Source organism: Streptomyces sp. NPDC096013, from assembly GCF_044763565.1.
Lineage (GTDB): Bacteria > Actinomycetota > Actinomycetes > Streptomycetales > Streptomycetaceae > Streptomyces.
On record NZ_JBIWGK010000001.1, the window covers coordinates 506,308 to 620,235 of the forward strand.

The window sequence follows — 113,928 nt, forward strand, 5'->3', positions numbered from 1 at the left end:
GCAGGAAGCCGCCGCGCCGGAAGTTCTCGCCGGTGAACGCGTCCCAGGAGGTGACGACGTTCCACGCCGCGCGACCGCCGGAGAGATGGTCGAGGCTGGCGAACTGGCGGGCCACCTCGTAGGGCTCGTTGAACGTGGAGTTGATGGTGCCGGTCAGGCCGAGGTGTTCGGTGACGGCGGCGAGCGCGGCGAGCACCGTGAAGGTGTCGGGGCGGCCGACCACGTCCAAGTCGTAGATCTTTCCGCCCTGTTCGCGCAGCCGGAGGCCCTCGGCGAGGAAGAGGAAGTCGAACTTGGCGCGCTCGGCGGTCCGCGCGAAGTGCGCGAAGGAGCTGAACTCGATGTGGCTGCCGGCCGCGGGGTCGCTCCACACGGTGGTGTTGTTGACGCCGGGGAAGTGGGCGGCCAGGTGGATCTGCTTCAGGGGCTTGCTCATGGCGTACGGTCCTCCGGCTCAGGCGGTGGCTGCGGCAGCGGCGTAGCGGTTGGCGGGGCGGGCGAGCCCCAGCAGTCCGCGCAGGGTGTCGGCCTCGTAGGCCTGGCGGAAGGCGCCCCGGCGCTGGAGCTCGGGAACCAGCTTCCGCGTGATCGCCGGGAGGTCGTGCCCGGCGACGGCGGGCCGCAGCCGGAAGCCGCTCAGGCCTGCCGCCTGCAACTCCTGGAGCAGATCGGCGAGTTGGGCGGCCGTCCCGGCGAAGATGCGGGCGTCGCTGGTGTACGGCTCCCCCGCGAGGGCGTCGAGGCGTTCGCGGCGGGCCACCGCCGTGGCCTCGTCGTCGTCGAGGAAGACCACCAAGTCGCCGAAGATGTGCAGGAGTTCGGAGGCGCGGCCCGCGGTCTGCTGCTCCGCGCGGATCTCGGCGACGATCGCGCGGGCGTCGTCGGTGTCCCGCGGGGTGACATAGCCGATGTCGGTGGCGCGGGCCACCAGCCGGTACGGGATCGTCTGGTGGGCCAGGGAGCTGACGATCGGCTGGCCCTGCGGCGGCCGGGGCGTGATGGAAGGGCCCTTGACGCTGAAGTGCCGGCCCTCGAAGTCGATGTAGTGGAGCTTGTCCCGGTCCACGAAGCGGCCGGTGGCGACGTCCCGGATCTCGGCGTCGTCCTCCCAGCTGTCCCAGAGGCGGCGCACGACCTCGACGTAGTCGGCGGCCTCGTCGAAGTGCTCGGCCAGCCGCTCCTGTCCGGCCTCGGTCCTGAGGCTCTCCAGGCTGATCGGCGGGAACGTGCGGCGGCCGAAGTGGTCGGCCTCGTGCGGGCGGGCGGAGAGCTGCACGCGCAGGCCCGCGCGGCCGGTGCTGACGTAGTCGAGGGTGGCGATCGCCTTGGATATGTGGAACGGCTCTGTGTGCGTGGACACCACCGTCGGGACCAGTCCTATGTGGCTGGTGAGGGGCGCGATACGGGCCGCGATGAGGACGGCGTCGAGGCGTCCGCGGACCTGGTCGGTGCGGCCGTCCAGCTCGCCGTAGTGCGAGGACTGGAGGCCGAGGCCGTCCTCGAAGGTGACGAAGTCGAGCAGACCGCGCTCAGCCTCGGCGGCCTGGTCGGCCCAGTAGGCGGCGGTGAACAGATCCCGGGGCCGGGCCACCGGCTCGCGCCAGGAGGCCGGGTGCCAGCCGGTGCCGTCGAGGGCGACGGCCAGATGCAGGGGAGGAACGGAGGTCGATGACACGAGGGTGCCTTCCTGGAGATCCGTACGAGATCGCCGGCCCTCGGGACGGGGCGCACGGCGGCTGGGGAAAGTCAGGGGCGACAGAGAGCGCCGGCCGTGCGCAGCAGGTCGATGTGCTGCCGCGTGGTGAGACGCACGCCGAGGATGGATGCGCCACACATGTGCTCCACCTCCACGGATTCCGGCTTCATTGGGGGCAACGGCATGCCTATGCCGTTTCTTCCGGATCGGCCGCGGATTCTCGCGACCCGGCGGAGACGGTCGGACCCGTGCGCCGGATGAGGGAGAAGAGCGTGCGGGCGCGCAAGGTGAAGCCGATCGACTCGTAGAGCCGGATCGCGTGGGTGTTGTTCGCGGCGGCGTGCAGGAAGGGGTGGTCGCCGCGCTCCTTGATGCCTGCGGCGACGGCGCGGACGAGGCGGGTGGCGAGGCCCCGGCCGCGGTGGTCGGGGTCGGTGCACACAGCGCTGATCTCGGTCCAGCCCGGCGGGTGGAGGCGTTCCCCGGCCAGGGCGACGAGGCGGCCCTCGTGGCGGATGCCGAGGTAGGTGCCCAGCTCGACGGTGCGGGGCAGGTAGGGGCCGGGTTCGGTGCGGGCGACCAGGTCGAGGATCTCGGGGACGTCCGCGGCGCCGAGGAGCACGGCCTCGGGGTCGGGCTCGGCCCGCAGCCCGGTGTCCACGAGTTGGACGCCCTTTCCGCTGCGGACGATCTCCCAGCCGTCCGGGGCCTCGGTCACCCCGCGCACGGAGGCTGCGCCGCCGGGGCCGACGAGCGCGGCGAGGTCCGCCCAGGCGCGCGGGTCGTCGTTGTCGGTGATGGCGTGGAAGCCGGCCACGTCGGAGGGGTAGCGGGCGGCGCGGCCGACGCGTTCGGCGAAGTGGGAGTGCGGGCCGGTGAGCGCGGCCCATGCCGGGTTGTCCAGGATGTGGGACGTGGAGGTGGTGGTTTCGATACTGGCGGTGGCAGACATCGGGTGACGGCTCCGGTACTGGTCGCACGGGCGGGGACCCCGCTGCGCTGCGGCGGGGTCCCCTTGCGGAGAGGGTCGGTCAGGAGTCGGTCAGCGGCAGTCCGGGCGGGTTGACCTCGGACTTGGCGACGGCCTCGTTGGAGAGGTTCCAGGCGGCCAGCCACTTGGCGTACTGGCCGTTCTTGATCAGGTAGTTGAGGGCGTCGGCGAGGGGCTTGGCGAGGCCGCTGTTCTTCTTCGCGGTGGCCGCGATCAGGCCCTGGAGGGAGGAGCCGGCGCCGGAGTAGGTGCCCGCGTTGCGGACCGCCTTGGCCGTGCCCTTGGTGGAGGAGACCTGGTAGGCGACCGAGGGGTTCGGGGCGAGGTAGGCGTCGATCTTCCCGGAGGCCAGCGCGAGGTAGGTGCTGTTGTTGTCCTGGAAGTACTTGACGGTGAGCGCCTTCTTGCCTTCGGCGGCCAGCTTCTTCTTCCACTCCAGGAGGATGCGCTCCTGGTTGGTGCCGGCGCCCACGGCGACGGTCTTGCCGGCGAGGTTCTCGTAATCGCCGTCGAAGTTCCAGGAGTTGCTCGCCTTCACGGCGAAGCCGAGGTTGTCCTCGCGGTAGGAGGCGAACTCGTACTTCGCCTTGCGCTCCTCGGTGTCGGTGACGTTGGAGAAGGCGACGTCGACCTTGCCGCTGTCCAGGCCGATGAAGAGGTTCTCCCAGGTGGAGTTCTTCAGCTCCGGCTTGAGACCGAGGACGGCGGCGACGAGACGGCTGATGTCGGCCTCGGAGCCGGTGAGCGTCTTCTGGTCGGAGCCGACGTAGCCGAGCGGCGGGGAGCCGGCCGGGAGGAAGCCGACGCCGATCTCCAGTTTGCCGCTCTTCGCGATCGCCTTGGGCAACTCGGCGCTGATCGACTTCACTTCGGCGACCTTGAGGGTCGCCTCCTTGGCGGCGCCGTTGGAGAGCGCGCCCACGGTGACCGTGCCGGCCGCGCTGTCGGTGGTGGTGGCCGCGTCGCTGTCGCCGCCGCAGGCCGCGAGCCCGCCGGCGAGGGAAGCGAGGACGGTTCCCGCGGTGAGTCCGCGAGTGAGTCTGCTGCGAAGGCTGAGCGGAGACATGGCTGTTCCTAGGTTCGGTGTTCGGGACGGAAATGGGTGATCTGGTAAGGGAGTTCAGAGGACTTTGCTGAGGAAGTCGCGGGTCCGCTCGTGCTGCGGCTTGTCGAGGACCTCGTGCGGCGGGCCCTGCTCGACGATCTTTCCGCCGTCGATGAAGACGACCCGGTCGGCGACCTCGCGGGCGAAGCCGATCTCGTGGGTGACGATGACGAGGGTGGTGCCGCTGGTCGCCAAGTCCTTGATGACCGAGAGGACTTCACCGACGAGTTCGGGGTCGAGGGCGGAGGTCGGCTCGTCGAAGAGGATGACGCCGGGGCGCAGCGCGAGGGCGCGGGCGATGGCGACGCGCTGCTGCTGGCCGCCGGAGAGCTGGCGGGGGTAGGCGCCCGTCTTCTCGGCGAGACCGACGCGGCCGAGCAACTCCCGTGCCAGTTCCAGGGCTTCGGGCTTGCCGAGCCTGCCGGTGGCGACGGGGGCGGCGGCGACGTTGTCGAGGACGGTCAGATGCGGGAAGAGGTTGAAGTTCTGGAAGACGAACCCGATCCTGCTGCGCTGGGCGAGGATGGCCCGCTCGCTCAACTCCTTGAGCCGACCGCTCTGTTGCTTCACGCCGATCAGTTCGCCGTTGACGCTGACGTAGCCGATCTCCGGCTTTTCCAGGTGGTTGATGACCCGCAGCAGGGTGGACTTGCCGGAGCCGGACGGGCCGAGGATCACGGTGACCTCGCCGGGTCGCACGGTCAGGTCGACGCCGTCCAGGACCCGGTGGGCGCCGTACCACTTGTGCACGTCGTGCACCTCCACGGCGGCCGGGACGATCTCCGTCAGCGGTTCGATCGTGTGCGTGGTCATATCGCGGTCTCCCGACGGATGCGGGCCCGCAGATCGGTGAGGCCGGTGCGGAGCTTCTGGAACGGGGTGGGCGGCAGGGAGCGGGTGGCGCCGCGGGCGTAGTGGCGCTCGACGTAGAACTGGATGACGGACACCACGCTGGTCAGGATCAGGTACCAGACGGTGACGACCAGGAGCAGCGGCACGATGTCGCCGGGGTAGGTGGAGCCCATCGTCTGCGCGGAGCCGAACAGGTCCAGCAGCGAGACGTAGAAGACCAGGGAGGTGCTCTTGATCAGGCCGATCAGCTGGTTGACGTAGTTCGGGGTGATGGAGCGCAGTGCCTGCGGGAAGACGATCCGGCGGAACTGATAGCCCTTGGGCAGGCCGAGCGCGGAGGCCGCCTCGTGCTGGCCCTGGTCGACGGAGAGGATGCCGCCGCGGACCACTTCGGCCGCGTACGCCGCCTCGTTGAGGCTGAGTCCGACGACGGCGACGGCCATGTCGGTGGCGAGCTTGGACTCGTCGAAGGAGAGGAAGGCGGGGCCGAAGGGGACGCCGATGCTGAGCGTCTTGTACAGGGCGCTGAAGTTGTAGAGGAAGATCAGCACCACGATGAGCGGGATCGAGCGCAGTGCCCAGACATAGGTCCAGCTCACGGCGCGCAGCACCGGGCTCCTGGAGAGTCTGGCCAGGGCCAGCAGGATGCCGCCGGCCAGGCCCAGCACGGCGCTCAGCGCGGCCACTTGGAGGGTGATGACGAGTCCGTCGAGGATCGTTGGGCGCAGGAACCAGTAGCCGAAGCGGTCCCACTGGTAGAACGAGTTGGTCGCCAGGCCGTGCACGAACTGGGCGACGACGACCAGCACGGCCAGCGTGACGATCCAGCGGCCGGGTCGGCGCAGGGGCTGAACTCGCTGTGCCGTCAGGGTCTTTGACGGGGCGTCGGCGGACGGCGCCTCGGCCAGGGACACGGTGGTGCCTGGGGGTTCACTCATGAGGGGGCTCCGGCGGGAGTGGGAGCTCCCCGGACCGCGACACCTGGGCGTGACGGAATGGACGCTCACGGCGAGAGACGCACGGACCGGGGGCTGGAATGACCAACGGGAAGAGCTGGAAAACTCTTGGGCGAAGTCGTCAGCCTCGACAGCGGGCACAGCCCGGTGCGGTACACAGTGCGCTGTTCACGCGCAGGAGATCGACGGCGCGGTCCTCGACGAGCGGGTTCGCGTACGGCAGTACGCAGCCGTGGGAGCGGCGCGTGGCCGTCCTCGAAGCTGCGTACATGTCCGTCACCGTTGCCGTTCCGGCCCCGATGGGCCTCGCGCTCATTGAAGCGGTAGTAAGTCAGATGCCTGTTCGACTGTCAACGACGGTCCACCTGTTGGACCGTCCGGGAGGCCGCTCAGCTGCGACAGGCCCCGGTTTCGTCCGCCGCGTGGGCTGCCCAGTCCAGGATCTGGACAGCCGCGCCGGCGGCCTCCAGACCCCGGCAGTGGGCGTGGTGGCGGCGGGCGATGCCGTCGAGGTCGAGGTGGGTGCCGAAGGCCGGGTGGGCGGCCAGGCGGCGGGCGTAGGCCCACAGGTGGGGGTGATCGGCGATGCGCTGCACGGCGGCGGCGTCCAGGTGGTTGCGGTGCACGGTGTCGAGCTGCACCAGTGACACCCACAACTCGACGTCGGCGGCGGTGAGTTCGTCGCGGATCAGGTGTTCGCGGCCGTCGAGCCAGCGGTCCAGTGCGCCCAGGGTCTCCAGCAGCCGGCCGAGCGCCTCGTCGCGCTCCGGCTGCTCGGCACCGGCCGCTCCGGCGCGCTGCGCGGCGTCCTCGATGCCCTGCGCGCACAGGCGCTCGACGGCCTCGATCTCGGACTCGGCGCCGCACGGGTAGAGGCTGAGTCCGCTCTCGCCGAAGTGCCGGGCCAGGTCGCGCATGATGTCGGGGGCGTGGGTGCTGACGATCCGGCCGGACCAGTCGTCGCTGAGCACCGGCGCGGCGGCGGGACCGGAGTAGCGGTGCGCGCTCGCGTCGTAGAGCGGGCGCAGCACGGAGTGTCCACCACTCGGACAGTCGGGTACGGCGGACAGGAACACGGCCGGACAGCTCTCGTCGAGGCCGAGCAGGCTGTGGGTGACGGCGATGCGCAGGCCGTCGGCGCAGGCGGTGGACAGGTGGAGGCGGTAGCGGCGCGGCACGGCATAGTGCCCGCTGCGCGCGTCGCGCCCGATCCGGCCCCGGAACGCGGGGGTGGACCGAGGTGCGGGGACGGCGGCGAGAGACGTGCTGGACATGGGACTCCCCGGGTACGGGCGCGTGGACGTACGCGCGGCGGAAGCGTCGTCGTGCGGTGGGCGGGGTTCAGCGCAGGGGGTTCAGTGCGCTGCACACCCGCAGCAGATCGATGTGACGGCGGGAGGTCAGAAGAGGCGAACGGCCCACGCGGCGAGTGGTGACCGGCTCAAGCCCCATATTTCCCTACCTGTTCACTAGGATTCCCTGCTCGAGTGTCGATCCACCGCCACCCGAGGTCAAGAGGGCGTCCACGGACCGGGCATCGACGGCCCGGTCCGTGGACGCCCCGCACCCCTGCTTCGCGTACCTCGGCGTCCCGAAGCCGAGCCGGTCGTCGTACATGGCGGAGATGTACTTGTCGTCGAGGTCGACTCGCCGGTTGCAGGAGATCACCGACGCCCCGCGCGTCCGACGGCACGAAGTCCCCGGAATCCTGGCGGTGCTGGGCCTGTCAGTGCAGGTCGGCGGCCTGCTCGGGGGTGTCGTCGAGGAAGCCGCCCGACTGGTGGCGCCAGAGCTTCGCGTAGGCGCCGTCCGCGGTCAACAGCTCCTGGTGCGCGCCCTGTTCGACGATCCGGCCCCGGTCGAGGACGACGAGCCGGTCCATGCCGGCGACGGTGCTCAGCCGGTGTGCGACGACGAGGGCGGTCCGGCCCTCCATGAGCCGCCACAGCGCTTCCTGGACGAGGATCTCGCTCTCGGAGTCGAGGGCGCTGGTCGCCTCGTCGAGCAGCAGGATCGGGGCGTCGCGCAGGATCGCCCGGGCGAGGGCCACGCGTTGGCGCTGCCCGCCCGAGAGCTTGATCCCGCGCTCCCCCACCATCGTCTCGAAGCCGTCCGGCAGGGTGTCGGCGAACTCCGTGACGTGCGCCGCCTCGGCCGCGCGGCGGACCTCGGCCTCCGTGGCGTCGGGCCGGGCGAAGGTGATGTTCTCGCGCAGGGTGCGGTGGAACATCGCCGGGTCCTGCGGGACGTAGGCGATGAGGCTGCGCAGGTCGGCCTGGCGCAGCTTGCTGATGTCCTGGCCGCCGATGAGGATGCGGCCGGCGTCGATGTCCGTCATCCGCAGCAGCAGCCGGCTGAGGGTGGTCTTGCCGCCGCCGGACCGGCCGACGAGGCCGATCTTCGTGCCGCTGGGCACGGTCAGGTCGAGCCCGTCGAAGAGGGTGTCGGCGCCCGCGTGGGCGAAGGTGACGTTCTCGAAGCGGACGTCGGCGGCCCGGGAGCGCAGGGGTTCGGGCTTGTCCGGGTCGAGGACGGTGGGCGGGGCCATCAACAGCTCGGTGAACTGGGCGGCTTCGGTCATCGAGCTTTCCAGGCGCCGGTAGATCTGGTTGAACTCGAACATGATCCGGGTCGCGTTCGTGTAGTACGTGAACGCGACGACGACGGCCTCGACGCCGTGTTCGCCGCCGCCGAGGGCCACCGCGAGGAGCAGGCCGAGCGCGTTGGTGAGCACGGAGAGCGGTGCGACGAGGGTGTCGATGCGCAGGTTGCCGTAGTCCCAGGAGCGGAGGGTGAGGCGCCTCGACTGGGCGACGCGGGAGCGGTGTTCTGCGGCCTCGCGTTCCTCGGCGGCGAACGCGCGGACCGTGTCCATGTTCATCAGGCTGTCGGCGACATGGCCGGAGACCCGGGCGATGGCCTCCTCGCGCAGGTCGACGAGTGCCTGGCGGCGCCGGATGAGGGGCGCGACGACCAGGGCGGTGAGCGCGATCATCGCCAACAGGGCCACGACGAGCAGCGGTTCGTAGCGCCACAGCACGACCGAGCCGAACAGCAGCGGGACCAGGCTGCCCACGACCTGGAACGTCATCGTGTCGACGAACTCCTCGAAGCGGGAGGCGAAGCTCAACACCCGCTTGGTGAGGGACCCGGCGAAGTTGTCGTGGAAGAACGCGGCGTCCTTGGCGAAGAGTTCGTCCATGCCGATGACGTACAGGTGCTCGATGCCGAGCGCGTCCAGTCGGTTCAGACAGTGCAGTCCCAGCCGCCAGAACACCTCGGCGAGCAGCAGGACTCCGGCGAACCCGAGGACGTACGGCAGTGACGAGCCCACGCCGATGCCCGTGTCGCCCGCGATGCGGCCGACGAGCTTGGCGACGATCAGCGGGGCGATGTAGTTGATGCCGATGTTGCCCAGCGCGGGCAGCAGTGTGGCGGGCGCGGTCCAGCGGCGGAGCCGGGCCAACTCCCGTCCGTAGTAACGAAGTGCGAGTAACACCGGACCTCTGCGCGGCCCGGCGACGCGCGGTTCAGGCGATCCCATCCCCACCCCGTGATGTCGTCCGGTGCCCGGCGTGACGGCTGGCCAGGACTGGCAGTGTCCCGCGACGGCCTCCGTGCAGTCCAAGCTTTTTTCCCTCAACAGCAGGGGTGCGAGGGGGGATTGAGGGGCTTGCGGGAACGGGGTGCCGACGTATTCTGCGACCGTGGCGATCATTGCGGACAGCGGACCGGCGCGGCTCACCGGTGGACCGATGCGGCTTCCCGACATGCCGTTGCACGACCCGTTCGTGGTCGCCGACGAGGCGAGCCGCACGTACCACCTCTACACGTCCAACGACCCGTCGGTGTCCGGCGTTCGGGGTGTCGGCACGATGGTCTACCGGAGCGGTGACCTGCGCGAGTGGACGCGTCCGGCGGTGGTGTTCCTGGCGGCGGAGCAGGGCAACCTCTGGGCGGGAGACGGTGGTTGGGCGCCCGAAGTGCACGCCTGGCAGGGCAGGTACTACCTCTTCACCACGCTGCACGACGAGGGCAGTCCGCTGCCGGTGCCCCCGACTGGCCGCTGGGGCACGCCGTTTCGGCTCGCGAACCATCGGCGGGGCACGATCACGGCCGTGTCCGATTCCCTGCTGGGTCCCTTCACGTCGGTCGACCCCGCGCGTCCCACCCCGCCCGAGCGCCTCATGACCCTGGACGGCACGCTGTACGTCGACCCGTCCGGGCAGCCGTGGATGGTGTACGCGCACGAGTGGTTGCAGACGGTCGACGGCACGATGGAGGCGATCCGGCTGGCCCCGGACCTGACCGGGACGATCGGCGACCCCGTGTTCCTCTTCAAGGCCTCGGACGCGCCCTGGATCGGTGAGGAGATCCCGGCCGGTGTGCCGCACCAACTCCCGCCGTACGTCACGGACGGACCGCAGCTGTATCCCGGCCCGGACGGTTCCCTCCTCATGCTGTGGTCGACGTACGAGAAGAACGTCCTCGGCGCGGACGGCACCCTCACCGGTGGTTACGTGCAGACCTACGCGGTCTCCACGTCCGGTACGCTACAGGGGCCTTGGGTGCAACGGCGGCCGTTGGTGCGGGAGGACAGCGGGCACGGGATGCTGTTCCGCACGTTCGAGGGGCAGTTGATGATGGTCCTGCACCGGCCGTTCGAGAACGCGCGCGGCAAGCTCTACGAGATGGAGCTGACCGGTGACGAGCTGCGGGTGCTGCGGCAGCGCACCGACCTGGACGGCGGCGGGTGAACCGCCCGCCGCTCCCCGCACGGCCCGGACCACCCGGACCACCCGGCTCGCCCTGACGACGCCGGCCCGTCGTCGCCCTCGGTAAGGCGCACCCCAACGGTCGTACAACTTATCCCCAACAACAAGTGTCTCGTAGGGAAACGACACTTGTCCCGGGGGGGATGTCTTGATCAAGGTCAGCGTTGTCGTACCCATTTACAACGCCGGTTCCTACATCGACCGTTGCGCACCGTCGCTCGTCAACCAGAGCCTGGGTGCCGACGCCTACGAGGTCGTGTACGTCGACGACGGGTCGACGGACGACTCCGCCGAGCGGCTCGGCCGGCTGGCGGAGGCGCATCCGCATGTGCGGGTGTACCGGCAGGAGAACTCGGGCTGGCCGGGCAAGCCGCGGAACGTGGGGGTGGACCGGGCCAAGGGGAAGTACGTCCAGTTCGTGGACCAGGACGACGAGTTGTCGTACGAGGCGCTGGAGCGGCTGTACGCCCTGGCGGAGCGCAACGGGTCGGACATCGTGCTGGGCAAGGTGCACGGGACGATGCAGGGGCCCAGCAATGTGTTCAAGCGGACGGTCGAGCGGTGCACGGTCGCCGACGCACCGCTCATCGAGAGCCTGACGCCGCACAAGATGTTCCGCCGGGAGTTCCTGCGCGAACACGGCATCCGCTTCCCCGAGGGGCGGGTCAGGCTGGAGGACCAGCTGTTCATGGCGCGCACCTACGTACGGGCCAAGACCGTGTCGATACTCGGCGACTACCCCTGCTACCAGTGGAATCGACGTGAGGACGGCGGCAACAACAGCAGCCGCAGGATCACCGCCGACGACTACTACGGCCACCTGGACAAGGTCGTGGAGGCGATCAAGGAGGGCACACCGCCGGGGGACCTCCAGGACCGGCTGCTGCGTCGTTCGTACCGGGTGGAGCTGCTGCGGCCGGTGAGCGAGCCGCGCGTACTGCGGCGTACCGGCAAGGACTTGGAGGAGTACTTCACCACCGTCCGCCGGATGGCGATGACCAGTTACCCGCCGGGGGTGAGCGAAGGGCTCCCGGCGATCAGCCGGCTGCGGTCCGAGCTGCTCGTGCGGGACCGACTGGACTCGCTGGTCGAACTCGCCCGGCGCACCGAGCGGATCAGGGCGCGGGTCGAGGTCGACGACATGCGCTGGCGCGACGGCAAGCTGGTGATCCGCACCCGCGTCGGCATGGTCCGGGGCGACGGTGAGCCGTTGACCCTCGTGGAGCGCGACGGCCGGATGTTCCTCGACCCCCAACTCCTCGACGGCATAAGGGGAGCGGAGCACTGGGAAGTCCCGGACCCGTTCTCGCACGCGTACGGGGAACTCATCGTGCACGAGACCGCCGACAACCACTGGTGGTATCCCGAGGGGGAGTTGACCCCGGCGCTGGAATCGCTCGGCGGGAACCTCCACCGCGTCGTGGTCACCGGTGAGACGGTCCTCGACCCGCTGACCCTCGCCGGTGACGCGCCGATGGGTCCCGGCGCGTATCAAGTCTGGGCCAGCGCCCAGCTGTTGGGCATCGGCCGCCGCCCCCGGCTGGCCGTCGCCCCGGGCAGCACCCGCATCCTCCTCGGCACCGTCGCCGTAGGCACACCGCAGCGTCTCGTCTCCCCCACCTGGGCCGGACCGGGCGGCCAGCTCCGCCTCGCCGTGGGCGAACCCGGCCGTATCGGCACCACGCGCCGCGTTCTGCTCCGCACCACGGCCGACCACCGGCTACGGCATGGCGTCCGGGAGGTGCTGCGGCGGCTGCCTCCTGGCGCACGGAAGAACATCCGCGCCACGGCGCGACGGGCGGAGGGCTGGATGCTGGGGTAGCGACGCAGGTGGGCGCGGCCCCCGAGCGACGGTGACGCCGATCTTCGGCCGGGCCCCGGCCGGTTCCCGGGAATGATGCGGGGCCGGTCTCGGACTTCTCCGAGACCGGCCCCGCATGACGACTGTCTCCAGTCGGGACGACAGGATTTGAACCTGCGACCCCTTGACCCCCAGTCAAGTGCGCTACCAAGCTGCGCCACGTCCCGCTCGCGCCGCACCCGGTCGGCCGGGTGAACGCGCAGGTAAACCCTACCGCATACAGCGGGTCACTTCGGCGGCGTCGGGGTGTCGTGGGTGCGGTACATCGCCTGGATGTCCAGCTCCAGCTGGACGGTGGGTCCCACGACGGCGATGCCCCGGGCGAGCATGCTGCGCCAGTTCAGGGTGTAGTCCTCGCGGTGGAGTTCGGCCGTTGCGAGGGCGGCGCAGCGGAGTTCCTCGGCGTAGCCGCCGTTGACCGTGCCGAGGTAGGTGGTGTCGAGGTTCACCGAGCGGCTCACGCCGTGCATCGTCAGGGAGCCCTGGAGTGTCCACTTGCTGCCGCCCCGGTAGGCGAACCGCGTGCTGGCGAAGTCGATGTACGGATAGCGCTCCACGTCGAGGAAGTCACCCGAGCGCAGGTGGTTGTCCCGTGTGGTGTTGCCGGTGGTGATGCTGGACGCGTCGATGCGGACCTGGACCCGGGACTCGGCGACGTCCTGGGCGATCTGGATGCCGCCCTGGAACCGCTCGAACCGGCCGTGCACATGGGCCATGCCGACATGCTTGGCGATGAAGCGGATCGCGGTGTGCGGCGGGTCGAAGAGCCAGGTACCGGGCGGCGGGAGTTCCTGGGCGCGGCCGGGCTGGAGCCAGACGCGCTCCGCGGGCCCGGCGGTTCCGGCGACGATCTCGACCGTCTCCTGGTGCGGCTGGAGTCCCTGCGCGGAGACGAGGAGGCTGTACCGGCCGGGCGGCAGGGCCGCGAGGAAGAAGCCGTAGGGGTCGGTCGTACCGGAGGCGGCGACGCGATGGGAGTCCAGGGCCGTCACCGTGACGTCGGCGGAGGCCATGGGCGCGCCCACCGGGTCGACGATCTCCCGGGCGAGGCCGCCCGCGCCGGGCGGGAGGGGGAGCGAGAGGCCCGCCGCCGGGGCGGAGGCGCCTTGGAGCCGCCGGCGCCTGAGCAGTGCGAGGGCCATGGTGATCACCTTTCTTCACAGCAGTCGTACCCTGCCGATCGTGAAGGCTTCGGCCCCGTAACGGGTGTCTCATATCGAGACACCCGTTACGCCCGTTCAACCGCCGCGGCCTCGTAGCGGCGGACGATCGGCTCCAGGTAGTCCGCGTGCGGGCCCGCCAGGAGCGGGAGTCGGGCCGTCGAGTCGATCAGGACGAAGTCGTCCAGCTCCGGTTCGCGCCCCCGGGCCCGCTCCGCCGCCGTCATCGCCTCGAACCGCTCGCGCAGCCGCGCCTCCGGAAGGGACGGGGCACGGAACAGGACGCCGATACTGCCGTTTCCGGCGCGGGCCACGTTCCAGAGGGTGAGGTCGTCGGGCCGGGTCTCGATGCCGGTCTCCTCGATCAACTCCCGTGCCGCGTGCCGGTGCAGGGCCGCGAGGTCGAGGGGCGCGTCGCCTCCGGGCGGTTCGAGCGAGCCGCCCGGCAGTTGCCAGCGTCCCGGTGCCGCCGTCGAGTTCGACATCCGGCCCACCAACAGACGTCCGTCGTCGACCGGTTGGAGGACGGCGACGAAGAACGACGGCAGCCACGAGACCGCGAACGGGACGCGGCGCAGGGCGAAGTACCGGTACGTCGTCCTGGCCCAGGAGACGGTGAGTTCGTCCGGTCCGTCCCGGCGCGTGCCCGCGCACACCAGGACCGGCCCGTCGAAGAAGCTCGGGTTGGCCCGCACCTTCGCGTCCCACACCCGGTTCATGGCCCGCCGCTCCTCGGAGGTGAGCCGGGGAGCGGCGGTCTCGACGAGCCGGAGCCGGTGGACGTCCAGGAGTTCGGCGCGGGAGCCCCGCGCGCTCTCTTCGATCACCGGTTCATGCTGGCACACCGGCGGGGTCAGTTCAGTGCGCCGGGAGCCATCACCGACGCCTCCTCCTCCGCCTTCAGGAGCGCCGACTCGGAGCCCCCGACGGTCCTTCCCCCGCTACGGCCGGACCGGCGCGCCGGCACCATGAGGGCGGCCAGCGCGGCGCCGAGGAGCAGCACCGCCAGCAGCGTGAACCCGTGGGTGTACCCGGAGCCGTAGGGCAGGCCCGAGGGCTGGAGGCGGCCGGTGACCAGGACGCTGGTCACGGCGGCGCCGATGGAGCCGCCGATGGTGCGGATGTTGGCGTTCATGCCGGTCGCGGCGCCGGTCTGCTCGGGCGGGACGCTGCCGACGATGAGGTTGGCCATGGAGGCGAAGGCGAGTCCGATGCCGAAGCCGAAGATGCCTGCCACCAGGGCGATCTGCCACTGCTGGTCGTGCCAGAGGGCGAGGACCGCGCAGGCGACCGCGCCGAGGGCGGCACCGGTGGTGAGCAGGGCCTTGGCGCCCACGACCGGTTCCAGGCGGCCGCTGAGCACGCCCGAGACGAACATCGCGAGGAGCATCGGGAGCATCAGCAGGCCGGACGCCGTGACGCTGGCGCCGAAGCCGTACCCGGCGGACGAGGGGGTCTGCACGAAGCCCGGCAGGAAGGACCAGATCGCGTACATGCCCGCGCCGAACAGCAGGGCGGCGGTGTTGGTGGTCCACACGGACGGCAGGCGCATCACCTTGAGGTCGATGAGCGGGCTGCTGGAGCGGGCCTCGGACAGCAGCCAGGCCGTGAAGAGTACGACGGCCGCGGCGAACAGGCCGACGACCCGCACGGAGTCCCAGCCCCACGTCCCGGCCTGGCTCAGCGGCAGCAGCAGGGCGACCAGCCAGCTCGAAAGGAGTACGGCACCGAGCCAGTTGACGCGTCCGTCGGCCCGGCTGGGCGACTCGGGGACGTAGCGCACGGCGATGAGGGTGGTGACGGCCACGATGGCGACGGGGAACCAGAACAGCCAGCGGTAGTCGAGCGCGGACACGATGGGCCCGGCGGCCACCATGCCGACGCCGCCGCCCGCGGCGATCACGGCGGACAGGTTGCTGATGCTGCCCGGGACCCGGGCCGCGTCGAACTCGTCGCGGATGATGCCGAAGGAGAGCGGGAACAGCGCGCCGCCGATGCCCTGGACGACCCGGGCGATGATCAGGACGCCGATGTTGGGCGCGAGCGCGGCGACCAGACAGCCGGCGAGCACGGCCAGCAGGACGGCGACGAGCGTGCGCTTCTTGCCGATGAGGTCGCCGACGCGGCCGAGTATCGGGGTGAAGACCGAGGCGGACAGCAGGTAGGCCGTCATCACCCAGGTCGCGGTGGACTGGGAGGTGTGCAAGGCGTGCTGGACGGTCGGCAGGGCCGGCGCGATCAGCGACTGGAGCATGGAGAACACGCCCGCACCGGTCGCGAGGACCGCGAAGGTGAGGCGGGAGGACTTGCGGGGCATCGAGAGCCTCTCCGGAACAAGCGAACGGGGGTGCGCCCGCGCACGGTCTTACGGCGGAACGCGCCCACACTGCTAAAGTGGAGGTATCCCTCCACCATAGCGGAGGCATACCTCCGGTTCAACCGAGCCCGCCCCTGGGAGGCACCCGTGACGGCCCCACCGTTCCCCGTCAGCGAGATCGTCGCGGCCCAGAGACCGCACCGCAAGGACGCCGCCCGCAACTACGACGCCCTGCTGACGGCCGCCCGCGAGGCCTTCGCGGAGCACGGCTCGGAGGCCTCGCTGGAGGACATCGCGCGCCGCGCCGGCGTCGGCATCGGCACCCTGTACCGCAACTTCCCGACCCGCCGGGCCCTCTTCGAGAGCGTCTACGCGAGCGAGGTGAACGCGCTGTGCCAGTTCGCCTTGGACGTCGCCGACCGGGAGCCGTGGGAGGCGCTGACCTTGTGGCTCAACCGTTTCGCGGGCTATGTGACGACGAAGCAGGCGGTGCGGCAGGCGCTGGAGAACGACTCGGAGATCTTCGAGACCTGCCGTGAGTCGATGTTCTCCGCGGGCGGCCCGCTGTTCGAGCGCGCGCAGAAGGCGGGCGTGGCCCGCACGGACATGGACTTCAACGATCTGCTGCGCATGGCCGCCGGGATCACCGGCACGACGTTCGTGGACGACGCCCAGCGCGACCGCGTCCTGGCGATCGCACTGGACGGCGTCCGGACGCATCACTGACCGCGTGAACGCGCGCGCCACTGAACGCGCGGAGCGCCGAACGGCCCGTCACACAGGGGGCGTTCCCTCGTAGGCGGCGCGCAGCAGGGCGAGCACGCCGTCCTCGGTGACGGGCCGGGGGTTGGCGTACTCCTGGCTCACCGCCTGGGCCGCCGCCGTCGCCATGTCGCCCTCCTTCAGGCCGAGTTCGGCGAGCGAGCGGGGTGCGTCGAGGCGCCGCGCCAGGTCCCACAGGGCGCGCGCGGCGTCCCCGGCGTCGAGCGCGCGGGCCACGGCGGCAGCGGCTTCCGGTGCGGCGGGCGCGTTGTAGGCCAGCGCGTACGGCAGCACCACTGTGTGTGTCTCCGCGTGCGGCAGGCCGAAGGTGCCGCCGAGGACGTGGCACAGCTTGTGGTGCAGGCCCATGGTCGTGCCGCCGAGACAGGAACCGCACAGCCACGCCCCGTAGAGGGCCCGGCTCCTGGACTCCAACGACCTTGGTTCTGCGGCCAGTTGGGGCAGCGCGCCCGCGATCGCCCGTACTCCCTCCTCGGCCATCTGCGCGATCAGCGGCGAGGTGTCGGGGGCGTAGAGGGCTTCCACCGAGTGCGCGATCGCGTTGATCCCGCTGGTCACCGTGAGCGGGACGGGGAGTTCCAGGGTGAGTTCGGGGTCGTAGACGACGCTGCGGGGCAGGACGGCGGGGTCGCGGCCGGTGCGTTTGGCGCCGTTCTCGGTGAGGCCCCAGACCGGGGTCATCTCGGAGCCGGCGTAGGTGGAGGGCACGGCGATCAGCGGGAGGCCGGTGCGCAGGGCGATCGCCTTGCCGAGACCGACCGCCGAGCCGCCGCCGACCGCGACGCAGCCGTCGGCGCCGAGCGTGCGCGCCAACTCCACGGCGCGGTCGGCGACTTCGACCGGGACATGCATCCTCGCCTCGGCGTGCACCCCGGCGCACATCTCCCCCAGCGAGTCGGCGACCGCCCGCGCGGTGTCGGCGCCCCGGGCACCCGAGAGCACCAGCACCCGCCGCAGGCCGAGCCGTTCGGCCTCCCCGGCGGTGGCGGTGAGCGCGGCGCCGGGACGGAAGACGACCCGCATGGGCTGGGCGTCGTAGGCGAAGTCCAGGAAGTTCTTCACGCGCGGTCCAGGACGAGGTCGAAGCGGGCGTGGCGGAAGGGGTTCTCGATGCCGAACTCCCGCGCCAGGGACGGGTCGTCGGTCGGGGTGAAGTCCTCGACGAGGCTCTGCTTGACGGCGAAGACGGCGTCGGAGTCCAGGTAGTCGCTGCCCGCCACGAAGATGTGGGTGGTGACCGGGGTGTGGCCCTCGGCCGAGGCGATGAAGTGGATGTGGGCGGGGCGGTAGGGGTGGCGGGCGGTGGCCCGCAGGAGTTCGCCGACCGGGCCGTCCGTGGGGATGGGGTACGGGCTCGGGACGCAAGTGCGGAACCGGAAGCGGCCCTCGGCGTCCGCGGTGAACAACCCCCTTCCGTTGCCCGGGGGTTGGACGTCCGGCTGCTGCACGTCGTAGAAGCCGTTGCCGTCGGCCTGCCACACGTCGAGGAGTGCGCCGGGGAGCGGGGTACCGTCGTCGGAGACGATCCGGCCGCTGACCACGCAGGGCTCGCCTCCGCCCACCAGGTCGATGTTCGCGCCGAGTTGCCGCACCGGCGACTCGGTCATGTGGAAGGGGCCAAGCACCGTCGACTCGGTGGAACCGGCGGCATGGTCGCCGTTGATGGTCTCCACGAGCATCGACAGGCCGAGCACGTCCGACAGGAGGATGAACTCCTGCCGGGTGTCCGTGCAGGTCTGCCCGGTCTCCGTCAGGAAGCCGATCGCCCGCTCCCACTCCGCCTGGGTGAGGCGGGTCTCCCGCGCGAACGCGTGGAGGTGCCGGACCAGGCCGGTCAGCGGTTCCTTGAGGCGGGGGTCGGCGGTCCCCTCCAGACTGGCGACGGCCTCGTCCGTGACGGTGACGTCAGTGGTCATTGCGGCTCCCTGCCCGATGCGGACTGCCCTGTGCGAACTGCCCTGTGCGACATCTCAGACGTGCCCGAGGATGCGTCGCAACGCGTCCGTGAGCAACTGTTCGGCGTTCTCGGCCGCGTCGGCGTGGCGGAAGGCGACATAGCCGTCGGGGCGTACGAGAAGGGCGCCCGCGTCGGACACCTCGCTCAGCCGGGCCCAGTCGCCGTACGGGTCGTCGTACTGCTGGCCGGGGCCGATCACGACCGTGGCGATGTCCAGGGACTGCGCCTCGGCCGCGCGCAGCCAGGCCTCGCCGCCGATGCCGGTGAGCAGGGTGAAACGGCCCTTGCCGACCGTGTCGAGGGTCGAGAGGGTGCGGGTGCCGGAGGTGATCCAGGCGTGCGGGAGTTTCGCGCCGGGGCGGGAGCTGGGCTGGTGGAACAGCTCGGGGTCGCGGTCGAAGCCGGGGTCGGGCGTGCCGTCCGGGACGACCGCGGTCGAACTCTCCGCGGAATAGCGCTGGTTGAGGTCGACGCCGTGCGCGTTGAACTCGTACACCTTGAAGGCGATCGCCTCGCGCAGCGCGGCCCGCTGCCGGGCGGCGGCCTCGGTGGCGTCCTTGCGGGCGTCGATGTTGGCCCACAACTGCTCGGGCGTCTGCGGCGAAAGCCCGTCGAGTGCCTCGAAGATCGGGGCGGTCTCGCCGATGGACTTGTTGGCGCGGGTGACGATCTGCTTGCCGACGGGGGCGCGTTCGGCGTCGTAGGAGTCGAGGAGTCCCGGTGCGGCGGTGCCGTCGAGGACCAGCTTCAGTTTCCACGCCAGGTTGTAGGCGTCCTGGATCGACGTGTTGGAGCCGAGCCCGTTCGACGGCGGGTGGCGGTGCACGGCGTCGCCGGCGCACAGGACCCTGCCGTTGGTGTAGGTCTCCGCGTACATCTCGTTGACCGTCCACGCCGAGGACGACCTGATGGTCACCGGGATGTCGTCGTCGCCGACCAACTGCCGTACGACGGACAGCGCGTACTCCTCGGTGAGGTCGGGGGCGCCGGCCGTGACGTCGTAGCCCCACACGATCAGCCACTCGTTCCACGGCTTGACGCAGCGCACCAGGCCCGCGCCGATGCCGCCGACGGTGGCGCCGGGGGCGAGCACCCAGTAGAGGGTGGAGGGCCGGTGGGCGGTGTACTTCGACAGGTCCGCGTCGAAGACGATGTTGATGCTGCCGGCGACGCCCATCTTGCCGCCCATCGGCAGCCCGGCGTCCTCGGCGACCTGCGAGCGTCCGCCGTCGGCGCCGATGAGGTACTTGGCCCGGATCTGGTACTCGTCGCCGCGCAGCCGGTCCTCGACGGTGGCCGTGACGCCGTCGTCGTCCTGGACGAAGGAGGTGTAGACCGTGCTGAAGCGGATCTGCGAGCCGCGTGCGAGCGCCGCGTCGACGAGCACCGGTTCCATCAGGTGCTGCGGCATGTCGCACATGCGGGTCGGGCTGGCCAGGTCGTGAGCGGCCTGCACGATCGGCTCGTTGCCCCAGGAACGGATGCGGCCCAGCTCCTCGCCGGCGAGGCTGGTGCAGAACGTGGTGTTGCCCATCAGGTGCTGCGGAGTCGCCTTGGCCAGCACCTCGTCCTCGACCCCGAGGTCGCGCAGGATCTCCATGGTGCGCTGGTTGGTGATGTGCGCGCGGGGCGTCCTGGTGAGGCGCGAGTAGCGCGTGACGACGATGTGGGGCACGCCGTAGGTGCTCAGCGCCAGCGCGGCGGCGGCCCCGGCCGGGCCGCTGCCCACGATCAGTACGTCGGTCTCGACAACGTGCACGGCGGGACGCTCCAGGGGTGCGACGGAGGTGAGGCGGAACGGGGTGGGGCAGAGGCGGGAACACGGGTGAGAAGGGCACCGACTCTTCACGATCATGATGCGGGCCGGGCCTGCCCGGGTGTCTCATTACGAGACAGTCTCAGCCCCTCGGCGGCGCCCGGCACGGGCCCGATACGGTGAGAGGCGTCATGACCACCCTGGATCACTCCCCCGCCCTCACCCCGCTCCGCCACGCGCGCGAGCGCTTCCTGACCGGCCGCCCGCTGCCCGACGACGTCCCGGACGAAGTCCTCGCGGCCTGGCGCCGGGCCCGCTTCTACGGCGTACGGCACGACCTCGACGGTCCGGTCCACGAGCCCGAACTCCCTGCGGATTCGCCCCTGTTGGAGGCCGCGCGGCCCGTGCTGGACCGCATCGCGCCGGCCCTCGGACACTCGGCGCTGCTCCTCACCGACGAGCGGCTGCGGGTGCTGTGGACCACGGGCGAGGTGCCGGGTGACGACCGCTGCCGCGACCTCTCCGAGCGGGAGGTGGGCCACAACAGCGCGGCCCTCGCCCTGCGCACCCGCCGCCGGGCCGAGGTGCACGGCCCCGAGCACTTCCTCGACGTGTGGCAGGACGTGTCCGCCGTCAGCGTGCCGCTGCTCGCTCCGGATTCCGGGCAGGTACTGGGCACGGTGACCGTCGCGTCCGCCCTGTGCGCGGACTGCGGCCCGCATCCGGGCGCCGCCCTCGCCGAGGCCGCGGCCTGCGCCGTGGAGGCGGAACTCCTCGCCCGCTCCCGTACCGCCGAACGGGCCCTCCTCGACGCCTACACCCGCGCCGCCCGCGGCCCGGACCGCGCGATCGTCGCCCTCGACGGCCGCAACCGCCTCATCAGCGAGGCGGCGGTCCGGCTCGCGACCCCGCAGGTGCTGACCGCTCTGGAACGGATCAGTGCGAGGGAGCGCCGTTCGGGTGGCACGGCGTCTCTCCCCGCCGACGCCGGATGCACCGCCGAGATCACCCCCGTACGGCACGAGGGTCGCGTACTCGGGATCGTCGCCGTACTGGAAGCGCGGGTCACCGAGGCGCCGCGACCGTCCCCTCGTCCCGCGCTGGCGCTGGCCGGTGGTTCGGTGCCCTGGCGGCATGCGGTTGCGCGGGCCGTCGAGCTGGCCCGGGTCCCTGAGCCGCTGCTGCTCACCGGTGAGCGTGGCAGCGGCAAGACCGCGCTGGCCCGTGAACTGCTGGGCGGGACCGTGCCGTTGGTCGCGGACGCCGCCGAGTCGCCGGAACTCGGCGTGAAGTACAGCGAGTTGGCGGACGGGCGCCCGCTGCTCCTGCGGCACGCGGAGCGGCTCGCCCAGCCGGACGTCGCCGCGCTCAACTCCCTCCTCGACGCACACCCGGACGTGTATCTGCTGGTCACCTACACGCCCGGCACTCCCCCGGGCCCCTGTTTCCAGCGCCTCCTGGACACCCTCGCGGCCCGGTCGGTGACCCTGCCCGCGTTGCGCGAACGGCCCGAGGACGTAAGGGAGTTGCTGCCGGTCCTCGCGCCCCGCCCGGCGCCGGGGCAGCCGCCGCTCACCTGGACGCTGGACGCGTTGCGGGCCCTGGAGGAGCACCCGTGGCCCGGAAACGTCACCGAACTCGCCCATGTGGTGCGGACGTTGGCGGAACACCGGCGGGTCACCGGCCCCGTGCGGCGGGCCGAGCTGCCCGATCCCGTCCGGGAGGGGCCTGCCGCGCGGCGGCTCAGCCCGATGGAACACGCCGAACGGACCGCGATCCTGGCCGCGTTGCGTCGGCATGGTGGCAACAAGGCGCGGGCGGCGGTCTCGCTGGGGATCGGCAGGGCGACGCTGTACCGCAAGCTGCGCGGGTACCGGGACGTCCCGTAGACGGGGGCCGTTCCCCGAGCACACCGAGCCGGCTGACGGGTGGGCCGAGCGAGCTTGCGCGCAGGCTCAACGCGCTTATTTGATCAGGGCGTTGGCCACCACGACCACCACCCCGAGCAGCGCGTCCACCGCCCCGATGGCCATGGCCGCCACCCAACTCCGCGCCGACCAGCGGGCGGTGACGAGGCCCAGGCAGAACAGCAGCGTGATGTTGAGGACGAACGCCGCGTACTCGACGCCGTTCGCGGGCCACCAGCCCCAGCCCGCCCCGGCGAGCAGGAAGACGGTGGGCAGTGCGGCGGCGACGAGGGGCCACTCGTCGCGCAGGGTGCGCAGGGCGTCCCAGCGGCGGTGCGGGGCGCGCTCGGCGATGTAGTGGGCGTACCCGTGGGCGAGGGCGGAGGCGGCGGCGGTCACCAGCAGCCACAGGGCGTCGTAGCGGCGGCTGCCCCGGTCGGTGTGGCCGTACTGGGTGAGCGCGGCGACCATCGAGCAGGCCAGGACGGCGCCGTAGACACCGCCGAAGAGGATGTTCTCCCGGGTCGCGTGCGGGTGCGGCTCGGGAGCGGTCGCCGTGGTCTGCGCCATGCCCTCCACGATCACCCGGCCCCGGCCGGGCCGCCACTCCGCGACGATGTGTCCCCTCACCTGGGCCGATACCCCACACAGTGTCCAGGCCCGGGCCGCTCCGGCCCGGCTAGGGTCGCGGCATGACGCACAGTTTCGTAGTCCGCATTCCCGACGCCGAACTCGAACCCGAGCCGCTCGATCCGGCGCAGATCGTCTCCGGTACGCCCGAGGTCACCGGGAAGGTCGTGTGGGAGTCCGCGGACGGCAGGCAGCTCCGCGGGATCTGGCAGATCACCCCGGGGGTGGTCACCGACACCGAGGCGGACGAGCTGTTCGTCGTGATCAGCGGGTCGGCCACCATCGAGGTCGAGGGCGGCCCCACGCTGACGGTCGGCCCCGGGGACATGGCCGTGCTGCGCGAGGGCGACCGTACGACGTGGACCGTGCACGAGACGCTGCGCAAGGCGTACGCGATCACTCTGTGAGACGGGCTCAACGCGGCGCGGGGACAGGCATGTTGTAGGGCGTGACGACCTGGATCGCGGACGGCGGGGTCGGGCCCGCGGGCGGCAGGGCGTCCTGGGCCCGCATCACGAGGCGGCAGGCCTCGCGGACGTCCTGGCGCAGGTCGTGGTGGAGGACGGCGGACAGCCGGTGCTCGTGCAGCAGCCGGGTGTTGTCGTGGTCGAGGTCGTGCGCGACGAACACGGCGCACTCGCGGTCCAGGTCGGCGAAGGCGCGCAGGGTCGCGTTGTTGCCGCCGCCGATGGAGTAGACCGCGCGGATGTCCGGGTCGTTCCTGAGGGCGGCCCGGACCAGTTCGTACTGGGTGACGTCCAGTCCGTGGCCCTCGGTGATCTCGACGAGGGCCCGTTCCGGGTAGCGGGCGCGCATGGTGCTGCGGAAGCCCATCTCGCGCTCCTCCTCGTTGCGGAAGAAACCGCTGCTCAGGCTGGTGAGGACGTTGCCGGGGCGGTCGCCGAGCCACTGGCCCATGAGGTAGGCGGCCGTGGCGCCCGCCGCCCGGTTGTCGATCCCGACGTAGGCCAGACGGGCGCTCGCGGGCAGGTCGGTGACCAGGGTGACGACGGGGATGCCGGCGGCGACGAGCCGGCCGACGGCGGCGGTGATCTCGGGGACGTCGGGCGCCTTGAGGATGACGCCCTGGGTGCCGCGCCGGGCGATCCGGTCCAGGGTGGCGACCAGTTCCCGCACCGGCGCGGTCTCCCGGAAGTGGAAACGGGAGCGGACGACGGCCGGGTGCAGGTCGGGCAGCTCGGCCTCCAGCGCGGCCCGGACGGCGGTGGAGAACCGCTCCGGCGTCTGCATCACGATGTCGATCATGAACGTCCGGCCGACGAGCCTGACCTGGGTGCGCTGCCGGTCGAGATCGGCGATGGCCTGGCGCACCTCACGCTGGGTGCTCTCCCGCACACCGCCCCTGCCGTTCAGCACCCGGTCCACGGTGGCCTCGCTGAGACCCGCCTGACGTGCGATTTCACGGATCGGGAAGGGGTGGCCCACCGGTCGTCTCCTTGAGGGGTTTTTGATGGCTGGCTGCTGGTTGTTCGATGGGTTTGTACTGACAAGAATGACAGGACCGCACCGCTCCGTGACCCGAGGGGACGACGATGTCCTTCACATCAGCAGAAACCCGCGCCTGGCTCGCCGAGCAGGACTGCGACCTCGACGCCTTCCGCGCCCTCGTCGAGCGGCCGACGGACCTGGCCGACTTCCCCTACGCGTCCTCGGTCGAGCGGAACGTCCTCGTCTACGACAGCGACCGGCTCCGCAAGTCCGTGGCGGCCGGTGAGCGCCGTGAGGTGCAGGCCGAGCTGGTGCGGGCGTTCGCCGAGGGGCCCGGCATCGCGGTCCTGCGGGGTGCCTTCCCGGACCCGTCGGTCGTGGACCGTTCCACCGAGGTGTTCGAGGCCCTGATCGCCGAGCAGCGCGCGTCGGGCGCGGGCGCCGGGGACCACTTCGCGAAGCCGGGCGCCAACGACCGGGTGTGGAACGCGCTGGAGAAGGCCGCGCTCTACGACCCGGAGGCGTTCGCCGACTACTACGCGAACGACATCCTGGCCCTGGTCTCCGACGCCTGGCTCGGCCCCGGCTACCAGGTCACCTCGCAGATCAACGTGGTCCACCCGGGCGGCGCCGCGCAGACCGTGCACCGCGACTACCACCTCGGATTCCTGACGAACGAGGTCGCCGCGAGCTATCCGGCGCACGTGCACCGTCTCTCGCCGGTGCTCACGCTCCAAGGGGCGGTCGCGCACTGCGACATGCCGGTGGAGTCGGGGCCGACGATGTATCTGCCGCACTCCCAGAAGTTCGGGCCGGGGTATCTGGCGTGGCGACTCCCGGAGTTCCGGGCCTACTTCGAGGCGCACTACATCCAACTCCCGCTCGCCAAGGGCGATGCGGCGTTCTTCAACCCGGCGCTCTTCCACGCGGCAGGCACCAACCGCACGGCGGACGTGCGGCGCATGGCGAACCTGCTCCAGGTGTCGTCCGCGTTCGGGCGGGCGATGGAGACGGTGGACCGCGAGGCCGTCACCAACGCGGTCTTCCCGGTGCTGCTGAAGCGCAAGGCCGAGGGCGTGGGCGAGGAGTGGCTCGACAGGGTCGTCGCGGCGAGCGCCGAGGGCTACCCGTTCCCGACCAACCTCGACAACGACCCGCCGGTCGAGGGTCTCGCCCCGCCGTCGCAGGCCGACCTCGTGCGCCGCGCGGTGCGTGAGGGGTGGGACCCGCAGGCGCTCCGCGGGGAGCTGCGGGCCGGTGCCGAGCGGCGCGAGAGCTGAGCACGGCCATGGGACCCACGGAACGGCCAGGGCTCACGGGGCTCCTCGACGGCAAGGTCGTCCTCGTCAACGGCGGCAGCCAGGGCGTGGGCGCCGCGATCGTGCGGGCGGCGGTGCGCGAGGGCGCGGTGGTGTCGTTCACCGGCCGCCGTGCCGACGTGGGCGAGAAGCTCGCCGCGGACACGGGCGCCGGCTTCCTGCGGGCGGACCTCGCCGATCCGGCGCAGGCGCGCGACAGCGTCGTACGGACCGCCGAGGCCCACGGGCGCGTCGACTGTCTCGTCAACGCGGCCGGGCTCACCTCCCGCGGCTCGCTGCTGGACACCACACCCGAGCTGTTCGACCAGCACATGGCCATCAACCTGAAGGCCCCCTTCTTCGCGATGCAGGCCGCGGTGACCGACATGGTCGCCCGCGAGGCACCGGGCACGATCGTCAACATCGGCTCCAACTGCGCCCACGGCGGGCCGCCCCACCTCGCCCCGTACTCCGCGGCCAAGGCCGGACTCGCGGGCCTGACCCGCAACGCCGCACACGCACACCGCTTCGACCGCATCCGGATCAACACGCTCAACATCGGCTGGACGGCGACCGAGGGCGAGGACGCCACGCAGCGGGCCTTCCACGGTGCCGGGGACGACTGGCTCCGCCAGGCCTCCGCACGCCAGCCGATGGGCAAGCTCGGCCAACCGGACGAGATCGCCGACTTCGTGGTGTTCCTGCTGTCCGAGCGGTCCGGGGTGGTCACCGGTTCGGTGATCGACTGGGACCAGAACGTCCTGGGCGCCCTCGACTGACCCCCGCTGTCCGGCAACCGGACCGCTCCACGACGACCACCGCACGCAACCCGCACCTCTCCAGAAAGCAAGAGCCCTCATGCGCATCGGAATCCTCGGCCTCGGCCGTATCGGCGCCTTCCACGCCGAGACCCTGTCCGGACTCGACGCGGTCGAGTCCCTCGTCGTGGCCGACCCGTTCGCGGAGGCCGCCAAGAAGGCCGCCGAGCGGTTCGGCGCCGAGGTCGCGGACTCCCCCGAGGCCGTGCTGGCCGCCGGGGTCGACGGTGTCGTGATCGCCGCGGCGACCGACGCCCACCCGAGCCTGATCCTGGCCGCCGTGGAGGCGGGCATCCCCGTCTTCTGCGAGAAGCCCGTCGCCAAGACCATGGCCGAGGGCGTCCAGGTCCTCAAGGCCGTCGAGGGCAGCGGCGTGCCGATCCAGATCGGCTACAACCGCCGCTTCGACGCCGGTTTCGTCAACGCGCGCGCCGCCGTGCTCTCCGGCGAACTGGGCAAGCTGCACACCGTGCGCTCCACGACGCTGGACCCGGCGCCGCCGCCGGCCGCGTACATCGCCGCGTCCGGGGGCATCTTCCGGGACTGCTCGGTCCACGACTTCGACATCATCCGCTGGGTCACCGGCCGTGAGGTCACCGAGGTGTACGCGGTCGGCGGCAACCGGGGCGCCGAGTACATCAAGGAGGCGGGCGACGCCGACACCACGGGCGCGATCCTGACCCTGGACGACGGCACCATCGCGGTGGTGTCCAACTCCCGCCACAACGCCCGGGGTTACGACGTCCGCATGGAGATCCACGGCTTCACGGACTCCATCGCGGTGGGCCTGGAGGACAAGCTGCCGCTGCGCTCGGTGGAGCCGGGTGTGACCTTCCCGGCGGGCGTGCCGCACGACTTCTTCATGGACCGGTTCACGGCCGCCTACCGCGCCGAACTCAGCGCGTTCACCGAGGTCGTGGCCGGCACCCGCACCTCGCCGTGCACGGTCGCGGACGCCCTGGAGGCGGGCTGGATCGCCGACGCCTGCACCCTGTCGCTGCACGAGCACCGCCCTGTCACCATCCAGGAGGTACGGGAGGCATGAGCGGTCCGGGCCGGGAACCACTGCGCATCGGAGTACTGGGAGCGGCTCGGATCACCGGGCAGTCCCTGATCGGTCCGGCCCGGACGACCGGCCACCGCCTGGTCGCGGTGGCCGCGCGGGACCGGTCCAGGGCGGAGGCGTACGCCGCCGCGCACCGCGTCGAGCGGGTGGCGGACTCGTACGCCGACCTGATCGCCGACCCGGAGGTGGAGGTCGTCTACAACCCGCTCGCCAACGGCCTGCACGGACCGTGGAACCTCGCCGCGCTGGCGGCGGGAAAGCACGTCCTGTCGGAGAAGCCGTCCGCGAGCAACGCGGAGGAGGCGGCGGAGGTGAAGGAGGCCGCGGCGAAGTCCGGGACGGTCTTCATGGAGGCCTTCCACTACCTCTTCCACCCGGTCACCCGGCGCCTGCACGAGCTGCTGGCCTCCGGTGAACTCGGCGAACTCCGGCACGTCGAGACGCTCGTCGCGATCCCGGCCCCGCCGGACACCGACCCGCGCTGGTCCCTCGACCTGGCCGGCGGCGCCGTGATGGACCTGGGCTGCTACAGCCTGCACGCCCTGCGGATGCTGGCCCCCTGGGCGGGCGGCGCGCCCCGCCTGGTCTCGGCCCGGGGCGGCGAACGCGCGGGCGCCCCGGGCGTCGACGAGTGGCTCGACGCCGACGTGGCCTTCCCGAGCGGCGCCACCGGCTCCGCCCGCTGCCACATGGCGTACGACGAGGTGGCGATGAGCTGCCGGATCATCGGCAGCCGGGGTGAGGCGCTCGCGCCGAACTTCGTCCTCCCCCACCTCGACGACCGCGTCGTGATCCGCACGACGGACGGCGAACGCACCGAACGCCTCGGCCGCCGCTCGTCCTACACCTACCAACTGGAGTCGTTCGCGGCCCGGTTGAGGGAGGGCGCGCCGCTGCCGCTGGGTCCGGACGACGCGGTGGCGACGATGACCCTGATCGACGAGGCCTATCGGGCGGCGGGGTTCACTGCCCGGCCGCGGACGCCGGTCCCGCAGTAGCGGAAAACGCACCTCGGGGGCGGCGCGTGGTCGCACGCGCCGCCCCCGAGGGAGTGGTCACCGGTGAGGGAAGAGGTCACCAGTATGACCGGTGGAAGAAGCAGTCACCGGTATCACCGCTGGAACACGCAGTCACCGGTAAAAGGCGGGCCGCTCCACCAGCTCGACCTCCACCCGTACGCCCTCCTCCAACGCCCGCACCCCCGCCTCGCACACGGCCGCCGCCGCGTATCCGTCCCACACGCTCGGGCCGGTCACCTCGCCGCGGCGGGTGGCGTCGACCCAGGTCTGGATCTCGCGGTCGTAGGCATCGGCGAAGCGTTCGACGAAGTCCTGGGCGATGGTGCCGCCCCAGCGGCCGGCCATGTTGGTGACCATGGCGTGGCCGTCGCCGATGCGGGCGGTGCCGCGTTCGCAGACGATCTCGGCCTGGACCTGGTAGCCGAAGCCGCAGTTGACGAACATCTCGACGTCGACGATCGCGCCGCCGTCCGTCTCGAACACGACGAACTGCGGGTCCTGGAGGTCGTCCGGGGCACTCGCCGTGGGCCGCGGGCGCAGCACCTGGACCGCCGTGATCTCCTGGCCGAGCAGCCAGCGAGTGGCGTCCGTCTCGTGCGCCACGGAGTCGCTGATCAGCATGGAGCTGGTGAAGAAGGGCGGGCTGGCCGCGTTGCGGTGCCGGTTGTGCAGCATCAGCGGCCGGCCCAACTGGCCTGTCTCCAGCAGGGACTTGAGCTTCATGTACTCGGCGTCGTAGCGCCGCATGAAGCCGACCTGGACCCTGCGGTGGCCGAGTCGCACCTCGGCTTCCAGGACGCGCAGCGCCGAGGCCGCGTCGGGGGTGAGCGGCTTCTCGCACAGCACCGGGAGGTCGTGCTCGAAGGCCGTCAGCAGGGCCGCCTCGTGGGCGGGCCCCGGTGAGGCGATCAGGACCGCGTCGACATCGTCCGCGGCCATCGCGGCGGCCGGGTCGGTGTACGCGGTGCAGCCGTCGACGGCGGACGCGATCCGTTTGGCGCGCTCGGCGTCGACGTCCACGACGGCGCTCACCCGGGCGCCGTTGATCACGTCCCCGATCCGGCGGACGTGGTCGGCGCCCATCTTTCCGGTTCCGACGACTGCCACTCCGAGCGGGTCGCGGGGGCTCATGGCCATCGGCCGTCCTTTCGAGTCGGGGTCGTCAACGTCGTGAGGGTCGTCAAGGTCGCCGGCTCCGTCAGGCACCGCAGGAGCGCAGGAACTTGCGGGTGCGCTCCGCGACGGGAAGCGGCCTGTCCGGCTCGCACGGGTACATGTCCTGCTCGACGATCGCGAACAACTCCACGCCCAGCCGCTGTGCGGCGACCAGCACCGGCTCCAACTCCGGTACGCCGGACGGCGGTTCGCACATCACCCCGCGCGCCACGGCCGGCCCGAACGGCACCTCGTTCCTGACGACGTCCGCGAGGATCTCCGGGTCGACCTGCTTGAGGTGCAGATAGCCGATGCGCTCGCCGTAGGTCTCGATCAGCTTGACGCTGTCGCCGCCGCAGTAGGCGTAATGCCCGGTGTCCAGGCAGAGGTTGAGGAGGTCGGAGTCGGTGGAGTCGAGGAAGCGCTCGACGTGGTCCTCGGTGTCGAGGTGGGTGTCGGCGTGCGGGTGGACGACGATGTCGAGCCCGTACGCCTCCTTCACCTCGTACCCGAGCCGCTCCATGCCCTTGGTCAGATGGGCCCACTGCTCGCCGGTCAGCTCCGGCGGTTCCAGGATCTCGGCGGTCTTGTCGTCCCGCCAGAAGGAGGGGATGACGACCAGGTGCTTCGCGCCCATCGCCTGGGTCAACTCGGCCACCTGGCTGACGTGTTGCCAGGTGGTGTCCCAGACCGAGGGCCCCCGGTGCAGGCCGGTGAAGACCGTACCGGCGGAGACCTTCAGGTCACGCCGGGCGATCTCGTCCGTGAGCCGGGCCGGGTCGGTCGGCAGATAGCCGTACGGGCCCAGTTCGATCCAGGAGTAGCCGGCCTGCGCGACCTCGTCCAGGAACCTCTGCCACGGCACCTGTTGGGGGTCCTCGGGAAACCAGACGCCCCACGAGTCGGGGGCGGACCCGACCCGGATGCGGTCCAGAGTAGGACGGTCGGACATGTCAGGCAGTCCCTTCGGAAGCCGTTCCGGCCGACGCCTTGAGATCCTCCGCCTCGGGCAGTTCGTTGATGTCGAGGCCGCGGACCTGGGACAACTCGTGCTTGAGCGCGGCGAGTTCGGTGCCGCCCGCCATGTGGTTGGTGAGTTCTTCGAGGGTGATCTCGCTGCGTTCCGCCGACAACTCCATCGTGCCCAGGCGCAGCACGCTGAAGTGGTCGCCGACCATGTAGGCGTGGTGCGGGTTGTGGGTGATGAAGATGACGCCGAGTCCGCGCTCGCGGGCGGCGGCCACGTACTTCAGCACCACACCGGACTGCTTGACGCCCAGCGCGGCGGTCGGCTCGTCCAGGATCAGGACCCGCGCGCCGAAGTACACGGCGCGCGCGATGGCGACGCACTGGCGCTGGCCGCCGGAGAGGGTGCCGATGGGCTGGTCCAGGTTGTCCAGGACGATGCCCATGTTGCGCAGTTCCTCGTCCGCGGTCTTCTTCATGCCTTCGATGTCGAGACGGCGCACGGGCCAGGGGCCCTTGGTCATCTCGGAGCCGAGGAAGAAGTTGCGCCACACCGGCATCAGCGGGACGACGGCCAGGTCCTGGTAGACCGTGGCGATGCCCTTGTCGAGCGCCTGGCGGGGGGTGGTGAAGTGCACCGGCTCCCCGTCGACGAGGAACTCGCCCTCGGTGTGCTGGTGCAGCCCGGAGATGATTTTGATCAGCGTGGACTTGCCGGCGCCGTTGTCGCCCAGGACGCAGGTGACCTGGCCGGGGCGGACCGCGAGGTCGACGCCGTGCAGGGCGCGGACATTGCCGTAGGACTTGCCCGCGTTGCGCAGCCGGACCAGGGGATGGTCGCCGCCCTCGGGCGGGGTGTCGGCCAGGATCGCACCGTGGGTGCCACTCGTGTCGTCGGTCATGAAGGTCACCTCCGGGTCGCGGTGCGCTGCACCCATAGATTGATCATTACGGCGCCCAGGAGCATCACGCCGAGGAACGCCTTGAACCAGTCGGGGTTCCAGCCGGCGTAGACGATGCCCTGCTGGACCATGCCGAACATGAAGGCACCGAAGACCGGCCCGATCGCCGAACCCGCGCCACCGGTCAGCAGACAGCCGCCGATCACGGCCGCGGAGATGTAGATCAGCTCCTGGCCGACACCCTCGCCGGACTGCACGGTGTTGAAGGAGAACAGCTGGTGCATGCCGATGAACCAGGCACCGAACCCGACCAGCATGAACAGCGAGATCTTCGTGAACGCCACCGGCACACCGACCGCCCGGGCGCTCTCCTTGTTCCCGCCGACGGCGAAGATCCAGTTGCCGTACTTCGTGCGCAGCAGCACCCAGGTGGCGATGGCGGCGAACACCAGCCACCACACGATGGTGATCTTCACCTGGACGCCGCCGACGTCGAAGGACGACGCGAAGATCTTCTTGGCCTGGTCGAAGCCGTCCATGTTGCTGATGTCGTCCGTCGCCACATTGCCGGTGACCAGCTTGGTGACGGCGAGGTTGACGCCCTGGAGGATCAGGAAGCTGCCCAGGGTGATCAGGAAGCTCGGCAGTCCGGTCTTGACGACGAGCCAGCCGTTGAGGAAGCCGATGCCCAGGGACACGATCAGGGCGACGATCACACCGACCCATACGTTCATGGTCAGTTGGTAGCTGAGCATGCTCGCGGTCAGCGCGGAGGTGATGACGGCGACACCGGCGGACAGGTCGAACTCCCCGCCGATCATCAGCAGGGCCACGGGCAGCGCCATGATCCCGATGGTCGACGAACCGTAGAGGATGTTCGCCATCGACGCGCCCTCGCGCACCGGCGGGGCGGCGATCAGGAAGAACACATACACGGCGGCGGCACCGAGGAAGACTCCCACCTCGGGGCGGGCCAACAGCCGTAGCGCCAGGGGCCGTTCGGAGGTCCGGCCGTCGGTTTCCTTCGGGCCGGGGGCCGGCGGTGAGGTCACCGCCGGCTCGGCGTGCTGGGTCATGCTCATCACCGGGTTCCGTTGGCGGCGTACTTGGCGATCACGTCGACGTTGGTCTTGTCGACGAAGGCCGGGCCGGTCAGTACGGGCTGCTCACCGCCACCGCTGTAGTTGCCGTTGTTCTTGTAGAGCCACAGCGAGTCGATCGCCAAGTAGCCCTGGAGGTAGGGCTGTTGGTCGACGGCGAACTGGATGGTGCCCTTGCTGATCGCGGTCGTGAGGTCCTTGTTGAGGTCGAAGGTGGCGACCTTCGCCTTGCTGCCCGCGTCGGACAGCGACTGCACGGCCGTCAGCGCGAAGGGGGCGCCGAGGGTGACCACGTAGTCGATGGACTTGTCCTGCGTGAGCTTGGCGGTGATCGTCGACTTCACCGACGGCATGTCGGTGCCGTTGACGTTGAGGACCTCGGTGGTGCCGCTGAAGGTCTTCTTCACACCGTCGCAGCGCTGCGTCAGACCGATGTTGCCCTGCTCCTGGATGACACAGACGACCTTCTTGGCGCCCTCCGTGTTCAGCCGCTTGCCGAGCGCCTCGCCGGCCACCGTCTCGTCCTGGCCGAAGAACTCCAGCAGGCCGAGCTTCTTCCAGTCGCTGAGACCGGAGTTGAGGCCGACCACGGGTATGTTCGCCGACTTCGCCTTGCCGATGACGTCCTTGAGGGCGTCGGGCTTGGCGAGGGTGACCGCGACGCCGTCGACCTTCTGGTCGATCGCGTTCTGCACCAGGTTCGACTGGTTGCCCGCGTTCGGGTCGGCCGAGTAGATCAGCTTGATGTTGTCCTTGTCGGCGGCGGCCTGGGCGCCCTTGCGGACGATGTCCCAGAACGTGTCGCCGGGAGCCTGGTGCGTGACCAGGGCGACGGTCATACGGGGAGTGCTCGCCTTGCCCGCGGAGGCGCCGGAGCTGTCCTCCGTGGCCTTCTTCCCGCCCGAACTGCTGGAGCAGCCGGCGAGCGTCAGGGCCGCTGCCGCGGCCACCGCCACAAAGGGGGCCATTCTGCGCGAGCGGGAGTAAGAGGAACGGTCCATCTTTCCTGCACCTCACTGTGCTTCAGGGGAAAGGGATCAATGATCGCAGAGATCGGGGCCCGGGGCCTGTCCGGCCCCGGTCGTCCGCCGCGGAACACGGTTGTTGCGCTGGGACGGAATCAAATCCCTGGGGGCGCCCGCTGTCAATACTTTGTTAAGACATCATTTCACAAGCAGGTCCGAATGTAAGTACAAACTATTGACAGGCGACCCCTCCGAGTCCTACACCTGGGAGTCGGCAGGCCCCTGGGACCCGCCCACCCCAGCAGCTCAGAGGAGTGTCACGCATGGCCGAGTCAGCCCAGCCCTTCGATGTGATCACCATGGGCCGCATCGGGGTCGATCTGTACCCGCTGCAGTCTGGCGTACCACTGGCGCGTGTGGAGACGTTCGGCAAGTTCCTCGGGGGTTCCGCGAGCAACGTGGCCGTGGCGGCGGCCCGGCTCGGCCGCAGCACCGCGGTGATCACCCGCACCGGCGACGACCCCTTCGGGAGCTACCTCCACGAGGCGCTCAGGGAGTTCGGGGTGGACGACCGCTGGGTGACGCCCGTCGCGGAGTACCCGACCCCGGTCACGTTCTGCGAGATCTTCCCGCCGGACGACTTCCCGCTGTACTTCTACCGGCAGCCCAAGGCGCCCGACCTGGAGATCCGCACCGACGAGCTGGACTACTTCGCGATCCGCCAGGCCCGCGTCTTCTGGATCACCGGCACCGGCCTGAGCGAGGAGCCGAGCCGCTCCGCCACGCTCGCCGCCCTCAAGGCCCGCGGCAGGACCGGCATCACGGTCTTCGACCTCGACTGGCGCCCCATGTTCTGGACGCGCGACAGCGGCGGCCACCGCCGCGGGGCGGAGGAGGCCCGCCCCTACTACGCGGAGGCGCTGCGGCACGCGACGGTCGCCGTCGGCAACCTCGACGAGTGCGAGATCGCCACCGGCGTCCGCGAGCCCCGCGCCTGCGCGCAGGCGCTGCTGGACGCGGGCGTGGAACTCGCCGTCGTCAAGCAGGGACCCAAGGGCGTCCTGGCCATGCACCGCGACGGTACGACCGCCGAGGTGCCGCCGGTCCCGGTCGAGGTGCTCAACGGCCTCGGCGCGGGCGACGCGTTCGGCGGCTCGCTCTGCCACGGCCTGCTGTCCGGCTGGGACGTGGAGCGGACCATGCGGTACGCCAACGCGGCCGGCGCCCTCGTCGCCTCCCGTCTCGCCTGTTCCACCGCGATGCCCACCGAGTCCGAGGTCGAGGACCTCCTCGTCGGCGCCCGAGCGGGCGACTGAGCACGTGGCCGATCCAGCCACCCTTGAACGGAGCTTCTCTTGAGCATCAGCATTCCCGACCTGGTCACGGTGCGGGCCCGGCACCCGGAGGCGATCGCCGAGGCCGCCGCCCGCCGGGTGCGCCGCCCCCTGCTGGGCGACAGCGGCCGTCTGATGATCGTGGCCGCCGACCATCCCGCGCGCGGCGCGCTCGGCGTCGGCGACCGCCGCACCGCCATGGCCAACCGCGCCGACCTGCTGGAGCGCCTGTGCGTCGCGCTGTCCCGGCCGGGCGTCGACGGGGTGCTCGCCACCGCCGACATCCTGGAGGACCTGCTCCTCCTCGGGGTCCTCGACGGCAAGGTCGTGATGGGCTCGATGAACCGCGGCGGACTGTCCGGCGCCTCCTTCGAGATGGACGACCGGTTCACCGGCCACCGCGCCGAGGACATCGCCCGGCTCCGCTTCGACGCGGGCAAGCTGCTGCTCCGCATCGACTACGCCGACCCGGGCTCGCTGACCACCCTGGAGTCCACCGCGCGGGCGATAGACGACATGGCGGCACGCCGACTCCCCCTGTTCGTCGAGCCGTTCATCTCACGGCGCGTCGACGGCAAGGTCCGCAACGACCTGTCCGCCGAGGCCGTGACCCGCTCGATCGCGATCTCCTCGGGTCTGGGCGGCACCTCCGCCTACACCTGGCTGAAACTGCCCGTCACCGACGACCCGGACGACATGGCCGAGGTCATGGAGACGTCGACGCTGCCCGCTGTCCTGCTCGGCGGCGAGGTCGGCGACGACCAGGACGGCGCGTACGAGAAGTGGCGCAAGGCCCTGCGCCTGCCCACCGTCCAGGGCCTGGTCGTCGGCCGCTCCCTGCTGTACCCCGCCGTGGGCAGCGTGGAGACGGCGGTGGACACGGCCGTGGGTCTGTTGTGAACCGGAGGCACACGATGACGAGCGCATACCACCTTCCCGCGGGCAAGGCCCTCGGCGGCCCCTACGTCGTGGACGTCACCCCCGAGTCCGCGGCCTGGGGCTACTCCAGCCTGCGGGTCCTGGAGCTGCCCCCGGGCGGCACCCACACCTTCGACACCGGCGACAGCGAGTGGATCGTCGTCCCGCTCAGCGGCGGCTGCACGGTCTCCGCCGCCGACGACTTCGGCCACGACACCTTCGAACTCACCGGCCGCGAGAGCGTGTTCACCGCCGTGAGCGACTTCGCGTACGTCCCACGCGATTCCCGTACGACGGTCTCGTCGCCCGGCGGCGGCCGCTTCGCGCTGACCGGCGCCCGCTGCACCCGCAGGCTGCCCGCCCGCTACGGCCCGGCCTCGTCGGTGCCGGTGGAGCTGCGCGGCACCGGCAACAGCTCGCGGCAGGTCAACAACTTCGGCGCGGCCGGGGTCTTCGAGTGCGACAAGCTCATCGCGGTCGAGGTGATCACGCCCGGCGGCAACTGGTCGTCGTTCCCGCCGCACAAGCACGACGAGCACCGGCCCGGCGAGGAGTCCGTCCTCGAGGAGATCTACTACTTCGAGTTCGCCGACCACGAGGGCACCCCGGGTCTCGGCTACCAGCGCGTCTCCCCCTCCGGACAGGGCCGTAACACCGACGTCCTGGCCGAAGTCCGGGGCGGGGACGTGGTGTTGATCCCGGACGGCTGGCACGGGCCCTCGATGGCGGTGCCCGGTCACCACATGTACTACCTCAACGTCATGGCGGGTCCCGAGGACGACCGCTCCTGGCTGATCTGCGACCACCCCGACCACGCCTGGGTCCGCGGCACCTGGCCCGAGCAGACCGTCGACCCCCGTCTCCCCCTCTACACGGCACCGGAGAAGTCCTGATGACCACCCCCACCCGCCGCCTGACCGTCGCCCAGGCCCTGGTGCAGTTCCTGTCGGCCCAGTACACCGAGCGCGACGGCGTACGACACCGCCTCATCGCCGGCACCTGGGGCATCTTCGGCCACGGCAACGTCGCGGGTCTCGGCCAGGCGCTCCTGGAGGCCGGCGAGGACACCATGCCGTTCCACCAGGGCCGCAACGAACAGGCCATGGTGCACGCGGCGGTCGGCTACGCCCGTCAGCTCGACCGGCTCTCCGCGCAGGCCGTCACGACGTCCATCGGACCGGGCGCCACCAACCTGGTCACGGGCGCCGCGCTGGCCACGATCAACCGCCTGCCGGTCCTGCTCCTCCCGGGTGACTACTTCGCGACCCGGGCCGCCGACCCGCTGCTCCAGCAGCTGGAACACCCGGTCGAGGCGGACCTCTCGGTCAACGACACGCTGCGCCCGGTCTCCCGCTACTTCGACCGCGTCATGCGCCCCGAGGCCCTGATCCCGGCCGCCCTGAACGCGATGCGCGTCCTGGCCGACCCGGTCGAGACCGGAGCCGTGACTCTCGCGCTGCCGCAGGACGTCCAGGCCGAGGCCCACGACTGGCCGGAGGAGTTCTTCGCCGACCGTGTATGGCATGTACGGCGTCCCGCGCCGGACGTCGCCGAGCTGTCGGAGGCGGTCGCGGCGATCCGGGCCGCCGAGCGCCCGGTGATCGTCGCCGGGGGCGGCGTCCACCACAGCCGTGCCGAGGAGGCGCTGAAGGCGCTGGCCGACGCGACCGGCATCCCGGTCGCCTCCACCCAGGCGGGCAAGGGCTCGCTGCGTCACGACCACCCCGCCGACCTGGGCGGCATCGGTCACACCGGCACCGCGGTCAGCGACGACATCGCACGCACCGCGGACCTGGTGATCGGCGTCGGCACCCGCTACACGGACTTCACGACGGCCTCACACACCCTGTTCCAGAACCCGGCCGTCCGGTTCGTCAACCTCAACATCACCGCGTTCGACGCCCACAAGCTGGCCGCGCGCACCCTGGTGTGCGACGCGCGGGCGGGACTCACCGCGTTGACCGAGGCACTCGCCGATCACCGTGTGAACTCGGTTTACGAGGCCGAGTACCGCGAGGGCAAGGCACGCTGGGAGCAGGTCGTCGACGCCGCGTTCACCGCCCCCGACGAGAACGCCGTGCCGACCCAGACCCAGCTCCTCGGCGCCCTCGACGCGGTCGTCGGCGACGACGACGTGGTGATCAACGCGGCCGGTTCCCTCCCCGGCGACCTGCACAAGCTGTGGCGGGCGCGGAGCCCGCGCCAGTACCACCTCGAGTACGGCTACTCGTGCATGGGCTACGAGATCCCGGCCGGCATCGGCGTCCAGCAGGCCGCCCCCGGCACCCCGGTGTGGTCCCTGGTCGGCGACGGCACGTACCTGATGATGCCGACCGAGATCGTCACGGCGGTCCAGGAGGGCCTCCCGGTCAACCTGGTCCTCATCCAGAACCACGGTTACGCCTCCATCGGCGGCCTCTCCGAGTCGGTCGGCGGCGAGCGCTTCGGCACGGCGTACCGCTACCGTTCGCCTTCCGACGGTTCATTCACCGGCGCCCCGCTCCCGGTCGATCTTGCCGCCAACGCGGCCAGCCTCGGCATGGACGTGCTGCGCGCCAAGACGGTCCGCGAACTGCGCGAGGCGCTCGCCACGGCCCGCGCCTCCGACCGGCCGACGTGTGTCTACGTCGAGACCGACACCGCGACCCCGACCGCTCCCCCGGCCGAGGCCTGGTGGGACGTACCGGTCGCCGAGACCGCCTCGCGCGAGTCGGCCGTACAGGCCCGCGAGGAGTACGACCGCCAGGTAGCCGACCGCCGCCGCCACCTCTGAACTCCCCTCCCCCGAAAGGCCCTTGCATCATGAAGACGATCACCCACTGGATCGACGGCAAGCCCGTCGAGAGCGCGTCCGGCCGTTTCGGACCCGTGTACGACCCGGCGACCGGCGCCCAGGAGAAGCAGGTCGGCTTCGCGACCGTCGACGAGGTGGACGCTGCCGTCGCCTCCGCGAAGGCCGCGTTCGAGAGCTGGGGCACCTCCTCGCTCGCCAAGCGCACCGCGATCCTGTTCAAGTACCGCGAGCTGCTGGACGCGCACCGCGACGAGATCGCCGAGCTGATCACCGCCGAGCACGGCAAGGTGCACTCGGACGCGCTCGGCGAGGTCGCGCGCGGCATGGAGATCGTCGAACTCGCCTGCGGCATCAGCGTGCAGCTCAAGGGCGAGCTGTCGACGCAGGTGTCGACCCGGGTGGACGTGGCCTCGATTCGCCAGCCGCTGGGCGTGGTCGCGGGCATCACCCCGTTCAACTTCCCCGCCATGGTGCCGATGTGGATGTTCCCGCTGGCCATCGCGACCGGCAACACCTTCGTGCTGAAGCCGTCCGAGAAGGACCCGTCGGCGTCGTACCGGCTGGCCGAACTCGCCTCCGAGGCGGGCCTGCCGCAGGGTGTGCTGAACGTCGTGCAGGGCGACAAGGTCGCCGTCGACCGCATCCTGGAGCACCCGGACGTCGAGGCCGTCTCCTTCGTGGGCTCCACGCCGATCGCGAAGTACATCCAGCTCAAGGCGGTTGAGCACGGCAAGCGCGTACAGGCCCTCGGCGGCGCCAAGAACCACATGCTGGTCCTGCCGGACGCGGACCTGGACTTCGCGGCCGACCAGGCGATCAACGCGGCCTACGGCTCGGCGGGCGAGCGCTGCATGGCCGTCTCCGTCGTGGTCGCCGTCGGCGACACCGGCGACGAACTGGTCGCCAAGATCGCCGAGCGCGCCGGCAACCTGCGAATCGGCCCCGGCAACGACCCGGCGTCCGAGATGGGCCCGCTCATCACCCGCGAGCACCGCGACAAGGTCGCCTCGTACGTCGCCTCCGCCGCCGCGCAGGGCGCCGAGGTCGTGGTCGACGGCACCGGCTTCTCGGTCGAGGGCCACGAGGACGGCTTCTTCCTCGGCGTCTCGCTGCTCGACAAGGTGCCGCTGACGGCGGACGCGTACAAGGACGAGATCTTCGGCCCGGTCCTGGTGGTCGTGCGCGCGGAGTCGTACGACGAGGCCATCACCCTGATCAACAGCTCCCGTTGGGGCAACGGCACCGCGATCTTCACCCGGGACGGCGGCGCCGCCCGCCGCTTCCAGATGGAGGTCAAGGCGGGCATGGTCGGCGTGAACGTGCCGATCCCGGTGCCCGTCGGCTACCACTCCTTCGGCGGCTGGAAGGACTCCCTCTTCGGGGACCTGCACGTCTACGGCAACGACGGCATCGCCTTCTACACGCAGGGCAAGGTCATCACCACCCGCTGGCCGGACCCGGCCGACGGTGGCATCAACCTCGGTTTCCCCAGCAACTCCTGACCATCCGTCACGATCCGTGAGGAGGTGCCCTCCGTGGCGAAGACCGGTGGCTATTCCCGCGCCGTGACCGGGTCCCCGCTCGATGCCCTGCATTTCGCGCTGGACCGCAACAGTCCGGTGCCGCTGTACTACCAGCTCGCCCAGCAGCTGGAGGCGGCGATCGAGCACGGATCCCTCGCCCCCGGCAACCTCCTGGGCAACGAGATCGACCTGTCCGTACGCCTGGGCCTGTCCCGCCCCACCGTCCGCCAGGCCATCCAGTCCCTTGTCGACAAGGGACTGCTGGTCCGGCGGCGCGGGGTCGGCACCCAGGTGGTGCACAGCCAGGTCAAGAGACCGCTGGAACTCAGCAGCCTCTACGACGACCTGGAGTCGGCCGGACAGGCCCCGACCACGCGGGTGATCCGCAACGAGGGCGTGCCCGCGACCGCGGACGTCGCGGCCGCCCTCGGGGTACCGGAGGGCAGCGAGGTCACGCTCCTGGAACGGCTGCGCTCCACGCACGGCCAGCCGGTGGCGTTCCTCTGCAACTACCTCCCGGCGAACCTCCTCGCGCTCGACACCCCCAAGCTGGAGTCGACGGGCCTGTACCGGATGCTGCGCACCGCCGGCATCACCCTGCACAGCGCCCGCCAGACGATAGGTGCCCGCTCGGCCACCCCGGAGGAGGCCGACCGCCTCGACGAGAAGGAGGGCGCCGCACTGCTCACCATGCAGCGCACGGCGTACGACGACACGGGGCGGGCGGTCGAGTACGGGACGCACATCTACCGGGCGTCCCGGTACGCGTTCGACTTCCAGCTGCTGGTCAGGCCCTGAACCGCACGGCGGAGTCGAGGAGTCGGCGCTGCTCGGCCGTCAACTCCAGGTCCACGGCGGCGAGGTTCTCCTCCAGCTGGGCCACCGACGACGCCCCGGCGAGCGGCACGATCGGCAGCGGGCCGCCCAACTGCCAGGCCAGCACCACCTGGTTGACGCTCGCCCCGGTCTGCTTCGCCACCTCCCGCAGCGCGGCGAGGCGGGCGGGGGTGCCCGGGTGGTCGTAGTCGGCGGGCAGCGGTTTGTCCTCGCGGGTGTAGGCACCGGCCAGCAGCGGTGAGTAGGCGACCAGGGTCAGACCGGGCTCGGCGCGCAGGTAGCTGAGCAGGTCCGGGCCGACGGTGCCGAGGCTGCCGTCGGGGAAGAACTCCGACGGCAGATCCGTCCGGGGGCGCAGGTAGCTGTGCTGGTACTGGAGGAGCTCGTAGCCGGGCAGACCGGCCGCGGCGGCGAGCGCGCGGGCCCTCTCCACCCGCCAGGTCGCGTGGTTGCTGACGCCCAGGAGCCCTACGACGCCTTCGGCCACCAACTCGGCGAATCCCTCGACGGTCTCCCGCAGCGGAACGCTCCGGTCCTCGATGTGCGCGTACAGCACGTCGAGCCTGTCCACGCCGAGGCGCTCGCGGCTGCGCTCGGCCGACTCACGGATGACCTTCGCGGACAGGCCCTCCGGGTTGTCGACGAAACCCGAGCCGGGTGCCAGCGGGCGGGCGCCGAGCTTGGTGGCGATCACGATCTCGTCGCCGATGCCACGGCTGCGCCGCCACCGTCCGAGCAGCTTCTCGCTCTGACCGCCCTGGCTGCCGTCCTCCCAGAAGGCGTAGTTGTCGGACGTGTCGATGAAGTTCCCGCCGGCCTCGACATAGCGGTCGAGTACGGCGAAGGACGTCGCCTCGTCGGTGCGGGAGCCGAACAGCATCGCGCCGAGCGCGAGCACGCTCACCTCACGGCGGTGGGCCGGATCGGTGCCGATGGTGCGGTACTTCATGGTGATCCCTCCCGTTCGCACCCGGTTCTCCGGGCGCGAACGGGAGTCTTGCGCTTGAAGCGCACTTCAAGTCAAGGCCCCGCGCGGCTACTTGGCGAACGGGCCGTCCAGTGCCGCCCATTGGAGCAGCATGATCGTCTTGGCGTCGGCGATCTCGCCGGAGCGGATCATCTCCAGGGCGCGGCGGAAGGGGAGTTCGAGGATCTCGATGTCCTCGCCCTCCTCCTGAAGGCCGCCGCCCTCGTGGGTGCGGGTGGAGGGGCCGTAGGAGGCGGCGTAGAAGCCGATGCGTTCGGTGACCGAGCCGGGGCTCATGTAGACGTCGAAGACGTGCTCGACCTCGCCGACGGTGTGGCCGGTCTCCTCGATCACCTCGCGGCGTACGGCGTCCTCGGGGTGTTCGTCCTCGTCGTCGAGGAGACCGCCCGGCGTCTCGACGAGCATGCCGTCGGGGTGGCCGTTGACGTAGACGGGGAAGCGGAACTGCCGGGTGAGCAGGACCGTTTCGCGGTCGGCGTCGTAGAGGAGGAGGGTCGCGCCGTTGCCGCGGTCGTGGGTCTCGCGCTCCTGGGTGGTCCAGGTGCCGTCGGCGTGCCGGAAGTCGAAGGTCGTCGTGCGCTCGACGTACCAGTGGCTGGACAGCAGGGTCACGTCGCGGACCCTGACGCGGGGGTTTCCGGTCAGGTCGAGGCCGGTGCGGTCCAGGCCGGTGCGGCCCCGGCGGTCGGGGGTGTCGGCGCCCGCGGTCATCGGGCACCCGCCGGACGGGAGGGGATGATCGAGTTGTTCATGTCCGACATCTATCACCCCGAGGTGTGGGACGCATGGCCGAATCCGGTGGCCCGGGAGTTCAACTGCCGTGCTGGTTGCCCTGATTCCGGATGACCGGGATGGAGGCGCCGCAGCGCCGGCGCCGCGACGAGGCGGGAGGCGCCTGAACGGGGTGGAGCCGCTGGGCCCCACCCCGTCCCGCGCCTCGGTCAGTTCTTGCCGAGCAGGGTGCCCATCTGCTTGATCTCGGCGCTCTGCGTGGTGATCACGTCGGTCGCGAGGCGGACGGCGGGATCGTACGCGCCGTCCGCCTTCTCACTCCTGGCCATGGCGACGGCGCCCTTGTGGTGGTCGACCATCATGGTGAGGAACAGGGTGTCGAAGGCGGCCCCGGAGGCCTTCTCCAGCTTGCCCATGTCGGCGGCGCTCATCATGCCGGGCGTCGAGGACGACATGTCGTGGCCCATCCCGGACATGTCCTCGGGGACCTGCTCGCCCCACGAATTGAGCCAGCCCGACATGGTCCTGATCTCCGGCGCCTGCGCGCCCTTGATCTTCGACGCGAGGCTCTTGACCTGCGCCGAGGAGGCGTGACCCGCGGCCAGTCCGGCCATCTCCACGGCCTGGCGGTGGTGCTGGATCATCTCCTGCGAGAAGGAGACGTCCGCGGCGTTGTGCCCGCCGCTCGAGGCCGTGCTCCCGGCACCCGCCTTGCTGCTGCCGCCGTCGCCGCCGCACGCGGTGAGCGTGAGGGCGGCCACCGCGGCGGTGACGGCGAGGACGGTAGGACGGACGAACCTGCGCTGTACGGTCATGGTGGAACTCCTGGTGTGTGGATCCGTGCAAGGGCATGCCGCTGCGCGCGCGGTGGCGCGCAGGGTGCTCTAGATCCGCAGGAGTTGGAGTTCGGCGAGCGAGGGCGGGGCCCGGCCCCCGTCGGGACCGCTGCCCGCCTCGGACGTACGCCCGTCGGGCACTTCGACGTGGGCCGCCACATCGGGTTGCAGCACCGGCACCACGGCCGGGGTCCCGCCGACGGACGCGGACGCGCAGGTCGCGTCGGCGTGCGCCAGGTGACCGCCGCGGTCGCCCGAGCCGTGATCACAGGCACCGGGCGTCGACGCCTTCTCCCCCATGGCCGCGGCCGTGGCGACCATGGTGTGCCCGGGCGCGTGGTCGGCCAGGGGGAGGACGGGCCCGAGCCCGTGCATACCGAGCAGGCCCAGCAGCAGGGCGGCCACGAGCAGCCCGTAGGACCGCACCGACCGGTGCGGTCCTACGGGCTGCTCGTTGCGGGCCATGCCCTCACCATACCCACCCTGGGTATCGGGTCGGCGTCGGGTCCCTCGTTCAGTGGACCCGCGCGGGTGCCTTCGCGCTGCGGTAGGTGGAGATGCCCAGGGCCAGCAGCCAGTAGCTGAGGATCGCGCCCATCAGGGCGGTGGTGCCCCAGCCGTTCGCCGCGTAGAAGTGCGCGGGGGTGTTGCCGAAGAACAGCGACGGTACGAAGGCCAGGTTGATCCCGGCCAGGACGAAGGCCGACCGGCCGGTCCAGCGGGGCAGCAGTCCCGTGCGGGTGACGGCGATGCCGAGTGCGGTCAGGAAGAGCGCCAGCATGAGCCGGGAGATCGAGCCGTAGAGGATGTAGGTGCCGCTGACGTCGATCGTCGGGTCGATGGGGTGGTCGGCGGCGATGACCGCGCCGGCCTCCAGGCCGCTGGAGACGAGCGTGATCGTCGTGTAGACCAGGCCCGCCGTGAAGGCCAGCGAACCGGCCCACTCGTAGTCGGGGTGCACACGCTTCACCAGCTCGCGGAACGCCGTCACGAACACCAGCAGGAACGCCAGCGCGACGATCCCGATCAGCAGCCTGGCGAGCACGTTGGCGTCCGGCGGGGGGCCCGAGTAGACGAAGTACAGCGGCACTTCGACGATGAGGGCGACGGCGGCGGCGATACCCGCGCCACCCGTCAGACGCCTGGCGGTCATGTCGTTCATGGGGTCCCCCTGGGTGTCGATGCGGTGGATTCGGTACGCCATGAATCCTGCCGACGACGGCCCTCGCAGTCCCTGGGCCTGAGGACCGGATCGGGGGTGTCCCTGACGACACCCCGTGGCGGGGCGGACCACCCGGCCGGCGATCGTCCGCCCCCCGACGCTTCCCGGACGCTCCCCGGAGGGGAGCGAGGTGTCAGTTCCGCGTCGGCAGCCACGCGCCGACGACGGCCGCCAACTCCCCGCGCCCGGTGAAGACATGACCGTCCATGCCCACGGCCCGCGCGGCGCGTACGTTCTCCTCGCGGTCGTCCACGAAGAGGAAGTCGGCCGGGGCGGCCCGCAGGGCGGCGACGCAGTGCTGGAAGGCGGCAGGGTCCGGCTTCGCCGCCTTGATCCTGCCGGAGAAGGCCACGTGATCCAGGTCGTCGAGCCAGGGCTGTGCGGTGAGGAACGCGTCCGCGTGGTCGACGGGGATGTTGGACAGCAGGGCGACCTCGGCGACATCGCGCAGGGACCGGACGTAGCCGACCATCTCCTCGTCGACGCGTGACCAGCTGTCGATGTCGGTGAGGCGCAGTTCCTCGACCGTGTCGGCGTCGGCGGGCCGGGAGAGCTTGTGGAGTACGGCGGTCCAGTACTCGGGGGCGGACTGCCGGCCGGCGTCGTAGGGCGGGCGGCACTCCCAGTAGGCGGTGGTGAAGGCGTCGGTGGGGGTGTCGCAGCGGGCGGCCATCTCGCCGAGGACGCCCGGGAGTTGGTGGCGGGCGATGACCCCGAAGAGGTCGAAGAGGACGATGCGGCGGTGGGTGGACATGGTGAGGGTTCCTCCTCCTGGTCGCGGGCCCTAGTGGCCGCTCGGCGCCGGCTCGGTCGTGCGGTCGGGGACGGTGCGCAGGATTCCGGCGGCGGCGGCGGTGACCGCGCACAGCAGGATCAGCAGGACGAAGGCGTGGTTGAGGGCGACGAGGTGGGTCAGCCAGCCGATGACGGCGGGGCCGGCGAGCATGCCGACGTAGCCGAGCCCGGCGACACGCGAGACGTTGGCCCCGGCGGCGGGGTCGGCGTGCCCGGCCGCGCTGAACAGCTGCGGGACACAGCCGGACAGCCCCAGACCGAACAGCGCCCACCCCGCGAACGCGGCCCAGATCCACGGCGAGACGGTCACGATCGTGATGCCGATGCCGGCCGTCACCGCGCCGTGGCGCAGGATCGCCATGGACCCGAACCGGGCGACGAGGCGGTCGGCGAGCAGTCGGCCGATGGTCATCGTCGCCGCGAAGGTGCCGTAGGCGAAGGCGGCGGTGCTCGCGGGGGCGCCGAGGACGTCCTTGAGGTGCAGCGCGCTCCAGTCGTTGGCGGCGCCTTCGCACAGCATGACCATCAGGGCGAGGACGGCGAGGACCCAGATGCGGCCGCCGGTGCCGCGGCGCGCGGGGGCCGGGGCGTGTGCGGAGTCGATGTCGTCGGCGGCGGTGGGCGCGGCCGACAGCAGGGCGCGGGCCGAGACCAGGGCGATCACGACACCCAGGGTTCCCATGGCGGCCATGCCCGCGGCCGGGCTCAGGCCCGCGCTCGCGGTCGCCGCTCCGACGAGCGCGGCGAGGACGCCGCCGACCGAGAACGTGGAGTGGAAGGCCGACATGACGGGCCTGCCGTAGGCCTTCTCCACGTGGACGGCGTGGGCGTTCATGCTCACGTCCAGGCAGCCGTTGCAGAAGCCGAAGACCAGCAGGGCGCCGGCCAGTGTCCACGGATCGCGGGCCAGGCCGGGCAGCACCAGGGCCGCGCTGCACAGGACGCCGGTGGCGGGGACGACGACGCGCGCACCGAGCCGGTCGGTCAGCCGCCCGGCGACCTGCATGCCGAGGAAGGCTCCGAGGCCCAGCAGCACCAGGAGTCCCCCGAGTGTCGCGTGACTGATGTCCACGCGCTCCTCGATGGCGGGGATGTTCACGACCCAGATGCCCATCAGGGTGCCGCACAGGCTGAAGTAGACGAAGGTGGCCACCCGGGCGGCGCGCAGCGAATCGTTCATGGAATCGACCCTAATGAACGCCCAGCATGATTGAACACTGTCGTTTCGCACACATTGAATGTTCGTTTGAGGCGGTGTTCAATCACGGGCATGAGCAACGCAGACCGGCACGGGACGATCACGCAGGCCGTCAGGGAGTCGGGCAGGATCACCGTCCAGGAACTCGCCGCGCTGACCGGCGCCTCCGAGATGACCATCCGGCGCGACCTCGACGCACTGGCCGCGCAAGGCGTCCTCGAACGCGTCAGGGGCGGCGCGCGCACCCTGCTGCTGAGGGGCGAGGAGCCGCCCTTCGCGCTGCGCACGCACGAGGGCGTGGAGGCGAAGCGCCGTATCGCGGCCGAGGTGTCCTCACTGATCGCCGACGGCGAGACCGTTCTCCTCGACAGCGGCACCACGTGCCTGGAGATCGCCCACCTGCTGCGCCGACGGCCGGTCACCGTGATGCCCCTGTCGCTGCAAGCGGTCCACGTGTTCGGCGAGAGCCCGGGCCCGGCCACGCTGATGGTCCCCGGCGGCCGGCCCCGCGCCGCCGAGGGCGCCCTGACCGGACCCCTCACCCTCGCGTCCCTGGCCGCCCTGCGCTTCGACACCGCCGTCATGGGCTGCTGCGGACTCAGCGCGGCCCAGGGACTGACGGCCTACGACCTGGACGACGCGGCCGTGAAGAAGGCGGCCATCGCCGTCGCCCGCAGGATCATCGTCGCCACCGACAGCACCAAGCTCGGCCACACCGCCTACGCCCACGTCGGCCCGACCACCCTCCTGCACACCGTGGTCACGGACACCGCGGCTCCCGCCGACGAGATCGCCGCCCTCGAAGACACGGGCACGCTCGTGAGGACGGTCTGACGGGGGGCGCCGATCGGGCGCGGGACACGGGGGCTCGGGGACTCGGGGCCGGTCTCCGGCGGATGTGGTCCACGGAATCGCGTCCCCGAACATGACGAAGGGGCGGTCCCGGATTTCTCCGGAAACCGCCCCTCGTCTGCGACTCTGTCGAGTCGGGACGACAGGATTTGAACCTGCGACCCCTTGACCCCCAGTCAAGTGCGCTACCAAGCTGCGCCACGTCCCGATGCACTGTCCGCGGAGAACCGCGTGAACGCGCGAACAGCACTTTACCCCACACCCGGGGGTGCCCCGAAGCCGGTGCCGGGCGCGGGACAATCGTCGTATGGGCGACACAACCTCAGGCGGTACGACGGACTCCCGCGACCGGGACGGCGAGGGGCGGGCGCGCAACGCCCGGCCGCGGGACGGGCTCGGGCGACCGCTGCCCTACGACGCGGACGGCGTCGCGCGGCAGCCCGAGGGGGTCGTGCGCGCACCGGAGGACACCGTCGTCGAGGCGCAGGCGCTGCTCGACGAGGGGAAGCCGTTCCACGCGCACGAGGTCTTCGAGGACGCCTGGAAGTCGGGGCCCGACGAGGAGCGTGCCCTGTGGCGCGGCCTCGCCCAGCTCGCGGTGGGCCTCACGCACGCGGCCCGGGGCAATGTCACCGGCGGGGCCCGGCTGCTGCGGCGCGGCGCCGGGGGCGTCGAGGAGTGGGCGTCCGTCTCGGGGCGGGAGCGGCCGTACGGGATGGATCTCGCGGGGGTCGCGGCCTGGGCGCGGGGACTCGGGGACGACGTGGAGCGGGGCGGGGCGGTGGACGCGCGGGCGCGGGCTCCCCGGCTGCGCGGGACGCCGTAGCGGAGGGGGTGTGGGGATCGTCCCGGTGCGGTGCACGGGCTGTCAGTGGCGTGGGGCAGACTCGGGGGTGTGCGAAAGATTCATGTCATCGGTATCGGTGCGGGCGACCCGGAGCAGCTGACCTTGCAGGCGGTCAGGGTGCTGCGGAGCACGGACGTGTTCTTCATCCTCGACAAGGGCGAGGTGAAGTCGGACCTCACCGGTCTCCGCAGGGACATGCTCGACGCGCACGTGCCGGAGGGGACGTACCGCGTGGTGGAGGCACGGGACCCGGAGCGCGACCGGAAGGCTGGGGGTGCCGCGTACTCCCCGGCGGTCGGTGACTGGCGCAGCGCCCGCGCGGACATCTACGAGCGGCTCATCACCGAGGAGTTGGGCGAGGACGAGAGCGGCGCCTTCCTGGTGTGGGGCGATCCTTCGCTGTACGACAGCACGCTCGGCGTCCTGGAGGAGATCCTGGAGCGCGGCGCGGTGGCGTTCGACTACGACGTGGTGCCCGGCATCAGCAGCGTCTCGGCACTCGTCGCCCGGCACCGCACGGGGCTGAACCGGGTCGCCCGGCCGGTGCAGATCACCACGGGCAGGCGGCTGTCCGAGAAGTTCCCCGACGACGTGGACGACGTGGTGGTGATGCTGGACGCGCACCAGGCGTTCACGCGGTACGCGGACCAGGACATCGACATCTACTGGGGCGCCTATCTGGGCACTCCGGACGAGATCCTCGCCTCCGGTCCGATAGCCGAGGCCGCTCCGCGCATCGAGCGGCTGCGCGCGGCGGCCCGTGAGCGCAAGGGCTGGATCATGGACACGTATCTGCTGCGCAGGCACCCCAAGGGCGAGTAGCGGGCGCGGGCCGGATCCGGGGGCCAGGGCTGCGGCTGCCGCTTCTGCCCCTTCTGCCGCGGCACCCGAGTGGACCGTCCCGTATGCAGGAGGGGTCCCACGGTGTGAAAGTGACCTGGTGACAGTCGCCGAGGAAACCGCGCTGCCCGCCGCGCAGCAGCCGCCTGTGCTGGACTCCCGCCGCCGCAACGTCGTCTTCGTGACGATCATGCTGGGCATGCTCCTGGCGGCCCTCGACCAGACGATCGTGGGGACGGCCCTGCCGACGATCGTGTCGGACCTGGGCGGTGCGGCGCACATGTCCTGGGTGGTCACCGCCTATCTGCTGGCCGAGACCGTGGCGACCGTGCTGGTCGGCAAGTTCGGTGACCTGTTCGGCCGCAAGGTGGTCTTCCAGGTCTCGGCGATCGTGTTCATCACGGGCTCGTTCCTGTGCGGCCTGGCCACCAACATGACGCTGCTGATCGTCTGGCGGGCCGTGCAGGGTGTCGGCGCGGGCGGTCTGATGGTGACGGCGATGGCGTTGATCGCCGACGTCATCCCGCTGCGCGAACGCGGCAAGTACCAGGGGGCGATCGGCGCGGTGTTCGGCGTGGCCACGGTCATCGGACCGCTCCTGGGCGGCCTGTTCACCGACCACCTGACCTGGCGCTGGGCGTTCTACGTCAACGTCCCGATCGCGATCGTCGTCGTCATCGCGGCGGCCCGCACCATCCCGGTGGTCAAGTCGGCGACCCGGCCCGTGATCGACTACCTGGGCATCGCCCTCGTCGCGATCGGCGCCAGCTCCCTGATCCTGGCGACGAGTTGGGGCGGCAACCAGTACGCGTGGGGTTCGCCGACCATCATCGGCCTGTTCGCGGGCGGCGCGGTCGCGCTCGGCCTGTTCTGCTGGGTGGAGACCCGCGCGGCACAACCCATGCTCCCCATGCGGCTGTTCGCCAACCCGGTGTTCACGGTCTGCTCGATCCTCAGCTTCGTCGTCGGCTTCGCGATGCTCGGCGCGCTGACGTACCTGCCGACCTATTTGCAGTACGTCGACGGCGACTCGGCCACGGTCTCCGGCGTACGGACGCTGCCCATGGTGATCGGGCTGCTGATCGCGTCCGTCTTCAGCGGCAACGTGGTCAGCAAGACCGGCCAGTACCGCGTCTTCCCGATCATCGGCTCCGCGGTGATGGGCGTCGGGCTCTACCTGATGTCCCTCATGGGGCCGGGCACCGGCGCGTTCCTGGAATCGGTGTACATGTTCGTGCTCGGCACCGGCATCGGGCTGTGCATGCAGGTGCTGACGATCGCGGTGCAGAACACCGTCGAGTACGCCGACCTCGGCACGGCGACCTCCGGCGTCACCTTCTTCCGTACGCTGGGCAGTTCGTTCGGCACCGCCGTCTTCGGCACGATCTACGCCAACAGCCTGGGGCCCAACCTCAAGGACGGGATCGCCTCGGCCGCGAGGACCGGCGTGCTGGACCCGGCCGTCATCGCCAAGGCGGCGACCAGCCCCGAGGGCCTGCACAAGCTGCCGCACGCCACCGCCGTGCCGATCATCAACGCCTACGCCGACACCATCCAGACGGTGTTCCGGTGGACGATCCCGGTCGCGGTGATCGGCTTCGTCGTCGCCCTGTTCCTCAAACAGGTCGAACTGCGCGACAGCGCGCGGAAGGGCTCCACCGACATGGGTGAGGGCTTCGCGTCACCGCGCGGCGCCGACTCACAACGCCTCCTCGAAGCGGCCGTCGGCAAGGTCATCGGCAGCACGGACCTCGACACCGCGCGGCGGATCATCACGGCCTCCGACACCCGGCTGGACATCGCCGGCGCCTGGGCCGTCATGCAGGTCGAACTCTTCAGCAGGATGGTCGGCCACGCGAGCCTCGGCCTGATCGCCGCCCGCCGCCACATGCCGCCGGAGGTGCTCCTCCCGGTCTTCGACCGCATGGTCGAGGAGGGCTATCTGACCCGCGACGGCTACCTCCTCTCCCACACCGCGGCCGGCGAACGCGAGGCGGAGGTCATCGGCCACGCGTGGGGCAGCTGGCTGGAGGACCGCGTCCAGCAGGACATCGGCCGCCCCTCGGGCACGGACCTCCGCGCCGCGGTCGACTCCATCGCCAAGCGGCTCCTGGTCGAGGACCTGACCTCCGGACTGCCGCAGCGCGCGCCGGAGTTGGAGACGACTCCGGCGCCGTGAAAACGGGGTGCCCGGTCACCGGGGCGGTGGTCGTACTCACGGCATGTCCCCGACACCCGTGCGCTTCTACGACCCCGGCGACACGTACGCCGACTTCACGTCGTCGATTCTGGTCCGGTGTCCGCGCTGCGAGCGGATCGCCCACATCGAACGGAGTCCGCGCACCCCGCTGAGCGCGGAGCGAGGGGCACATCCGCACCCGCGTCTGGTCTGCCGGTCCTGCGGGCTGTGCCGGAGCGACAGCCGTCCGTCCCGTTTCTCGCGGTGTCCCGGCGCCTCTTCCTGTCCGGCCTTGTGGCTGCGGACCGACACCCGGCACGGGGAGTTGTGGGCGTACAACCTCCGGCACCTGGACCTGATCAGGCGGTTCGTCGCCGCCGACCTGCGTGAACGGGCGCCCTGGTACGACCACGGCCGGAAGATGACACTGGTCGCCCGCCTCCCGGCCTGGATCAAGAGCGCCAAGAACCGGGACGAGGTGCTGCGCACGGTGGACCGCCTCCGGGCCACGGTCATCGCCCCGGACTGAACCCCAGCCGCTCCAACACCCCGGCAACATCAGGCACCGCGCTCACCCCGTCCGGCAACGCGGGCCGTCGTACGACCACGACCGGCACCCCCGCCTCCCGCGCCGCCGTGAGTTTCGCCGCCGTCGCCGCTCCCCCGCTGTCCTTCGTCACGACCACGTCGATCCGGTGCTCGCGCAACAGCTCCGCCTCGTCGGCCACGGTGAACGGCCCGCGCGCGAGCAGCACTGCGGCGTCCGGCGGCATCGGCGGCCCGGGCGGTTCCACCGACCGTACGACGAAGTGCAGTTGGGCGAGAGGGGCGAAGGCGGCGAGGCCGAGGCGGCCGGTGGTGAGCAGCACGCGGCGCCCGAGTCCGGGCAGCGCGTCCGCGGCCTCCGCGAGCGAGCCGACCGGGTGCCAGTGGTCCCCGGGTCCCGGCTGCCACCCCGGTCTGCGCAGCACGACCACCGGCACTCCGGTCACCGCGCCGGCCCGCGCCGCGTTCGCGGTGATCGTCTCGGCGAAGGGGTGCGTGGCGTCGACGACGGCGTCCACCTGGTGCTCCCGCAGCCACGCGGCCAGCCCGTCGACACCGCCGAACCCGCCGATCCGTACGTCCCCGGGCAGCACGCTCGGCCGTGACACCCGCCCGGCGAGGGAGGTGGTGACCTGTGTCCCGGGCCGGCCTGCCGCCAGTTCGGCGGCCAGTTCACGTGCCTCGGTGGTGCCGCCGAGGATCAGGATGTGCGGGGACATGCGGCGAGCCTACGAGGTCATGCAATCGCGGGGTCACGGAGCCGGCGGTCAGCGGAGGAGCAGTTGCAGGCCGCCGATAATCGTCGCCGCGATCACGAGTTGCTCGAACAATCGCTGGTTGATTCGGTTCACAGCCCATTTGCCGATCAACGCACCGGGCACGACGAACGCCGCGAGCGCCGCGTCGAGGAGGAGCGAGTGCCCGTCGATCAGCCCGAGGCTCACGCTGAAGGGCACCTTGGTCACGTTGACGATCAGGAAGAAGAACGCCGACGTGCCGAGAAAGCCCAGCTTCCGGAAGCCCGCGGAGAGCAGGTACATCGACATCACCGGCCCACCGGCGTTGGCGACCATCGTGGTGAACCCGCCGAGCACACCGTACGAGCGCGCTTTCGCCCGCCCGGACCTGGAGGTGACGGAGTCCGGCCCGTCCCCGTCACCGGCCCCCGCCTCGGTCCCGGCGTCCGCGTCCGCCGTGCGCCGGCGCCACAGGGTGACCCCCGCCATGAACAGCAGGATCACCCCGATCGAGGTCCGGACGACCGCGTCGTCCGCCCACACCAGGAACAGGGTCCCGATCACGACGCCCGCCGCGACCGCCGGGAACAGCCGCCACAGGGTGGGCCAGTGGGCGTGCCGCCGGTAGGTGAGCACGGCGAGGACGTCGCCGACGATCAGGATCGGGAGGAGTACGCCGGTGGAGGCGCGGGCGGGCAGGACGGCGGCGAAGATCGCGAGGCTGACCGTGTTGGCCCCGCTCACGGCCGTCTTGGAGAAGCCGACGAGCAGGGCCGCGGCGGCGAGCGCGGCGAATTCCCAGCCGGATATGTACCAGAGAGTCATCGTGTTCATGCGAGGACCGATCGTATGTCCTTACATCTCCCCGCGTAAGGAGTGTCTCGTCAGTTGGCCCCTGCACCACACGGCGGCGGGCCGGGACACCCGATGAGCGGTGCTAGTTTCCGGGTGTGGACGACACCCGCGAGCACACCCTCACCGGCACCCGGGGCACGATCACCGCACACGAGTGGCCGCTGAGGCAACCGCGCTGTCTCGCCCTCGTCGCGCACGGCTACGGCGAACACATCGGCCGGTACGCCGAGTTGGCCGCCGTACTGCGGACGCACGGCGCGGCGGTCTTCGGCCCCGACCACCAGGGGCACGGCACGTCGGCCGGTGAGCGGGTGCTGATCGAGGACTTCGAGGACGTGGTCACGGACCTGCACGGCGTCGCCGACCTGGCACGGTCCACACACCCAGGTGTCCCCCTCGTCCTGATCGGCCACTCCATGGGCGGCCTGATCGCTTCCCGCTTCGCCCAGCGCCAAGGCGACGAACTCACCGCGCTCGTCCTGTCCGGGCCGGTCATCGGTGCCTGGGAACTGCCGGGGCGGCTGCTCGCCCTCGACGAGATCCCGGACCTCCCGGTCAGCCCGGGCGCACTGTCCCGCGACCCCGCGGTCGGTGCGGCGTACGCGGCGGACCCGCTGGTCTGGCACGGTCCGATGAAGCGGCCGACCCTTGAGGCCTTCGCCCGAACCCTGGACACCGTGGGCGAGTCGGGGACCGTCGGCGGACTTCCGCTGCTCTGGCTGCACGGCGCCGACGACCGGCTCGTCCCGCTCGCCGGCAGCCGTGTCGGCGTGGAACGGTTGAACGGCGGCGAGTTGACCGAGCACGTGTATCCGGGCGCCCGGCACGAGGTGTTCCTGGAGACGAACCGGGCCGAGGTCTTCGCCGACCTGATCCGTTTCCTGGACGGGGTGGTGAACAGCCCCACCCGGCCGGCATGACCGTGCCAGACTTCTCCCACGTCCCACGGGGGTCGTCGTAGCGCGGAAGTCGAGCAGAGGAGCCTCGCGTGACCGGGACAGAGCGGGCCGGCCGGCGGATCGACACGTCGAAACCGCATCCGGCGCGGGTGTACGACTGGTTCCTCGGCGGCAAGGACAACTACCCCGTCGACGAGCAACTCGGCAGGCAGATCACGGCACTTGACCCGGGCGCCCCCCGCACCGCGCGGGCGAACCGCTGGTTCATGCAGCGGGCGACCCGGCTGGTCGTACGGCAGTCGGGCATCCGCCAGTTCCTGGACATCGGCACCGGCATACCGACCGCGCCCAACCTCCACCAGATCGCCCAGTCCACCGCGCCGGACGCGCGGATCGTGTACGTCGACAACGACCCGATCGTCCTCGCCCACGCCGAGGCACTGCTGCACGGCACGCCCGAGGGGGCGACGGAGTACCTCCAGGCCGACGCCCGCGAACCGCTCACCATCCTCCAACAGGCGTCCCGCGTCCTGGACTTCGACCGCCCGGTCGCCCTGTCGCTCATCGCCCTGCTGCACTTCATCCCGGACGCGGACGGCGCCCACGAGCTGGTGAACACCCTCGTCGACGCTTTGGCGCCGGGCAGTTGCCTCGTTCTGTCCGCGATGACCGCCGACCTGGAGCCGGAGAAGGTCGAGCGCGGCATCGCCGCCTACGCGGCAGGCGGGGTGACCCTGGTCGCCCGCACCCACTCCGAAGTGAGCAGCATCTTCAAGGGACTTGAGCCGACGGACCCCGGGATCGTCTCCGTCTCCGAGTGGCACCCCGAACTCGCCGAGGGCGAGTCACCGCTCGGCGACGGGCCGATCTCCCTGTACGGCGGGGTCGCCTTCAAGCGCTGACGCCCCCTGCTCCACCCCTGCCTGGTCCCCACTTCCCTGCTCCACAGGCGCCTCCGCATGGATGACGAAGTCGTCGACCAGCCGCTGGAACAGCCCGGCAAGCCGCCGTATGTCCTCGGGCGACCAGTGAGCCAGTGCCATCTCGATTCCGCTCCGGCTCGCGTCGCGGATGCGGTCGACGGCGGCCAGGCCGCTGTCGGTGAGCTGGACGCGCTGGGCGCGGCCGTCGTCGGGGTCCTGGACCCGGATCACATACCCGAGCTGCTCCAACTGCCGTAGCTGGCGCGTGACATGGGACGCCTCCACGGACATCCGGACCGCCAGTACGCCGGGGCGCAGCGGCTCGCTCTCGGCGATGTACCGCAGGATCGAAACGGCGGCCCGGTCCAGCGGCAGCCCGGCCAGCGCCATCAGCCGCTCATGCTGCCGGGCCCGCCCGGCCAGATAGGAGATACGGGTGAGGACCCGCTCGATCGCGGCGACGTCCTCCGGAACGGGCGCTGTCGCGCGTGGCGGTGGGGACATGCGTTCACCGTAACAGCTACTTGCCTGACTCAAGCAATGCCGCCAGATGGTTGCTTGACTTAAGTAATACAGTCATGGTTGCTTAACTCAAGTAAGTCCAGAGCCGGGGGCCTCCGAAGCGGAGGTGTCCCCGTAGCGCCGTGCACCGTGGGGACGGAGTGCGGCGCCGTCACCGGTCCCGGCGGCCGGAGCACTCCCCCCGTCCGCCGCCGGGGCCGGTGACACCCCTCACGCACATGGAAAGCGAGTCCCGTCATGGCCACGATGAAGTCCGTGCAGACCGGTGCCGTAGACACGATCGACGTGGTCGACGTCGACCGCCCGGCCCCCGGACCGAAGGACGCCCTCATGAAGATCCGCGCGTGCGGGATCTGCGGCACCGACACCTTCTTCCTGCACCTCGGCGGCGGCCCCTTCGGACCCGGAGGCGCGATGGCCCCGGTCCCCCTCGGGCACGAGCCGGCCGGTGAGATCGTCGAGGTCGGCGCGGAGGTGGAGGGTCTGAAGGTCGGGGACCGGGTGGTCGTCAACCCGCAGGGCGCGCCGTCCGGGATCATCGGCTGCGGCGGCAAACACGGTGCCATGAGCGACTACCTCCTCCTGGAGGACTGCGAGATCGGCAAGAGCGTCACCGTCTTCCCCGACACCGTGCCGTTCGACGTGGCTGCCCTCAACGAGCCGATGGCCGTGGCCCGGCACGCCGTCAACCGGTCCGAGGCGAAGCCCGGCGACAAGGTCGTCATCTTCGGTGCCGGGCCGATCGGCCTGGGCGCGGCCATCTGGCTGAAGCTGCGCGGGATCGAGCACGTCGTGGTCGCGGACGTCATCGCCTCGCGCCTGGAGACAGCGCTCGCCGTCGGCGCGGACGCGGTGATCAACTCCGCCGAGGAGGACGTCACCGCCCGGCTGACCGAGCTGCACGGGCAGGCCGCGAACGCGCTGGGCCAGCCGCGCGCCGGTACGGACATCTACATCGACGCCGCCGGTGTCGCCGCGGTCGTCAACACCACGATCGACTCCGCGAAGTGGGGCGCCAGGCTGGTCATGGTCGCCGTACAGAAGAAGGGCGCCGACATCGATCTCGGCGGGATGCTGCGCAGCGAGCTGACGCTGATCGCCTCGCAGGGCTACCCCACCGAGATCTTCGAGGTCACGCGGGAGATCGTCGAGCACCACGAGCGGTTCGCCGAGCTGATCAGTCACCGGGTGCCGTTCGCCGAGGTCGGGCGGGCCTTCGAACTGGCGCTGACACCGGGTGCGGCGGAGAAGATCGTCGTCACCTTCGACGAGTAGGCGCGGACCTTCGGGTTCCGGTCGTCGGCCGCGGTCGACGGCGGGGCCCGCGGCCGGCCGGCCTCCTCGGACAGGAACCCCCACGCCATGATCCACAACCTGCGGCGCCTGCTGCCCCGCCGTCCCCGCGCCGCCGACCTGGTCGTCGCCGCGGCCCTCTTCGCCTGCTCCTTCCCGGGCGGCCGGATGACGCTCCCGGGCTACGGTCCGGGAACCACCTCGTGGCCCGGCGTCCTGGTCGCGGGCGCCTCCTCCCTCGCCCTGCTCTGGCGGCACACCCTGCCGCGCACCACGGTGGCGGCCACCCTTGGCTGCGCAATGGCGATGGCCGCGCTCGGCCATCTCCTCACGGTCCTGGTGATCGGCCCGCTGATGGTCGCGCTCCACACGCTCGCCCGGCTCTCGGACCGGACCACCGCGAACCTCTTCACCGCCGTCGGCATCGCCCTGCTCGTAGGCACGTCCCTGGTGGCGGGTTCCGGCGGCGAACCGCTGGTCCTGAAACTGCTCGGCCCGGCCTTCTGGCTGCTGCTGCCGACCTCCCTCGGCACCACGACCCGGCTCCGGGCGGCCCACCTGGAGGCCGTGCGGGCGCGGGCCGAGCACGCGGAACGGACCCGCGAGCAGGAGGCCCGGCATCGCGTCACCGAGGAACGCATGCGGATCGCCCGCGACCTGCACGACGTCGTGGCCCATCACCTCATCCTCGCCAACCTCCAAGCCGGCTCCGTCGTAAGGCTGTTGGGCACCCGGCCCGAGGAGGCCGAGCGGATCGCCGGTGAACTCGCCGGCTCCACCCTGTCGGCCGTACGCGAACTCAAGGCCACCGTGGGCCTGTTGCGGCAGTCCGACGAGTCGGAGACCGCGTCGGGGCCCACCCCGGGGCTGGCCCAACTCGCCGATCTGGCGGCCTCGTTCGAGGCCGCCGGGCTGTCGGTCGTGGTCACCGTCGAGGGGAGGCCGCGGCCGCTGTCGGCGGGGACGGACCTGACGGCGTACCGCATCGTGCAGGAGGCGCTCACCAATGTGGCCAAGCACGCGGGCACCGGTTCGGCCGAGGTGCGGCTGCGCTACGCGCACGACCGGCTGGGCATCACCGTCACCGACCACGGCGGCACGACGGCACCCTTCTCCCCCGCTCCGACCGGAGGCTACGGCGTCATCGGCATGCGTGAGCGCGCCCTGTCCGCGGGCGGCCGGCTGCTGGCCGGGCACCGGCCCCAGGGCGGTTACGAGGTCGCCACCGAACTGCCGCTGCCGCCTCGCATCCAGAATTCACTTGCGTAAGTCAATCAACCTCATTATGTTTGAGTAAGTCAAGCAAGTCGACCCGCCCGGATCGCTGTCATTCGCTCCGGATCATCACTGTTTGCCGCATATCATCGCTGCCGTTCCAGATGGAGGCTCCGCCATGTCCGACGCCCCTGCCCGACCCGCCGAAGCGGGTTCCTCCGCTCCGCCGAGGTCGAACGCCGTCGTCGCGGTGCTGGCCTTCGCCGGAATCGTCGTCTCGCTGATGCAGACCCTGGTCATCCCGATCATCCCGGAGCTGCCGAAGTACCTGAACGCCTCCGCGTCGAACACGGCGTGGGCGGTCACCGCCACACTGCTGGCCGCCGCCGTGGCCACCCCGGTCGTGGGCCGCCTCGGTGACATGTTCGGCAAGCGCCGCATGCTCCTGACCAGCATCGTGCTGCTGGTCACCGGCTCGATCGTGTGCGCACTGGCCGACTCGCTGATCCCGATGGTCATCGGCCGCGCGCTCCAGGGACTGGCCGCGGCGGTCGTACCGCTCGGCATCAGCATCATGCGGGACGTGCTGCCCGGCGAGCGGCTGGCCGGTTCCACCGCGCTGATGAGCGCCTCGCTCGGTGTCGGCGGCGCCCTGGGTCTGCCCTCGGCCGCGTTCATCGCGGACCACTACAACTGGCACATCCTGTTCTGGGTCTCGGCCGTCCTCGGCGCCCTGTCCTTCCTGCTGGTCCTGCTGCTCGTGCCCGAGTCCGAGGTCCGCACCGGCGGCCGCTTCGACCTGGTCGGCTCGCTCGGCCTGTCCGCCGGACTGGTCTCCCTGCTGCTCGCGATCTCCAAGGGCTCCGACTGGGGCTGGACCAGCGCGCCGACCCTGGTCCTCGGCGTCGCCGCCGTCGCGATCCTGCTCGCCTGGGGCCGGTACGAACTGCGCAGCCCGCAGCCGCTGGTGGACCTGCGGACGACCGCCAGGCCGCAGGTGCTGTTCACCAACCTGGCCTCGATCGCGCTCGGTTTCTCGATGTTCGCGATGTCCCTGGTCCTCCCCCAGCTGCTGCAACTGCCCACGCAGACCGGCTACGGTCTCGGCAAGTCGATGCTGGCGGTCGGCCTGGTGCTCGCCCCGCAGGGCCTGGTCATGATGGCCATGTCCGCCGTGTCCGCCCGGGTCACCAAGGCCAAGGGCCCCAAGGTCACCCTGATGATCGGGGCGCTGATCGTGGCCTCCGGCTACGCCCTGAACATCCTGCTGATGTCCCAGGTCTGGCACCTCATCCTGGTGTCCTGTGTCATCGGCGCCGGCGTCGGTTTCACCTACGGCGCCCTGCCCGCCCTGATCATGGGCGCGGTCGACCCGTCCCAGACCGGCGCGGCCAACAGCCTCAACACCCTGATGCGGTCCCTGGGCACGTCATTCGCCAGCGCCATCGCCGGTGTGATCCTCGCCCAGATGACCACCGACTTCGGCGGCTACGCCCTCCCCTCGGAGAACGGCTTCAAGGTGGTCATGGCGATCGGCGCCGGAGCCGCCCTGCTGGCCTTCCTCCTCGCGAGCCTGATCCCCAGGCCCCGCAAGGGCGTCGAGGCCCCGGCCGACGGGACGCCGACCACGTCTCCCGAGGTCTCCGAGACCACGGTGTAAGGCATCCTGGCCATCGAGCACACGGCGGTCGCCGACCCACGCGGTACGGGACGACCGCCCTGCGCACGTCCCGCACGTCCCCGGCACCCTGCGAGGAGAGCCCGCCATGACGACACCCGACTCCCGTGACACGACGGCCGGTCCGGCCGAAGCGCCGGTGGTGCGTTTCGACGCCGGTGCGGTGCGCGGGCGGCTGGAGGACGGGCTGGCGGTCTTCCGCGGCATCCCGTTCGCCGAGCCGCCGGTCGGCGAGGCGAGGTTCCAGGCACCGCGGCCGTGCGCGGCTGGGACGGCATACGCGACGCCTTCGACTTCGGCCCGCCGCCCCCGCAGGAGTCCGGATTCCAGGGCCTCCGGGGTGTGCTGGAAGCGGCGACGGGCGACGACTGGCTGACCGTCAACGTGTGGACCCCGAACCCTGATCCGGCGGCCCGCCGCCCGGTCATGGTGTGGATCTACGGTGGCGCCTACAAGCTCGGACACGCGGGCAGCCCCGGCTACGACGCCCAACGCATCGCCCGGGACGGCGACTTGGTGGTCGTCACCTTCAACTACCGCGTCGGCATCGAGGGGTTCGCCCGGATCGACGGCGCCCCGGCCAACCGCGGGCTGCTCGACCAGGTCGCCGCGCTGGAGTGGGTGCGGGACAACATCACCGCGTTCGGCGGCGACCCCGGGCAGGTCACCGTTCTCGGCGAGTCGGCCGGTGCCGGGTCGGTGGCCTCGCTGCTGGTCATGCCGAGCGCCGCCGGGCTGTTCCACCGGGCCATCGCGCAGAGCGTGCCGGGCTCCTTCTTCTCCGACGAGCTGGCCAGGGACATCGCGGCCGCGATCGCCGCCGAGGCGGGACTGCGCCCCACGGCCGCCGATCTCGCGACCGTGGACCCCCGCCGACTGCCCGCGGCGGGCGAGACGTTGACCACCAAGATGCACCAGCACGCGGACCGCTGGGGCGCCGTCGCCCACACCCTGAGCCCCTTCGCACCCGTCGTCGACGGCGAGGTGCTGCCGACCGCGCCCTGGCAGGGGGTCGCGGCGGGCGCGGCCCGGGACGTGGAGCTGATCGTCGGTCACAACCGGGACGAGTTCCGCCTGTTCACCGCCCTCGGCGGACAGCTCGGGAAGATCACCGAGGAGGACGCGGTGAGCGCGCTGCGCCGGTTCGGACCCGGCGCCGACCCCGAACCGGCCTACCGTACGGCCTTCCCCGACGCCTCCCCGGGCGAGCTGCACGAACTCGTCCAGTCCGACCGGGTGTTCCGCATGCCCTGCCTCCATCTGGCCGAGGCGCAGGTCGCCGCGGGCGGACGCGTGCACGTCTACGAACTCACCTGGCCCGCACCGGGGTTGGGCGGGGTTCTGGGCGCCTGCCACGCCCTCGACATCCCGCTGCTCTTCGGCACGTTCACCGCCGACCTCGGCAATCTGCTGTTCGCCGACGTCGAACCCTCCCCCGACGCCCTGGCACTCTCGTCCCGCTTCCGCGCGTCCTGGACGTCCTTCGCCCGCACCGGCGACCCGGGCTGGCCGGCGTTCGACACCGAGCACCGGACACGGAGCCGGTGGTCACGGCGTATCCGGAGGAGGCTTCGCGGCGGCTGTGGGAGGGGCATGTGTTCGGGGCGCTGCCGTTGGCCGGGTAAGCAGGTGGGGCGCACCGAAGGATCTGGGCGTTCGAGTTGCCGTACTTCGAGTTGCCGTACGACGTGCGACGTTGTGCGCTGAGGGCACTGTCCGCGCCCTGATCGTCCGCCCCGCCCGACGGAGGACCCTGCCATGACCGCGGAACCCCGATCCGTGCCGGAGACCTTCGCGTTCACCTGTGGTGACTGCGGCCACTGCTGGGAGGCCACCTTCCAGGTGATGTTCTTCACCGACCCGACCGACACCACCGGTCTGACCACGCAGGAGTACATCGACGAGGAGGGGAAGGCCCTCAGATCGCCCCTCTCCGACGCGATCTGCCCCCAGTGCGGCGGGCGCACGGTACATGTGCTGGAGGCCGGACTCGCCCAGCGGACCCACCGCGCGGAACACGAGCCGCAGCAGCCGCACGAGCACCGCCTGCACCTTCCGCATCTTCCGCACAGGTCCTCCGGTCCGCCGGAGGACGAGCCGCGCTGACGTGCCCCTGACCGAGCGTGACTCACCCGGACGGCCCCCTGCGCTGGAGGCCGGGCCGCCCCGATGGTGCGCTGTGGGGGACCCGCCGCTCCCCCTGGAGGCCCCGCCATGCACCGTCGCCCGCCCTCCCGACCCGCCCGTCTCCTCGCCTCGGCTCTGGCCGTGGGCGCGCTGCTGACCTGCGCGGCCTGTTCCGGCGAGAGCAAGGGCGACGGCGGTGGGCGGCGCGCCGACAGTGCCGCGGACGTCGCCGCCTCCCCGCTCGCCGCCGACTCCACGCTCGCCTCGCCCCGTGGCGGGAAGTCCGCGTCCCCACGGGCCGAGAAGTCCGCCGGCGTCCTCACCCCGGCCGGGGCCAAGGCCGCGCTGATCACCGAGGCCGACATCGAGGACAACTGGACGCAGGTCAAGGACGCCGCGTCCTGGGGCGACAAGCTGCTCATCGGGAAGGTAGACGTCGCCGCCCTCCTCACCGCGAAGACGAACGCCGCCGACTGCCAGAAGCTCCTCGACGCGCTCTACGACGACACGCTCCTCGGCAAGCCGTCCGGAGCGTCCGCGCTGACCGGGTTCGAGCAGAGCGAGTCCCGGCTGCTCTACCAGGTCGCCGCCTACGACCGGGCCGAGCTCGGCGCCTCCCTGAACTGGCTGAAGACGCTGCCGGTGAAGTGCGACCAGTTCACCGCGACCGACTCCAAGGGCGGCCACCGTACGGTCCAGGTCATCGAGGACCCGGTGCCCTCCGTGGGCGACGCCCGCCAGGGTCTCCAGGTCACCGTCACCGGCACGAGCGGCACCCAACCCGTCACGCTCACCCTTCAGTTGGCGGTAGTCCGGGTCGGCACCGACGCCATCACGGTGACGTCCGGCGGCCTCGGCGGCACGGAGACGGGCACGACCAAGGCCGCCGTGCAGCAGGGCACCGCGAACCTGAAGGACGTCCTGGCCGGGCGGACCCCGGCCGCCCAACCCGGCAATCTGGACTGACGGTCCGCGATTCCCGGAGAACATGTGCCCGATCGTCGCGAACCCCTGAACCAAGTGATCACCGGACGGCACAATGGAGTCGACGGCCGCACGGGCGACGAGGAGCGACGAGTGAGTGACAGCGACACCCCGGCAGAGGGACCGACCCGGCTCAACACCGGTGTGGCGCACAACGCGCGCGTCTGGAACTACTGGATCGGCGGCAAGGACAACTACGAGATCGACCAGCGGGTCGGCGAGCACGTCGCGGGACTCTTCCCGGTGATCCGTGAAGTGGCGCGCGCGGACCGGGACTTCCTCGGCCGGGCGGTGCGGTTCCTGACCGCCGAGCGCGGCGTACGGCAGTTCCTCGACATCGGCACCGGACTGCCGACGGTCGACAACACGCACGAGATAGCACAACGCGTCGCACCGGACGCGCGGATCGTCTACGTCGACAACGACCCGCTGGTGCTGATCCACGCCCGCACACTGCTGACGAGCACCCGCGAGGGTGTCACCGACTACATCGACGCGGACGTGCACGACCCGGAGTCGATCGTCCAACGGGCCGCGGGCACCCTGGACTTCGACCGTCCCGTCGCGGTGATGATGCTCGGCATCCTGAACTTCATCCTCGACACCGAGGACGCCCGGAACGTCGTACGCAAGGTCATGTCCGCCGTCCCCTCGGGCAGTTACCTCGTGCTGACGCACCCGACCTTCGACGCGGACCTCGGCGGCGAGGGGAACGTCCCGGCGATGGCGTTCTGGAACGAGAACGCCACTCCCCCGATCACCGCCCGCAGCCGCGCGGACGTCGCCGCCTTCTTCGAAGGCCTCGACCTCCTCGACCCGGGCCTCGTGCCGTGCTCGCGATGGCGCCCGGACTCCGGCTCCCCGGCCGTGGTACCGCAGTTCGGCGCGGTGGCCGTGAAACCCTGACCGGAGCCGCCGAGCGTGCGGGACGCGATCGTGGAGGACGCATGACCACTCTTGCCGACCCCCTGCCCGGCGGCCGTCCCGGCGAGGTCGACCGCGCCACCGCCCTGGCCGCCGAACTGACCGGGCGAGGGGTGCACGGGATCGTCCTGGCCTACGTCGACACGGCGGGCGTGGGCCGGGTGAAGACGGTCCCGACCGCGAAGCTCGCCTCGGCGGCGGCCTGGGGTGTCGGCATGTCCCCGGTGTTCGACACCTTCCTCGCCGACGACTCCATCGTCACCACCGATGTCCTCGGCTCCCCGGACGGCGACCTGCGCCTCTACCCCGACCTGGCCCAACTGGCCGTCCTCTCCGGCCAGCCCGGCTGGGCCTGGGCCCCGGTCGACCGCATCACCCAGGAGGGCGAGCGCCACCCCGGGTGCAGCCGCACCTTCCTGCGCCGCACGGTCGTCGACGCGGAGCGGCAGTACGGGCTCACCTTCCGGGCGGGCATCGAGATCGAGTGGTCGCTCGGCCTGGACCCGGCACCCGACGGCGCGTTCGTCCCCGCCACCACCGCTCCGGCCTACAGCGCCACCCGGCAGGTCGAACTGAGCGACTACGGCGCCGAGTTGCTGTCGGCGCTCGCGACCCAGGGCGTGGACGTGGAGCAGTTCCACCCCGAGTACGCGGCCGGGCAGTTCGAGCTGTCGGTGAGCGCGCTCGACCCGGTCGCGGCGGCCGACCGCAGTGTCCTCGTACGCCAGACCGTCCGCGCGATCTCCCAACGGCACGGCCTGCGCGCCTCGTTCAGCCCGGCCGTCCTCGCCCAGGGCGTCGGCAACGGCGGCCACATCCACCTCTCCGCCTGGCGCGACGGCGCGAACCTGCACGCCGGGGGCGACCGCCGCTACGGCATGACGGCCGACGCGGAGTCGTTCGCGGCCGGTGTCCTCGCCCACCTCCCGGCCCTCACCGCCGTCACCGCGCCGAGCCCGGCGAGCTACTTCCGGCTCCAACCCTCCCAGTGGGCGGGGGTGTTCACCGCCTGGGGCCGCGAGACCCGCGAGGCCGCGGTACGGATCGTCACCGGCACCGCGGGTCTGCGCGCCCAGTCGGCGAACCTGGAGGTGAAGCCGGTCGACCTGGCCGCCAACCCCTATCTCGCCCTCGGCTGCCTGATCGCCGCCGGCCTCGACGGCCTGACCACCGAGGCCGCCCTGCCCGAGGAGACCACCAAGGACCCCGCGCACCTGGGCGCGCCGGAGGCGGCGGCCCGTGGGGTACGACGGCTGCCGACCTCCCTCGCCGAGTCCGTCGCGGAGTTCCGCGAGGACGCGCGGCTGCGGGTCGCGCTCGGACCGGTCCTGGCCGACGCGGTGATCGCCGTACGACAGGGCGAGATCGCGGCCGTGGCGGAGCTGGACGACGAGCGGATCGCGGCGGCCTACCGCTGGAGGTACTGAGGATGGGCACGGGACCGGTCCACGAGGCGCTCGCCGCCCTGGAGTTGGTGGACCACCACTGCCACGGAGTCGTCACCGAGGCGCTGGACCGCACGGCCTTCGAGTCGCTGCTCACCGAGGGCGAGGTCCGGCCCGGCAGCGGGATCTCAGCGTTCGACACCCCGGTCGGGATCGCGGTACGCCGTCACTGCGCACCGCTGCTGGACCTGGCGCGGCACACCCCGGCCGACGCATACCTCGCCCGGCGCGGCGAGTTGGGCCCGCGCGAGGTCAACCGGCGTTTCCTGGCCGCCGCCGGCACCGGCGTCCTCTGCGTCGACACGGGCTTCGCACCGCACCGCGTCACGACGCCCGCCGAACTCGCCGAGGCGGCGGACGCGGTGGCCCATGAGGTCGTACGACTGGAGGCGGTCGCGGAGTCGGTGGCCGCGCGCGGGGTCGAGCCGGACGCGTACGCGGACGCGTTCCGGGCGGCCGTGCTGGACGCGGTGCGGCGGCCGGGGGTGGTGGCGGTGAAGTCGGTGGCCGCGTACCGGACGGGGTTCGGCCTCGACCCGGCCAGGCCGTCGGAGGCGCGGGTGACCTCGGCGGCGCGGGCGTGGCTGGCGCGCGGCGGGCGGCTGGAGGACCCGGTCCTGGTGCGGGAGTTGCTGTGGACCGCGGTGGATCTCGGCCTGCCCCTCCAGCTGCACACGGGTTTCGGCGACAACGACATCCGGCTGCACCGCGCGGACCCCACCCTGCTGACGGACTGGCTGCACGCGATCTCCGGTGCGATCCCGGTCCTGCTCCTGCACTGCTGGCCGTACCAGCGTCAGGCCGGCTACCTGACGGCCGTCTTCGAAAACGTGTACCTGGACGTGGGGCTCACCCTGCACCACGTCGGACCGGTCCGGGCGCGGGCGGTGCTGGCGGAGGCGTTGGAGATCACACCGTTCCGCAAACTGCTGTACAGCTCCGACGCCTATGGTCTGGCGGAGTTCTATGGGCTCGGCGCGCTGGCGTTCCGCCGGGGACTGGGGGATCTTCTCCAGGAACGGGTGGACGCCGACGAACTGGGTCTGCCCGACGCGCTTCGAATGGCACGCTGGGCGGGGGCCGACAATGCCCGCCGGGTCTACCGGCTATCCGACGGACACTGAAAGTATGATCAAGCAATGTCTGACATGACCGATACCACGCCCGGTTGGCTGTCCGCCGACGACCTCGAACAGGCACGCGCCCGCATGCCGATCCTCTATGTGGAGGCGGTGCCCGTCCGCGTCGACGACAGCGGTGAGGTGACCAGCATCGGCCTGCTGCTGCGCATCGGCCCGGACGGCACGGTGAACCGCACCCTGGTCTCCGGCCGCGTCCTGCACCACGAGCGGGTCCGTGACGCCCTCCTGCGGCATCTGGAGAAGGACCTCGGCCCGGTCGCGCTGCCGCGCATCCCGGCCTCGTTGCAGCCGTTCACCGTCGCCGAGTACTTCCCGACGCACGGTGTCACGCCGTACCACGACCCGCGCCAGCACGCGGTGTCCCTCGCCTACGTCGTGCCGGTCACCGGTGACTGCCGGCCCCGGCAGGACGCCCTCGACCTGGTGTGGTTCAGCCCGCAGGAGGCCGCCTCGGAGGCGCTGCGCAGCGAAATGCCGGGCGGGCACGGGGTGTTGCTCAAGCAGGCGCTGGCGCACGTGGGTTGTGTGTCCTGACCTGAACTCCGGTCCGGTCAGCACCACTTGGGCGAACACCGGGATCTGGCTCACACCGTGCGTGGACGGGGAGGCGGAGGAGTACAGCATCAGCGGCAGCGTGGCCGTGGGTCAGGCGGACTCCCCCGTGCCGCGCCGACTGGTGCCCGGCTGCGGACCAGATGGTGGCCCACCACGTCCTCCGGTCGGTCGAGGAACTCGGGCTCCGCCTCCACCGCGAGCAGCAGCGCGCCGTCGGTGGCGGTGAGCGTGGGAGGCGAGTTGTGTGGCGTAGCGCCGCGGTCGGTCGGTGGCGACGCGGGCCTCGGAACGGGACATGGACGACTCCTGGGTGACGGGGATGCGCGACCACTCGATGGTGCGGGAGAGTTGACCCGGCCACGTGGACGCGCCACGCGCCCTGTCCCGCAGCGTATGGATGCCGTGCCGGTCGTGCCGGCGTCCGTCCCGGCGTTCCCCTCAGGCCGAGCCGCGTTCGATGACCCGGCCGGGGGTCCGGATGATCCCTGCGGTGTCGAGGCCGAGCGCGGTCCGCGCGGCGGCCCGGCCGTGGCCCTCGGCGTCGATGTGGACGGTGCGATGCCCGAGGTGGTGGCGGTGGTGCCGACCGTGCTGTTGGCCGGCGATCCTGTCGAAGAGTTCGCCGCACCGCACTTGTTCAGGCGTACGGCCCCTCTGATACCTCCGCGACGTACTCGGCCGCCGCGTCCAGCAGCCAGTCCGTCAGGTACCCGGCGAAGGACGAGCGGACCAGTACCCAGAATCCGGCGCCGGGTTCGTCCCGGGCGACCAGGACGACCTGGGCGCGGGCCAGCATGGTCTGGGCGCAGCGGCCGGGGCCGAAGTTCCGTGGGTGCAGGTCCAGCGGGCAGCCGTGGGCCAGCAGGTCGCGGGCCCGGGTGCCGGAGACGAGGAGGGTGGTGCGCTGGGCCGAGACATCGGTGACGGCGACGTGCTCGTCACCGGCCGCCGCGCGCATCCGGTGTTCCAGGTCCCGCTGGGTGTCCGGCGCCCCCACCACGAGCCACTCGTCGGGACCGAGCCACAACGCGGTCAACTCCCCAGTCCGCACCACGGTGTTGGGCTCCAGGGGCAGCGACAGCCCGAGCGCGAGTCCTACGGCGTCCGCCGCCGGGCCCTTCGCGTCGAGACGGACGTTCACCTGGGCCAGGAAGGGGAGTTCGGCCAGCCGCACCGTGCCGCCGGAGGCGCGGGTCACGGCCGCGAGCCGGTCGGCGGCGCCCGCGAGGGGGCTGCGGCGCGGGATGGAAGGGGCGGTGTCAGCCATCGCGGCGGGCTCCCTCGGGGTCGTAGAGGACGGGGCTTGCGACGGTGACCGGGATCAACCGGTCGCCCACGGGGGCGTAGAGGCGTTCGCCGATGCGGTCGCGGCCGCCCTTGATCAGGGCGAGGGCGAAGGTGCGGCCGAGGGCGGCGCTGCGGTAGCTGGAGGTGACATGGCCGAGCATCGGGACGGGCGGGGCCGGGAGCACGCTGTCGGCGATGAGCTGGGTGCCCTCGGGCAGGAGAGCGGCGGGGTCCTCCGGGAGCAGGCCGACGAGGTGTTTGCGGTCGGGGCGTACGGCATCGGCGCGGGCGTGGGACCGTTTGCCGATGAAGTCGGGCTTCTTCTTCGACACCGCCCAACTCATGCCGAGATCCTGCGGAGTCACGGTGCCGTCGGTGTCCTGGCCGATGATCGGGTAGCCCTTCTCGGCGCGCAGGACGTGCATGGTCTCGGTGCCGTACGGGGTGATGCCGAAGGGGGCGCCCGCCTCGTACAGCGCCTCCCACAGGGCGAGGGCCTCCCAGGGCGACACATTGATCTCGTAGGCGAGTTCACCGGAGAAGCTGATCCGGCACACCCTGGCCTCGATGCCCGCGACGGTCGTGTCCCGCCACGCCATGAAGGGGAAGTCGTCGTTGCCCACGGCGAGTTGGGGCGCGAGCGAGCCGAGCACCTGACGGGAACGGGGGCCGACCAGGGCGACGGTGGCCCACTGTTCGGTCACCGAGGCGCAGTGGACGCGGAGTTCGGGCCACTCGGTCTGGTGCCACTCCTCCATCCAGTCGAGTACGGCGGCGGCGTTGCCCGTGGTCGTGGTGACCAGGTAACGGTCCGGGGCGAGCCGGATGGCCGTACCGTCGTCGAAGACCATGCCGTCCGGGCGGCACATGACGCCGTAGCGCACCATGCCCACCTTCAGGTTGCTCATCATGTTGGTGTAGAGCCGGTCCAGGAAGACGGGTGCGTCCGGGCCCTGTACGTCGATCTTGCCGAGGGTGGAGCCGTCCATGAAGGCGACGGACTCGCGGGCCGCCGCGCACTCGCGCAGGACGGCGGTCTCCCTGTCCTCGCCGTCGCGCGGGTAGTACCAAGGGCGCTTCCACTGACCGACGTTCTCGAACAGCGCGCCCTGCATGACGTGCCAGTCGTGCAGCGCGGTCGTACGGACCGGGTCGTGCAGCGCGCCACGGTCGCGGCCGGCGAGGGCGGCGAAGGAGACGGGTGTGTACGGCGGGCGGAATGTGGTCGTGCCGAGCGACGACACGTCCACGCCCAGGAGTTCGGCGACCACGCCGCTCGCCAGGACTCCTGATGTCTTGCCCTGGTCGTTGGCCGTGCCGGCCGTCGTGTAGCGCTTGGTGTGTTCGACCGAGTCGAGTCCCGCGCCGGTGGCGCGGCTCAAGTCGGCGACCGTGACGTCTCGTTGGAGGTCCACGAAGCGGGGGGCGTCGGTCGTGCCGGGGACGAGGAAGACCTGCATGGCGGGGGTGTGGGGTACCGCGGACACCTGGGGCAGGGAAGGCGTTCGGGCGGTGCAGCCCTCCGCCTCGATCGCTCGGGCGCCCGCCGCCGCGCCCTGCGCGAGGACTCCGGGCAGGTCCAGGACCCCGTTCGCGCTGCCCGCGACCTCGACCAGCTGGCGGCAGGTGTCGGGGACGAAGGAGCCGAGGGCGTCGTCGTAGCGGAGTCTGCCGCCCGCCTGGCTGAAGAGGTGGGCGACGGGGTTCCAGCCGCCGGAGACCAGGAGGAGGTCGGCGGTGAACCGCCGTGTCGTGCCGGTCGGTTCGCCGTACGGGGCGACCGTCACGGCGGTCAGGCGCGGGCTGCCCTCGGTGCCCGCGACCGCGTGTCCGGGCAGTACCTCTATGCCCGCCTCTCGGGCCCGGCTCGCCCACTCCACCGGCGCCGACGGGCGGGTGTCGACGATCGCCGCGATCCCCACACCTGCCGCCGCCAGGTCCAACGCGGCTGCGTACGCGCTGTCGTTGGTCGTGAAGACGACGGCGCTGCGGCCGGGGAGGACGCCGTAGCGGTGGAGGTACGCGCGGGCCGAGGCGGCGAGCATCACGCCGGGGCGGTCGTTGTCCGGGAAGGCAAGTGAGCGTTCGTGGGCGCCCGTTGCGAGGATCACCCGGCGGGCTCGGATGCGCCAGACGCGTTCGCGGGAGACGTGGGTGGGGGCTGTGGCGCCGAGGTGGTTGGTGCGGCGTTCCACGGCCAGGAGGTGGTTGTCGTCGTAGTGGCCGAAGACGGTGGTGCGGGGCAGGATGCGGACGTCGGGGGCCGCGGTGAGCCTTTCCTTCATCTCGCCTACCCAGTCCAGGAGTTCGGCCGTGTCCAGCAGGCTGCCGCCCGGCTCCGCGCGGTCGTCGGCGAGGATGACACGGGCTCCGGTGCCGGCCGCGGCGGACGCTGCCGCGAGGCCGGCCGGGCCCGCGCCTACGACCAGGAGGTCGCAGTGGGCGTGGACCGCGTCGTAGCGTGCCGGGTCAGGATCGGTGGCCAGGCGGCCCTGGCCGGGGAGGCTGGTGGCTGCCAGGCCGTCGTACAGCTCGACCGTGGTGGCGGGGAGCATCGGTTCGGGGAAGGGGGCTTCGATCTGGATGACGGCGTTCGGTTCTTCGACGCCTGCTGTGAAGATGCCTCGGGGGCGGCCGAGTTTGATGCTGGTGCCGGTGTGGATGACGCCGTTGGCGAGGAGGGCGGAGGCGAGGGTGTCGCCCTTGTAGCCCTGGTATTCGGTGCCGTCGAAGGTGAAGGTGAGGGGGGTGTCTCGGTGGATTCGGCCGTGGGTGGGGTGGCGGAACGGATGGCCCGCGGCAGAGCCGCTGATGGATGCAGCGCCCCCGCCGCCCCTACCCGTCCCGTCCTCCAGGGGCTCTGCCCCTTCGACCCCGCTCCCAGGGGGCTCCGCCCCCTGGCCTCCCGTCGGCCCCGAAAGGGCCTCGTCCTCAAGCGCCGGACAGGCTGATGTGGCAGGCCTCGGCTGAAGAGTGGACGCCGGACGGGCTGATATGGCGGGACTCGGCTGATGAGTGGACGGCGCCGAAGGATCGCCGACTGGTCGCCGCTCGCTCGGCGTTGGGTGCTTCTCCCCCGTCCGGTACACCGTCAGAATCTCGTTCGTCCCCGTGTCCCGGACCGCGTTGAACCACCGGCGGCAGCCCGCCGTGTGGGTCCAGCGTTCGGCGAACGGGCCCTTCGGGTTGGCGCGGAAGAAGAGGTAGCGGGCCCATTCCTCGTCGGTCAGTTCGGACGGGGTCTGCGGGTAGGCGACGTGGGCCTGGCCGCCGTAGTGGAACTCGGCTTCGTCGCGGGGCCCGCACCAGGGGCAGGGGATCAGCAGCATGGTTCGGGCTCCCTAGTGGGCCACCGCGGCGGCACCGTGCTCGTCGACGAGCGCGCCGGTGGTGAAACGGTCGAGCGAGAAGGGGGCGTTGAGGGGGTGAGGCGTGTCGTGGGCGATGGTGTGGGCGTAGACCCAGCCGACACCCGGGGTCGCCTTGAAACCGCCCGTTCCCCAGCCGCAGTTGAGGTACAGGTTGTCCACGGGGGTGAGGCCCACGATCGGGGAGGCGTCGGGGGTGACGTCGACGATGCCTCCCCAGGTGCGCAGGACGTGCGCGCGGGCGAAGACCGGGAACAGTTCCAGCGCCGCCGCCATCTGCTCCTCGATGATGTGGAACGCGCCGCGCTGCGTGTAGGAGTTGTACGAGTCGATGCCCGCGCCCATCACCAACTCGCCCTTGTGCGCCTGGCTCACGTACACATGGACCGCGTTGGACATGACCACCGTCGGGTGGACCGGCTCCAGCAGCTCCGACACCAGCGCCTGCAACGGGTGGCTCTGGAGCGGGAGTTGGATGCCCGCCAGCGCCGCCAGCACCGATGTGTGGCCCGCCGAGCAGAGCGCCACCTTGCCCGCCGCTATCGGGCCGCGGGTGGTCTGTACGCCGACCACCCTGCCGTCGGTGATGTCGAGGCCGGTGACCTCGCAGTTCTGGATGAGGTCGATGCCGGCCGCGTCGGCGGAGCGGGCCAGTCCCCATGCCACGTGGTCGTGTTTGGCGATGCCGGCGCGGGGTTGGTAGGTGGCTCCCATGACCGGATAGCGCACGTCCGGTGAGGTGTTGACGATCGGGCAGACCTCTTTCACCTGCCGTTCGTCGAGCCATTCCGCGTCCACGCCGTTGAGGCGGTTGGCCTCCACCCGGCGCACGCTGTCGCGGACGTCCTGGAGGCTGTGGGCGAGGTTGAGGACCCCGCGCTGGGAGAAGAGGATCGGGTAGTCCAGTTCCTCCTCCAGGCCCTCCCACAGCTTGAGCGCGTGCTCGTAGATGCCCGCGCTCTCGTCCCACAGGTAGTTGGAGCGGATGATCGTGGTGTTGCGGGCCATGTTGCCGCCCGCCAGCCACCCCTTCTCCAGCACCGCGACATTGGTGATGCCGTGGTTCTTCGCCAAGTAGTGGGCAGTCGCCAGTCCGTGGCCGCCGCCGCCCACGATCACCACGTCGTACGAGCGTTTCGGCTCGGGTGTACGCCAGAGCCGGTCGGGGTGTTCGGGGAGGTCTGCGCCCGGGGTGCGGGGGGTCATCGGGGGTCGCCCTCCTCGGACAGGTGCGGGTACAGCGGGTGCTTCGCCGCCAGTGCCTTCGTGCGGGCGTTCAACTCGGCCATGTCGGGGGCCGGTTGGAGGGCCAGTGCGATCACGTCGGCCACCTCCGCGAAGTCCTCCTCCGTGAAGCCTCGCGTGGCCAGCGCGGGGGTGCCGATACGCAGCCCGGACGTGACCATGGGCGGGCGTGGGTCGAAGGGCACGGCGTTGCGGTTGACGGTGATGCCGATCTCGTGGAGCAGGTCTTCCGCCTGCCTGCCGTCGAGTTCGGAGTCGCGCAGGTCCACCAGGACCAGGTGCACGTCCGTGCCGCCGGTGAGGACCTTCACGCCGGTGGCCGCCACGTCGGCTCGGGTGAGACGCTCCGCGAGGATGCGCGAGCCGGCCAGCGTGCGGGACTGGCGTTCCGCGAACTCCGGTGAGGCCGCGACCTTGAACGACACCGCCTTCGCGGCGATGACATGCTCCAGCGGGCCGCCCTGCATGCCGGGAAACACCGCCGAGTTGATCCTCTTGGCGAGGTCGGCCTCGTTGGTCAGAATGACGCCGCCGCGCGGGCCGCCGAGGGTCTTGTGTGTCGTGGTCGTCGTCACATGGGCGTGCGGGACGGGGTTGGGGTGCAGCCCGGCGGCGACGAGGCCGGCGAAGTGCGCCATGTCGACCATCAGGAGGGCGCCGACCTCGTCGGCGATCCTGCGGAAGGCCGCGAAGTCCAACTGCCGTGGATACGCCGACCATCCGGCGATGATCATCCGGGGGCGGTGTTCCTTGGCGAGGCGCTCGACCTCGTCCATGTCGACCAGGTTGTCGGTCTCGGAGACGTGGTACGGCACCACGTTCAGCATTCTGCCGCTGTAGTTGAGGCGCATGCCGTGGGTGAGGTGGCCGCCGTGGGCGAGATCGAGGCCGAGGATGGTGTCGCCGGGATTCAACAGGGCGAAGAAGACTGCCGTGTTGGCCTGGGCGCCCGAGTGCGGCTGGACGTTGGCGAAGCCCGCGCCGAAGAGGGACTTGATCCGCTCGATCGCCAACCGCTCGGTGACATCGACGTGTTCGCAGCCGCCGTAGTAGCGGCGGCCGGGGTAGCCCTCGGCGTACTTGTTGGTGAGGACCGAGCCCTGTGCCTCCAGTACGGCGGAGGGTGCGAAGTTCTCGGAGGCGATCATCTCCAACGTGGACTGCTGGCGGTGCAGTTCGGCGCGGAGGGCGGCGTGGACCTCGGGATCCAGTTCGGCCAGGGGGGTGTTGAGCGCGTTCATACGGCGTTCGCGTCCTTCCGGTCAGCCACGGAGACGGGACATCGTCGGGTCGAACAGCGGCTCCGCGGCGACGACCGCCTCGACGCGCCGGTCGAAGTAGCCGATGTGCAACGGGGTTCCTGGGGTGGCGAGTTCGGCCAGGAGCCAGGCGTAGGCGATGCCCTTGCCGATCGTGTAGCCGTAGGCGGCGCTGGTGACGTAGCCGACGGCGCGCTCGCCGTCGTAGACCGGTTCCTTGCCCATGACGACGGAGTGCGGGTCGTCGATGGTGAGGCAGGTCAACTGCCTCTGTACGGCGGTCTTTCGGCGTTCCAGTGCCGCCTTGCCGAGGAAGTCGCCCTTGTCTGGCTTGACGGCGAAGCCGACGCCGGCCTCGTAGGGGTCGTGCTCGTAGGTCATGTCGGTGCCGAAGGAGCGGTAGCCCTTCTCCAGGCGGAGGCTGTTGAAGGCGCCACGCCCGGCGATGATGCCGCCGAGGGGCCTGGCCGCCTGCCACAGGGTGTCCCAGAGTTTCTGGCCCTGGTCGGCGGTGGTGTACAGCTCCCAGCCGAGTTCGCCGACGTAGGAGAGGCGCATGGCTGTCACCGGGACCGTGCCGATGTAGGCGCTTTTCGCGCGGAAGTACTTGAGGCCCTCGTTCGTGAAGTCCTCGTCCGTCAGGGGCTGGAGGACCTTGCGGGCGAGCGGGCCCCACAGGCCGATGCAGCAGGTGCCGGGGGTGATGTCGCGGACCTGGACCGTTCCGTCGGCGGGCAGGTGGCGGGTGAGCCAGTCGAGGTCGAGGTTGCCGTTGGCGCCGACCTGGAAGCGGTCGCGGGCCAGACGGGCGACGGTGATGTCGCTGCGGATGCCGCCGTCCTCGTCCAGCAGCAGCGTGTACGTCACCGAGCCGACCGACTTGGCGACCTTGCCGGTGACCAGACCCTCCAGGAAGCCGGCGGCGCCGGGGCCCGTGACCTCCAGGCGCTTGAGGGCCGTCATGTCGTACATCGCGACGGTCTCGCGGGTGGCCTGTGCCTCGGCGCCGACGATGGGCGACCAGTACTGGGCGGCCCAGTCGTTCGGGGTGGGGATCGAACGGCCCTCAAGGAGCGTCGAGTTGGCCTCGTACCACTGGGGGCGTTCCCAGCCGTTGGCCTCCAGGAAGACCGCGCCGTGTTCCTGCTGGCGGGTGTGGAAGGGGCTGGTGCGGATCGGACGCGGGTCACCGGATGGCTGGAGGGGGTGGAGGATGTCGTAGACCTCGACGAAGTTCCGGCAGTCGCGGGCCAGGACGTATGCGGGGGCGAGCTGGTGCTGTTCGAAGCGGTTGACGTCGCACTCGTGGAGGTCGAACGAGGAGCAGTGTCCGTCGACCAGCCACTCGGCCATCGCGCGGCCGACGCCCGCCGAGTGCGTGACCCAGACGGCCTCGGCGACCCAGAAGCCCTTGACCTCCGAACTCTCCCCGAGGAGGGGGAAGTTGTCGGTGGTGAAGGAGAACAGGCCGTTGATGCCCTCCTCGATCTTGGCGTCCTTCGTCGTGGGGAGCAGGGACTGGGTCTCGGTCCAGGCGGGTGCGAAGTCGTCCTCGGTGAACTTCAGGACCGACGGCATGTCGTCGGTGTCGTCGACCGGGAGGATGTCGTCGGCGGAGATCGGCATGGGGCGGTGGCCGTAGTAGCCGATGCCGATGGCGTCGAAGCGGTCGCGGTAGTAGAGGTCGGCGTCCTGGTGGCGCAGGATCGGGCGGACGGCCTCCTCGGTCTGGCCGGCGAGGGCGGGTACGGGACCGGTCCAGGCGAGCTGGTGGCCGAGCGGGGTCAGCGGGAGATTCATGCCCGCCATGCGGGCGATCTTCGGGCCCCAGATGCCGGCGCAGCACACGACGATGTCGGCGGGGATCTCGCCCTGGTCGGTGAGGACGCCGGTGACGCGGCCGTCGGCCTGCTGGACGTCCAGGACTTCGTGGCGGGCGAGGAAGGTCACTCCGCGTTCGGTGGCCCGGCGGATCTGGGCCTCCACCGCGAGGACGGCCTTCGCGAGGCCGTCGGTGGGGACCAGGAGGCCGCCGAGGACGCGGTCGGGGTTCACCAGCGGGTGCTGTTCCACGCACTCTTCGGGGCTCAGCAGGCGGGCCTCGATGCCCCACGCGGTGATCCAGCCGTGGCGGCGGTGGAGTTCGGCGACACGCTCGGGGGTGGTGGCGATCTCCAGGCCGCCGACCTGGAGGAAGCAGGGCTTGCCGTCGACGTCGAGGGAGCAGAACTTCTCGACCGTGTAGCGGGCCAACTCGGTCATGGTCTTGGAGGAGTTGGTCTGGAAGACCAGCCCCGGCGCGTGCGAGGAGGAGCCGCCGGTGGCGGGCAGCGGGCCCTGGTCGACCACGGTCACTTCGGTCCAGCCTCGCGCGGAGATCTCGTCCGCGAGTGCCGCCCCCACGACGCCCGCTCCGATGATGACCACTCGGGGTCCCGCCATCGCCGCACCTCCGGCTAGAAAGCAATCCAGTTGCTGTCTGCGCAACATGCTTCAGGTTGCGCAACTCAATGTGCCCGGCGTGAGGAGCGGGTGTCAAGGGGTCCTCGACGTCGGGAAACAGCCCGGATCACCGGCCTGGACACGGCGGTGCGGGGCGGCACACGGCAATGCCCGGTGGGCGGTACGCATCTGCGCGCACCGCCCACCGGGCATGGTCGACCGGGGTTCCGCCAGGGCTACTTGAGCCAGGCGTCGACCTTGTCCTTGTTGGCGTCGACCCACTTCTTCGCCGCCGCGTCGTCGGACAGCTTGTCCTGCGCTATGTACTTGGCGACGGTGTTCTGGTCCTCGTTGGTCCAGCTGAAGTTCTTCACCAGGTTGTAGGCGGGGCTGCCCGACTTGGCGAACTTCGCGCTGACGATCTTGTCGAGGTCGTAGACGGGATAGTCGCAGGCGATCTTCGCCGCGTCGGCGTCGCAGCCGGTCGTGTACTTGGGCAGGGAGACCTTCTTCAGCGGGACCTCGGAGAGGAACCACTGCGGCTCGTAGAAGTAGCCGATGACCCACTGCTTGTTCTTCTCGGCGGTGCGGAACGCCTGGATGAGCGCGGTCTCGCTGCCCGCGTACACCACCTTGAAGTCGAGGTTCAGGTTCTTCACCAGCGCGGCGTCGTTGGTGACGTAGGACGGGTCCCCGTCCAGGAGTTGGCCCTTGCCGCCCGATTCGGAGGTCTTGAACTTGGATGCGTACTTGTTCAGGTTCTTGTAGGTGAGGATGTCGGGGTGGGCCTTGGCGAGCCACGGCGGCACGTACCAGCCGATGATGCCCTTGTTGCCGGTCTGGCCGGCCTCGACGGCGGTCTTCTGGCCGGTGATGTACTTCTTCTTGAGGTCGTCGTGGCCCCAGTTCTCCAGGACGGCGTCGACCTCGCCGGTACCGAAGCCCTGCCAGGCGATCTCTTCCTTCAGGTCCTTCTTGTCGACCGTGCAGCCGAGCTGGTGCTGTGCGACGTACGCGACGACGGCCGCGTCCGCCTCGTAGCCCACCCAGGGGTTGACCGCGAGGTTGAAGGTGCCGCACTTGCCCGAGCTCTTGCCGCTCGTGCCGGACGAGGTGTCGCCGACCTTCGCCCCGCCGCAGGCGGTGAGGGTGAGGCCGAGAACGGCCAGTCCGGCCGCGCCGGTTCGCCAGTGTCTTGCCATGGTGTCGTGCTCCTTTAAGCGCGGGTTCGGCGCGCGGCCGCCTGAGTGATCCGGTCGAACATGACTCCGAGCAGGACGATGGCGAGCCCCGCCGCCAGTCCCTTGCCGTACAGCTCGCCCTGCGAGAATCCGGCCACGACGTCGTAGCCGAGGGCGCCGGCTCCCACCAGGCCGCCCACAACAACCATCGACAGCACGTAGATCAGGCCCTGGTTGGTGGCGAGGGTCAAGGCGCTGCGTGCCATCGGGAGTTGAACCTTGGTGATGATCTGCCAGGTGTTGCACCCGGCCGCGGTGGCCGCCTCGACGGTGGTCTCGGGCACGGCCCGCACCCCGTCGGCGGTGATCTTGATGGCGACCGGTACGGCGTACACGACGGCGGCGACGATCGCGGTGAAGCGGGTCGCGCCGAACAGGGCGAGGAAGGGCACGAGATAGACGAACGGCGGCATGACCTGCGCCGCGTCCAGCGTGGGCCGCAGCAGCCGGTCCACCATCGCGCTGCGCCCCATCCACACCCCGAACGCGATGCCGAGCACCATCACCAGCACCGTCGCCACGACCGTCGAGGCGAGCGTCGTCATGGCGTCCGACCACACGCCGGTTCCCACAAGCAGGCCCACGCACACGGCAGTTGTGATCCCGGAGCGCCAGCCCCCGACCACGACACCGATGCCGACGAGGGCCGCGCCGACGAGCCACCACGGGGAGTCGGTGAGCAGCGACTGGAACGGGTTGAGCAGTCCGTTGGTGATCGCGTCACGGAACGCGTTGGTGATCCCCGACAGGTTGTCCTGCGCCCACGTCGTCACGCTGTCCGCCGCGTCGGCGATATGGGTGCCGGTGGTGCCGTCGCCGGGGAACTGCGCCGCCCAGAGGTAGGTGTGCGACAGATAGACGAGGACCACGACGGCCACGGCGCCCGAACCGAGCAGCGGGCGGCGCCACTTGAGGAAGCGCCCGCTGGAGTTCCGGGCCTGTTCCGCACGGGTGCTGGACGCGGTGGTGACCCGGTCGAGGACGATCGCCATGACGACGATGGCGAGGCCCGCGTTGAAGGCCGTACCGACGTCGAGGGATTGCAGTGCCTGCATGACGGTCTTGCCGAGGCCGGGCGCGTCGATCAGGGCCGCGATGGTGACCATGGCGAGGGCGGCCATGATGGTCTGGTTGACACCCATCACCACGGTCCGTTTGGCCATCGGCAACAGCACCTTGAGCAGCGACTGCCAGCGCGTCGACCCCATGGAGTCGGCCGCTTCCACGGTGGTCTCGGGTACGGAGCGGATGCCGTGCGCGGTGATGCGGATCGCGGGCGGGGCGGCGTAGATCACCGTGGCGATCACGGCGGAGGCCGGGCCGATGAGGAAGATCAGGGTGAGCGGGGCGAGGTAGACGAAGGTCGGCATCGTCTGCATGAAGTCCAGGAAGGGCGTGACGATCCGGTTGAACCGGTCGGACAGCCCCGCCCACACCCCGAGCGGGATCGCGAACAGCAGCGCGACGAGGACCGCGGAGAGGGTGAGCGCCAGGGTGTCCATGCTCTCCTGCCACAGCCCCTGAAGCCCGAAGAAGGCGAAGCCGGCCATGGCGAGGAGCGCGACGCGCCAGTTGCCGACGGCCCAGGAGACGAAGCCGGCGATGCCGACGACCCCGAGCCAGCCGATCTGCGGCACCGGCCGGTCGCCGCTCGGCTGGGAGATCAGGTCCTGGACGAAGGTCACCAGGTTGTCGATGACCAGCCGGATCTCGTTGAAGAAGTAGAGGAAGAGCGGGTTGGAGTTGCGGTTGGCGCCGACCGAGTCGTTGAGGTCGTTGAACCACCTGTGCAGCCCGGTGAGATCGGCCGCCGCCAGGGTCAGCGTCTGCTTTCCGCGCAGCACGGCGAACAGCACCAGCCACACGACGACGATCGCGGCCACCAGCATCGGCCGGCCGACCCTGCGCCGTACGCCCTTCACCTCCGGCGCGGGGTCCGCGACCTGCTGCGCGGGCTCCGGTTTCTCCACGGCGACGGTCATCACGCGTCGCCTTCCCGCCCGGCGACGACCGCGAGGATCTCCTCGTCGCCGACGATGCCGAGCAGCTTGCCGTTCTCGACGACCTTGACGGGCCTGTCCGCCGCCAGTACCGCGCGGGTGGCCTCGCGTACGACGACGTCGGGGCCCAACTCGGGCCCGTCCAGGGCGTCTTCGTCCACGGCGGGGCGCATGATCCAGCGCAGGGTGAGGACGTCACCGCGCGGCACGTCCTTCACGAACTCGCGGACGTAGTCGTCGGCGGGGGCGCCGACCAGTTCGTCCCCGGTCCCGCACTGCACCATCTTGCCGTCGCGCATGATGAGGATGCGGTCGCCCAGCTTGAGGGCCTCGGACAGGTCGTGGGTGATGAACACCATGGTCTTGCCGACCTCGTGGTGCAGCCGGATGACCTCGTTCTGCATGTCACGGCGGATCAGCGGGTCGAGCGCGGAGAACGGTTCGTCGAAGAGGAGGACGTCCGGGTCACCGGCCAACGCCCGTGCCAGGCCGACGCGTTGCTGCATGCCGCCGGAGAGCTGGTCGGGGTAGGAGTTCTCGTAGCCGGAGAGTCCCACCAACTCGACGACTTCCAGGGCCCGTTTGCTGCGCTCGGCCTTGCTCATGCCGCGGATCTCCAGGCCGAACGACACGTTGTCGACGACCCGGCGGTGCGGCAGCAGCCCGAAGTGCTGGAAGACCATGGAGAACTTGCGGCGCCGCAGCTCGCGCAGCCGCTTGGCGTCCGCGTCCCGGATGTCCTCGCCCTCGAAGACGATCTCCCCCGCGGTGGGTTCGATCAGCCGGGTCAGACATCGCACCAGGGTGGACTTCCCGGAGCCGGACAGGCCCATGACGACGAAGACCTCGCCGGGCGAGACCTCGAAGTTCACATCGCGTACGGCGGCGGTGCAGCCGGTGCGGTCCATCAGCTCACGGCGGGTGAGCCCGCACAACTCCTCGGAACCGGGTACCTGTTCCGCCTTCGGCCCGAACACCTTCCACAGCTTGCGCACGGATATGACCGGGGTGGGGCCCGAGTCCTGGGGCGTGCCGCGCCGCTGCGGCACCTCGGTCTGTGCTGGGGTCACGATCGACCTCTTTTCGGCGTTCAGCCGCGGAACCAGTGCTGCGGCCTGGGTTGGATGTTCTGCCAGATGTGCTTGGGCTCTCGGTACTCGTCCAGGCCGGTCGGTCCCAACTCCCGGCCCACGCCCGAGTGTCCGAAGCCACCCCATTCCGCTTGCGGCACATAGGGGTGGTAGTCGTTGATCCACACCGTGCCGTGCCGCAGCCGCCGCGCGACCCGCTGGGCCCTGCCCGCGTCCTGGGTCCAGACGGCGCCGGCGAGCCCGTACTCGGTGTCGTTGGCGATGCGTACCGCGTCGTCCTCGTCGGTGAAGCGCTCGACGGTCAGCACGGGTCCGAAGGACTCCTCGTGCACCACGCGCATGTCCTGCGTGCAGGCGTCGAGGACGGTCGGTGGGTAGAAGTACCCGTCGGCGAGGGCGGGTTCGTCCGGCCGTTCACCACCGCACCGCAGTACGGCGCCCTCGGCGATGCCCGCGGCGACGTACGCCTCGACCTTCTCCAGGTGGCGCGCGGAGATCAGCGCCCCGGTCTCGGCCTCGGGGTCGAAGGGGCCGCCGAGCCTGATCCGCCGTGCACGCCGGACCACTTCGTCCACGAACCGGTCGTGCAGCGAGTCCTCGACGATCAACCGGGCTCCGGCGGAACACACTTGACCCGAGTGCAGGAAGACGGCCGTGAGCGCGAAGTCCACGGCCGTCTCGAAGTCGGCGTCCGCGAAGACCACGTTGGGGTTCTTGCCACCCAGTTCCAGCGCCACCTTCTTCACGGTCGCGGCGGCGGTGGCCATGATGTGCTTGCCGGTCTCGAGACCGCCGGTGAAGGAGACCATGTCGACGGCGGGATGCTCGGAGAGCGGGGCCCCCGCCTCGGGCCCGGCACCGAGCACGAGATTGGCGGCCCCGGCGGGCAGCCCGGCCTCCTCCAGCGCGCGCATCAGCAGGATGGACGTGGACGGTGTCAGCTCACTCGGCTTGAGGACGATGGTGTTCCCCGCGAGAAGCGCCGGAGCGACCTTCCAACTGGCCTGCAACAGAGGGTAGTTCCAGGGCGTGATGAGCCCGCAGACCCCAACGGGCTCGTAGACGACGCGACTTACGGCGTCGTCGCGCCCGGTGTCGATGACGCGTCCGGCGTCGGTGCCACCGATCCCGCCGTAGTAGCGGAAGCAGGCGACGACGTCGGCGATGTCGTACTCGCTCTCCACCAGTCGCTTGCCGGTGTCCGACGACTCGGCGCGGGCGAACTCCTTGGCGTCACGCTCGATGAGATCGGCGGTCCGCAGCAGCAGCGCGCCGCGCTCCCGCTCGGGGGTGTGCGGCCAGGGCCCTTCGTCGAAGGCGCGGCGGGCCGCGGCGATCGCGGCCTCGGTGTCGGGACGCGTTCCCTCGGACACGGTCGCGGTGAGCGTGCCGTCGGCGGGACAGCGGATGTCACGGCGACCGCCGGCCACCGCGTCGCGCCATTCTCCGTCCACATACAGGTCTGCCACGTGTGGAGCCCTTCGAGCGAATTCCGTTGCGCATTGTGCACCGTATTGCTTGTGGTGGAACACCCTGGCGAATGTGCAGACATACGTCAAGGGGTTGGCGGATGACGATTTCGCCATGCGGCCCCTTGCCCGGCCGCCTCTTGACCGCGAGCGGCGTCCGGCCCAACCATGTTGCGTATAGCTCACCTTGTTGTGCAATACGCACCGACGGAGGCCGCTCATGTCCCCTCGACCGCAGCCAGGCCAGGAATTCGTCCTCACCCTCTCGTGTCCGGACAGTGCCGGACTGGTCCATGCCGTGAGCGGCTTTCTCGTCCGGAACTCCGGCAACATCCTCGAAAGCCAGCAATTCGACGACCGGCTCAAGGGCCGCTTCTTCATGAGGGTCCACTTCGACGTTTCCGATCCAAACGCCGACCTGAAAACACTGCGTTACCGATTCGGCCCGGTCGCCGAGGCCTACCGGATCTCCTGGACCCTCAGGGACGCCTCCACCCCCACCCGGACCCTGATCATGGTCTCCCGGTTCGGCCACTGCCTGAACGACCTGCTGTTCCGCCGGCGCACGGGGGCCCTCAACATCGAGATCCCGGCGATCGTCTCCAACCACCGGGACTTCGAGGGCCTCGCGGAGACATACGGCGTCCCCTTCCACCACATCCCCGTCACACGGGACACCAAGGCGGACGCGGAGGCGCGACTCCTGGACCTGGTAAGGGAGTTGGACATCGACCTGGTCGTACTGGCCCGCTACATGCAGATCCTCTCCGACGACCTCTGCAAGCAGCTGGAGGGCCACGCCATCAACATCCACCACTCCTTCCTCCCCAGCTTCAAGGGCGCCCGCCCCTACCAGCAGGCGTACGACCGGGGCGTGAAGCTCGTGGGCGCCACCGCGCACTACGTCACGCCGGAACTGGACGAGGGCCAGATCATCGACCAGGACGTGGTCCGGGTCGACCACTCACTCGACCCGGACGAACTGGTGACGGTCGGGCGGGACGTGGAGGCGCAGGTGCTGGCGCACGCGGTGAAGTGGCACAGCGAGAGCCGGGTGATGGTCGACGGGAACCGTACGGTGGTGTTCCGGTGAGGGTGTGCCGTATACGGCTTCAGGGGGTGGGACTCGGGGTGCCGGACGGCACCCCGAGCCTCGGCGCGCGGGCCCGCGTCACCCGGCCCGTCCGGCGTCCCGGTGCCGGTAGTACACGGCGTCCGAGGCGGGCAGCGGCTCCTTCCCCAGAATGAGGTCCGCCGCCTTCTCCGCGATCATCATCACCGGCGCGTAGATGTTCCCGTTGGTGACGTACGGCATCACCGACGCGTCGACCACCCGCAGCCCCTCCACCCCGTGCACCCGCATGCTGCCGGGGTCGACGACGGCCATCTCGTCCGTCCCCATCTTGCAGGTACAGGACGGATGCAGAGCCGTCTCCCCCTCCTTGGCCACCCACGCGAGGATCTCCTCGTCGCTCTCCACGGACGGGCCGGGCGAGATCTCCCCGTCGTTGTAGGGAGCGAGCGCCGGCTGATTCAGCAGCTCGCGCGCGACCCGGATCGACTCGACCCACTCGCGCCGGTCCTGCTCCGTGGACAGGTAGTTGAAGCGCAGCGCCGGATGCTCCAGCGGATCCCTGCTCTTGATCTTCACGGAGCCGATCGCGTCGGAGTACATGGGCCCGACGTGCACCTGGTACCCGTGGCCACCCGCCGGCGACGACCCGTCGTAGCGGACCGCGATCGGCAGGAAGTGGAACATCAGGTTGGGATAGTCGACGTCCTCGTTGCTCCGGGCGAATCCGCCGGCCTCGAAGTGGTTCGTCGCGGCGGGCCCCTTCCGGAAGAGCCACTGGAGCCCGATGAAGGGGGCGCGCCACTTCGCCATGTACGGCTGCATGGAGACGGGTTGCTTGCAGGCGTACTGGATGTACACCTCCAGGTGGTCCTGCATGTTCTCGCCGACGCCCGGCAGATCGTGGACGACGTCGATGCCGAGCGCGCTCAGCTCCTTCGCGTTGCCGACGCCCGAAAGCTGAAGCAACTGGGGGGAGTTGATCGCCCCGCCGGACAGGATGACCTCACGGGCCCGCACCTGCCGGACCTTGCCGCGGTGCCGGTACTCGACGCCGACGGCCTTCTTGCCCTCGAAGAGGACGCGGGTGACCATCGCGCGGGTGGTGACGGTGAGGTTGGGCCGCTTGCGCACGGGCTTCAAGTAGGCCTTGGACGCGGACAGTCGGCGCCCCCGGCTGACGTTGCGGTCGAAGGGCGCGAAGCCCTCCTGCCGATAGCCGTTGACGTCGTCGGTGCGCGGATACCCCGCCTCCTGCACGGCGTCGAGGAACGCGCCGAACAACGGGTTGGTGGCGGGCCCGCGTTCGAGGACGAGCGGTCCGTCGTGGCCGCGGAACTCGTCGTCGGGATCGGCCGCGAGGCAGTTCTCCATCCGCCGGAAGTACGGCAGGCAGTGCGCGTAGTCCCAGTTCTCCATGCCGGCGTCGGCGGCCCAGCGCTCGTAGTCCATGGGGTTGCCACGCTGGAAGATCATGCCGTTGATGCTGCTGGAACCGCCGAGGACCTTGCCGCGGGCGTGGTAGACGCGCCGACCGCCCATGTGGGGTTCGGGTTCCGACTCGTACTTCCAGTCGTAGAACCGGCTGCCGATGGGATAGGTCAGCGCGGCCGGCATGTGGATGAAGACGTCCCACGGGTAGTCGGGCCGGCCGGCCTCCAGGACGAGCACCTGGTGGGCCGGGTCCGCGGAGAGCCGGTTCGCCAGTGCGCTGCCGGCGGATCCACCGCCGACGATGACGAAGTCGTATTGCAGGGGAGCCATGATCTCTCGTCTCGCTCGCGCCGTAGATACGCGACGCATGCTAATACGAGTAGCGCTATACGCACTAGGTTGCGCGCCACGCAACCTGATGGCCCAGGTTTCCGCCCTGTTTCCCAGCCCCGAACCGCTCCGTCCCTTGTCACCGGCGGCCGAGGCGGACACCGTCTGCTGGTGCGGGAGCCGGCGACGGACACCGTGCGGCGGATACTCCTGGACGTGGCTGTCACCTGCTTGGCCGCCGCGGGTTCCGAAGTGGTCGTGGGACACGGGGGCGGAGTCTTCGAGATCCCGCTCCGGAGGGGTGAGTACGCGTACTCATGCCACCGGCCACCCCGCCGCGTGACGATACAGAGCCGCCACATTCCGGGCACCACCACCAGAGCAGAGAGTCGGCACCACGTGCTCAGCGCCTTCGCCCGTACCGTCGTCCCCCTCCTCGGCCGCCTGACCGTGACCACCGCCGGGACGGCCCGCACCATCGCGCCCGGCAGTGTCGTCGCGCCCAACCACACCGCTCTCGCCGATCCCGGACTCGTCCTGGCCGCGCTGCACCGGCTCGGCGTCGAGCCGGTCGTCCTCGCGACGGCGGGGCTGTGGAAGCTCCCGGTCCTCGGCCGCCGTCTCACCCGCGAGGGCCACATACCGGTGCACCGGGGCAGCCGTAGCGCGGCGGCGGCGCTGGATCTGGCGGCCGAGGCACTCGCCGCGGGCCGGATCGTGGTGATCTACCCCGAGGGCGGGCTCCCCCGCCGCCGGGACTCCGCCGACCACGGACCCGGCACCTTCCGCACCGGTCTGGCCCGGCTCGCGCTCACCACCGGCGCGCCCGTCGTCCCGCTCGGACATGCCGGTGCCCGGCGGATCGTCTCCGGCGGGCGGGTCAAGCAGATCGCCGGCGTCGTCACGGCACCGCTGCGCCGACCCGACCTGCATGTCCACATCGGCGAACCCGTCCGGCTCACCGGTGACATCGACGAGGCAACCACACAGGCCCGTACGGCAGTTGAGGCAGCCTGGCAGCAGGCGGTAGGTCAACTGCCTTCCTCCCGCGGCGCGTCACTTCCCCAGGGGTGAGGCAGCGGGGCCGGACGCGAGGGGGGCGGCCTCTCCCGCTCACGACCACTTCGCGACTCGGTACGGCGAGCCGCGGGCCGTCGTCGCCGACCCCGCGCACCACCCGCTACCAGGCAAAAGAGCCTGATCAGAGTCCTCGCTGTAAACACGTTGTACCGCACTACGCGTATAGTTTCGCTGTGAGCAACTACAGTCCAGATACTGAAACGTCAGGTTCGCAGTCCGGCGGAGTGCAGTCCGTGGACCGTGCCATCAGCGTGCTGGAGATCCTGGCCCAACGCGGCGAGGCCGGTGTCAGCGAGGTGGCCGGCGAGATCGACGTTCACAAGTCGACCGCCTTCCGGCTGCTCGGGGCGCTGGAGGCGCGCGGCCTGGTCGAGCAGGCGGGCGAACGCGGCAAGTACCGGCTCGGCTTCGGGATCGTACGGCTGGCGGGCGCGGTCACCGGCCGTATCGACATCACACAGCAGGGCCGACCGGTCTGCGAGCGGCTCGCCGAGGAGATCGGTGAGACCGTCAACATCGCGGTCATGCAGGAGCAGTACGCGATCAACCTGTACGAGGTGCGCGGCCCCGGCGCCGTCACCGCGCACAACTGGGTGGGTGAACTCACCCCGTTGCACGCCACCTCCAGCGGCAAGGTCCTGCTGGCCCACCTGCCCGCCAAGGAGCGCGCCGCGCTGCTGTCGGAGGCTGGCCTGAAGAAGGTCACCCCGCACACCCTGACCTCGAAGACCAAGCTGGAGAAGAACCTCGCCGAGGCGCGGGAGCGCGGATACGCCTGGACGCTGGAGGAGCTGGAGATCGGACTGCACGCCGTGGCCGCGCCGGTGCGCGACCGGGACGGCGCGGTCATCGCGGCGGTCAGCGCCTCGGGGCCCGCGTACCGGTTCACCGAGGAGCGGCTGCACGAGCTGGCTCCGGTGCTGGTGAAGGGGGCCGAGGAGATCAGCCACCGCATGGGGTACCTGGGCTGAACCGGAGCCGCCCCCTACGGGTCCCCTAGTGGGCCCCGCTGCCCAGGCGCTCGTTCACCCAGTCGTGGAAGGCTCCGATGTGGTGCTCGCTGGGCACCAGCACCCCGCCCTTGGCGTACATCCGGGAGCTCATGCCGGGCTGGGTGCGCTCGCACGCCTCGAAGTCCTGGCGGTTGACCCGGTCGAAGAGCTCCACGGACCGGCTGACGTCCTTGCCGCTCTCGACGACGTGCGGGAGGTAGAGCCAGTCGCACTCGACGATCGTGCGGTCGACGGCCACCGGGTACATCCGGTGGAAGATCACATGGTCGGGGACGAGGTTGATGAACACCTGCGGCTTGATGGTGATCGCGTAGTAGCGGCGGTCCTGGTCGTCGCTCACCCCGGGGATGCGGTCGAGGCCCTCCGAGCCGTCGACGGTGAATCCCCGCACCTCCTCACCGAACTCGGCGCCGTGGCCGACGTAGTACTGCGCGGCGTAGCCGTCGGCGAACTCCGGTAGCACCTCGGTGAGTTCGGGGTGGATCGTGGCGCAGTGGTAGCACTCCATGAAGTTCTCGATGATGAGCTTCCAGTTGGCCCTGACGTCGTAGACGATGCGCCTGCCCACCGAGAGGTGGTCGATGTCGTAGTGGTCCAGAGACTCCACGTCGCCGAGCCGGGTGACGACCTCGCCGATGACGTCCTCGTCGAACGACGGCGGGTTCTCGGCCAGGTTGACCCACACATAGCCGAGCCATTCGCGCACCGCGACACCGACGAGCCCGAACTCGGTACGGCCGACGTCGGGCATCTTCGTGAGGTTGGGCGCGGCGACCAGTTTGCCGTTCAGGTCGTACGTCCAGGCGTGGTACGGACATTGGAAGGCGCGTTTGACCTCGCCGGTCTCCTCCGTGCGGAGTTTGGCGCCCCGGTGCCGGCAGACATTGAAGTAGGCGCGGATCGAGTTGTCGCGGGCACGGGTGATCAGGATGCTCTCGCGGCCCACGTCGACGGTCCGGAAGGCGCCCGGTCTGGCCAGGTCGGAGGCGCGGACCGTGCAGAACCACATCGTCTCGAAGATGCGTTCCTGTTCCTGGGCGAAGAGGCCGGGGTCCGTGTAGGAGGAGCCGGGCAGGGTGGCGATCAGGCTGTCCGGCAGGCTGGTCGAGGTCACAGTGCACTCCTCCGAGAACGTCGTGGGTCGGTCGGGCACACGCCGGGAAGAGCGACTCCGGGCGGCGCGGATGGGGGTCAACTCGGCGTCACGGCAAGCTGTTTGCGCCACCGCGTGAACAGCCTCGGCTGGTTCATCGCGAGCACGGCTACCGGCTGCCCGGCACTCCGGTAGACGGCGAGGAAACTGCGGTCGCCCGGGGCGCCCTCCTCAACGGTCACACTGTCGGCACCGGCGGAGTGACCGGCGAACTGGATCCTCACGCCGTACTGGTCCGACCAGAAGTACGGCGGCCTCGGCACCCCCGCCTCCACAGCCCCCCACGACAGCAACGCGCCCACAGCCACCTCGGGCCGCTCCCGCGCCCCGGTCCAGTGCTCGACCCGCCGGTGCGAACCGGCCCGCGGGTCATACCAGTTGGCACAGTCTCCTACGGCGACCACCCCGGCGAGGCTGGTCCGCCCGTCGGCGCCGCACTTGACGCCGTTGTCCAACTCGACGCCGGAACCCTCAAGCCACTCGACGCAGGGCCGGGCGCCGACACCGACGACGACCGTGTCGGCGGGGACCGTCCGCCCGTCCTCCAGCAGCACCGCGTCGACGTGGGTCTCCCCGCTCAGCCCCTTGACCCCGACCCCGCACAACAGCCGTACGCCGTGGGCCTCGTGGAGGGCGGAGACGATCTCGCCCATGGCCTCGCCGAGGGGTCCGGCGAGGGGGGTCGGTGCCGCCTCGATCACCGTCACGTCGAGTCCGAGGGCGTACGCCGTGGAGGCGACCTCGGCGCCGATGAAGCCGCCACCGATCACCACCAGCCGTCCGCCCAGGGCGAGTTCGTCCCGCAGGGCGCGGGCGTCGTCCAGGGTGCGCAGGGTGTGCACACCGGCCAGCCCTTCCGTGCCCGGCAGGTTCCGTGCCACCGCGCCGGTCGCCACCACGACACCGTCGGCCCGCACCTCCCGACCGTCGTCGAGGAGCAACACCCGCTCGGCGCCGTCGGCTTGGAGCCCTACGGCGCGGGCACCGAGCAGCCACTCCGCGCGCAGGTCCTCGTCGTCCGTCTCCAGCATGAGGTCGGCCTCGGCGAGGGTCCCGGCGAGGAACTCCTTGGACAACGGGGGCCGGTCGTACGGGCGATGGGGTTCGTCGCCGATGACGACGAGCCGTCCGTCGTAGCCCCGCTTCCGCAGCGAGCGCGCCGCCGACAGGCCGGCCAGCGAGGCGCCCACCACGGCGACGGTCCTCACGCGGGGCCTCCGGCGAGGCGGGCGGTGACGCAGGGCGGCAGGTTCGGGGCGTCCGTGGACGGCACGACGTAGATCATGCCGTCCTGGACCAGGACCTCATGCGTACGCACCGGGCGCTTGGCCGGCGGGGCGTCGACGGCTCCCGTCCGCAGGTCGAACTTCGAAGCGTGCAGCGGGCATTCCACCTCGCAGCCCTCCAGCCAGCCGTCCGCGAGCGAGGCGTCCTGGTGGGTGCAGGTGTCGTCGATGGCGAAGACCTCGCCGTCGTCGGTGTGGAACACCGAAACCGGCGGATCGATGTCGAGCCGGTAGGCCTCGCCTCGCGGCAGATCCACGAGAAGGCACGCGGGAATCATCATGACACCTCGGTGCGTATAGCGAAACGGATTGCGGTAAGCGCAACGTCAGTTTGGGGGCGCCCCCAAACCGTTGTCAAGGCATCCAGAGGCCATGCGAAGCCCTTACCTGGTGTTGCCTTCTACGCAACATCTCGCGTCATCAGCAACACCAGGATCGTCACAGCACCACTACCGAACGCAGCACGTCGCCGCCGTGCATCCGCTCGAACGCCTTCTCCACGTCCTCCAGCGCGATGGTCTCCGTGACGAACGCGTCGAGATCCAGCCGCCCCTGGAGACAGAGGTCGATGAGCATGGGGAAGTCGCGGGAGGGCAGGCAGTCGCCGTACCACGACGACTTCAGCGAACCACCGCGTCCGAAGACGTCCAGGAGCGGGAGTTCGAGCTTCATCTCCGGCGTCGGCACCCCGACGAGCACCACCGTGCCCGCCAGGTCCCGCGCATAGAAGGCCTGCTTGTACGTCTCCGGGCGGCCGACCGCCTCGATGACGACATCGGCACCGAACCCGCCGGTCAGCTCACGGATCGCCTCGACCGGATCGTCCGCCTCCGAGTTGACCGTGTGCGTGGCACCCATGGACCGGGCCTTCTCCAGCTTCCGGTCATCGATGTCCACGGCGATGATCCGCGCCGCACCCGCGAGCCGGGACCCCGCGATCGCCGCGTCACCCACCCCACCACACCCGATGACCGCGACACTGTCACCCCGCCCGACATTCCCGGTATTGATCGCCGCACCGATACCCGCCATCACCCCACAGCCCAACAACCCCGCCACAGCCGGCGAGACAGCCGGGTCAACCTTGGTGCACTGCCCGGCGGCGACCAGCGTCTTCTCGGCGAAGGCACCGATGCCCAGGGCCGGGGAGAGTTCCTGGCCGGTCGAGGCAAGGGTCATCTTCTGCTTCGCGTTGTGCGTGTCGAAGCAGTACCAGGGGCGGCCACGCAGACAGGCCCGGCAATTACCGCACACGGCACGCCAGTTGAGAATCACGAAGTCACCGGGCGCGACCTCGGTGACGCCCTCCCCCACCGACTCCACGACACCCGCGGCCTCATGGCCGAGCAGGAACGGGAACTCGTCGTTGATGCCGCCCTCGCGGTAGTGCAGATCGGTGTGGCAGACCCCGCACGCCTCGACCTTCACCAGCGCCTCGCCCGGCCCGGGATCGGGGACGACGATCGTCTCCAGGCTGACGGGGGCACCCTTGCCTCGCGCGACGACAGCACGGACCTGATGCGTCATGGCCACTCCTCGGCTGGTTCGAGACCTGAGCACGATGTTGCTCATTACGGCACGCTTCGCGCGTGTCGCAACACAGCATCAGGGAGGGCGGAACGGGGGTCAAGAAGTCGGTCCGGCACGCACCGCCGGCATCACCGGCCGCCTAGCCCCCGCAGAAACGTGTCGACGACCATGTCGGCGGCCTGGGCGTCCGTGAGCTCGGGCAGTTGCCGCGAGGCCAGGTGCATGAGCTGCGGCAGCAGCGAACTCGCCCACGCGGCAGGGGTGTCGGCGCGCAGCAGCCCCTCGGCCGCGGCGCGCTCCAAGAAGGTGTCGACCTCCTGGATCACGGCGTCACGGCGACCGCGGATCGTCTCGTCGGCCTTCATGCGGGTGAGTTCCACGGGCCACTTGCGGTTGACGCCGATGATCCCCTCGACGTACCGGTGCAGGGCCACGGCGACGGGCGCCTCGCGCAGCCTGGCGTCCTCGACGGCCCGCTCGATGGCCTCGACCCGCGCCTCGTAGATCGCCGCGAGCAACTCCTCCCGGGAGGCGAACCGCCGGTAGACGGTACGGCGGTCGACGCCCGCCTCGGCGGCGATGGCGGCGATGCTCGCGCCCGGATCGGCGGCGAGCATGCGCGCTCCGGTCGTCAGGACGGCTTCGAGGTTGCGTACGGCGTCGGCTCTCACACGCGAAGCATAGCCCGCGATGTGGAACCTGACGTGTGTACCACCCCATAGGAGTAGCGTTCTACAACACAAGTGCTACATTAAAGTGACAGTTATAGAGACGGCCGCCCCATCGCCCAGCCGCCCCTCAGCCCGTCCACTCCTCAGCCCCTCAGCCCTTCGGGAGAGCGCACATGATCATCTACGACCGACTCTTCATCGCGGGTTCGTGGACCGCTCCCAGCAGCCCCGATCTGCTCGACATCCGGTCACCGCACGACCGCTCGGTGATCGGCCGGGCCGCGCAGGCCCGTCCCGCCGACGTGGACCGGGCCGTCGCCGTCGCCCGCGCCGCCTTCGACGAGGGACCCTGGCCCCGTACCGCGCCCGCGGAACGCATCGCCGTCATCCGGCGGCTCGACGCGTTGCGCGCGGCCGACGCCGAGAAGATCGCCGCGCTCATCTCGGCGGAGAACGGCTCGGCGGGCTGGTTCACGCTGGCCGGGCAGCCGGGGCTCGGCCGCCAGGCGGGCGCCTATCTCAAGGCCGCCGAGGAGTTCGGCTGGGAGGAGACGCTGACGCCGTCCGACCCCGACTCCCCCGTCCGGAGCGTCGTGCGCCGCGAGCCGATCGGTGTCGTGGCGGCCGTCATTCCGTGGAACTCCCCGTTCTCGGCGGCTCTGGCCAAGGTCGTCCCCGCGCTGCTGGCCGGGAACACGGTCGTCCTCAAGGTGTCCCCGGAGAACTCGCTGAGCATGGGACTCCTCGCCGAACTGCTGGAGCGCGCCGGCCTGCCGGAGGGTGTGATCAGCGTCCTGCCCGCCGACCGCGAGACCAGCGAGTACCTGGTGTCGCACCCCGATGTGGACAAGGTGGCGCTCACCGGCTCGACCCGGGCCGGCCGCCGGATCGCGTCCATCGCGGGTGAGCAACTCAAGCGCGTCAGCCTGGAGTTGGGCGGCAAGTCGGCCGCCGTCATCCTGGACGACGCCGATGTCCGACTGGCCGTAGAGGGACTGAAGTTCGCGTCCCTCCTGAACAACGGCGAGGCGTGCATCGCGCAGACGCGTGTCCTCGCACCCCGTGTCCGCTACGAGGAGGTCGTGGCCGCCCTGAAGGACCTCGTGGAGTCGCTCAAGGTCGGCGACCCGAGCGACCCCGGCACGTTCATCGGCCCGATGGTCCGCCCCGATCAACAGCAGCGCGTACGCGAGTACATCGAACTCGGCATCAAGGAGGGCGCCCGTCTGGTCACCGGCGGACCCGAGGTGCCGGCCGGCCTCGAAGGCGGCAACTACGTCACCCCGACCGTCTTCGCCGACGTCGACAACTCGATGCGGATCGCCCAGGAGGAGATCTTCGGCCCGGTCCTCGTCGTCATCCCCTACGAGGACGAGGACGACGCCGTACGGATCGCCAACGACTCGGAGTACGGCCTCTCGGGCGGAGTGTGGTCCGCCGACCAGGCCCACGCGCTCGCCGTCGCCCGCCGCCTGCGTACCGGGACGGTCACCGTGAACGGGGCGCCCATCGCCTTCGACGGACCGTTCGGCGGTTACAAGGCCAGCGGAATCGGCCGTGAATACGGGGCAGTCGGGCTCGGCCAGTACGTCGAATACAAGACCGTCACCCTCACCCCCGCCGTTTCGGTCGACCGGAACGGCTAGGGTGCTGAGGGCTCACACCGGGACGTACAGCCCAGGAGCGGATGTCCGCGGGGCGGTCAGGGGTGGCCGGTGGAGAGTGGACCGGATACGACGGGGGCTCGGGTTGGATCACGGCGGGCGGTCAGCGGAACAAGGTCACCACCCCGGGCCGGCCGGACACGGTGAACGTGTGACCGGCCGCCCGGCGCCATCGGTGCTGCCGCCGTCGCTGCGCCCGTCGCTCGGGCTGATCGCGGTCCTCGCCGCGCTGGTGGTCGTCGCGCTCGGGGTCCTGTACGCCGGGCACAGCGCACCCGGCACGGTGGACAGCTGGATCCGGCCGCCGACTGCGGACAGTGTGCGGGCGCCCTGGCGCCAAGTCGCCCTGGCCCTGGACTTCTTGGGGGAACCCGCGGGATCGACGGCGGTGATCGTGGCCGGTGTGGTGGGCTGTCTGGTGCGTCGGCGCCCCCGCCCGGCGGTGCTGGTCGTCGCCGGCGCCGGTGCGACCGTGGGGGCGACCACGGTGCTCAAGCACGTGGTGGGACGGACCATCCACGGCCCCGGCAACCTGTCCTACCCGAGCGGTCACACCGCCTTCGCCACCGCGCTCGCCGTCATGGCGGCGCTGTTCGCGACGGACCGGCTCGGCCTGGGCAGGAGAGCCGGTACGTCACTCGTGCTCGCGGCGGCGCTGGTGGCCGGCGCCGTCATGGGCTGGGCGGAGGTCGGGCTGGGCGCGCACTACCCGACCGACGCCCTCGGCGGCTGGTGCACGGCGCTGGCGGTGGTTCCGGCGACCGCGTGGCTGGTCGACCGCATCGCCGACCGGATGGCCGGGCCCGGCCGCCGGGACCACCGCTGACGTCACGTCACGCCGAGCGGCGGAACACCGGCTTCACAGGACGCCCGGCCAGCCAGGGGGTGGGGTCGGCGGCATCGAGTGCCTTCCGGTACACCGCGCATGCCTCGGCCACCACGTCGACGGTGCGGTCGATGTCCGCGTCGTCGAGTGCGCTGCTCACCACGAAGGAGGGGGCCAGCACTCCGCCCGCGAGGAGCCGCCGCAGGAACAGGGTGCGGTACTGCTGCGACGGCCGCCCGTTCTCGTCGAGGGTGGCGAAGACCAGGTTGCTGGCCCGGCCGTGGAGGACGACGTGGTCGCCGACGCCCATCCCGGCCGCGGCCTCGCGCACCCCGGCGGCCAACCGCTCGCCGAGGGCGTGCAGCCGCGCGGTGACCCCCTCTTCGACGTACGTGGTCTGCACGGCCATCGCCGCCGCGAGGGAGTGCGTTTCCGCACCGTGCGTGGTGGACAGCAGGAACACCCGGTCGTCGCCGGAGTGGCGCAGTCCGCCTCGCTCCATCAGATCGCGACGCCCGGCCAGCGCGGAGACGGCGAATCCGTTGCCCAGCGCCTTGCCGAACGTGGAGAGGTCGGGGACGACGCCGTACAGGCCTTGGGCGCCCGCCTCGGACCAGCGGAAGCCGGTGATCATCTCGTCGAAGACCAGTACGCAGCCGTGCCGGTGGGCCAGGTCGCGCAGGCCGGCGAGGTACCCGGGCGGCGGCTCGGTGTGGGTGGCGGGTTCGAGGATCAGGCAGGCGATCTCACCCTGGTACCGGGTGAGCACCTCTTCCGTGGCGGCCAGGTCTCCGTAGGGGAACGCGACGGTGAGTTCGTTGGTCGCCTCCGGGATTCCGGCGGACAACGGCGTGGTGCCGATGAACCAGTCGTCGACGGAGAAGAACGGATGGTCGCCGCAGATGGCCACCCGCGGGCGCCCGGTGGCGGCGCGCGCCAGACGCACCGCGGCGGTGGTGGCGTCGGAGCCGTTCTTCGCGAACTTCACCATCTCGGCGGTCGGCACCGTGGCCAGGAAGCGTTCCGCGGCCTGGACCTCCACGATGGACGGCCGGACGAAGTTGCTGCCGCGGTCGAGTTCGCGCCGCACCGCCTCGAGCACGCGGGGGTGGGCGTGGCCGAGGCTGACCGACCGCAGGCCGGAGCCGTACTCGATGTAGCGGTTGCCGTCGACGTCCCACACGTGGGCACCGCTGCCGTGGCTGATGACCGGGGCCAGGTTCTCGGGGTACTGGTCGTCGCCCTTGGCGTAGGTGTGAGCGCCCCCGGGGATCATGGTGTGCAGCCGCTCGTTGGCGGTCCGCGACAGGGGCAGGTCAAGCACTTCGGTGTCCACGGGGACCTCAGCTTTCTCTGTGCTTCAGGACCTCGGCGAGGCTCGGCGCCTCCCGGTCCCGTTGGGACATCAGTGCGGCCGGCAGCGGCCATGGAATGGCGAGCTCTGGGTCGTCGAAGGCGATCGTCACGTCCTCGGCCGGATCGTGCGGGCGGTCGATCCGGTACGAGGTGTCGGCGATGTCGGTCAGTGCCTGAAAACCGTGCGCGCATCCCGCCGGAATGTAAAGAGTTGGTTGTGATTCTCCTGTGAGTTCAAAGGAGGTCCACTGACGGTAGGTCGGCGAATCCGGCCGCAGGTCCACGACGACGTCGAAGACCCGCCCGTACGAGCACCGCACCAACTTGGCCTCCCCGGCGCCGGAGCGCAGGTGCAGGCCGCGCACCACGCCCCGCACCGAGCGGGACAGGCTGTCCTGGACGAAGGCGTCCGGGTCGAGGCCCACCGAGCGGACCACGTCGGCGTCGAACGTACGGCAGAAGAAGCCGCGTTCGTCCACGTGGGGCGTCGGCTCGAAGAGGTACGCGCCGGCGATCTCCGGGACTTCGGTCGCTTTCATGGAGTCTCCTGCCGGGCGTGGGCGTGGGCGTGGCCGGTCGCGGGGAACACGGCCGCGGTCAACGACCTGAACTGGTCGTCGAGTCGGCGGGCGGCGGCCTGGTTCCGCTCGCTGAGGGTCTGCCGCAGTTCGGGCGCTCGTTTCTCCAGCGCCCGGAATTGCTCCAGCAACCGGTCGGCGTCGACCTCGCGCGCCGGATGGCAGTACGCGCCGAGACCCATGCTCTCCATGAGGGCGTCGCTCTTCGCCGCGTAGCTGAGTGCGAGCACCGGTGTCCCGGTCTTCAGCGCGCAGATCAGGTTGTGGTAGCGGACCGCCACCACGGAGTCGGCGGCCGTCATCTCCCTCATCAGGTCGTCCAGGGACGTCGGTTCGGCCGCGGTGACCAGGGGTGAGTCCACGGCTTCGAGGATCGCGGCGACCACCGTGGCGTCGCATCGGTCGCCGGTGAGCAGCCGGACCGGCCTGCCCTCTTCGACGAGGGCGCGGACGAACAGGATCGTCCCGTCGAGATAACGCCCGTGGATCTCGTCGGCGCGAGCGCGGTCGTCGTTGCCGCCGTGGAAGTCCATGACGCCGACGCAGACCGTGCCCGGCACGTCCGAGGGCGTGCTCGCGGGCGGCGCCGGAAGGGAGAACGCCAGATCCGGATACACCTCGTCGCGTGCGGTGTCCACGCCCATCGCCCGCATCGCGTCCCTGGACTGGGCGTCCCGGTAGGACCGGTAGGCGGCCAGCCGTCCCGACCAGCGGACCAGTGCGCGGGTGGGCCGGTTGCGGATCTCGGCGGCGCCGACGCTGACCAAGGCGACCCGGGTGCCCGTCAGCCGGCCGCTCGCGCAGAGCAGGAACAGGGAGTAGGGGAAGCCCCAGGGCCGTAGCGGCAGGGTGGCTTCGAGGACGCCCATGCCGGGCACGATCACCACGTCGTGGCGGCGTACCCAGGCGGCGGTGCGGAAGATGTCGACGAACTTGCCGAGCCCCTTGGCCGCGATCGAACCGAGGCGGGACGCGGTCCGGTACTCGGCACGGTTCCAGTGCATCCGGGTGGCGGGAATGCCGAACCGGGCGGTCACGGCCTCGGGTCCGCCGCAGAGCGCGTCCACGACGGCGTCCGGGTGGTCGGCGCGGAGGTGGGCGAGGACGGCTTCGAGCGATCCGTCGTTGCCGAGGTTGCCGGAGCCGAGCAGGCCGAACACCCCGACGCGTACCGGCCGTTCGTGGGCCGGCGTCATGCGTGCCTCCCCTCGCGGCCGGCGACGAGGGCGTCGACGGAGACCGTGAGCTGGGCCGGGTCGACCGGGGCGCGGTCCTCGACCCGCTCGCCGGCGCCGGGCCGGGCCCGGCTGGTCATCCAGGACGCCAGGTGGCGGTAGCAGGCGCGCCGGTCGGCCGGGGACAGGGGCGCCCGGTGGACCGCCGAGGCGAAGCCCCAGACGTACTCGGCGAGCAGCCGGGGCGTCGGGTGCAGCACGCCTGCCCGGCGCGGGTCCAGGTTGACGCAGCGAGCGCGCTTGGAGGGGTTGGCGCGTTCGGCGCGGGTGGGGTGGTCACGGCGGAAGTAGAGCAGTTCCGGGACCTGGTGGAAGCGTCCGTGCAGGGTGATCTCGGCGACGAACGTGCGGTCCGCGTGGTGGTAGCTGTCCATCGGTTTCACCCGGCGCAGCACGTCGGCGCGGATCACGCCGTAGAAGTCGTCGCCGCCCGGTTCGAACAGCAGGCTCCGGAAGCGCTCCGGTGCGTGCGGGGAGCCGGTGGCGAGCGTGTACTCGTAGGGCACCGTCACCTGGCCGTCGCCGTCGATGACCGCCTGGTCGGTGTGGGCGAGGATGACGTCCGGGCGCTCGTCCAGTGCTTCGATGCAGCGCGTCAGCAGGTCGCGGCCGTAGAGGTCGTCGTGCGAGGCCCACTTGAACAACTCGCCGCGGGATTCGGCGAACACGTGGTTGTGGTTCGGGGTGGCGCCGATGTTGCGGGGCAGCCGGAGGTACCGGATGCGGGAGTCCTGTGCGGCGTACTTGCGGCAGATGGCCTCGGTGCCGTCGGTCGAGGCGTTGTCGGAGACGACCAGTTCGAAGTCCTCGTAGGTCTGGCCGAGCAGGGCGTCGAACGACTCGGCCAGGTACTCCTCGCCGTTGTATACGGGCAGGCCGATGCTCAGCCTCGGTCGGTCGGTCATGAGGTCCTCACTTCGGGGATGGATTCGCGCTGGTGCTCGCGCAGGGCGGAGCGCAGTTGCAGCCACCACACGGCCGAGCCGCTGATGGTCGCGGCGGCGACGCCCCAGGCCGAGCCGGCCGTACCGCCGAGGGCCGCTCCGCCGAGCCCGCCGCCGACGTAGCAGGCGGAGGCGAAGAGCTGGCATCTCAGGCTGCGCCGGGCCGCGCCGAGCGCGCGCAGCCCGGCCGCGGCCCCGGTGCCGAGGCCCGCTCCCGCGACGCTGAGGGTGATCTGCGTGAGGAGGTGCGAGGAGGTGTGCCAGACGTCGCCGAGCGCCAGCTCGCCGAGCCTGCCCGGCATCAGCAGCAGCGCCGAGCCCCAGAGCAGGGCTCCGGTGGCCTGTCCCCCGCCGAGGTAGAGGCAGAACCTGCCCAGTCGACCCGGGGCCTGCCGCAGCACGCGGGCCGCCTCGGGGACGGTGACCAGCGAGAGCCCCATCAGTACGGCGAGGAAGGGGCCCATCAGGAGTTCGGCGCCGCGCACCGCGCCCACCGCGCTCACTCCGACGATCGCGCCGAGGCCGTACGCCCGCAGTTGGCTCGCGCCGCTGAGGCTGACGTTCTCGACCAGGTACCGGTAGCCGAGATCACGCTGCTCGCGCAGCCACCCCCGGGCCAGTGCCGGCCGGGGCCGGATGCCGGACTGGGCGCAGCCGTACCCGGCCGCGACCGTGGCGGACGCGCCCCAGGCGAGCACGAAGGCGGCCACGGTGTCGACATGGGCCGCCACCACCATGGCCGGGACGAGCGCGATGCCCCACACGACATCGTTGACGAATGCCTTCCGGCCGTCGCCCGCGGCGAAGAACGAGAACCGCCAGGCGTCCTGGAGCAGCAGCCCCGGCAGCAGCACACCGAGGGCCACGAACGCGGGCCCCACCCGGCCGCCGAGACCGAGTCCGGCGGCCAGGCACAGCACTCCGAGAGCCGTGCCGACGCAGAGTGCCGTACCCGTCGAGCGGGCCACCGCCCCGCGCCAGGACGGCTCGGGCACCCCGCTGAAGCGCACCACGAGCGGGTCGGTGGCCAGGCCGCGGGAGACGTTGAGCACCACGCCGTAGGTGACCCAGGCGAGGCTGAACACGCCGAACGCGATCACCCCGAGCGAGCGGGCCACGTAGATGCCCACCGCGAAGTTGCTGATGCTGGAGGCCGCCTGGTCGGCCAGTCCCCAGGAGAGCCGGCCGACGAGGGCGCGCGTGGCGGACCGGACCGGCGCCGCCTTCTCCCCGTCGGCGGTCATCGGCGTCATGTCTTGATCAGCCCGGCCTCGCGCAGCGCGCCGGCCGCGTCGGCGACGGTGTCGAACGGCAGCCCGGACCGCTCGGCGACGTCCAGCAGACTGTGCTCGCCGTCGGAGAGGTTGAGCACCCAGAGCATGGCCATCTGGGCCTGCTTGGTGTCGCTGCGTCCGCCGAGCGCGTCGTACAGCCCGCGCCGGCCCAGCTGGGGTTCGCCGTAGGGGCTGAGGTTGAGGTAGCGCCGGTTGCGGTCGAGAACGGCGAACGCCTCGCGGCAGACGGCGAGGGTGTCGGCCATCGCCTCCGGGGAGACGAAGTCCGGGTTGTCCGCCGAGGTGTGGTACTCGGGGTACCCGGCGTACGGGGTCCGGCTGAGCGAGCCCACGCCGAGGTTGAACCCCGGTGAGCAGTACTGCCGCTCGTCGTAGCCGTACGGCGTGAACTCGTCGACGCGGTGCGGGCGTTCGGACGCGGTCAGCACATGCCGCAGCACCCGGTCGATCTCCGCGTCACCGCGCCGGCTCCGCTTGTACGTCAGCTGTCCCCGGTCCCCGGCGCAGGCCAGCACGAGGCCGTGCTTGACGCGTTCGATCCGCTCCGCGTTGCGGGCCAGCCAGGTGATCGCCCCGATGGTGCCGGGCGCGTAGATGAACCGGTAGGTGTAGTACGGCGTCCGCTCCGCCAGCGCGCGGGCCAGGAACGTCGCCACCGCGATGCCGGCCAGGTTGTCGTTGGCCAGCGACGGGTGGCAGGTGTGGCAGGAGACGATGACCTCGTCGGCCACCTGTCCGGGGACCACGTGCTCGGCGTAGGTGAGGTGGCCGTCCGCGAGGGAGGAGTCGATCCGCACCTCGTAGTCGCCGTCCGGCAGCGCGTCCAGGGTCTCCTGGGACAGGCAGAAGCCCCACTCCGGTTTGTAGTAACTGGTGCGGTACGGGACCCAGTTCGGCTGGTCGGGCAGGGTGTGCAGGTGCGCGCGCAGCTCGGACAGGGGCATGGTCGTCGCCACCGGCACGCTGTAGCCGAGCACGTGCAGGCTGGACGCGGCGAAGTCGACGACCCGCCGGCCGGTGCTGTCGGCGATGTACGCGTCCCGGATGTTCCACTCCTGCGGCACGGTCCAGTCGAGGACCTGCGTCCCGGTCGGCACCTCGTGCACCTGGAGCGGAAGGTACTCGCCGACGATGTCCAGGGTGGCGCGCACACCGTCGCCGGTGATGCTCCGGCAGAGCGGGTACAGCCGCTCCACCAGCCTGTGCATCTCTTCGCCGGTGTCGGTCATCGGCGCCACCGCAGGGTGTCGTCGACGGTGCCGGCCTCGGTGGCCGCCTTGAGCACGGCGAGGCGGGTGAAGCGCTGCTCGAAGTCCTCCCGGGTCAGGGCGAACTTCCGGTAGGCGTCGGCGAGTTCGAGGGCGCCCTGCTTCACCGTCCACTCGCAGTCGAAGTCGGGGATCGCGGTGCGGAAGCGGGAGAAGTCCACCCGGTACGAGCGCGGGTCGGCGCCGTTCTCGCCGGTGATCACGACCTTCGCGCCGGACACCGCCTCGGCGACCTGGTCGGCGATCTCGGCGACGGTGACGTTGTTGATCTCGCTGCCGATGTTGAAGGCCCGGTCGTGCACCGCCTCGCGCGGCGCGGTCAGCGCGGCCGTGAAGGCGCGGGCGATGTCGGCGGCGTGCACCAGCGGGCGCCAGGGGGTGCCGTCGGAGAGGACCAGCACCTCGCCGGACAGGAGCGCGTGGCCGACCAGGTTGTTCAGCACGATGTCGGCGCGCAGCCGGGGCGAGTAGCCGAAGGCGGTGGCGTTGCGCATGAACACCGGGGTGAAGTCGTCGTCGGCCAGCGCGTGCACGTCGTCCTCGACCCGCACCTTCGACTCCGCGTACGGCGTCACCGGGCGCAGCGGGGCGTCCTCGGTGACCAGGTCGTCGCCGCCCGAGGCGCCGTAGACGGAGCAGGTCGACGCGTACAGGAAGCGCCGCACTCCGGCGTCGCGGGCGAGCCGGGCCAGGCGGACGGACGCGTGGTGGTTGATGTCGTAGGTGAGTTCCGGGGCCAGCGAGCCGAGCGGGTCGTTGGAGAGCGCGGCCAGGTGGATCACGGCGTCGAACCCGGCCACGTGCTCGGCGGTGATGTCGCGCAGGTCCACCCGCACCCCGGCCGGGTCGGCGGGGCGCGGGCCGAGGACGGAGTCGGCGAACAGGCCGGAGTCGAGGCCGACGACCTCGTGTCCCGCGGCGGTGAGGACGGGTGCCATCACGGTGCCCAGATAGCCCTGGTGTCCGGTCAGAAGTACGCGCAAGGTGTTCAACCCCCCAGGTTGAGCGTGAGTTTGGTGACGGCGAAGGCCTCGGCGTAGCGCGCGTGGCATTCGATACCGCGGATCCGGGCGAGGCCGAGGAAGGCCTCCCGGTCGTACCAGGGCCGGTGCCGCTGCGAGGCGTAGTGCTCCTGGAGCAGCTGCACCTTCTGTTCGGCGGTGTCAGGCGACAGCGGCTGGTACGCCGCCATGCGGCCGAGATCGCCGTCCCACTTGACGATCTCGTAGCCGAGGACCAGGTGGTCGCGGAACGCGGTGGGCATCAGCTGCGCCAGGCCGCGGTGGTCCTGGTGCGCGTCATCGGTGCGCGGGGCCAGGACCAGGTCCGGGTCGGTCCGCTCGCGCAGTTCCTCGACCGCGGCCTTGGCCTCGTCCCAGTGCGTGGGCAGCCGGCCGTCCGGCAGCTTGAGCACGGTCAGCCGCAGGTCGGCACCCGGGCAGAAGGCGGCGAGCGCGGCCTGCTCCTCCTGCTCCCGCTCGCTTCCGCCGCCGGAGAGCACCAGCGCGTCGACGCGGATGCCCGGCCGGGCCTGGCACAGCGTCAGCAGTGTGCCGCCGGCGCCGATGGCGATGTCGTCGCAGTGGGCGCCCACCGCGACGATCCGGTCCAGGGGGCCGGCCCCGAGCCGGATCATGCTCTGGCTCCGGCGCTGTCGTGCTCCCACACGGCCCACGGGCGGTCGCCCCGGGTGTATGCCTCGTCGAGCGCGGCCCGCTCCTTCACCGTGTCGGTCGGCTTCCAGAAGCCGCGGTGCTGGTGCGCCACCAGCCGTCCGCGCTTGGCCAGTTGGGCGCATCCGTCGGCGACCAGGTCCCCGTTCTCCGGTATGTGGTCGAAGACCTCCTGGCGGAGCACGAAGTAGCCGCCGTTCTCCCACAGCGGCATGTCGCTCACCGCGGTGATGCCGCCGACCAGTCCGTCCTCGCCCAGCTCCACGCAGTGGAACGAGGACTGCGGCGGTACGACCATCATCGACGCGCCCGCGTCGCGCTGGGCGAACCGGTCGATCATCTCCGGCAGCGGGGCGTCGGTGAGCACGTCGGCGTAGTTGGCGAGGAACATCTCGTCGCCGTCCAGATGGTGCCGCACCCTGCGCAGCCGCTCACCGATCGGTGACTCGATGCCGGTCTGCGCGAACGTGATCGTCCAGTCCGCGATGTCGGTGGACAGCAGCTCGGTGCGCCCGCCCCGCAGCACGAAGTCGTTGGACGTCGTCTCCTCGTAGTTGAGGAAGAAGTCCTTGATGTGGTGGGCACCGTAGCCGAGGCACAGGATGAACTCGGTGTGCCCGAAGTACGCGTAGTAGCGCATGACGTGCCAGATCAGGGGTCGTGGGCCGACCATCGCCATCGGCTTGGGCACGTCGTCGGAGGTTCCGTTGCGCATGCGCATTCCGTAACCGCCGCAGAACAGGACGACCTTCATGCGGTGACCTCTTTCAGGACGCCCTCGACGATGCTCAGTTCCGGGATCGGGAAGACCAGCCGGCCGCCCCACTCGTGCACGAACGACAGCTGCTCGACCAGTTCGGCCCGCAGGTTCCACGGGAGGACGAGGACGTAGTCCGGCTGGTCGGCGGCTATCCGGTCGGGCGGCAGGATCGGGATGCGGGTGCCCGGGGTGAACCTGCCGTGCTTGTACGGATTGCGGTCGACCGTGTACGCGAGCAGATCGGGCCGGATGCCGCAGTGGTTGAGCAGGGTGTTGCCCTTGCCCGGGGCGCCGTAGCCGACGACCGTCTCGCCGCGCTCGGCCGCCTCGATGAGGAACCGCAGCAGGTCCCGGCGCACCTTGGCCACCCGGGCGGAGAACTCGGTGTACCCCGACAGCTCCTGCAACCCGGCGGCCTTCTCCCGGGCCAGCACGTCGGCCACCCGCGGGGTCGGCTCGCCCGCCGCCTCGGCCGGCCGGGCCCACAGCCGGATGGAGCCGCCGTGCGTGGGCAGCAACTCGACGTCCACGAGGGCGAGTCCGCCGCTCGCGAGGGCCCGGATCGCGGAGGCGACCGTGTAGTACTGGAAGTGCTCGTGGTAGATCGTGTCGTACTGGTTCTCCTCGATCAGGGTCAGCAGGTGCTGCACCTCGATGGAGACCCAGCCGTCGTCGGCGACCAGCGCGCGCAGTCCCTGGGTGAAGCCGACGACGTCCGGGATGTGCGCGTACACGTTGTTGGCCACGACCAGGTCCGCCGGGCCGTGCTCGGCGCGGACGGCGGCGCCGGTGTCGGGGCTCAGGAACTCCGTGAGCGTGGGAATCCCCGCCTCCCGCGCCGCGGCGCCGACGTTCACCGACGGTTCGACGCCGAGACAGCGGATTCCGCGGTCCACCACGTGCCGCAGCAGGTAACCGTCGTTGCTCGCGACCTCGACCACGAAGGAGTCGGGGCCGAGGCCGAGGCGCTGTGCGGCGCCGTCGACGAAGGTGCGCGCGTGCTCCACCCAGGAGGTCGAGAACGAGGAGAAGTACGCGTACTCCTTGAACGTCTCCTCCGGTGTGATCAGCGGAGGGATCTGCGCGAGCCAGCAGTCGGTGCAGACCCGCAGGTTGAGCGGGTACGTCTGCTCCGGCCGGTCCAGTTGGTCCGCGGCGAGAAAGCTCTCACATGGTGGTGTCGCCCCGAGATCGACGACGCTGGTCGTCGCTTCCGAGCCGCAGAGCCGGCATCGTGTCATCCTCTGTCCCCATCCCCCTTGCCCGCGCGGGTGTCCCCGCCGCGAGCCAGTGCCGACCGACCCGCGATCGCGGCCCGGTACTCCTCCAGCAGGCGCTCCAGGCCGACGGCCGGGCTGAATCCCTGCTCGTAGCGGCGCCGGGCCGCCTGCCCCATCTCCCGGTTGCGAGCCGGATCGGCCGCGATCCGGCGGATGCCGGACGCGAGCGAGGCGGCCTCGCCCGGCCGGTGCAGCAGCCCGGTGACGCCGTCCTCGACGAGTTCGACGAAGGCGCCGTGACCGGCGGCGACGGTCGGCACCCCGGCCGCCATCGCCTCCACGACCACCAGGCCGAACGCCTCCAGCCACGTCGAGGGAGCCACCACGGCGACCGACCGCGCGACGGCCTGCCTGCACTGCTCCGGGTCGTACAGGCCGACGTAGCGCACGTCGTCCCGGCCCGCCGCCCAGGCGGTCACCTCCCGCTCCAGTGGCCCGGTGCCGGCGATCACCAGCGGTACGCCGACTCCGCCGCCCGCCGCGATCTCGTCCCACGCGGTCATCAGCAGCCGCACGCCCTTGGCCTCCGCGAGCCGGCCGAGATACAGCACGTGCTCGCCGTCACCCGATCGTCGGCTGCCCGGCTCCGGAACGAAGTTGTGCTTCACCGCCAGCCGCTCGGCCGGCATGCCGGAGCGCACCAGGACGTCGCGCTGCGCCGCGGAGATGCACAGGAAGCGCTCCACGCCGGACCACCAGCGCCGCCGGTTGACCGACAGGCTGACCGCGAGCGGCACGGTCGCCAGGCGGGAGTTGCGGTAGCAGCCGTGCCGGACGGCGGGCAGCGGCGTCGACCCGACGCACTCGGTGCACGGCCGGCCGTCCCGCTGGAGGGTGCCGGGCGGGCAGACCTGGGTGTAGTTGTGCAGCGTGGCGACGGCGGGCACGTCGGCGTCGGCGCAGGCGGCCAGCACCGCGGGCGACAGGAGGGGGAACACGTTGTGGACGTGCACCACGTCCGGCCGTTCGGCGCGCAGCCGGGCGGCGAGTTCCGTGCGTACGGCCGGGTTCCACGGCACGAGGAGCGGCACCGCGACCTTGCCGAGGAGGGAGCGGGCGCCGATGTCGTCGCTGCGCCGCTCGAACACCTCGACCCGGTGGCCGGCCGCACGCAGCAGCTCGACCTCCTGGTCGACGACCTTGTTCTCCCCGCTCGGCTGCGCCGAGTTGTAGCGGTTGTGCACCACGAGGACGTGCATGCTCACCTCACCTCCGATCTACGGGCCCAGCGCGGGACGTGCCGACGTGGGGGCTCGGGCAGCACGAGCGGAACGGCCCGGGCGGCCGGTGCCGCCAACAGCGAGGCGGCCAGGGCGAGATGGAGCAGATACGGCGAGGCGTCGCCCAGACCGGCCTCGGTGTACGAGGCGATCGCGCAGTAGCTGATCAGGAAGATCGCGCAGGCCCGCTCCAGCGACGGTGGCCGCAGCAGCGCGACGCCGCCCAGCACGACGAGGAACGCGGCGACGAGGGTGACGCCGATCAGACCCTGCTCGTTGTAGACGGCCAGCCAGCTGTTGTCGATCGGCAGCCCGCCGAACGACTTGTCGCCCAGGCCCACGCCGAACATCTTCTCCGCGGTCGACCGGGGCGCGGTCAGCAGGGCGTGCCAGACCTTGGCCCGGCCGGTGAGGCTGGAGAAGTTCTCCTGGCTCTGCCCGCGCAGGAACCAGGTCTGGAGCGCGGAGGCGAAGCCGACCGCGGCCACCACGGAGATCAGCACCGACCAGCTGAAGAAGCGGCGGGCCGCGGCACTGGTCAGGATGAGCGAGCCGATGGCCAGCGTCAGCCCGAGGAGCAGGCCGAGCGTGGCCGTCCGGGTGTGGGTCAGCCCGAGCAGCACCAGCGACGGCACGATGACCAGTACGGCGCTGGTCCGGTCGGTCCTTCTGCCGATGACGAGCAGCGCGGTGAGCCCGATGATGACCGCCGCGTACTGCCCGATCTGCGGCGGGGTGAGGGGCCACAGCGCGCCGACGAGGCGTCCGCCGTAGAGGCCGGGCAGGGCCTTGCCCGGGGAGACGACCAGGCCGAGGGCCACCGAGGCGAGGACCGCGAAGTAGGCCCGGATGTGGTGGCGGACGAACGTGAGGCTGCCGTCCCACCAGCGGCTGAGCAGCCACAGGGTGCCGATGAAGAGGGTGAGCCGGAAGCAGCGGAACAGCGCGCCCGTCCCGGACTCCAGGCTGGCGCTGGAGATCACGCTGGACACCAGCAGCAGGCTGAGCAGCAGCACGTAGGCGCTGGGCCGGATACGCACCCGCTGGTTGACCAGGAGCGCCAGCCCGAACGCGGCGACCAGTGAGCCCATCGTGACCATCTGGATCAGGGAGCGCGGCAACGGCACGATGGTCTTCGCCCCGGCGGAGCCGAGCGTGTTGAGGACCAGCAGCCCCCAGACGATCCCGACGGCTCTCGGCGTGCCGGCCGGGGGCGGTGCGGCGCCGGGCGGTGACTCCGCGGTGTCGGGTCGGCGTGTCAGGTTCTCACCCATCTCAACCACCGGCCTGGAGGTCGAGGGTGCTGCCCTTGTCCTGGAGATAGGGCGTCGCCTGCCACTGCCCGAAGTCGATCACCTTGCTCTGGTCCTCGGCGACGAACTGCCACGGCCCGACGTAGGCGTTGCCGTGCCAGCGGTTGTGCTGCTTCGCGGTGATGGCGTCGGCCACCGCGTCGCCGTGGTAGGGCGACCAGTCGGGATAGGTGCCGTAGTTGGAGAGCACCGCCATGCGGTCGCACATCTCCGTACACTTGACGACGGCCTTGTCGAGCACGAAGCGGTTGTCGTGGATGTCCACCCACTGGGTCTTCCACCGGCAGTCCGAGTAGAGCGGCGCTTTGGCGATCGCCGGTCTCACACAGGTGCTCGTCTTCTTCACCAGCAGGGTGCAGTCGCCGGACGAGGTGTTGGCCGGGCTGTTGCAGAACCGGTCGGCGTTCTCCCAGAGGGTGATCCCGGACCAGTTGTTCTCCAGCGTGTTCCGGTAGATGTCGATCTTGTGCGTGCGGGCCTTGACCCGTGGTTCGCCGCCGGACTCGGACAGATAGATCGTCGCGTACGGGAAGGTGTCGCCGCTGTCGGCCGCCTTGCGGCCCTCGACCCAGTTGTTCCGCCGGATCGTGTTGTCGCGGATGACCGCGTTGTAGCTCGTCTCGTAGATCAGTGCGGCACCGTCGTTGGCCTCGATCACGTTGTTCTCGATGAGGAAGTCGTTGTTGTCGGTGTCCGCCCACAGCCCGGTGCCGCGGTTGTCGTGCACCCAGTTCCCGCTGACGTCGGCGCCGTCGACCTGCCAGAACTTGATGCCTCCGGTGCAGCCGCAGCCCTTCTGCCTCCGCTCCCAGTCACCGGTGTTGTTGCCGGCGATCTCGTTGCCCTGGACCACCAGGCCGGTGAGGGGGCCGTTGCCCTTGTAGGCGTTCATGCCGTACTGGCCGTTGTCGCGCAGGCAGTCGGCGCGGACCTGCTGGCGGGCACCGGCCATCAGTCCGGCGCCGGAGTTGTCCTTGATCGTGGAGTGTTCGACGACCCATCCGTCGGCCGAGTCGTGGTTGACGACGCCCTCGTCCCGCGGTGCGACGAATCCCCGCACGGTGAGATAGCGGATGGTGACATCGGGGGCGTTGCCGGTGAAGGCGTACTGGTTGACCTTGCGGCCGTCGAGTACCGCGCCCGGCGCGCCGATGTAGTGGTCGCCCTTCTTGGGGATGACCTGGGCGTAGCGGTCGCGTTCGAGCCTGTGGGTACCCGGCTTGAGCCAGAACGTGGTGTTCGGGGGGCTCTTCTTGGTCTTCGCCGCCAGGTCGCCGACCACGTCGGGGTCCACGGTCACCGCGCCCGCCGGCGCCTTCGCCGGTCCGGCGGCGGGGTTGGCGCACACCCGGGCCACGGACCGGTCGGCGGCGGTGGGCGTGGACGGCGCGGTGTCCGGCTTCGTCGCGGCCGGGGCGCTCGACGTGCTGTCGCAGCCGGTCGCCGTCAGCAGGAGCAGCGCCAGCGGTACGACCGCGAGCGCCCGGTGCACTCTCATGTTCGGCACACGCCCCCCTGCGCCCGGAACCCGAGCACGGTGGTGAACCCGTCCGCGCCGTCGGCGAAGCCGGTGCCCACCAGCGTGGTGGTGGGTTCCTTGCGCCCGAATCCGGCGGAGTACCAGCCCAGCGGCGGTTCGCTCTCGCCGCGGTGCGCCCGCCAGGACAGCTGCGGCGGCAGGTCGAGCACCGCGGACCGGCCCTCGCCGTCCCGGATCCAGGTGAGCACCGCGCGGTGCCCCACCAGGTCCGCGGCGACCGCCGGACCGAGGTGGAACGCCAGTCGCACCTCCCGGCGCGGGCCGGTCACCTCGTCGACGATCCTCAACTCCTGGCTCGCGGCCGTCAGTTCCACCCGGCGGCGGTGCACCGAGCCCTGGTAGCCGTCGTGCTCGGCGGCCCAACGGGCCACTCCCGCTCCGGAGTTGTCCACGTCCAGGACGCGGGTGCGGGCGTGCCGGGTCCACAGGAACGGGCCGCCGGAGACGGACTGGTCGGCGCCGTCCAGTTCCAGGGTGTTGTGGCCGAGGGTGGACCGGAAGTACCGCCGCCACTCGGGCTGCCCGTGGTAGCAGTACGTCCCCGGGTCGGCGAGCACGTCGATCCCGTCGTGCCGGACCTCCACGGACAGCGCGTCCGCGTGGGCGTGCGCGGCGATGGACAGGAAGCCGTGCGGACCTCCGTCGCACCGGCACCAGATCTCCTCCGGACCGCGCAGGACGGTGAGCCCCGCGTCGGCGAAGCGGTCGGGCCTGGTCGCCGGGCGGGCGGGCGCGTCCTTGGCGTACGGCCGGACGAGCGCGGCCAGCAGCGGGGTGCGCACATCGGTTCCGGTCACCTCGGGCCACCAGTCGAGCCGGCCGAACACGGCCTCGCCGGTGGCCAGCAGCGAGCCCCAGCGGTCGGTGCCCGCACCGTCCAGGATCAGCCCGTGTCCGTCGTCCGCGTCCCCCTGGCGGGGCGGGCGCAGCCGGTTGTCCACTACGGCGGCCAGCGCGTCGGTCATCCGCAGCAGCACCAGCCGCAGCGACCCGGGTACCGGCACGCCCGCGGCATCGGCCTCGGCCAGCGCGGCCAGGCCGAGTTCCAGCACGAGTCCGTGGTATTCGGTGGCCAGTTCGCGGTTGAGGCCGGAGTCGAAGGTGTTGGCGCGCAACTGCCGTTCCAGCGAGCGCAGTGCGGCGGAGCGCCAACGCGCCGACGAGGGGAACCAGTTGAACGCGCAGGCCGCGGCGAACTGCCCGGCCGTCTCGGCGATGACGTGGTTGTTCGCCGAGGAGCCCCGGCTGGGGAACGCGGCCAGCCAGCGCTGGTGGTGCCAGATCTGGTTCCGGGCCACCGGGTTGTCCTCGAACAGCTCGGCCGCGCCCGGCCAGCCGTCGAGGAGGCGGCGGACCCACACCCACGACAGCAGCCGGATGCCCAGCTCGATGCCGCTGATCCAGTGCACGCCTCGCAGCGGCGGGTTGGCCGCCCACCACGACCGCAGGTGCGCGGCGACACGCTCGGCGTACCGCTCGTCCCCGGTGACCGCGTAGGCGGCGGCGAGCACGGTGAGGTACTGGTGCCTCGACGGCTCCCAGATCTGCTTGATGTCCCCGGCCAGGTCCTCGTTGCGGTACGGCACGTCGAAGGCGTGGCCCGAGGGGGCCCGGCGCCCGGTCTTCGGGTCGTGGAACCAGTCCGGGTCGGTGAGGTCGTCGCGGAGCACGCCGAAGAACTCGGCCTGCCCGCCCATCAGTTGGTCCGCCTCGGCGACCAGCCGTTTCACGGCGTCCGGCGGCACCTCGGCGACCGTGCCCGCGGGCAGGACGGCGGTGAAGCGGGCGCCGGTGACGGCCGGACAGTCGGGCGGCGCCGACCGCCAGCGCCGTCTGCGCACCGTGTCGCCGGCCCGGCCCGCGATCTCGCGCGGGCCCATCCGGGACAGCCGGCGCAGGTACCAGCCCGGACTCCCCGAGGTCACGGTCATGGCGTCCTCGCCAACGTCACCGGCGCGCCGCCGGCCAGGCCGGTCCCGACGGCGAGGGTGGCCGCCGTGGTGGCGACCAGCGACTCCAGCGGCACCGGCATCGGTCCGCCGGTCCGGACTGCCTTGACGAACGCGGCGAGTTCGGCGTTCTGGCCCTTGTCCCGGGCCTTGGGAAGCCGCGAACTGACCCACTTCTTGCGGCCGTGGACGGAGGCGCGGACGAAGTCGTCGAGACGCAGCACCTTGCCGTCCGCGACCAGGTCCAGGGTCTCCTTGGGGAAGCCGGGGGCGCCGGTGGTGACGTAGCTGATGGTGGCGGTGGAGCCGTCCGGGTAGCGCAGGAGGACCTGGAGGTCCTCGTTGCCGGGTGCGGCCGTCGCGTACACGGAGACCGGGTCGGCGTCGAGGAGCCAGCTCGCCGTGTCGATGAAGTGGCCGCCCTCGCCGGCGAACCGCGAGCCCTCGGCGCCCTGTTGGAGGTACCAGCTGCCGTGCTGAAGCTTGCCCGCGTTGACGAGGTAGCGCAGGCTCGCCGGACCGGTCCGGGCGCCGAACCGGTCCTTGGCCTCCTGGAGCAGCGGTGCGAAGCGGCGGTTGAAGCCCACCTGGAGACGGTCGTTGCCGGACTCCTCCACCGCCGCGAGCACTCCGGCCAGTTCGTCCTCGGTGAGGGCGAGGGGCTTCTCCACGAACACGGTCTTGCCGGCCAGCAGGGCCTGCCGGGTCAGTTCGGCGTGCGAGCTGTGCCGGGTGACCACGAACACGGCGTCGACCGAGTCGTCGCCGAGGACGGCGTCGAGGTCGGTGGTCGCCTTGGCGAAGCCGAACTTCCGCTGCGCGTTGGCCCCGGATAGCGCCGTGGTGGTGACGACGGTCGACAGCTCGACGCCCTCGCGCCTGGCCAGGTGCGGCAGCAGCATCGACGTGGCGTAGTTGCCCGCGCCGACGAACGCGAGCCGCACCGGAGTCGTGGCGGACCGGGCGCGGGTGGACGTCCCCTCGGGGAGGCGGACCGCGGGCACGGCCACCACCGGGGCCACCGTCTCCGCCGCGTCCTCCGGCTGCTCGGGGTAGCGGAACAGCACGGCCACGGCCTTGAGTTCGCCGTCCTTCAGGCGCCGGTACGTCTCGACGGCGTCGTCGAAGTCGGCGATGTGGGAGACCAGGGGCTCCACGTCGACCCTGCCTCGGGCCACGAGGTCGAGGAAGCAGGCCAGATTCCGGCGCTCGGTCCAGCGGACGTAGCCGATCGGGTAGTCGCGGCCCTCCAGCTCGTACGAGGGGTCGTAGCGTCCGGGGCCGTAGGAGCGGGAGAAGCGGACGTCGAGTTCCTTCTCGTAGTACGCGTTCCAGGGCAGGTCCAGGCGGCACTTGCCGATGTCGACGACCCGGCCGCGGTCCCGTGCGAGCCGGGCGGCCAGTTCGACGGGCTGGTTGCTGCCGCCGCCGGCGGCCAGGAAGACCTGGTCCACGCCGTGGCCGTCGGTGAGTTCGGCGACCGCCGCCTCCACCGCGGTCGAGGCGGGGTCGCCGCACGCCGCGGCGCCCAGGCGCTCGGCCAGCTCGCAGCGCGTCGGGTCCGGGTCGGCGCCGACCACGCGCACTCCGGCGGCGGTGAGGAGCTGCACCACCAGTTGTCCGATCAGGCCGAGGCCGATGACGAGGGCCACCTCGCCGAGCTGCGGCTCGCCCTGGCGGACGCCCTGCATCGCGATCGAGCCGACGGTGCCGAAGGCCGCGTGCCGCGGCGCGAGTCCCTCCGGGACGGGGGCGTAGAGGTTCTTCGGCACCCAGTTCAACTCGGCGTGCAGCGCGTGCTCGTTGCCGGCGCAGGCCACCAGGTCGCCGACCTTGACGTCGTCGACGCCGGCGCCGACCTGCTCGACCACCCCGCACAGCGAGTAGCCCAGCGGTGTGTAGGAGTCCAGCTTGCCCATCACCTTGCGGTAGGTGGCGGGCACCCCGTTGGTGGCCACGCTCTGCATGACCTTGGCCACCTGGTCCGGGCGTGAGCGGGCCTTGCCCAGCATCGACATGCCGGCCTCGGAGACCTTCATGAGCTCGGTGCCGGTGGATATCAGTGAGTAGGCGCTGCGCACCAGCACCCCGCCCGGCTTGCACCCCGGTACCGGAACGTCGAGCACCGCCAGCTCGCCGCTCTTGTAGTTCTGTACAACCTGCTTCACCAGAACTCCCATTTTCTAAGCCGTTGTCCGAGCGTTCTGGGCGGAGCCAGAGGTCGCGTCGCGATACCAGTACTCGAGGGTCAGTACGTGCCACAGATGCTTGGAGTAGTCCGCCTGTCCGGCGGCGTCCTCGGCGACCATCCGGGCCAGCGCGTCGCGGCGCAGCAGCCCGGACCGGACGAGTTCGCCGTCGTTGACCACCTCGCGCACCAGCGGTGCCAGGTCCCGGCTCATCCAGGCCCGCAACGGGGCGCTGAACAGGCCCTTGGGCCGGTAGACGATCTCCCGGGGCAGGATCGAGGTGGCCGCCTCCTTGAGGGCGGCCTTGCCCTGGCGTCCGACGATCTTGCGGCTGCCGGGCACGGCGAACGCCGCCTTGACGACCTCGATGTCGACGTACGGCGTCCGGACCTCGGTGGAGGCGGCCATGCTGGAACGGTCCGTGTAGGCGAGGTTCAGGCCCGGCAGGAACATGCGGGCGTCGGTCAGGCACATGCGGTTGACGAAGTCGTCGAGGTCGTTGTCCTGGTAGACGTCCGTGTGCTCGGTGATCACGTCGTCGACCGTCCCGGCCAGGTCCGGGTCGATCAGGGCGAGCAGCTCGTCCTGGTCGTACATGGTGTAGCTGCGCCGGAACGCCGTCTCCTCGGGCAGGTCGGCGAAG

General features: G+C 71.0%; 100 protein-coding genes, 2 tRNA genes and 1 pseudogene (2 of these 103 cut by a window edge). 37 read left to right on the forward strand and 66 right to left on the reverse strand.

Annotated features, from left to right (window positions below; translation table 11 throughout):
* From ACIRB1_RS02265 to ACIRB1_RS02305, 9 genes are all read right to left on the reverse strand, one after another.
* A protein-coding gene (locus ACIRB1_RS02265) for an NtaA/DmoA family FMN-dependent monooxygenase (protein WP_352181208.1) crosses the window boundary here: on the reverse strand, positions 1-436 show its start. The gene continues 938 nt to the left of window position 1, outside the view; 436 of the gene's 1,374 nt are visible here — the first part of the coding sequence; it begins with the start codon at positions 434-436; its stop codon lies off the left edge, out of view.
* Positions 437-454: 18 nt separating this feature from the next.
* Positions 455-1,675, reverse strand: coding sequence for an LLM class flavin-dependent oxidoreductase (locus tag ACIRB1_RS02270; protein WP_352181207.1), 1,221 nt, complete (start codon positions 1,673-1,675; stop codon positions 455-457).
* A gap of 208 nt (positions 1,676-1,883) precedes the next feature.
* Positions 1,884-2,648, reverse strand: coding sequence for a GNAT family N-acetyltransferase (locus ACIRB1_RS02275; protein WP_352181206.1), 765 nt, complete (start codon positions 2,646-2,648; stop codon positions 1,884-1,886).
* A 79-nt stretch (positions 2,649-2,727) separates the two neighbouring features.
* Positions 2,728-3,753 (reverse strand): ABC transporter substrate-binding protein, encoded by a 1,026-nt coding sequence (locus tag ACIRB1_RS02280; protein ID WP_352181205.1) that lies wholly within the window; start codon positions 3,751-3,753, stop codon positions 2,728-2,730.
* Positions 3,754-3,807: 54 nt separating this feature from the next.
* Positions 3,808-4,605 carry an amino acid ABC transporter ATP-binding protein gene (locus tag ACIRB1_RS02285; RefSeq protein WP_352181204.1) on the reverse strand — a complete coding sequence of 266 codons (798 nt, stop codon included), beginning with the start codon at positions 4,603-4,605 and terminating at the stop codon, positions 3,808-3,810.
* Complete coding sequence (locus ACIRB1_RS02290; RefSeq protein ID WP_352181203.1) at positions 4,602-5,582, reverse strand: amino acid ABC transporter permease; 981 nt, start codon at positions 5,580-5,582, stop codon at positions 4,602-4,604. Before ACIRB1_RS02290 ends, ACIRB1_RS02285 begins: the two co-directional genes overlap by 4 nt.
* 407 nt (positions 5,583-5,989) lie before the next feature.
* A complete protein-coding gene (locus tag ACIRB1_RS02295; protein WP_403464276.1) occupies positions 5,990-6,874 on the reverse strand; it encodes a glutathione S-transferase C-terminal domain-containing protein in 885 nt (294 codons plus the stop codon).
* 67 nt (positions 6,875-6,941) lie between these two features.
* A complete protein-coding gene (locus tag ACIRB1_RS02300; protein ID WP_352181201.1) occupies positions 6,942-7,052 on the reverse strand; it encodes a putative leader peptide in 111 nt (36 codons plus the stop codon).
* 274 nt (positions 7,053-7,326) lie between these two features.
* Positions 7,327-9,144: an ABC transporter ATP-binding protein gene (locus ACIRB1_RS02305; RefSeq protein ID WP_352181200.1), complete on the reverse strand. Its 1,818-nt coding sequence runs from the start codon at positions 9,142-9,144 to the stop codon at positions 7,327-7,329.
* A 211-nt stretch (positions 9,145-9,355) separates the two neighbouring features.
* Between ACIRB1_RS02305 and ACIRB1_RS02310 the strand changes: the two genes are divergently transcribed.
* Positions 9,356-10,357: a glycoside hydrolase family 43 protein gene (locus ACIRB1_RS02310; protein WP_403464883.1), complete on the forward strand. Its 1,002-nt coding sequence runs from the start codon at positions 9,356-9,358 to the stop codon at positions 10,355-10,357.
* A 166-nt stretch (positions 10,358-10,523) separates the two neighbouring features.
* Positions 10,524-12,197 carry a glycosyltransferase gene (locus ACIRB1_RS02315; RefSeq protein ID WP_403464277.1) on the forward strand — a complete coding sequence of 558 codons (1,674 nt, stop codon included), beginning with the start codon at positions 10,524-10,526 and terminating at the stop codon, positions 12,195-12,197.
* A gap of 132 nt (positions 12,198-12,329) precedes the next feature.
* On the opposite strand, the gene ACIRB1_RS02320 is transcribed toward ACIRB1_RS02315, so the two are convergent.
* The 4 genes from ACIRB1_RS02320 to ACIRB1_RS02335 form a co-directional block, all read right to left on the reverse strand.
* Positions 12,330-12,403: transfer RNA gene (locus tag ACIRB1_RS02320), tRNA-Pro, on the reverse strand.
* Positions 12,404-12,463: 60 nt separating this feature from the next.
* Positions 12,464-13,378, reverse strand: a complete 915-nt coding sequence (locus tag ACIRB1_RS02325) for a YceI family protein (protein ID WP_352181198.1) — start codon at positions 13,376-13,378, stop codon at positions 12,464-12,466.
* An 86-nt stretch (positions 13,379-13,464) separates the two neighbouring features.
* Positions 13,465-14,223, reverse strand: a complete 759-nt coding sequence (locus tag ACIRB1_RS02330) for an NUDIX domain-containing protein (RefSeq protein ID WP_403464278.1) — start codon at positions 14,221-14,223, stop codon at positions 13,465-13,467.
* 26 nt (positions 14,224-14,249) lie between these two features.
* Positions 14,250-15,713 carry an MFS transporter gene (locus ACIRB1_RS02335; RefSeq protein ID WP_352181196.1) on the reverse strand — a complete coding sequence of 488 codons (1,464 nt, stop codon included), beginning with the start codon at positions 15,711-15,713 and terminating at the stop codon, positions 14,250-14,252.
* Between the two features lie 147 nt (positions 15,714-15,860).
* On the opposite strand from ACIRB1_RS02335, the gene ACIRB1_RS02340 reads away from it, so the two are divergent.
* Entirely contained in the window at positions 15,861-16,439 is a 579-nt protein-coding gene (locus ACIRB1_RS02340) for a helix-turn-helix domain-containing protein (protein WP_352181195.1), read from the forward strand.
* Positions 16,440-16,487: 48 nt separating this feature from the next.
* Here the strand turns inward: ACIRB1_RS02340 and ACIRB1_RS02345 are convergent, their stop codons facing one another.
* From ACIRB1_RS02345 to ACIRB1_RS02355, 3 genes are read right to left on the reverse strand one after another with little or no spacing between them, the layout of a single operon-like run.
* Positions 16,488-17,558: a maleylacetate reductase gene (locus ACIRB1_RS02345; protein ID WP_403464279.1), complete on the reverse strand. Its 1,071-nt coding sequence runs from the start codon at positions 17,556-17,558 to the stop codon at positions 16,488-16,490.
* Positions 17,555-18,412 (reverse strand): dioxygenase, encoded by an 858-nt coding sequence (locus ACIRB1_RS02350; protein WP_403464280.1) that lies wholly within the window; start codon positions 18,410-18,412, stop codon positions 17,555-17,557. Before ACIRB1_RS02350 ends, ACIRB1_RS02345 begins: the two co-directional genes overlap by 4 nt.
* A gap of 54 nt (positions 18,413-18,466) precedes the next feature.
* Complete coding sequence (locus tag ACIRB1_RS02355) at positions 18,467-20,212, reverse strand: FAD-dependent oxidoreductase (protein WP_403464282.1); 1,746 nt, start codon at positions 20,210-20,212, stop codon at positions 18,467-18,469.
* A 188-nt stretch (positions 20,213-20,400) separates the two neighbouring features.
* On the opposite strand from ACIRB1_RS02355, the gene ACIRB1_RS02360 reads away from it, so the two are divergent.
* Positions 20,401-22,098 (forward strand): helix-turn-helix domain-containing protein, encoded by a 1,698-nt coding sequence (locus ACIRB1_RS02360; RefSeq protein WP_403464283.1) that lies wholly within the window; start codon positions 20,401-20,403, stop codon positions 22,096-22,098.
* A gap of 75 nt (positions 22,099-22,173) precedes the next feature.
* Here the strand turns inward: ACIRB1_RS02360 and ACIRB1_RS02365 are convergent, their stop codons facing one another.
* Entirely contained in the window at positions 22,174-22,686 is a 513-nt protein-coding gene (locus ACIRB1_RS02365) for a hypothetical protein (protein WP_352181377.1), read from the reverse strand.
* 122 nt (positions 22,687-22,808) lie between these two features.
* On the opposite strand from ACIRB1_RS02365, the gene ACIRB1_RS02370 reads away from it, so the two are divergent.
* Complete coding sequence (locus ACIRB1_RS02370; RefSeq protein ID WP_352181190.1) at positions 22,809-23,153, forward strand: cupin domain-containing protein; 345 nt, start codon at positions 22,809-22,811, stop codon at positions 23,151-23,153.
* 7 nt (positions 23,154-23,160) lie between these two features.
* Here the strand turns inward: ACIRB1_RS02370 and ACIRB1_RS02375 are convergent, their stop codons facing one another.
* Entirely contained in the window at positions 23,161-24,192 is a 1,032-nt protein-coding gene (locus tag ACIRB1_RS02375) for a LacI family DNA-binding transcriptional regulator (protein WP_352181189.1), read from the reverse strand.
* 107 nt (positions 24,193-24,299) lie between these two features.
* Between ACIRB1_RS02375 and ACIRB1_RS02380 the strand changes: the two genes are divergently transcribed.
* From ACIRB1_RS02380 to ACIRB1_RS02395, 4 genes are all read left to right on the forward strand, one after another.
* The gene (locus ACIRB1_RS02380) at positions 24,300-25,475 is read left to right on the forward strand and encodes a phytanoyl-CoA dioxygenase family protein (RefSeq protein ID WP_352181188.1); all 1,176 of its coding nucleotides are present in this window, start codon (positions 24,300-24,302) and stop codon (positions 25,473-25,475) included.
* Between the two features lie 8 nt (positions 25,476-25,483).
* On the forward strand, positions 25,484-26,272 hold the full coding sequence (locus tag ACIRB1_RS02385; RefSeq protein WP_403464284.1) for an SDR family oxidoreductase: 789 nt from the start codon (positions 25,484-25,486) through the stop codon (positions 26,270-26,272).
* Between the two features lie 79 nt (positions 26,273-26,351).
* Positions 26,352-27,356: a Gfo/Idh/MocA family oxidoreductase gene (locus ACIRB1_RS02390; protein WP_403464285.1), complete on the forward strand. Its 1,005-nt coding sequence runs from the start codon at positions 26,352-26,354 to the stop codon at positions 27,354-27,356.
* Positions 27,353-28,375, forward strand: coding sequence for a Gfo/Idh/MocA family protein (locus tag ACIRB1_RS02395; RefSeq protein ID WP_403464286.1), 1,023 nt, complete (start codon positions 27,353-27,355; stop codon positions 28,373-28,375). Before ACIRB1_RS02390 ends, ACIRB1_RS02395 begins: the two co-directional genes overlap by 4 nt.
* A gap of 132 nt (positions 28,376-28,507) precedes the next feature.
* On the opposite strand, the gene ACIRB1_RS02400 is transcribed toward ACIRB1_RS02395, so the two are convergent.
* From ACIRB1_RS02400 to ACIRB1_RS02420, 5 genes are all read right to left on the reverse strand, one after another.
* Complete coding sequence (locus ACIRB1_RS02400) at positions 28,508-29,527, reverse strand: Gfo/Idh/MocA family protein (RefSeq protein ID WP_403464884.1); 1,020 nt, start codon at positions 29,525-29,527, stop codon at positions 28,508-28,510.
* 67 nt (positions 29,528-29,594) lie between these two features.
* On the reverse strand, positions 29,595-30,503 hold the full coding sequence (locus ACIRB1_RS02405; RefSeq protein WP_352181184.1) for a sugar phosphate isomerase/epimerase: 909 nt from the start codon (positions 30,501-30,503) through the stop codon (positions 29,595-29,597).
* 1 nt (position 30,504) lies between these two features.
* A complete protein-coding gene (locus ACIRB1_RS02410; protein WP_403464287.1) occupies positions 30,505-31,419 on the reverse strand; it encodes an ATP-binding cassette domain-containing protein in 915 nt (304 codons plus the stop codon).
* A 5-nt stretch (positions 31,420-31,424) separates the two neighbouring features.
* Entirely contained in the window at positions 31,425-32,501 is a 1,077-nt protein-coding gene (locus tag ACIRB1_RS02415; protein ID WP_352181182.1) for an ABC transporter permease, read from the reverse strand.
* Positions 32,501-33,520, reverse strand: coding sequence for a sugar ABC transporter substrate-binding protein (locus ACIRB1_RS02420; RefSeq protein WP_352181181.1), 1,020 nt, complete (start codon positions 33,518-33,520; stop codon positions 32,501-32,503). Before ACIRB1_RS02420 ends, ACIRB1_RS02415 begins: the two co-directional genes overlap by 1 nt.
* A 287-nt stretch (positions 33,521-33,807) precedes the next feature.
* Between ACIRB1_RS02420 and iolC the strand changes: the two genes are divergently transcribed.
* Genes iolC through ACIRB1_RS02450 form a run of 6 tightly spaced genes read left to right on the forward strand, consistent with a single transcriptional unit; the run spans position 33,808 to position 40,851 of the window.
* Positions 33,808-34,800: a 5-dehydro-2-deoxygluconokinase gene (iolC, locus tag ACIRB1_RS02425; protein ID WP_352181180.1), complete on the forward strand. Its 993-nt coding sequence runs from the start codon at positions 33,808-33,810 to the stop codon at positions 34,798-34,800.
* A gap of 39 nt (positions 34,801-34,839) precedes the next feature.
* Positions 34,840-35,718: a deoxyribose-phosphate aldolase gene (locus tag ACIRB1_RS02430; protein WP_352181179.1), complete on the forward strand. Its 879-nt coding sequence runs from the start codon at positions 34,840-34,842 to the stop codon at positions 35,716-35,718.
* A gap of 14 nt (positions 35,719-35,732) precedes the next feature.
* Complete coding sequence (iolB, locus tag ACIRB1_RS02435; RefSeq protein WP_403464288.1) at positions 35,733-36,629, forward strand: 5-deoxy-glucuronate isomerase; 897 nt, start codon at positions 35,733-35,735, stop codon at positions 36,627-36,629.
* Entirely contained in the window at positions 36,629-38,509 is a 1,881-nt protein-coding gene (gene iolD / locus ACIRB1_RS02440) for a 3D-(3,5/4)-trihydroxycyclohexane-1,2-dione acylhydrolase (decyclizing) (RefSeq protein ID WP_352181177.1), read from the forward strand. The genes iolB and iolD overlap by 1 nt, the downstream gene beginning before the upstream one ends.
* Before the next feature lie 29 nt (positions 38,510-38,538).
* Positions 38,539-40,032 (forward strand): CoA-acylating methylmalonate-semialdehyde dehydrogenase, encoded by a 1,494-nt coding sequence (locus tag ACIRB1_RS02445; RefSeq protein WP_352181176.1) that lies wholly within the window; start codon positions 38,539-38,541, stop codon positions 40,030-40,032.
* A 33-nt stretch (positions 40,033-40,065) separates the two neighbouring features.
* Complete coding sequence (locus tag ACIRB1_RS02450) at positions 40,066-40,851, forward strand: GntR family transcriptional regulator (RefSeq protein WP_352181175.1); 786 nt, start codon at positions 40,066-40,068, stop codon at positions 40,849-40,851.
* Here ACIRB1_RS02450 and ACIRB1_RS02455 read toward each other — a convergent pair.
* From ACIRB1_RS02455 to ACIRB1_RS02485, 7 genes are all read right to left on the reverse strand, one after another.
* Complete coding sequence (locus tag ACIRB1_RS02455) at positions 40,841-41,839, reverse strand: aldo/keto reductase (protein ID WP_403464289.1); 999 nt, start codon at positions 41,837-41,839, stop codon at positions 40,841-40,843. The two genes, ACIRB1_RS02450 and ACIRB1_RS02455, sit on opposite strands and share 11 nt — an antisense overlap.
* 87 nt (positions 41,840-41,926) lie before the next feature.
* Positions 41,927-42,589, reverse strand: coding sequence for an NUDIX domain-containing protein (locus ACIRB1_RS02460; protein WP_352181173.1), 663 nt, complete (start codon positions 42,587-42,589; stop codon positions 41,927-41,929).
* A 230-nt stretch (positions 42,590-42,819) separates the two neighbouring features.
* On the reverse strand, positions 42,820-43,425 hold the full coding sequence (locus ACIRB1_RS02465) for a DUF305 domain-containing protein (RefSeq protein WP_403464290.1): 606 nt from the start codon (positions 43,423-43,425) through the stop codon (positions 42,820-42,822).
* A 69-nt stretch (positions 43,426-43,494) separates the two neighbouring features.
* On the reverse strand, positions 43,495-43,911 hold the full coding sequence (locus ACIRB1_RS02470) for a DUF6153 family protein (protein ID WP_403464292.1): 417 nt from the start codon (positions 43,909-43,911) through the stop codon (positions 43,495-43,497).
* Between the two features lie 49 nt (positions 43,912-43,960).
* Positions 43,961-44,608: a hypothetical protein gene (locus ACIRB1_RS02475; RefSeq protein WP_352181375.1), complete on the reverse strand. Its 648-nt coding sequence runs from the start codon at positions 44,606-44,608 to the stop codon at positions 43,961-43,963.
* Between the two features lie 193 nt (positions 44,609-44,801).
* Positions 44,802-45,422 carry an HAD family hydrolase gene (locus ACIRB1_RS02480; protein WP_403464293.1) on the reverse strand — a complete coding sequence of 207 codons (621 nt, stop codon included), beginning with the start codon at positions 45,420-45,422 and terminating at the stop codon, positions 44,802-44,804.
* 30 nt (positions 45,423-45,452) lie between these two features.
* A complete protein-coding gene (locus ACIRB1_RS02485; protein ID WP_403464294.1) occupies positions 45,453-46,643 on the reverse strand; it encodes an MFS transporter in 1,191 nt (396 codons plus the stop codon).
* A gap of 90 nt (positions 46,644-46,733) precedes the next feature.
* Between ACIRB1_RS02485 and ACIRB1_RS02490 the strand changes: the two genes are divergently transcribed.
* Positions 46,734-47,495, forward strand: coding sequence for a DeoR/GlpR family DNA-binding transcription regulator (locus ACIRB1_RS02490; protein WP_403464295.1), 762 nt, complete (start codon positions 46,734-46,736; stop codon positions 47,493-47,495).
* A 152-nt stretch (positions 47,496-47,647) separates the two neighbouring features.
* Here ACIRB1_RS02490 and ACIRB1_RS02495 read toward each other — a convergent pair.
* Positions 47,648-47,721: transfer RNA gene (locus ACIRB1_RS02495), tRNA-Pro, on the reverse strand.
* 99 nt (positions 47,722-47,820) lie between these two features.
* Between ACIRB1_RS02495 and ACIRB1_RS02500 the strand changes: the two genes are divergently transcribed.
* The 4 genes from ACIRB1_RS02500 (at position 47,821) to ACIRB1_RS02515 (ending at position 51,908) form a co-directional block, all read left to right on the forward strand.
* On the forward strand, positions 47,821-48,339 hold the full coding sequence (locus tag ACIRB1_RS02500; protein WP_352181167.1) for a DUF309 domain-containing protein: 519 nt from the start codon (positions 47,821-47,823) through the stop codon (positions 48,337-48,339).
* Between the two features lie 69 nt (positions 48,340-48,408).
* Positions 48,409-49,182 carry a precorrin-6A synthase (deacetylating) gene (gene cobF / locus ACIRB1_RS02505; RefSeq protein WP_352181166.1) on the forward strand — a complete coding sequence of 258 codons (774 nt, stop codon included), beginning with the start codon at positions 48,409-48,411 and terminating at the stop codon, positions 49,180-49,182.
* Positions 49,183-49,300: 118 nt separating this feature from the next.
* Positions 49,301-51,379, forward strand: a complete 2,079-nt coding sequence (locus ACIRB1_RS02510; protein ID WP_352181165.1) for an MDR family MFS transporter — start codon at positions 49,301-49,303, stop codon at positions 51,377-51,379.
* A gap of 43 nt (positions 51,380-51,422) precedes the next feature.
* Positions 51,423-51,908 carry a hypothetical protein gene (locus ACIRB1_RS02515; RefSeq protein ID WP_352181164.1) on the forward strand — a complete coding sequence of 162 codons (486 nt, stop codon included), beginning with the start codon at positions 51,423-51,425 and terminating at the stop codon, positions 51,906-51,908.
* On the opposite strand, the gene ACIRB1_RS02520 is transcribed toward ACIRB1_RS02515, so the two are convergent.
* Positions 51,892-52,644: a cobalt-precorrin-6A reductase gene (locus tag ACIRB1_RS02520; protein ID WP_403464296.1), complete on the reverse strand. Its 753-nt coding sequence runs from the start codon at positions 52,642-52,644 to the stop codon at positions 51,892-51,894. The two genes, ACIRB1_RS02515 and ACIRB1_RS02520, sit on opposite strands and share 17 nt — an antisense overlap.
* Positions 52,645-52,692: 48 nt before the next feature.
* On the reverse strand, positions 52,693-53,496 hold the full coding sequence (locus tag ACIRB1_RS02525; RefSeq protein ID WP_403464297.1) for a sulfite exporter TauE/SafE family protein: 804 nt from the start codon (positions 53,494-53,496) through the stop codon (positions 52,693-52,695).
* A 116-nt stretch (positions 53,497-53,612) separates the two neighbouring features.
* Between ACIRB1_RS02525 and ACIRB1_RS02530 the strand changes: the two genes are divergently transcribed.
* Both ACIRB1_RS02530 and ACIRB1_RS02535 read left to right on the forward strand, forming a co-directional pair.
* Complete coding sequence (locus tag ACIRB1_RS02530; protein ID WP_403464298.1) at positions 53,613-54,437, forward strand: lysophospholipase; 825 nt, start codon at positions 53,613-53,615, stop codon at positions 54,435-54,437.
* A 68-nt stretch (positions 54,438-54,505) separates the two neighbouring features.
* Positions 54,506-55,318 carry an SAM-dependent methyltransferase gene (locus ACIRB1_RS02535; RefSeq protein ID WP_403464299.1) on the forward strand — a complete coding sequence of 271 codons (813 nt, stop codon included), beginning with the start codon at positions 54,506-54,508 and terminating at the stop codon, positions 55,316-55,318.
* Here the strand turns inward: ACIRB1_RS02535 and ACIRB1_RS02540 are convergent.
* Positions 55,262-55,843, reverse strand: a complete 582-nt coding sequence (locus tag ACIRB1_RS02540) for a MarR family winged helix-turn-helix transcriptional regulator (RefSeq protein WP_403464300.1) — start codon at positions 55,841-55,843, stop codon at positions 55,262-55,264. The genes ACIRB1_RS02535 and ACIRB1_RS02540 overlap by 57 nt on opposite strands.
* A gap of 255 nt (positions 55,844-56,098) precedes the next feature.
* Between ACIRB1_RS02540 and ACIRB1_RS02545 the strand changes: the two genes are divergently transcribed.
* From ACIRB1_RS02545 to ACIRB1_RS02590, 10 genes and pseudogenes are all read left to right on the forward strand, one after another.
* Positions 56,099-57,136 (forward strand): zinc-binding dehydrogenase, encoded by a 1,038-nt coding sequence (locus ACIRB1_RS02545; RefSeq protein WP_403464301.1) that lies wholly within the window; start codon positions 56,099-56,101, stop codon positions 57,134-57,136.
* 87 nt (positions 57,137-57,223) lie between these two features.
* Complete coding sequence (locus ACIRB1_RS02550) at positions 57,224-58,423, forward strand: sensor histidine kinase (protein WP_403464302.1); 1,200 nt, start codon at positions 57,224-57,226, stop codon at positions 58,421-58,423.
* A gap of 124 nt (positions 58,424-58,547) precedes the next feature.
* Positions 58,548-60,029: an MFS transporter gene (locus tag ACIRB1_RS02555; protein ID WP_403464303.1), complete on the forward strand. Its 1,482-nt coding sequence runs from the start codon at positions 58,548-58,550 to the stop codon at positions 60,027-60,029.
* 106 nt (positions 60,030-60,135) lie between these two features.
* Positions 60,136-61,672: pseudogene (locus ACIRB1_RS02560) on the forward strand (carboxylesterase/lipase family protein).
* Positions 61,673-61,805: 133 nt separating this feature from the next.
* Positions 61,806-62,153 (forward strand): hypothetical protein, encoded by a 348-nt coding sequence (locus tag ACIRB1_RS02565; RefSeq protein WP_403464304.1) that lies wholly within the window; start codon positions 61,806-61,808, stop codon positions 62,151-62,153.
* Between the two features lie 108 nt (positions 62,154-62,261).
* Complete coding sequence (locus ACIRB1_RS02570) at positions 62,262-63,140, forward strand: hypothetical protein (protein WP_403464305.1); 879 nt, start codon at positions 62,262-62,264, stop codon at positions 63,138-63,140.
* Between the two features lie 111 nt (positions 63,141-63,251).
* Positions 63,252-64,064, forward strand: a complete 813-nt coding sequence (locus ACIRB1_RS02575; RefSeq protein WP_352181153.1) for an SAM-dependent methyltransferase — start codon at positions 63,252-63,254, stop codon at positions 64,062-64,064.
* Positions 64,065-64,105: 41 nt separating this feature from the next.
* The gene (locus ACIRB1_RS02580) at positions 64,106-65,509 is read left to right on the forward strand and encodes a glutamine synthetase family protein (protein ID WP_403464306.1); all 1,404 of its coding nucleotides are present in this window, start codon (positions 64,106-64,108) and stop codon (positions 65,507-65,509) included.
* 2 nt (positions 65,510-65,511) lie between these two features.
* Positions 65,512-66,651: an amidohydrolase family protein gene (locus tag ACIRB1_RS02585; RefSeq protein ID WP_352181151.1), complete on the forward strand. Its 1,140-nt coding sequence runs from the start codon at positions 65,512-65,514 to the stop codon at positions 66,649-66,651.
* A 15-nt stretch (positions 66,652-66,666) separates the two neighbouring features.
* Entirely contained in the window at positions 66,667-67,203 is a 537-nt protein-coding gene (locus ACIRB1_RS02590) for an NUDIX hydrolase family protein (RefSeq protein ID WP_352181150.1), read from the forward strand.
* A gap of 459 nt (positions 67,204-67,662) precedes the next feature.
* Here the strand turns inward: ACIRB1_RS02590 and ACIRB1_RS02595 are convergent, their stop codons facing one another.
* The 10 genes from ACIRB1_RS02595 to ACIRB1_RS02640 all read right to left on the reverse strand — a co-directional run bounded on the left by ACIRB1_RS02595 (position 67,663) and on the right by ACIRB1_RS02640 (position 82,626).
* Positions 67,663-67,857, reverse strand: a complete 195-nt coding sequence (locus tag ACIRB1_RS02595; RefSeq protein ID WP_403464307.1) for a hypothetical protein — start codon at positions 67,855-67,857, stop codon at positions 67,663-67,665.
* A 4-nt stretch (positions 67,858-67,861) separates the two neighbouring features.
* Positions 67,862-68,491 carry a sarcosine oxidase subunit gamma gene (locus tag ACIRB1_RS02600; RefSeq protein WP_403464308.1) on the reverse strand — a complete coding sequence of 210 codons (630 nt, stop codon included), beginning with the start codon at positions 68,489-68,491 and terminating at the stop codon, positions 67,862-67,864.
* The gene (locus ACIRB1_RS02605) at positions 68,484-71,840 is read right to left on the reverse strand and encodes a sarcosine oxidase subunit delta family protein (RefSeq protein ID WP_403464309.1); all 3,357 of its coding nucleotides are present in this window, start codon (positions 71,838-71,840) and stop codon (positions 68,484-68,486) included. Before ACIRB1_RS02605 ends, ACIRB1_RS02600 begins: the two co-directional genes overlap by 8 nt.
* A gap of 12 nt (positions 71,841-71,852) precedes the next feature.
* Positions 71,853-73,085 (reverse strand): sarcosine oxidase subunit beta family protein, encoded by a 1,233-nt coding sequence (locus ACIRB1_RS02610; protein ID WP_403464310.1) that lies wholly within the window; start codon positions 73,083-73,085, stop codon positions 71,853-71,855.
* On the reverse strand, positions 73,082-74,365 hold the full coding sequence (gene glyA / locus ACIRB1_RS02615) for a serine hydroxymethyltransferase (RefSeq protein WP_403464311.1): 1,284 nt from the start codon (positions 74,363-74,365) through the stop codon (positions 73,082-73,084). Before glyA ends, ACIRB1_RS02610 begins: the two co-directional genes overlap by 4 nt.
* A gap of 21 nt (positions 74,366-74,386) precedes the next feature.
* The gene (locus ACIRB1_RS02620; protein ID WP_403464312.1) at positions 74,387-76,825 is read right to left on the reverse strand and encodes an FAD-dependent oxidoreductase; all 2,439 of its coding nucleotides are present in this window, start codon (positions 76,823-76,825) and stop codon (positions 74,387-74,389) included.
* Between the two features lie 236 nt (positions 76,826-77,061).
* The gene (locus ACIRB1_RS02625; RefSeq protein ID WP_352181143.1) at positions 77,062-78,027 is read right to left on the reverse strand and encodes an ABC transporter substrate-binding protein; all 966 of its coding nucleotides are present in this window, start codon (positions 78,025-78,027) and stop codon (positions 77,062-77,064) included.
* 14 nt (positions 78,028-78,041) lie between these two features.
* A complete protein-coding gene (locus tag ACIRB1_RS02630; protein ID WP_403464313.1) occupies positions 78,042-80,048 on the reverse strand; it encodes an ABC transporter permease in 2,007 nt (668 codons plus the stop codon).
* Positions 80,048-81,136, reverse strand: a complete 1,089-nt coding sequence (locus ACIRB1_RS02635; protein WP_329551731.1) for a glycine betaine/L-proline ABC transporter ATP-binding protein — start codon at positions 81,134-81,136, stop codon at positions 80,048-80,050. Before ACIRB1_RS02635 ends, ACIRB1_RS02630 begins: the two co-directional genes overlap by 1 nt.
* Positions 81,137-81,156: 20 nt before the next feature.
* Positions 81,157-82,626, reverse strand: coding sequence for an aldehyde dehydrogenase family protein (locus tag ACIRB1_RS02640; protein ID WP_403464314.1), 1,470 nt, complete (start codon positions 82,624-82,626; stop codon positions 81,157-81,159).
* A gap of 220 nt (positions 82,627-82,846) precedes the next feature.
* Here ACIRB1_RS02640 and purU point away from each other — a divergent pair, with 220 nt between their 5' ends.
* Positions 82,847-83,719: a formyltetrahydrofolate deformylase gene (purU, locus tag ACIRB1_RS02645; protein WP_352181140.1), complete on the forward strand. Its 873-nt coding sequence runs from the start codon at positions 82,847-82,849 to the stop codon at positions 83,717-83,719.
* 78 nt (positions 83,720-83,797) lie between these two features.
* Here purU and betA read toward each other — a convergent pair whose 3' ends face one another.
* A complete protein-coding gene (gene betA / locus ACIRB1_RS02650) occupies positions 83,798-85,462 on the reverse strand; it encodes a choline dehydrogenase (protein WP_403464315.1) in 1,665 nt (554 codons plus the stop codon).
* A gap of 399 nt (positions 85,463-85,861) precedes the next feature.
* Between betA and ACIRB1_RS02655 the strand changes: the two genes are divergently transcribed.
* Positions 85,862-86,536, forward strand: a complete 675-nt coding sequence (locus tag ACIRB1_RS02655; RefSeq protein WP_403464885.1) for a lysophospholipid acyltransferase family protein — start codon at positions 85,862-85,864, stop codon at positions 86,534-86,536.
* 230 nt (positions 86,537-86,766) lie between these two features.
* Positions 86,767-87,513: an IclR family transcriptional regulator gene (locus ACIRB1_RS02660; RefSeq protein WP_403464886.1), complete on the forward strand. Its 747-nt coding sequence runs from the start codon at positions 86,767-86,769 to the stop codon at positions 87,511-87,513.
* A 25-nt stretch (positions 87,514-87,538) separates the two neighbouring features.
* Here the strand turns inward: ACIRB1_RS02660 and ACIRB1_RS02665 are convergent, their stop codons facing one another.
* The 5 genes from ACIRB1_RS02665 to ACIRB1_RS02685 all read right to left on the reverse strand — a co-directional run bounded on the left by ACIRB1_RS02665 (position 87,539) and on the right by ACIRB1_RS02685 (position 92,141).
* Complete coding sequence (locus ACIRB1_RS02665) at positions 87,539-88,669, reverse strand: aromatic ring-hydroxylating dioxygenase subunit alpha (protein ID WP_403464316.1); 1,131 nt, start codon at positions 88,667-88,669, stop codon at positions 87,539-87,541.
* A gap of 77 nt (positions 88,670-88,746) precedes the next feature.
* A complete protein-coding gene (locus tag ACIRB1_RS02670) occupies positions 88,747-89,916 on the reverse strand; it encodes an NAD(P)/FAD-dependent oxidoreductase (protein WP_403464317.1) in 1,170 nt (389 codons plus the stop codon).
* Positions 89,913-90,275: a bifunctional 3-phenylpropionate/cinnamic acid dioxygenase ferredoxin subunit gene (locus ACIRB1_RS02675; protein ID WP_352181135.1), complete on the reverse strand. Its 363-nt coding sequence runs from the start codon at positions 90,273-90,275 to the stop codon at positions 89,913-89,915. Before ACIRB1_RS02675 ends, ACIRB1_RS02670 begins: the two co-directional genes overlap by 4 nt.
* 157 nt (positions 90,276-90,432) lie before the next feature.
* On the reverse strand, positions 90,433-91,521 hold the full coding sequence (locus tag ACIRB1_RS02680; protein WP_403464318.1) for an S-(hydroxymethyl)mycothiol dehydrogenase: 1,089 nt from the start codon (positions 91,519-91,521) through the stop codon (positions 90,433-90,435).
* Positions 91,522-91,652: 131 nt separating this feature from the next.
* Positions 91,653-92,141, reverse strand: coding sequence for a TetR/AcrR family transcriptional regulator (locus tag ACIRB1_RS02685; RefSeq protein ID WP_403464887.1), 489 nt, complete (start codon positions 92,139-92,141; stop codon positions 91,653-91,655).
* Positions 92,142-92,368: 227 nt separating this feature from the next.
* Between ACIRB1_RS02685 and ACIRB1_RS02690 the strand changes: the two genes are divergently transcribed.
* Both ACIRB1_RS02690 and ACIRB1_RS02695 read left to right on the forward strand, forming a co-directional pair.
* Positions 92,369-93,841: an aldehyde dehydrogenase gene (locus tag ACIRB1_RS02690; RefSeq protein WP_403464320.1), complete on the forward strand. Its 1,473-nt coding sequence runs from the start codon at positions 92,369-92,371 to the stop codon at positions 93,839-93,841.
* Positions 93,842-94,010: 169 nt separating this feature from the next.
* Positions 94,011-94,685: a phosphatase PAP2 family protein gene (locus ACIRB1_RS02695; RefSeq protein ID WP_403464321.1), complete on the forward strand. Its 675-nt coding sequence runs from the start codon at positions 94,011-94,013 to the stop codon at positions 94,683-94,685.
* A 7-nt stretch (positions 94,686-94,692) separates the two neighbouring features.
* Here the strand turns inward: ACIRB1_RS02695 and ACIRB1_RS02700 are convergent, their stop codons facing one another.
* The 16 genes in view from ACIRB1_RS02700 to asnB are tightly spaced (at most 15 nt apart) and all read right to left on the reverse strand, a layout consistent with a single transcriptional unit that may run on beyond the window.
* Positions 94,693-96,021, reverse strand: a complete 1,329-nt coding sequence (locus ACIRB1_RS02700; RefSeq protein ID WP_403464322.1) for a glutamate-1-semialdehyde 2,1-aminomutase — start codon at positions 96,019-96,021, stop codon at positions 94,693-94,695.
* A gap of 7 nt (positions 96,022-96,028) precedes the next feature.
* Positions 96,029-96,580 carry a dTDP-4-dehydrorhamnose 3,5-epimerase gene (rfbC, locus tag ACIRB1_RS02705; protein ID WP_352181130.1) on the reverse strand — a complete coding sequence of 184 codons (552 nt, stop codon included), beginning with the start codon at positions 96,578-96,580 and terminating at the stop codon, positions 96,029-96,031.
* A complete protein-coding gene (locus tag ACIRB1_RS02710) occupies positions 96,577-97,815 on the reverse strand; it encodes a polysaccharide pyruvyl transferase family protein (protein WP_403464323.1) in 1,239 nt (412 codons plus the stop codon). The genes rfbC and ACIRB1_RS02710 overlap by 4 nt, the downstream gene beginning before the upstream one ends.
* Complete coding sequence (locus ACIRB1_RS02715) at positions 97,812-98,759, reverse strand: glycosyltransferase family 2 protein (protein WP_352181128.1); 948 nt, start codon at positions 98,757-98,759, stop codon at positions 97,812-97,814. The genes ACIRB1_RS02710 and ACIRB1_RS02715 overlap by 4 nt, the downstream gene beginning before the upstream one ends.
* On the reverse strand, positions 98,756-100,051 hold the full coding sequence (locus ACIRB1_RS02720; protein ID WP_352181127.1) for a hypothetical protein: 1,296 nt from the start codon (positions 100,049-100,051) through the stop codon (positions 98,756-98,758). The genes ACIRB1_RS02715 and ACIRB1_RS02720 overlap by 4 nt, the downstream gene beginning before the upstream one ends.
* Positions 100,048-101,331 carry a DUF4910 domain-containing protein gene (locus ACIRB1_RS02725; RefSeq protein ID WP_352181126.1) on the reverse strand — a complete coding sequence of 428 codons (1,284 nt, stop codon included), beginning with the start codon at positions 101,329-101,331 and terminating at the stop codon, positions 100,048-100,050. The genes ACIRB1_RS02720 and ACIRB1_RS02725 overlap by 4 nt, the downstream gene beginning before the upstream one ends.
* Positions 101,319-102,344 (reverse strand): NAD-dependent epimerase/dehydratase family protein, encoded by a 1,026-nt coding sequence (locus ACIRB1_RS02730; protein ID WP_403464324.1) that lies wholly within the window; start codon positions 102,342-102,344, stop codon positions 101,319-101,321. Before ACIRB1_RS02730 ends, ACIRB1_RS02725 begins: the two co-directional genes overlap by 13 nt.
* 5 nt (positions 102,345-102,349) lie before the next feature.
* Positions 102,350-102,997, reverse strand: a complete 648-nt coding sequence (locus ACIRB1_RS02735; protein WP_403464325.1) for a PIG-L deacetylase family protein — start codon at positions 102,995-102,997, stop codon at positions 102,350-102,352.
* Positions 102,994-103,788 (reverse strand): sugar phosphate nucleotidyltransferase, encoded by a 795-nt coding sequence (locus ACIRB1_RS02740; protein WP_352181123.1) that lies wholly within the window; start codon positions 103,786-103,788, stop codon positions 102,994-102,996. Before ACIRB1_RS02740 ends, ACIRB1_RS02735 begins: the two co-directional genes overlap by 4 nt.
* On the reverse strand, positions 103,785-105,035 hold the full coding sequence (locus ACIRB1_RS02745; RefSeq protein ID WP_403464326.1) for a methyltransferase domain-containing protein: 1,251 nt from the start codon (positions 105,033-105,035) through the stop codon (positions 103,785-103,787). Before ACIRB1_RS02745 ends, ACIRB1_RS02740 begins: the two co-directional genes overlap by 4 nt.
* Positions 105,032-106,273 (reverse strand): glycosyltransferase, encoded by a 1,242-nt coding sequence (locus ACIRB1_RS02750; protein WP_352181121.1) that lies wholly within the window; start codon positions 106,271-106,273, stop codon positions 105,032-105,034. Before ACIRB1_RS02750 ends, ACIRB1_RS02745 begins: the two co-directional genes overlap by 4 nt.
* Positions 106,274-106,275: 2 nt before the next feature.
* A complete protein-coding gene (locus ACIRB1_RS02755) occupies positions 106,276-107,568 on the reverse strand; it encodes an O-antigen ligase domain-containing protein (protein ID WP_352181120.1) in 1,293 nt (430 codons plus the stop codon).
* Between the two features lies 1 nt (position 107,569).
* Entirely contained in the window at positions 107,570-109,105 is a 1,536-nt protein-coding gene (locus tag ACIRB1_RS02760) for a right-handed parallel beta-helix repeat-containing protein (RefSeq protein ID WP_403464888.1), read from the reverse strand.
* A complete protein-coding gene (locus ACIRB1_RS02765) occupies positions 109,102-111,078 on the reverse strand; it encodes an alginate lyase family protein (RefSeq protein WP_403464327.1) in 1,977 nt (658 codons plus the stop codon). The genes ACIRB1_RS02760 and ACIRB1_RS02765 overlap by 4 nt, the downstream gene beginning before the upstream one ends.
* On the reverse strand, positions 111,075-113,264 hold the full coding sequence (locus ACIRB1_RS02770; protein ID WP_403464328.1) for a bi-domain-containing oxidoreductase: 2,190 nt from the start codon (positions 113,262-113,264) through the stop codon (positions 111,075-111,077). The genes ACIRB1_RS02765 and ACIRB1_RS02770 overlap by 4 nt, the downstream gene beginning before the upstream one ends.
* Positions 113,265-113,279: 15 nt before the next feature.
* Positions 113,280-113,928 carry the 3' end of an asparagine synthase (glutamine-hydrolyzing) gene (gene asnB / locus ACIRB1_RS02775; protein WP_403464329.1) on the reverse strand. Its footprint extends 1,286 nt past the window's final position, so only the last 649 of its 1,935 coding nucleotides appear in the window; its start codon lies beyond the right edge, outside the window; its stop codon occupies positions 113,280-113,282.

Coding starts and splice junctions, on each gene's coding strand:
- ACIRB1_RS02605 (WP_403464309.1), bottom strand. CDS start 71,840: ATGCTGCTGATCCCCTGCCCCTGGTGCGGGCCCCGCGACGAAGCCGAG.
- ACIRB1_RS02715 (WP_352181128.1), bottom strand. CDS start 98,759: ATGACCGACCGACCGAGGCTGAGCATCGGCCTGCCCGTATACAACGGC.
- ACIRB1_RS02610 (WP_403464310.1), bottom strand. CDS start 73,085: ATGACCCCCCGCACCCCGGGCGCAGACCTCCCCGAACACCCCGACCGG.
- ACIRB1_RS02750 (WP_352181121.1), bottom strand. CDS start 106,273: ATGCACGTCCTCGTGGTGCACAACCGCTACAACTCGGCGCAGCCGAGC.
- ACIRB1_RS02550 (WP_403464302.1), top strand. CDS start 57,224: ATGATCCACAACCTGCGGCGCCTGCTGCCCCGCCGTCCCCGCGCCGCC.
- ACIRB1_RS02540 (WP_403464300.1), bottom strand. CDS start 55,843: ATGTCCCCACCGCCACGCGCGACAGCGCCCGTTCCGGAGGACGTCGCC.
- iolB (WP_403464288.1), top strand. CDS start 35,733: ATGACGAGCGCATACCACCTTCCCGCGGGCAAGGCCCTCGGCGGCCCC.
- ACIRB1_RS02565 (WP_403464304.1), top strand. CDS start 61,806: ATGACCGCGGAACCCCGATCCGTGCCGGAGACCTTCGCGTTCACCTGT.
- iolC (WP_352181180.1), top strand. CDS start 33,808: ATGGCCGAGTCAGCCCAGCCCTTCGATGTGATCACCATGGGCCGCATC.
- ACIRB1_RS02620 (WP_403464312.1), bottom strand. CDS start 76,825: ATGGCGGGACCCCGAGTGGTCATCATCGGAGCGGGCGTCGTGGGGGCG.
- ACIRB1_RS02500 (WP_352181167.1), top strand. CDS start 47,821: ATGGGCGACACAACCTCAGGCGGTACGACGGACTCCCGCGACCGGGAC.
- ACIRB1_RS02680 (WP_403464318.1), bottom strand. CDS start 91,521: ATGACGCATCAGGTCCGTGCTGTCGTCGCGCGAGGCAAGGGTGCCCCC.
- ACIRB1_RS02390 (WP_403464285.1), top strand. CDS start 26,352: ATGCGCATCGGAATCCTCGGCCTCGGCCGTATCGGCGCCTTCCACGCC.
- ACIRB1_RS02275 (WP_352181206.1), bottom strand. CDS start 2,648: ATGTCTGCCACCGCCAGTATCGAAACCACCACCTCCACGTCCCACATC.
- ACIRB1_RS02710 (WP_403464323.1), bottom strand. CDS start 97,815: ATGACGCCGGCCCACGAACGGCCGGTACGCGTCGGGGTGTTCGGCCTG.
- ACIRB1_RS02515 (WP_352181164.1), top strand. CDS start 51,423: ATGTCCCCGACACCCGTGCGCTTCTACGACCCCGGCGACACGTACGCC.
- ACIRB1_RS02395 (WP_403464286.1), top strand. CDS start 27,353: ATGAGCGGTCCGGGCCGGGAACCACTGCGCATCGGAGTACTGGGAGCG.
- ACIRB1_RS02295 (WP_403464276.1), bottom strand. CDS start 6,874: ATGTCCAGCACGTCTCTCGCCGCCGTCCCCGCACCTCGGTCCACCCCC.
- ACIRB1_RS02385 (WP_403464284.1), top strand. CDS start 25,484: ATGGGACCCACGGAACGGCCAGGGCTCACGGGGCTCCTCGACGGCAAG.
- rfbC (WP_352181130.1), bottom strand. CDS start 96,580: ATGAAAGCGACCGAAGTCCCGGAGATCGCCGGCGCGTACCTCTTCGAG.
- ACIRB1_RS02755 (WP_352181120.1), bottom strand. CDS start 107,568: ATGGGTGAGAACCTGACACGCCGACCCGACACCGCGGAGTCACCGCCC.
- ACIRB1_RS02720 (WP_352181127.1), bottom strand. CDS start 100,051: ATGACGCCGATGACCGCCGACGGGGAGAAGGCGGCGCCGGTCCGGTCC.
- ACIRB1_RS02280 (WP_352181205.1), bottom strand. CDS start 3,753: ATGTCTCCGCTCAGCCTTCGCAGCAGACTCACTCGCGGACTCACCGCG.
- ACIRB1_RS02335 (WP_352181196.1), bottom strand. CDS start 15,713: ATGCCCCGCAAGTCCTCCCGCCTCACCTTCGCGGTCCTCGCGACCGGT.
- iolD (WP_352181177.1), top strand. CDS start 36,629: ATGACCACCCCCACCCGCCGCCTGACCGTCGCCCAGGCCCTGGTGCAG.
- ACIRB1_RS02625 (WP_352181143.1), bottom strand. CDS start 78,027: ATGGCAAGACACTGGCGAACCGGCGCGGCCGGACTGGCCGTTCTCGGC.
- ACIRB1_RS02630 (WP_403464313.1), bottom strand. CDS start 80,048: ATGACCGTCGCCGTGGAGAAACCGGAGCCCGCGCAGCAGGTCGCGGAC.
- ACIRB1_RS02685 (WP_403464887.1), bottom strand. CDS start 92,141: ATGCTCGCCGCCGATCCGGGCGCGAGCATCGCCGCCATCGCCGCCGAG.
- ACIRB1_RS02760 (WP_403464888.1), bottom strand. CDS start 109,105: ATGAGAGTGCACCGGGCGCTCGCGGTCGTACCGCTGGCGCTGCTCCTG.
- ACIRB1_RS02735 (WP_403464325.1), bottom strand. CDS start 102,997: ATGATCCGGCTCGGGGCCGGCCCCCTGGACCGGATCGTCGCGGTGGGC.
- purU (WP_352181140.1), top strand. CDS start 82,847: ATGTCCCCTCGACCGCAGCCAGGCCAGGAATTCGTCCTCACCCTCTCG.
- ACIRB1_RS02490 (WP_403464295.1), top strand. CDS start 46,734: ATGAGCAACGCAGACCGGCACGGGACGATCACGCAGGCCGTCAGGGAG.
- ACIRB1_RS02400 (WP_403464884.1), bottom strand. CDS start 29,527: ATGAGCCCCCGCGACCCGCTCGGAGTGGCAGTCGTCGGAACCGGAAAG.
- ACIRB1_RS02350 (WP_403464280.1), bottom strand. CDS start 18,412: ATGACCACTGACGTCACCGTCACGGACGAGGCCGTCGCCAGTCTGGAG.
- ACIRB1_RS02365 (WP_352181377.1), bottom strand. CDS start 22,686: ATGGCGCAGACCACGGCGACCGCTCCCGAGCCGCACCCGCACGCGACC.
- ACIRB1_RS02465 (WP_403464290.1), bottom strand. CDS start 43,425: ATGACCGTACAGCGCAGGTTCGTCCGTCCTACCGTCCTCGCCGTCACC.
- betA (WP_403464315.1), bottom strand. CDS start 85,462: ATGGCTCCCCTGCAATACGACTTCGTCATCGTCGGCGGTGGATCCGCC.
- ACIRB1_RS02740 (WP_352181123.1), bottom strand. CDS start 103,788: ATGAAGGTCGTCCTGTTCTGCGGCGGTTACGGAATGCGCATGCGCAAC.
- ACIRB1_RS02470 (WP_403464292.1), bottom strand. CDS start 43,911: ATGGCCCGCAACGAGCAGCCCGTAGGACCGCACCGGTCGGTGCGGTCC.
- ACIRB1_RS02370 (WP_352181190.1), top strand. CDS start 22,809: ATGACGCACAGTTTCGTAGTCCGCATTCCCGACGCCGAACTCGAACCC.
- ACIRB1_RS02325 (WP_352181198.1), bottom strand. CDS start 13,378: ATGGCCCTCGCACTGCTCAGGCGCCGGCGGCTCCAAGGCGCCTCCGCC.
- ACIRB1_RS02310 (WP_403464883.1), top strand. CDS start 9,356: ATGCGGCTTCCCGACATGCCGTTGCACGACCCGTTCGTGGTCGCCGAC.
- ACIRB1_RS02520 (WP_403464296.1), bottom strand. CDS start 52,644: ATGTCCCCGCACATCCTGATCCTCGGCGGCACCACCGAGGCACGTGAA.
- ACIRB1_RS02290 (WP_352181203.1), bottom strand. CDS start 5,582: ATGAGTGAACCCCCAGGCACCACCGTGTCCCTGGCCGAGGCGCCGTCC.
- ACIRB1_RS02475 (WP_352181375.1), bottom strand. CDS start 44,608: ATGAACGACATGACCGCCAGGCGTCTGACGGGTGGCGCGGGTATCGCC.
- ACIRB1_RS02480 (WP_403464293.1), bottom strand. CDS start 45,422: ATGTCCACCCACCGCCGCATCGTCCTCTTCGACCTCTTCGGGGTCATC.
- ACIRB1_RS02600 (WP_403464308.1), bottom strand. CDS start 68,491: ATGGCTGACACCGCCCCTTCCATCCCGCGCCGCAGCCCCCTCGCGGGC.
- ACIRB1_RS02675 (WP_352181135.1), bottom strand. CDS start 90,275: ATGATGATTCCCGCGTGCCTTCTCGTGGATCTGCCGCGAGGCGAGGCC.
- ACIRB1_RS02360 (WP_403464283.1), top strand. CDS start 20,401: ATGACCACCCTGGATCACTCCCCCGCCCTCACCCCGCTCCGCCACGCG.
- ACIRB1_RS02485 (WP_403464294.1), bottom strand. CDS start 46,643: ATGAACGATTCGCTGCGCGCCGCCCGGGTGGCCACCTTCGTCTACTTC.
- ACIRB1_RS02765 (WP_403464327.1), bottom strand. CDS start 111,078: ATGACCGTGACCTCGGGGAGTCCGGGCTGGTACCTGCGCCGGCTGTCC.
- ACIRB1_RS02580 (WP_403464306.1), top strand. CDS start 64,106: ATGACCACTCTTGCCGACCCCCTGCCCGGCGGCCGTCCCGGCGAGGTC.
- ACIRB1_RS02380 (WP_352181188.1), top strand. CDS start 24,300: ATGTCCTTCACATCAGCAGAAACCCGCGCCTGGCTCGCCGAGCAGGAC.
- ACIRB1_RS02585 (WP_352181151.1), top strand. CDS start 65,512: ATGGGCACGGGACCGGTCCACGAGGCGCTCGCCGCCCTGGAGTTGGTG.
- ACIRB1_RS02410 (WP_403464287.1), bottom strand. CDS start 31,419: ATGACCGACGACACGAGTGGCACCCACGGTGCGATCCTGGCCGACACC.
- ACIRB1_RS02460 (WP_352181173.1), bottom strand. CDS start 42,589: ATGACCGCGGGCGCCGACACCCCCGACCGCCGGGGCCGCACCGGCCTG.
- ACIRB1_RS02570 (WP_403464305.1), top strand. CDS start 62,262: ATGCACCGTCGCCCGCCCTCCCGACCCGCCCGTCTCCTCGCCTCGGCT.
- ACIRB1_RS02415 (WP_352181182.1), bottom strand. CDS start 32,501: ATGAGCATGACCCAGCACGCCGAGCCGGCGGTGACCTCACCGCCGGCC.
- ACIRB1_RS02525 (WP_403464297.1), bottom strand. CDS start 53,496: ATGAACACGATGACTCTCTGGTACATATCCGGCTGGGAATTCGCCGCG.
- ACIRB1_RS02745 (WP_403464326.1), bottom strand. CDS start 105,035: ATGACACGATGCCGGCTCTGCGGCTCGGAAGCGACGACCAGCGTCGTC.
- ACIRB1_RS02545 (WP_403464301.1), top strand. CDS start 56,099: ATGGCCACGATGAAGTCCGTGCAGACCGGTGCCGTAGACACGATCGAC.
- ACIRB1_RS02690 (WP_403464320.1), top strand. CDS start 92,369: ATGATCATCTACGACCGACTCTTCATCGCGGGTTCGTGGACCGCTCCC.
- ACIRB1_RS02445 (WP_352181176.1), top strand. CDS start 38,539: ATGAAGACGATCACCCACTGGATCGACGGCAAGCCCGTCGAGAGCGCG.
- glyA (WP_403464311.1), bottom strand. CDS start 74,365: ATGAACGCGCTCAACACCCCCCTGGCCGAACTGGATCCCGAGGTCCAC.
- ACIRB1_RS02300 (WP_352181201.1), bottom strand. CDS start 7,052: ATGGGGCTTGAGCCGGTCACCACTCGCCGCGTGGGCCGTTCGCCTCTT.
- ACIRB1_RS02285 (WP_352181204.1), bottom strand. CDS start 4,605: ATGACCACGCACACGATCGAACCGCTGACGGAGATCGTCCCGGCCGCC.
- ACIRB1_RS02305 (WP_352181200.1), bottom strand. CDS start 9,144: ATGGGATCGCCTGAACCGCGCGTCGCCGGGCCGCGCAGAGGTCCGGTG.
- ACIRB1_RS02590 (WP_352181150.1), top strand. CDS start 66,667: ATGTCTGACATGACCGATACCACGCCCGGTTGGCTGTCCGCCGACGAC.
- ACIRB1_RS02555 (WP_403464303.1), top strand. CDS start 58,548: ATGTCCGACGCCCCTGCCCGACCCGCCGAAGCGGGTTCCTCCGCTCCG.
- ACIRB1_RS02420 (WP_352181181.1), bottom strand. CDS start 33,520: ATGGACCGTTCCTCTTACTCCCGCTCGCGCAGAATGGCCCCCTTTGTG.
- ACIRB1_RS02405 (WP_352181184.1), bottom strand. CDS start 30,503: ATGTCCGACCGTCCTACTCTGGACCGCATCCGGGTCGGGTCCGCCCCC.
- ACIRB1_RS02455 (WP_403464289.1), bottom strand. CDS start 41,839: ATGAAGTACCGCACCATCGGCACCGATCCGGCCCACCGCCGTGAGGTG.